Raw genomic sequence first — 115017 nt, 5'->3', positions numbered from 1 at the left:
GGTCGAGCGCGTCGAGGAAGGGCGGCAGGCTGGTGAGCTGGGAACCGATGTGGCAATCGACACCGACGACGTCGAGGTTGCTGAGCTCGTGAGCCCGCGCATAGACCGTCTCGGCATCGGCGATGGCAATGCCGAATTTGTTTTCCTTGAGACCGGTGGAAATGTACGGGTGGGTGCCGGCATCCACATCGGGGTTGACCCGCAGTGATATCGGTGCCATCACACCTAGTTCGGCTGCGACCTGTTGCAGGCGTTCGAGCTCTTCGGTGGATTCGACGTTGAAGCAGTGCACGCCGACTTCCAGCGCGCGGCGCATGTCGTCACGGGTCTTGCCGACGCCGGAGAAGACGATGCGCTCCGGCTGCCCGCCAGCGGCCAGCACGCGCTCCAGTTCACCGCGCGAAACGATGTCGAAGCCGGCGCCGAGCCGGGCCAATACGTTCAGCACGCCAAGGTTCGAGTTCGCCTTGACCGCGAAGCAGACCAGATGCGGCATGCCGCTCAGCGCATCGGCATAGGCGTGGTACTGAGCCTCGATATGGGCGCGCGAGTAAACGTAGGTGGGGGTGCCGAAGCGTTGCGCGAGAGCGGGCAGCGCCACTCCCTCCGCGAAGAGTTGACCGTCGCGGTACGAGAAGGCCTCCATGGAAATGCCTCCTTACAGTTCGAATCGGTCTTTGGAGCGTTCTTTGACGGCAGCCTCGTCGTCCGGCAGATACAGCGGGCCTTTCTGGCCGCAGCCGCCAAGCGCGGAAGCGAGAACCGCGAGGGCAATGAATGGAAGCAACAGACGCTTCATGGGGGTGCAATCCTAGAAAAATCGATGGCCGGAGTATACCCAGCACCCACCGGATTGCCTATGTGGGCCGCGCTCGGCGGTAAGCGTCGCTGTAGGGTCTGTGTCGTTTCGTCGCGAGCCGCGCAACCCTACAGGCTCCGGCGCGGCCGCGCACGAAACGTCAACAGACCCTAGCCGCTCGCTAGACGCGGTGGTCGCCTGCTAAGCTCGCCGGCAGCATTGGCGACCGCTAGGCCGCCGTACAACACGTACCGAGGAAAACGATCCATGAGTTTGAGCGAAGCCCGCTTTCACGATCTCGTCGACGCCGCGCAGGAAGAAATCGAGGATGTTTTCGATCACAGCGGCATGGATGTCGATCTGGAAAATTCCGGTGGCGTTCTCACCGTACGTTTCGAGAACGGCACGCAACTCATCTTCAGCCGCCAGCCGCCGTTGCGTCAGCTATGGGTGGCCGCGCGCTCGGGCGGTTTTCACTTCGACTATGACGAAGCCGCCTCGCTGTGGATTTGCGACGCCAACGACGAACGCCTCGGTGAACTGTTGACGCGGGCCACTCAGGAGCAGGGTGGCGAGGCACTCGAATTCGAAGAGCTTTGAGGCACCACGCTGAACGAATCGGGCCGCCGCGATGAGCCTCGATCTGGGCTCTTGCTTATTTAATAGGCTGTGTTAGGGTCGACTTCCGGTTAAAAAAACCCCGCCTTCGGGCGGGGTTTTGCTTTTTTACCCCTTTACTTTTTACAGGAGTTTACCCGGCACCATGTCCAGCGCACCGCCTATCATCATCACCCAAACCGATCTGCAGCGGCTCGAGCGGCTGCTTAACAGCCTGTCTGACTACGGTCCGGCCGCCGAAGCGCTCGATGAGGAGTTGTCGCGCGCGCAGGTGGTCGAGCGTAGCGAATTGCCCGCTGGCGTAGTGTCGATGAATTCTCGTGTTCATTGCCGCGAAGAGGGCAGTGGCAAGGACTACCACCTGACGTTGGTTTTCCCGCAGGACGCCGGCAAGGAAGGCACCGTTTCGGTATTGGCACCAGTAGGCACCGCCTTGTTGGGCTTGAGCGTTGGGCAGCATATCGATTGGCCTACGCCCGGCGGCAAGCTCCTCAAGCTCACTCTGCTGGCGGTCGAGTACCAGCCGGAAGCCGCCGGTGACGTGAATCTGTAATGCGCTTCGTGGCGGTGCCTAGGGTCTGTTCCCGGTTCGTCGCAAGCCGCGTTGCTGCGCCAAATCTCGCCAGGCAAGGTAGCGCCCGCTCCCGGCGGGCTTGCTGCATTCACCACATCCATGTGGATCGCGCGGGACGCCGATAAGGGCGGTTCCCTTGCCAAGTCCCGCAACGCCGCATGGTGAGATTTGCCGCGCAACCCTTCGGGCCGGTTTTTGGGCGATACGGCGTTTCTCGTCGCTCATTTGGAATAACCAAACTTCACTCCTCGTGCCTTGCCTCGCGCAAAAACAGGCTCCGGCGCGGCTGCGCACGAAACGGGAACAGACCCTAGCGCCACGCGCCGAGTCAGACCGACTTCAATGCCTGATTGATTGCCGCTTCAAGCTGCGCCTTGTAGCGCAGGTGCTGCACGGTCTGGGTTCGCCCTTCGCCGTGCAGGCCGGACAGATCCAGATCGGTGATGTAGCAGGGATAGCGCTCGGCGGCGCTACGCTGCCCGAGGATATAGCGAGCCACCGCGGCGAACAGTTCGGCACCGTATTCCAGGCTGGAAAACTCCTGATGATTGCAATACAGCGTGACCTGCGAGCGGCCCCGCTCGTTGGGCTCTATGATTGCCTGGATGTCGTGGAGCGGATCGCTGGCTTCCTCGCGCGGCGCGGCCCTGCGTTCGATGGTCAATGGGATGTCCGGCGAGGACTGCTGTAGCCGGTAGATCAGGATATCCATGGCCGCTAGATGGCTGTCCTCAAAGGGTAGCTGCGTCGTGCGGCGGTAGGTTATCGATTTCAGGAAGCGCAGCAGCGGAGTCAGCAGGCTCTGTTCGTCACGGTACGCGGCCTGTTGGCGCCACAAAGCGTTGAATTCGTCCAATACCGTGAGCTCCGCCATCGCGCCCTGGACGCGATAGAACACCTGCAGGCACTGCGCTCTGGCCTGGGCCAGGATAAGCGACAGATCCTGGCCCTCCAGTGCCTGCCGATCCACCCGCACCGGGCGGTCCCGATGGTGTGCCTCGCCGAGGTGTTCGATCAGGGCGCGTAGATCGTTCAGTTTGGTATGGCGGACATTCCCGGCGGTCAGGTCGAGCATGTGAAAATGCTGACGGATCTGTAGCAGGTAGCGATTGTCGCTCGCTTCGTCGAGGGCGGTCTGGGCGTCGCGGAACAGCGCCTCCATCCGCCGCGCGATGGCCAGCCCGGAATGGCTGCCAAAGCAGTGCACCTGCAAACCGGGGCGGGCACCGTTCGCGGGCAGGGCGTCGAGATAGTCGCGCAAGCAATCGGGTAGAGCCGAAGCGCCCTCGTAGCGATTGGCGATCAGCTCGTTCCAACTGTTCAGGCTGAGTTGGTCGATGCTCAGGACTAGATTCTCGCGCGCCCCACCATAGCCGAGCGGATCGCTGCGCTCGTCGGGAGAATGTTCGCTGCGGAACGGGTCGAGTCCGATATTCACCAGCAGCAGGACCTGGGTCGGCACGGCGGTCGTCAGCAGCGCCTGCTCGGCCACCGTGGGCAGCGGCATGGGAAACGCCTGGCGCAGGTCGGTCAGCAGCGAGAACAGCTCCGCCTCGATCAACCCGCTGTCGCCCGGGTGCAGAGCGACGTGGGTCGCGGTGTCGACGATGCCGTTGCGATGACACCAGCCGAGCAGCGGTACCAAATCTCGCGAACGCTTCAGGGGCGAGAAATTCTCTGCTTCCCGAACGCTCAGACAGCCTTCATAGAGCGCCCAGGAGATATCGCCGGCCGCGTCATAGCCTTGCACCAGGGTCAGGCTGTGCTCGGCCATGTCCGGCGAGATACCCATGTTGATCGCCTCGATCTTTCCCGCCTTGCGTTCGATGGCGGCGTGCAGCCGCCGGCCCAGCACGGCGAAATCACGCCCGTTGATGCTGCTGGTGATCTGCAGGCGCTTGGCGAATTCACTGAGGAAGCGATAGCCGTAGGTCAGTTCGTTGAACAGAGCGCGTCGCTCCTGGTCGACCTGCCGGGTCTTCCACTGGCTGCGGCGATCGAGCTGGGCGAACTGACGCTCGTCCCAACCCCAGTCATGCGTGAGGCGCTCCAGCAGGCGGCGCTTCCAGCTCCGGGTACGGTTGATCGGCGGACGGCTCAATGGTTGATTGATCTTCAGATACAAACAGCGCCGCAACAGGGCCAGGCGCTCCATGTCGCCGCGGTCTGCGAGATAAGCTTCGACCCGGCGGTAGGCGACGATATATGGGTCCAGATCGTCCAACTCCAGGCGGTTGGCATAGACCGCGTGTTTGAAGTCCAGGCTCAGGCAGCGCACCTGTGGATAGTCGCTGGCGTAGGCCTCCACCAGCAGCAACTTGAACAGCGATTTGTAGGGCGACTCGATGGCCTTGTATAGCTGCCACAAGCCGGCGCCCAGATACTCGCCCGGCGGAATGCTGGCGAGACTGCCAAGGTCCAGCACCTCGTCGCTGCGTACGAAACGTTTTTCCAGAAGGGTGCGTACGTACTCGGCGTACCGATGTTCTTCGTAAGCCGGCACCAGCCACCAGAGCGGCGTGCGACCGCCGAGCCAGATCGCGGTGCGGTAGAACTCGTCCAGCAGCAGATAGTGCTGGGTAGTGCCGCAATCATCGGAGGTCAGCTTCGCTTCGCGCGCGCCCTGGGTGAAGCGCACCGGGTCGACCAGAAAGAAATGCGCCTCGCTGCCCTGGGTCGCCGCCCAGCCTCGCAGCTGATCGCATTTTCGCTGTAGCTCGTCGCGCTGGTGTTCCGAAAGATTCGGGTCGTGACAGACCCAGACATCCAGATCGCTCTGTTCGTCCTGCGCGACCGTGCCCAGGCTGCCCATGAGAAACAGACCCAGGATCGGCTGCGGCGGCTGGCCGCGCAACGGCTTATAGGAAAACGAGCGGCTCAGGCGCTGCGCTTCTGCCAGCGTCTCGGCATCCGGCTCGAACCCGGCCAGCCCAGCCGGCGTGAGCGCCGATACGTAGCCCGGCAGGATGGGATGGTTGACGTGAAACAGCAGCGGCAACAGCTTGATGACCGCCTGCTGGCGCGGCGACATGCCCAGGCGGGTGCGCTCCAGGCGACCGGCATTCAACGTCAGAAAACGCGTGCGCAGCGCGCTGAGTACCTTGCGGTCGATGCCCTCTTCGAGAACGGGGCGGATTTCCTGGTGGCGGGTCATTCAAGCAATTCGTGCGGAGGTCGAAGATTGTGGACCTGATTATCGAGGCGCTAGGCGCGGGAAGGTAACACGGGCTTGGCCGGAGCAAGAACTACAGCGACCGTTACTCGAAGGTAGAGCGACCGCTTGCTGCGAACCTTAAGGCGTGGCGTTTGCGCCACGCCAAAAAAGGTCATCGTTACGCCGGGGCGGTTTGCGAAAGGATGGTCAGCAGCCCTTGCGCATGCTCGGCCGCATCGCGGCCGAGGCTGGTCAGGTAGCCACCGTCAGGTTGGGTCGTCAGGCCTTTCGCGTGCAGGCGTTCGGCGGCGGTGACGGCCGCATTTCCAGCGTCGTGGTGCACTTTCAGGCCTTCGAGCGTGTTGTCGAGATTGAACAGGCGAAGGATTTCCAGCTCGGCTATCACATCGGACGTGAAGGACATGTTTGCTCCTTGAATGGTGAACATCGGCCTCGTTCTGCGAAGTGTAGATGCTGTGCGCAAGCTTGCCGCGCTCGGCTGTTAATCCGGTAGATCGGGTAGATTGCGCAGCTGCGTTTCGTACCTGATGGCGTCGAACGGGCGGTCTTGCTCGAGCATTTGCCGAATCTCGTCGGCAAGCACCAGTGCCATCATCTTCAGTATCTCGTCGCGTTCGTAGCCGACCAGGGTCAGCTTGTTCAGCGTGGCCTGAGTGGCAGGTGGATCGCCGGCTTCCAGCTGATTTTCGATCGCCTGGATCAGCGTTTCCTCGGCGAATGTTTCGTCGTCGTCGGCAGTGGTATCGGTCATGGAGCAACTCTCGTTAGGGAACATCTTGATAGCGTGTTTCGGCGTGTCCCGGCAAGCTGCGCGTCTGCAGCAGATGCCGCCTGAACGCTTCGCCTGGGTCGGTCTCTATTCCTACTATGGACTTTCGAGGAACGCGACCAAGTCATGATCATTTTCCACTGTCTTGAAAACGGCGCGCTGGTGCGGCGTGCTGCCCAGCATCTGCAGGCGCTCCCTGACAATGTGCTATGGATCGACCTGCTTTCCCCTGACCAGCAGGAGGAACGCTTCGTCGAGTCGGCGCTGGGCCTGGATATCCCAACCCGCGAAGAGCTGGCGGAAATTGAGGATTCTTCGCGTTTTTACGATGAGGAAGGCGCCATATTCATGACGACTACAGTGGTAATGGGGATTGCCGACCGCCGTCCGGAGAACGCTGAAGTCACTTTCGTCCTGACCCAGCGTTGCCTGGTAACCGTGCGTTACGCCGAACTCAGTGCGTTTCGCCAGTTCGAAACCAAAAGTGCACGGCAGCCATCGGTGTATGGCACCAGTCACCAAATTTTTCTTGGCTTGGCCGATGCCATCGTCGACCGTATCGCCGACGTGCTGGAAAACGTTCAGGTTGCGCTCCAGGCCCTGTCGCGTTGCGTCTTCGATAAACGCAAGGAGCAGCGCACGGACCTGCAGCAGATCATTCAGCAGCTTGGTCAGCACCGCTCGCTGCTGTCGCAGCTGGGCGAGAGCCTGTTCAGCTCGACTCGCCTGATCGCTTTCTACCGCCTGCACGCCGGCGAGACCAAGCAGGGAGCCAAAGGCGTTTTGAAGGCGCTGGAGCGGGACGTGCGCTCGCTGGGTGAGCATCAGGCGCGACTATTGGGCGACATCGCCTTTCTGCTCGATGCCACGCTCGGCCTGATCAATATCGAGCAGAGCAGCATCATCAAGGTGTTCTCCATCGCCGCCGTGCTATTCCTGCCACCGACGCTGGTCGGCACGGTCTACGGCATGAACTTCGAACACATGCCTGAGCTCGGCTGGCTGCTTGGCTACCCGATGGCCCTGGCGATGATGGTGGTATCGGCGATTATTCCCTACGCATGGTTCAAGTTCCGCGATTGGCTCTGATCAGCCGAAGAAATACAGCACTACGCAAAACCCACCGAAAAGTGTCCAGACCGAGGCAAAGATCAGCGGCGTGCGCAAGGAAAACAGCAGCGTTCGCTTGTAGCGATAACCCCCGGTGGGGCTGTTGCCTTCGCCGAACAATGCCGACTCCTGGTTCGGTAGCAGGCCCGCGCGGCCCTCTACCTGTAGCAGCTCGGCCTGTTTCTGGTGCCAGCGCTCTATGATATCGAAGCTGGATTTGATCCCAGGCATCGCATGGAAAGACGTCAGAAGGCCCAGTCCCGCCAGGACTGCGGGCACGACCAGGCGGAACAGACTGCCCCATTCAGGGTTGGTATTGGCCATTGACGAGGCAAAGGCGATCATCAAAAACGACTGCGCTGACAGGTAGGAACTGGTTCGCTCGGCCAGCAGCGTCGACTCGAAATGGATTTCAGAGCGGTAGAATTGCAGGCGCTCCTTGGGCGTATCGAAGACTTCTTCGCCTTGCGTATCTTGGTTTAACAGCAGTGTTCGGAGGTCGGTCATAAGCGTACCGGTTGGCGACAGGAGTGAACCTGTCGGGTGAGAGGTTACCGGTAGGCCAATACGGCGCGCGCAGGTTCCGTCAGTCGGTATTTGCGAGTGCCAACAGCGCATCACCGCTCAGGCGATAGGTTGTCCATTCTTCCTGCGGTCGGGCGCCCAGTGACTCGTAAAAGCGGATCGCCGGTTCGTTCCAGTCCAGCACAGCCCATTCGAAACGGCCGCAATCCTTGCCCACAGCGAGTTTCGCCAGATGCCGCAGCAGCGCCTTGCCAGCGCCGGTACCGCGTGCTGCGGGACTGACATAAAGGTCTTCGAGATACAGCCCGTTACGGCCAAGCCAGGTGGAGTAGTTGAAAAAGTACACCGCATAGCCGATCGGCTCGCCGGCGCGCTCGCAGATCAGCGCTTGTGCCGTGGAGTTTGCGGAGAACAGGCTGGACTCGATGCCTGCCGCATCGGTCTTCACCTCGTGTTCGGCTTTCTCGTAAATCGCAAGCTCGGTGATGAAGCGCAGGATCAGCGTGGCGTCATCGCGAGTGGCGGGACGGATGTTCAGAGGCATGTGGAATTCCTGTCTTCCTGATCTGAGTAGGAGCGAGCGTGCTCGCGAAAAGGCCCAGCGGACAGCCCGTTCGCGAGCACGCTCGCTCCTACGAAAACAGCATGTGCTTAGCGCGAGGCGAGCAGGTCCCGCCCGCGCTGCACCGCTGCTCTCACCTGATTCGGTGCGGTGCCGCCGATATGGTCGCGAGCGTTGACCGAGCCTTCCAGGGTCAGCACCGCAAACACATCGTCACCGATCTGGTCGCTGAAGCGGCGCAGCTCGTCCAGGCTCATTTCGGCCAGATCTTTGCCGCTGTCGACGCCGTACTTCACCGCATGGCCGACGATTTCGTGGCAGTCGCGGAACGGCAAGCCCTTGCGGACCAAGTAGTCGGCCAGGTCCGTGGCGGTAGAGAAGCCGCGTAGGGCCGCTTCGCGCATGATTTCGCGCTTCGGCTTGATCGCCGGAACCATGTCGGCGAAGGCGCGCAGGCTGTCACGCAAAGTGTCGGCGGCGTCGAACAGTGGTTCCTTGTCTTCCTGATTGTCCTTGTTGTAGGCCAGCGGCTGGCCTTTCATCAGCACCAGCAGGCCGGCGAGGGCGCCGAATACGCGGCCGGTCTTGCCGCGTACCAGTTCCGGCACGTCGGGGTTCTTCTTCTGCGGCATGATCGAGCTGCCGGTGCAGAAACGGTCGGGCAGGTCGATGAACTGGAACTGCGCGCTGGTCCATAGCACCAGCTCTTCGGAGAAGCGCGACAGGTGCATCATCGCCACGGAGGCGGTGGCGCAGAATTCGATGGCGAAGTCACGATCCGAGACGCCATCGAGCGAGTTGCCGGAAATTGCCTCGAAGCCCAGCAGCTCGCAGGTGATTTCCCGCTGAATCGGGTAGGTGGTGCCGGCCAGCGCGGCCGAGCCCAGGGGCATGCGGTTGGTGCGCTTGCGGCAGTCCACCAGACGCTCGTAATCACGCGAGAGCATTTCGAACCAGGCCAGCAGATGATGGCCGAAGGTTACCGGCTGCGCGGTCTGCAAATGGGTGAAGCCCGGCATTATGGTGTCGGCTTCGGCTTCTGCCAGGCCTAGCAGACCCTGCTGCAAACGGGTGATTTCGGCGAGGATGGTGTCGATTTCGTCGCGCAGCCACAGACGGATGTCGGTGGCGACCTGGTCGTTGCGCGAGCGGCCGGTGTGCAGCTTCTTGCCGGTGACGCCGATGCGGTCGGTCAGCCGCGCCTCGATGTTCATGTGCACGTCTTCCAGGTCGACGCGCCAGTCGAAGCTGTCGGCTTCGATCTCGCCCTGGATGTCCTTGAGGTTGGCGATGATCGCGTCGCGCTCATCGACGCTCAGTACGCCGGCTTTCTCCAGCATGGTGGCGTGGGCGATCGAGCCCATGATGTCGTGGCGATAAAGGCGCTTGTCGAACTCGACGGAGGCGGTGAATCGGGCGACGAAGGCGTCGACGGGCTCGCTGAAGCGGCCGCCCCAGGACTGGTTGGTCTTGTCGGTGCTCATGAAATGCGCTCGCTGAAATCGGATGCTGGAAAAAACGCGGATGATAACAGGGTTGGCCGGCGCCTCATCGGGTGCGCCGCGACGAGCGCTGCGGGAGGAAGGGCGCTCGCGGCCTCCTTCAGGTGATTACTCCGTCTGGTGCGAATCAGGCCCTGAACTGACCCAGGCTGGCTTCGAGCCGCTGCGCCAGGCTACCCAACGTTCGACCACTGGCCGCGGTGGCGGTAACCGCTTCGGCGGATCGCTCGGCCTCGGTCATAATCACCTGTACGCGCTCGCGCACATCCGCCGCGGTGCCGGCTTGTCGCTCGGCACCCTGGGTCGCCTTTTCCATGGCGTCATGCACCTGGGCCACGGCGCGCTGCAATGCCTGCTGCAGCTCGCGGCTGGTGGTGAGCGAGGCCAGGCCGCTGTCGGCCTGCTTGCCGGTCTTGCCGATTGCTGAGACGGCGTCGTGCGCGCCTCGTTGCAGGCTTTCGATATGCGCGCGGATGTCTCCGGTGGATTGCTGGGTCTTGCTGGCGAGCGCGCGAACTTCGTCGGCGACGACGGCAAAGCCACGCCCGCTCTCGCCGGCGCGAGCCGCTTCGATGGCGGCGTTCAGTGCGAGCAGGTTGGTCTGCTCGGCGATGCCCTGGATGACCGTCAGTACCATTTCGATCTGCTCGCTCTGCTTGGCCAGTTTTTCGATCACATCGGCGCTGCCCCGTACGCCTTCGCCGAGCGCTTCGATGGTTTTGCCGACCTGATCCGAAATCGCTTCGTTGTCGAGCGCCGCCTTGCGGATCGAGGCGACCTGTTCCATGGCCGTCTGCATCGCCTGGCTTTCTTGCTGGGCACGGTTGGTCATTTCCGCAAGCGCCTGCAGGCTGCCAGCGACCTCGTCGCGCTGACGTCCGGCGGCAGCCGCCGCGGCATTGCTGCGGCTTCCCAGCGCGTCGATTTCGGCACCGGTCTGGACAGCGATGGTGCGAGCCTCCTGCACGATAGGCTGAAGTTTGGCCAGGAACAGGTTGACCGCGTCGGCCATGTCACCCACTTCGTCGGCGCTGTGAATCTCCACGCGCTGGGCTAGATCACCATGGCCATCCGACAAGCCCCGTAGCGCCGTCACCAGCAAGCTGAGGCGGCGCAATACCTGACGGCCCAGCACCAGCGTGATGGCAATTAACAGCAGCGCGCCGGTCACCGCCAGGCCGAGGCTGATTTTCCATAGCAGCGCGGTCGCCGAGCGTTCCACGGTCTTTTGGCTGTTCACGTCAATGGTTTCCGCCACATCGGCGGCGGCAGCCAAGCGCGTCGCCAGCACCTTGGTGCTCTCGGTTGCGGTGGCGGCGAGGCCGGTTTCGACCATGCTCGAGGTTTCCCCGATCAGCGTCTGGAAGCGATTGTTGAAGGCGGCAAGCTCGGTGTCAACGGCCGAAGTGGACAAGCCAAGCATGACCTGGCCGATTTCAGCGCCCTTGGGGTTGACGGACGTCTTGGCGAGATACAGCGCCGGATCGTTCTCGGCTGCGGACAGGATCTTGTCGAAAGCGGTTCGGCCAGTGCCTTTGTCCAGCAGCGTCTTGACCCTCGGGTCGTTGCGATTCAGATGACGGGTGAGCTGTTTGCCAGCCGCGTCGAAATAGACGACGAAAACGACGGCTGGGTTTTGGTGGGCCATCCTGACGAATTCAGTCAGAGCGGGTGTGTCGTTGTCCCAGATAGCCGCGGGCGCAACGCCGGCCAGCAGGATGGCCAAATCGTCGCCCGATTGCTTGAGATGGCGTTCCAGGACGTTCTGCAGTTGCATCTGTTCATCGGTGAGCCGTTGCGTCAGCCCCTGCGCCAGATCGCTTTTCATGCGTTCGGACAGGTTGAGCAATCCGCTGCGCACTTCAACGTCCGCGGACTGAAGCTCGCCCAGCAGCTGCGCTGCGTCCTCGCTCAGGTTCTTGCGTATCTCCTGTTCGAGCGCCCCGATGGTGCCGCGTGTCAGAGCAAGCGCGACCACCATCTGAACCACGACGGCGGCAAACAGCGTAAGGAAAACCGGACGCAGCAAGCGGCTACGCAACGAGGAGAACAGCAACATGGCTCAGGCCTCCTGCCGCAACGGGCAGCCAGTGTGACGGGTGGGTTGATATTGTTATGCCACGATTCCGTTATCGGCACCTTAGCTCAACTTTTTAGTTTTGCCGACGACCGTTTGCTCGATGTCACGCAAGTTACGAAGGCAGGTCACGCACCGGTTCGTGGTGGGTCGCATAGACTATGCCGCCATAAGTGCGTCGGCGCAGGCTGCGCTCCCGCTCTGCTCATTGCATCCCGACCGCGCGGAAACTCGATCCATGCAGATAACAAGGCCTGACCGGCCACGCTCCGCCGACCCAGTCGACGATTTCTTCGTGCCGGAACTGTGCCAGCCGGAAGCGCTGCTTGGTCTGGTTCTGCTCGCCGAACTGCTGGTGCTGGTGTTCGTCCTCGCCGAGCCGATGCAGCCCGGCTTCAACTGGATGCGCCTGGCGCTGACCTCGTTGTTCGTGCAATGGGTAATGCTGCTTTCGGCCGGCTTGACCTGCCAGCTGCGGCCATTGCTGGCGCGTCTATCGCCCTGGGCGGCAGGGCTCGCCTGTTGTGTGATGGTGGTCGGGCTGACGCTGGCCTGCACCGCCGTGGCGGATATCTACCAGCTAGGCGGACCGCTGACGCGCGCCGGTGAGGTCAATCTGTATCTGCGACATGCGCTGATCAGCCTGATCATGTCGGGGTTGCTGCTGCGCTATTTCTATCTGCAAAGCCAGTGGCGGCGGCAGGAGCAGGCCGAGCTCAAGGCGCGCATCGAGTCGCTGCAGGCGCGCATCCGCCCGCATTTCCTGTTCAACAGCCTGAACAGCATTGCCAGCCTGGTGGTGACCGATCCAAGCAAGGCCGAGCAGGCGGTGCTGGATCTGTCCGACCTGTTCCGCGCCAGTCTGGCGCGTCCAGGCACGCTGGTGCCATGGCGCGACGAACTGGAGCTGTCGCGCCGCTACCTGTCGATCGAGCACTACAGGCTTGGCGACAGGCTGCAAGTGGAGTGGCAGGTGGACGGCGTTCCGGATGATTTGCTCATCCCGCAACTGACGCTGCAGCCGCTACTGGAAAATGCCCTGATCCATGGCATCCAGCCCCGCATCGACGGCGGTATGGTCAGCGTGACGGCAAATTATGTTGACGGCATGTTTCATCTGGAAGTCAGCAACCCGTTCGATGACGGCGCTCAGACGCAGCCATCACGGGGCACGCAACAGGCCCTGCACAATATAGACGCACGACTAACGGCACTTTTCGGTCCCGCAGCGAGTCTCAGCGTGAAGCGGTATAACGCCCGTTACTACACCTGTCTACGCTATCCATGTGCGACACAAAAGCAGGAAGCCAGATCCATATGAATGTTCTGATTGTCGATGACGAACCTCTAGCCCGCGAGCGCCTCAGCCGACTGGTAGGTGATCTTGACGGTTATCGTGTACTGGAACCTTCCGCCGCCAATGGCGAGGAAGCGTTGTCCCTGATTGAGGAGCTGCGTCCCGATGTCGTGTTGCTGGATATCCGTATGCCAGGCCTCGACGGTCTTCAGGTCGCAGCCAAGCTATGCGAGCGCGATGCGCCCCCCGCCGTGATTTTCTGCACGGCCCATGACGAATTTGCGTTGGATGCATTCCAAGTCAGCGCGGTTGGCTACCTGGTCAAGCCAGTACGCCCTGAGCATCTTGCCGAAGCGCTGAAAAAGGCCGAGCGGCCCAACCGGGTTCAGCTCGCTGCACTGACCCGACCCGCCGCGGTGTCTGGTAGCGGACCGCGCAGCCACATCAGCGCCCGCACCCGCAAGGGTATCGAGCTGATTCCACTGCCTCAGGTCATCTACTTCATCGCCGACCACAAGTACGTCACCCTGCGTCACGAAGGTGGCGAGGTGCTGCTGGATGAACCGCTCAAGGCACTGGAAGATGAATTCGGCGACCGCTTCGTGCGTATCCATCGCAACGCGCTGGTATACCGCGACCGCATCGAGCGTCTGCAGCGCACCCCGCTTGGCCATTTCCAGTTGTTCCTCAAGGGCCTCGAAGGCGAACCACTGACGGTCAGCCGGCGGCATGTTGCGGGGGTTCGCAAGTTGATGAGCACGCTGTAAGCCGCGAGTTGCAAGCATGCCTGGCGGATTCCACGTACTTGCCTCTAGTTGAGGCTTGCAGCTCCAAGTCTTGTCGCTTCTTGACCCCAGCCAACCCAGCGACTGCACTGGCCCTGTTATCATTCGCGGCAATTCACTGGTTCTGGATTAGCCCATGTCTCGCGAAATTCGCATCGCCACCCGCAAGAGTGCTCTGGCCCTGTGGCAGGCCGAATACGTCAAGGCGCGCCTTGAAGCCGCTCATCCCGATGTGTCCGTCAGCCTCGTTCCGATGGTCAGCCGCGGTGACAAACTGCTCGACGCGCCGCTGGCGAAAATTGGCGGTAAGGGCTTGTTCGTCAAGGAACTTGAAACGGCGCTGATGGAGCACGAGGCGGACATCGCCGTGCACTCCATGAAGGACGTGCCGATGGAGTTTCCTGAAGGGCTTGGCCTGTACTGCATCTGCGAGCGCGAGGACCCGCGTGACGCTTTTGTCTCCAATCACTACGAGAATTTTGACGCGTTGCCGTCCGGGGCGATCGTCGGAACCTCCAGCCTGCGTCGCCAGGCGCAGCTGCTGGCGCGGCGCCCGGATCTGAAAATTCAGTTCTTGCGCGGCAACGTCAATACCCGTCTGGCCAAGCTCGATGCCGGCGAGTACGACGCCATCATCCTTGCTGCCGCCGGGCTCATCCGCCTCGGCTTTGGTGAGCGCATCCGTTCCAGCATCAGTGTCGAAGACAGTCTGCCGGCTGGCGGCCAGGGTGCGGTCGGCATCGAGTGTCGGACCGGCGACACCGAGCTGCACCAACTGCTGCAATGCATGAACGATCCGCAGACGGCGGTCAGGGTCAGTGCCGAACGCGCCTTGAATCGTCATCTGAACGGTGGTTGCCAGGTGCCGATCGCCTGCTATGCGGTACTCGAAGACAATCAGCTGTGGTTGCGTGGCCTGGTCGGGCAGCCGGACGGTACGCTGCTGTTGCGCGCCGAAGACCGCGCGCCCGCTGCGGATGCCGAGGCCCTGGGCGTGCGGGTCGCCGAGGCGCTACTGGCGCAGGGCGCGGAGAAGATCCTGCAAGACGTTTACGGTGAGGCCGGCAAGGCGTGACCGATTGGCGTCTGCTGCTGACCCGTCCCGCTGAAGAGTGCGTCGCCCTCGCGGCTGCTTTGTCCGAGCTGGATATTCACAGCGCTAGCGTGCCGCTGCTCGCCATCGAGCCGCTGGCAGAAACCCCCGAGCAGCGCGCGACGATGCTCGAACTGGACCGTTATCGCGCGGTGGTGGTGGTGAGCAAACCGGCCGCGCGGCTGAGTCTGGAACTGCTCGAGCGTTACTGGCCGCAACCGCCGCTCGGCCAGGTCTGGTTCAGCGTCGGTGCGGCCACAGGGACCATCCTGGAAGGCTTCGGCCTGGATGTCAGCTGGCCCAGCACGGGCGACGACAGTGAGGCATTGTTGGCGCTGCCACGCCTGAAAGAGGCGCTCGATGTGGCAGACCCCAGAGTGCTGATTTTGCGCGGCGAAGGCGGTCGTGAGCATATTGCCGAAACGCTTCGCTGCCGAGGCGTGCAGGTCGATCGCCTGGAGTTGTATCGGCGCTATTTGCCCGACTACCCGCCCGGAACGCTGCTCGAAACCCTTCGTTCGGAACGGCTGAATGCCGTGGTGGTCAGCAGTGGGCAGGGTTTGCTGTCATTGCACGAGCTGGCGGGCGCCGACTGGCCCGCGCTGCGTGAACTACCCTTGTTCGTACCGAGCCCTCGCGTGGCCGAAATGGCTGCGACCTTGGGTGCCAGACGAATACTGGACTGCCGCGGTGCCGGAACCGCGGCTTTGCTGGCGGCGCTACGGGAAAATTCCCAGCCCGCCTCCTGATGCAAAGGATGGAAACGTGAGCGAAGTAGACGCCGACAAGGCAGCGCAGCAACCCAAGGGCAACGATCCCGTCATCCCCACCCAAGACATTCCGCCGAAGAAGCCGGTAGGCAACAGGTCGAAAACCGACGGTCCCGGCCGTGGCCTCGCGGGTCTGGCATTGGTAATCGGCCTGGCCGGTCTGGCGGCGGGTGGCTACAGCGTTTGGCAGACCCAGCAGCTCGCTGAACAGGAACGCCAGCAGCTCGGTGCGGCGCAGGCGACGCGGGAGCAGGCGCGTCAGTTGGATACGCGCAGTCAGCAGCTGGCCAGCCGTCTCGGGCGACTGGAGCAATTGCCTTCTGCTGAGCAGCTGGAAGAGCGACGCCGTCTGCTTTCGGAGCTGCAAAGCGACCAGCAGCGACTCTCGGGACGGGTAGAGCAGGTACTGGGGGCAAGCCGTGAACAGTGGCGATTGGCCGAGGCCGAGCATCTGCTGCGTATGGCGATGCTGCGTCTGTCGGCCATGCAGGACGTGCAAAGTGCCGAGTCGCTGATCGCCGAAGCCGATCTGATCCTGCGCAAGCAGGACGATCCAGGCGCGTACGGCACGCGGCAGAAGCTGCTGGAAGGCCTCGAGGCGCTGCGCAGCTTGCCGGATATGGATCGGACCGGCCTGTTTTTGCAGTTGGGTGCGCTGCGTGGTCAGGCCAATCAGCTCAACGGTCTGGCGCCAGAGTTCGAAAACGGCCCAAGTCAGCCACAGACGCAGGGTGAAAGCCGCTGGCGGCAATGGTTGGACGAGCTGACGCGTTACGTGCGGATCGACTTCAATGCCGGCACCGACGTCAAACCGCTGCTGGCCGGCCAAAGCCTGGCGCAGGTGCGGCTGGCGCTGTCACTGGCCATCGAGCAGGCGCAGTGGGCGGTGCTCAATGGCAACGAGGAGGTTTATCGGCAGTCGCTGGAGCAGGCCGCTCGGCTGATCGAGGATCACTTCAGCGAAGAGAATGGCCAGAGCCGTGGCTTGCGCGATCGAATTGGGGAGCTTGCGAAACGGCAGGTCTCGGTCACCCTGCCGGACCTGACGCCCGCATTGCAGGCGATGCAGTCTTATGTGCAAACACGCGAGTCTGCCGATAGCAACGAGCCGGACGATAACGCTGAGCGCGGCGCGCCGGCCAGCGAGGCCGAGCAGCCGGCCGACGCCGAACGGGCGGTCGAAGGGGATCTGCGCACATGAAGCGACTTGCCGTTGTTGTTCTCATCCTGCTTGCCTTTGCCGGTTTTCTCGGCTGGGCCATTTTTCAAGATGCCGGCTACGTCCTGATCAGCTACGACCGCTTTCGCTATGAGTCGAGCTTCTGGGTCTTCGTCGGACTGATCGCCTGCCTCTGGCTGCTGGCAATGGTGATTCACTGGGTGCTCGGTTTGCTTCATGCATCCGGCACGCTGGTCAACCCTTGGTCGCGTCGCCATCGCGCGCGGCGCGTCTCCAAGGCTTCGCGCGCCGGGCTGCGGGAGCTGGCCGAGGGGCAATGGAGCCCTGCGCTCGGCCATCTGCGCACCGCAGCCGAACATGATCAACAACCGCTGGTGCATTATCTCGGTGCTGCCCGCGCCGCGAGCGAATTGGGTGAGTACGAACAAAGTGACGAATTGCTGCGCAACGCTCGCGAACGCGAACCCGAGGCAGGGCTGGCCATCGGGCTTACCCAGGCTCAGTTGCAGATCGCGCGCGGCCAGTACGGCGAGGCACGCGAATCCCTGAACGTGCTGCACAATGACAACCCGCGCCATCCCTATGTGCTGACGCTGCTCCAGCAGCTCTACGTCCAGCTGCAGGACTGGCCCGCCTTGTGCCGTCTGCTTCCGGAACTGCGCAAGCATCGTGTGTTGCCCCCGGCACGGCTGGACGAGTTGGAGCTGCTGGCCTGGACCGCCGCCCTGGAACAGACGCCGCAGGCACCGGCCGTGACAGTGGAGGAGGGACGGCAAGCGTTCGATCAGCGTTGGCAGACCGTGCCCAGCAAGCTGCGTAACGAGCCGGTGCTGGTACGTGCCTATGCGGACGGCCTGACTCGGCTGGGCGCAGAGGAGAAGGCCGAAGAAGTGCTTCATGCCGCGCTCAAACGCCAGTTCGATGATCGCCTTGTCGAGCGCTATGGCCGTGTTCGCGGGCGCGAGCCGGCTCGCCAGTTGGCGCAGGCCGAGGCTTGGCTGAAGGGCCATCCGGAAAATGCCGAACTGCTGCTCGCACTCGGTCGTCTGAGCCTGCGCAATGAATTCTGGGGCAAGGCGCGCGACTATCTGGAAGCCAGTCTGCGCCTGGAACATCGTGCGGAAACCTGCGCGGAGCTGGCCCGGCTGCTGGCGCAGCTAGGCGACAAAGAGCGAAGCAATCGGCTGTTCCAGGAGGGGCTTGGGTTAATCGACGGTGCGAACGGTGTCCGCTTGCCGGCGATCAGCAACGGTTGACCACGGATACTGGCGCTGCCATAGCTTGCAGCCCGCAGCTTGGACTAATACCGTAGCGAGCTTTCCTGTCTGCGGAGTCGCCATGAATCTGGCCAGCCCACGTTCGCTGTTTCTTCTGGCTTTCATCGGCTGTGTGCTGATGATGGTCGCTGCGCTGTATCTCGAGCATGTGGTCGGGCTGGCGCCATGCCCGTTATGTATCGTTCAGCGCATTTGCGTGATCGCCTTCGGCCTGGTCTGCCTTATCGCTGCGATTCATGGGCCGCGCAAAACCGGTCGCCGCGTCTATTCGATCCTGGCACTGCTGTTCGCGATAGCGGGTGGCGCCACGGCCGTGCGTCAGATCTGGCTGCAGAACATACCGGCTGATCAGTTGCCGGCGTGCCTGCCCAGCCTCGAATACATGATGGATGCGCTGCCTTTCCAGGACATCGCCCGGCTGGTGCTTCACGGTACCGCCGAATGCGCCGAGGTCAGCTGGACATTGCTGGGCATGAGCATTCCGGAGTGGACCCTGCTGGCATTCATCGCGATGGGCCTGTTCTGCCTTTGGCAGCTGCTGCGGCGCGACTGAGGCCTTTTTGTCGAGACAGGCGAATGATCGCTGCGCTTGGTGGTCAATGGACCAGAGCGAAGCGATCCGGTCGTGCCTCGCCTGGATGATTTTCGTCCAGGCGGCTTGATGCTTCGGTCGCCGCAGCTTAGTCTGCGCTGGCGGCGACGGTTATCCGCCGATTTCGCTGCCACTCACCCAAGGCCGATACCCCAAGACAAAAAACGTCTCGGAAGGCGCAATAAGCATCATCGATTAGGGAAGTGAGGTCATCATGCTCGAGAGCTGTCGGAACGCCCAGGAACGCTGGGGAGGTGTACACCTGCTGATCGACCGCTGGCTGCAGGAACGCCACGCACTGATCAACGCATTCGATGGGCTGCATGGCGACGCCGCCGCAAGTCGCCCTGCCTTGCAAAAATTCTGCGAAATCCTGCTCGACTATGTGTCGGCTGGGCATTTCGAGATCTACGAGCAGCTGCTCAACGAGGCCGAGGCGTTCGGTGACAAGCGCGGCCTCGAGCTTGCTCGCCAGATCTACCCGCGCATCGAAGCCATTACCGAAGTAGCGGTGGTTTTCAATGACCGTTGCGATAGCGGCGATTGCCTGGATAGCCCAGGCCTGCCTGACGAGCTGAAGCGTTTGGGGCAACTGCTGCACGAGCGCTTCGAGCTCGAAGACTGCCTGATCGAGGTGCTTCACACCGCTCACAAACAGACCGCCGCGCTGGCCTGATACCAGCCGGCGAGTTCGGTCATATCGCGTACGACGGTCGGTAGCGGAGCGCGCGGACCGTCCAACATGGCAGTGCCCATCTCATCAGGAGGCATGTTCATGCCTGCGAAGAAAAACTCGATCACGACGCCGCTGCATCTACTGCAGCAGCTGTCCCATAGCCTCGTTGCTCATCTGCAAAAGGCCTGCAACGAGGCGCAGAGGGACGCCGAAGTGCTGCTGGCCAAGCTTGAAAAGCAGCGCGGCAAGACGCAGGAAAAAGTCATCAAGGCGCGCGCCAAGCTCGATGAGGCGGGTGATGCGGGTAAATCGAAGGCGCAGAGCAAGGCCCGCGCCAGGCTGGCCGAACTGGATGACATGCTTGCCGTACTGCAGGCGCGGCAGAGTGAAACGCTGGGCTATCTGTCGGAACTCAAGCGCGACGCCGAACAGAGCCTGAAGCTCGCCCGAGGCATCACCGATGTCGAGAAGGCGGCCGCCCAAGCTCTGGCTACGCGCCAGAAGCCCGCGGCCGCGACCCGCAGCAAGGCGCCCACCAAGGCGACCAAACCAGCTGCAGCCGAGGCCGCGCCAGCCAAGCCGGCTGCTGGTAAAGCGGTTTCAGGCACGGTTTCGCCGCGTTCGGCTGCTAGTCGCTCCAAACCCGCCGTCAAGACTGGCAGCACCACGGCAAAACCGGCCGAGGCCAAGGCGCCGGCTACCAAAGCGGCGGATGCCAAGGCAACGAGCGCTCCGCGCCGTCCTGCCAGCAAACCGGCATCCACTGCAAAGCCCGCGTCGGCAGCCTCCAGACCCGCTGCGGCGAAGAAGCCAGCCCGCAAGCCGGCGGCCAAGCGCGAAACCTCAACTCAATCGCCGCCGGTTGCGAGCTGAGAGCCAGCCACACGCCTAAGGGTTTCCCAGAGTGTTTGTTTCTCGCCGCTGAGGCAGGCACAGAGCGGGCCCAGCCAGTTGGTTCGCTCGCTGCCTTTCGGCCAAGGCTGCGTCGCCGATTGCAGGCGCTGAAGCTGGATATGTTCGGCGTCCAGCTCAAGCGCTTTCACTCGTTCACGCAGCCCAACGAGCGCGTAGTCCGTCGCAGCCTGTTGGCGCCAGCTCTGGCGCAGAGTGCGTAACGGTGCGACCACCATGGCTCGCCAGTCATCGCTGAGGTCTTTCAGCTGTCTCAGCCGTGCGTCATCACATGCGACGCCGCGGCGTTCCAGCCAGGCGCCGGTCAACAATAGGCAAACATCCGCTCCGGCGGCCTGCAGTTCGAGGCAGGCCGCTTCGATGCCGGGCTGCTGGTAGCAGCTGAGGGCGAAAGACCAGAGATCGTCACGTTTCATGGGTGTCGGTTTTTTTCGTGAGCAGCCGGATGGATTTCCGGGCGACCTGATAAACTCCGCCGCCATTATGATCCGACTACAGAACCTGACTCTACAGCGCGGTCCCCAGCGGTTGCTGGAAGGCGCCGAGCTGACCCTGCATCCTGGCCAGAAGGTCGGGCTGGTGGGTGCCAATGGCGCTGGAAAATCCAGCCTGTTCGCACTGTTACGCGGCGAATTCGCACCCGACGGCGGCGACTGCCAGTTGCCGCCGGACTGGCGCATCGCCCACATGCGGCAGGAGGTCGATACGCTCGACCGTCTCGCCGTGGATTATGTCCTTGATGGCGATGCCGAGCTGCGCCGCGTGCAGGCCGCACTGATTGCCGCCGAGGCCGCTCATGACGGTACCTCGCTTGCGCGCCTGCATACCGAGTTGGACAACGCCGACGGTTACAGCGCCGACGCGCGGGCGCGCAAGCTGCTCGCCGGACTGGGCTTTGCCAACGAGCAAATGGACCTTCCGGTCAGCAGCTTTTCCGGTGGCTGGCGGATGCGTCTGAATCTTGCGCAGGCGCTGATGTGCCCATCCGATCTGTTGCTACTCGACGAGCCGACCAACCACCTCGATCTGGATGCCATCCTCTGGCTCGAATCTTGGCTGAAGAGCTACCCCGGCACGCTGATGCTGATCTCCCACGACCGCGACTTTCTCGACGAGGTGGTCGGCAACGTGGTGCATGTCGAGCAACGTAAGCTGATGCTCTATCGCGGTGGCTATTCAGCCTTCGAGCGGGCTCGCGCCGAGCGCCTGGCGCAGCAGCAGCAAGCGTTCGAGAAGCAGCAGGCGCAGCGCGAGCACATGGAGGACTTCATCCGGCGCTTCAAGGCCAAGGCAAGCAAGGCACGCCAGGCGCAGAGCAGGATCAAGGCGCTGGAAAAGCTCGAGGAACTGGCGCCGGCGCATATCGATTCGCCGTTCGACTTCGCTTTCCGTGAGGCGGACAAGGTCTCCAGCCCGTTGCTGGATCTGGCCGAAGGCCGCCTCGGCTACGGTGACAAACTGGTGCTGGACAAGGTCAAGCTGCAGTTGGTGCCCGGTGCGCGAATCGGTCTGCTCGGCCCGAACGGTGCGGGCAAGTCCACCCTGATCAAAACGCTGGCTAACGAACTGCAACCATTGGGTGGCCGCCTGCAGCGCGGCGAGAATCTCGTGATCGGCTATTTCGCCCAGCATCAGCTCGATGCGCTGGACCCGAAGGCCAGCCCGTTGTTGCACTTGCAGCGCATTGCACCGGGTGAACGCGAACAGCTGTTGCGCGACTTTCTCGGCGGTTTCGATTTCCGCGGCAATCGCTGTGACGAACCGGTCGTCAATTTCTCCGGCGGTGAAAAGGCCCGTCTGGCGCTGGCGTTGATCGCCTGGGGCAAGCCCAACCTGCTGCTGCTCGACGAACCGACCAACCATCTCGATCTGGAGATGCGACTGGCGCTGACCTTGGCGCTGCAGGATTTCGAGGGTGCCGTGCTGGTGGTGTCGCATGATCGGCATCTGCTCAAGAGCACCACCGACGAGTTTCTGCTGGTGGCCGATGGGCGAGTCGTCGCGTTCGACGGTGATCTCGAAGATTACGCGCGGTGGCTGGTGGATTACCGTGCCCGTCAGCAACCCACTAGCGCCACCGAGTCCTCCGCAGACAAGACCGATAAGCGCGCTTTACGTCAGGCTGCCGCCGCGTTGCGCCAGCAGCTTGCGCCGCTCAAACGTCAGTCCGACAAGCTCGAAAAGGATCTGGCCGGGGTTCAGGAAAAGCTTGCCGCGCTGGAACAGAGCCTGGGTGATGCCGCCGTCTATGAGGCGGCGCGCAAGGACGAATTACGCGCATTGCTAGCCAATCAGGCGGAACTGAAGGCTCGCGAGGGCGAGCTGGAGGAGGCCTGGCTGACAGCGCTGGAGGCGCTCGAAACCTTGCAGGGGCAGCTGGAGGGCGGCGCATGAACGAGCAGTTGTTGATTCTTTCGCAGGAATGGGGGGACCAGCTACTACTGGGCCTGCAGGTTCTGCTCATTCTGTTGGTCGCCTACGCCTTGCAGCGTTTCGTAGTACGAGCGCTGACGCGGCTAGGCAGCCGCTATCCGCTACCACCTGAACTGCTGCTGCCGCTGCGTGGCGGCATTCGCTGGTTCATCATCGGCGGCGCGCTGATCATGGTGCTAGAGCGCTTCGGTGTCTCGGCGACGGTGCTCTGGACTGCCTTCTCCGGCTTCGTGGCGGTGGCCGCCATCGCCTTCTTCGCTATCTGGAGCGTATTGTCGAACCTGCTTTGCGCCGTGCTGATCATGACCGTCGGGCCCTTCCGCCTGGGTGATCTGGTGGAGCTGGTTGAGAGCTTCGACAAGCCCATCGTCAAAGGGCGCGTCATCGATATAAACCTGCTCTACACCACCCTCGAAGAGGTGTCCGAAAACGGAACTGGCGCAATCGTCCAGGTGCCAAACAGCTTGTTCTTTCAGAAGGTCGTGCGCCGCTGGCGCGGGACCGACATACAAACGCCTAATCACAGCACTCACGAGTAGCACCTATGGAATGGCTTAGCAGCCCCGAAATCTGGGTCGCGTTTCTGACCCTGACCGCCCTGGAAATCGTCCTCGGCATCGACAACATCATCTTCATCTCCATTCTGGTCGGCCGCCTGCCGAAGGAGCAGCAGCCCAAGGCTCGCTTCTTCGGGCTGGCCCTGGCCATGGGGACGCGGATCCTGCTGCTGCTGTCGATCACTTGGGTTATGCGCCTGACCAACGACCTGTTCACGATCTTTGGGCATGGCGTGTCCGGGCGCGACCTGATTCTGTTCTTCGGTGGTCTGTTCCTGCTGTTCAAGAGCACCATGGAAATCTGGCACAGCGTCGAAGGTGAAGAGGAGCAGGACGGCACTACGAGTGGCGCGGTCAAGGCCGGCTTCGTCGGTATCATTCTGCAGATTGCGGTAATCGATATCGTCTTCTCGCTGGACTCGGTGATTACGGCGGTGGGGCTGGTGGACAACGTGCAGGTGATGATCGCCGCGATCGTCATCGCCGTCGGTGTGATGATGCTGTCTGCCAGCACCATCAGCGACTTCATCGAAAAGCATCCGACTCTGAAGATTCTCGCATTGTCGTTCCTGATCGTGGTCGGCACCCTACTGATCGCCGAAGCCTTCGGTGCTCACGTGCCCAAGGGCTACGTGTACTTCGCCATGGCATTCTCGCTGACGGTCGAAGCGCTCAATATCCGGATGCGCAAGGCAATGAATCGCAAGCTGAAAGACCCGGTCAAACTTGGCAAGGACATGCCGGACTGAGGATGAACAACCGGCTGCATTCAGGTGCAGCCGTTGCCTGAGGCTCAAATCATGACGTTCGAAAGCTGGCTTGCATTCTTCGCAGCCTGTTGGATCATCAGCCTGTCACCGGGCGCCGGAGCTATCGCCTCGATGTCCTGCGGTTTGCAGTACGGCTTTTGGCGCGGCTACTGGAACGCCATTGGTTTGCAGATCGCCTTGGCGTTGCAGATCGCAGTGGTGGCGGCCGGTGTCGGCGCGGTGTTGGCGACCTCATCGCTGGCCTTCAGCCTGATCAAATGGTTTGGTGTCGCCTATCTGCTGTGGCTCGCGCTGAAGCAGTGGCAGGCGGTGCCGGAAATGCTCGATGACAGCGCGGCGCCACGGCCCATCGGGCGACCGCTGACGCTGGTGCTCCGGGGTTTTCTGGTCAATGCCAGCAATCCCAAGGCCATCGTGTTCATCCTGGCCGTGCTGCCACAATTTCTCGATCCGCAGCGCGATTTGGTGATGCAGTACCTGCACATGGCCGCGACCATGGTGGTGGTCGATCTGATCGTCATGGCGGGTTACACCGGTCTGGCGGCGAAGGTGCTGCGCTTGTTGCATACGCCGCGTCAGCAGCGTCTGGTCAATCGCAGCTTTGCCGCCATGTTCGCCGGCGCGGCGGCATTGCTGGCGACAGTGCGGCGGGCCGTGGTGTGACAGTCGCCAAACCTTTGCGGGTGTGGGTCGATGCCGATGCCTGTCCCAAGGCAGCCAAAGAGCAGCTGATCAAGTTCGCGCTCAAGCGTAAGTTCGACGTCTTGCTGGTAGCGGGGCAGAGCCAGATCAAGCCGGCCTTCGCCTGTATTCGCCTGATCGTGGTGCCGAGCGGCCCGGACGCCGCGGACGATTATCTGGTCGAGCATGCGCAGCCGGGCGAATTGGTAATTTGCAGCGATGTACCGCTGGCCGATCGCCTAGTCAAGAAAGGCGTGGCGGCCCTCGATCCGCGTGGTCGCGAGTTCGACGAGCGCAACATGGGCGATCGTCTGGCCGTGCGCAACCTGTTCACTGACCTGCGTGAGCAAGGGCAGGTCGGGGGTGGTCAGGCTGCTTATGGCGAGCGGGATCGTCAGGCTTTTGCCAACGCGCTGGACCGGTTGCTCACGCAGTTGATGAAAAGCCGATAACGGTGCCGAAGGCTTGAAGGCTGGACGTGGAGGAGCAGCCTGAAGCTATTAGCTCGAAGAAAAAGCTTGATGGGTCTGGCCGTAAACCAAACGCGTCCAGCTTCTCAGCCGCAAAGATAAGTGCCGGTGCCCACGGCGACCAATACGCCTTCCTCGTTGTGCAACTCGGAGCGAACCACGGCCACCTTGTTGCCGGAGCGCAGCAGCGTCGCGCTGGCGCTGAAGCGCTGGCCTCGTCCCGGTCGTAGATAGTCGATTCGCAGATCGATGGTGCCGAGCCGTGAAAGGCGGAGGGCGCGTTCCTCGGTGGTCAGATGCTGGTGCTTTTCGAATGCGCCGATCATGGCCATCGCACCACCGGCCACGTCGAGCAGAGAAGCGATCACGCCGCCATGCAGGATGCCATGGAAAAAATTGCCGACCAGTTCATTCTTCATCGGAAGATGCATCACCACGCGCTGGTGCGTCACTTCCTCCAGTTCGATACCCAGATACTCGTTGAACGGAATGCGCTCGAAGAGCTGGCGCACGGCTTGTTGCTGCTCTTCGATGGTGTCGGGTGTGTGGGGCATGAGTTCGGCCTCTGTCAGATCGGCCAAAACTGCCGTAGCGAGGCAGGAATGAACAGGGGGGCGGCGGGAGCGCCGGTACGATTGGCTGTATAGCCATAGGCCTCCCTCATCCCGAGCCTGAGCTCGGGATGAGGGAGGTGAGCCTGGTGCTTACTTGTGGGTGAGCTCCAGCACTCGGTCGACTAGTTTGTAGATGCCCGACGCCGCTTCGCTGATCGATTGCGCGAGCATGTAGGCAGGGGTCGTCACCAGATTGTGCCTGGAATCCTCGACGAGTTCGGTGACCTCGCAGGCTTGGTGCTCGATGCCCATTTCGCGCGCTGCGCTTGCGGCGGGATCGTCGTCATTTCCCAGCGTGCAGACCACGCCAGCGCCGAAGATCTGTGCCGCCATGGTGGGTGCGATGCACATCATGCCAACCGGCTTGCCGGCTTTCGCAAACGCCTGAGCCGCTGACAGCACATCCGGAAGGACCTTGCTGGCGGCGCCCTGAGTGGCGAAATCGGAGAGGTTCTTTGCCGCGCCAAAGCCGCCGGGCATGATCAGCGCATCGAACTCGTCCACATTCAACTCGCGCAGATCGCTGATTTCGCCGCGAGCCAGGCGGGCGGATTCGATCAGTACGTTGCGGCTCTCCGGCATCTCGTCGCCGGTCAGATGGTTGATCACATGCATCTGCGCGATGTTCGGCGCGAAGCAGCGAACCGTTGCGCCGCGTTGGTCCAGGCGCAACAAGGTGATCACGCTCTCGTAGATTTCCGAACCGTCGTAGACGCCACAGCCGGAAAGGATCACGGCGACTTTTTTGTTCATAGGGATACTCCTGGTCAGATTCAGCGGCCCGGAAGGCGCCGGGCGAAAGTCTTCGATGCTAATCCCTGGCGGGGTTCAAGGTAAGCCCGTACCCGGTGGCCTGAATTAAAAGCTAGCGGTTCAGTTCTGGCGGCGCATTTTGCTGACAGACCGCATGCAAACTCATTCGCCAGTTTTTTTACACGAGCTTCAACGGCAGCCGGTTGTACTGTTGGATTCCTCGCCAGGACGGGTGTTCAGTCGAAGCCAGGGCTTGCACGCAGGCTTTCAGCCAGGCGGTTGCCCGATCAAAGCACTGGCAGTGCCTGCCTCGGCTGGCGACAATGAGGGCAACGCGCGGCGTCGTTTAACGGCGCTGTCATCAATCGGTCACGAAGTCGGCCTATAAACGTCATATTCGCCCGTTCTGCGGGCCAGGAGTTCGCTGTGAGTTTCGTTCCTGCCAATCGATTGTTTCCCGCTACTCGCCTGCGTCGTAACCGTCGTGACGATTTTTCCCGGCGGTTGGTGCGCGAACATAAGCTGAGCGTGGACGACCTGATTCTGCCTGTGTTCGTCCTCGATGGCGAAAATCGCCGCGAGCAGGTGCCTTCGATGCCCGGCGTTGAGCGTCTGTCCATTGATCTGTTGCTCGAAGAGGCAGAGGAATTGGTGGCGCTGGGCATCCCGGCGCTGGCGCTGTTTCCGGTCACGCCACTGGAGAAGAAATCCCTGGACGCGGCCGAAGCCTGGAATCCGGACGGCATCGCCCAGCGCGCCACGCGCGCACTGCGTGAGCGGTTCCCGGAGCTGGGCATCATCACCGACGTCGCGCTCGACCCGTTCACCACCCATGGCCAGGACGGCATTCTGGATGAGCAGGGCTATGTGCAGAACGATGTGACAGTCGATGCGCTGGTCCGGCAGGCGCTTTCCCATGCCGAGGCCGGCGCCCAGGTGTTGGCGCCGTCAGACATGATGGATGGGCGCATCCAAGCCATCCGCGAGGCGCTCGAAGTGGCCGAGCATCACAACGTGCGCATCATGGCCTACTCGGCCAAATATGCCAGCGCCTACTATGGCCCGTTCCGCGATGCGGTGGGGTCGGCCGGTAATCTCGGCAAGGGAAGCAAGAACACCTATCAGATGGACCCGGCCAACAGTGACGAGGCGCTGCACGAAGTGGGCGCCGATCTCTCCGAGGGTGCCGATATGGTCATGGTCAAGCCGGGCATGCCCTATCTCGACATTCTCTGGCGGGTCAAGGATGCCTTCCGCGTGCCGACATTCGTCTATCAGGTCAGTGGCGAATACGCGATGCATAAGGCCGCCATCCAGAACGGCTGGTTGAGCGAGGCGGTGATTCTGGAGTCGCTGACCGCCTTCAAACGTGCCGGCGCGGATGGCATCCTCACCTACTTCGCCAAACAGGCCGCACAACAATTGAAACAGGGGCACTGAGCCCCTTCGAGGCAGACCCATGACCAACCAGGGACTCAGCGAAAGCGAATTGCAGCTTGCCGACAACGAGGCGCAACCCCTCCAGGAGCTGGCTGCGCCAGTGCCCGAGGTGGAGACGCAGGAGGAGGCACCAGTACCGGCACCGCAGCCAGCGCCCAACCTGGACGACAACAGCCTCTATATCCATCGTGAGTTGTCGCAGCTGCAATTCAATATCCGCGTGCTGGAGCAGGCGCTGGATGAGTCCAATCCGTTGCTGGAACGGTTGAAGTTCCTGCTGATCTTTTCCAGCAACCTCGACGAATTCTTCGAGATTCGCGTCGCCGGGCTGAAGAAGCAGGTTACCTATGCCCGCGAACAGGCCGGCGCCGACGGGCTGCAGCCGCATCAGGCGCTGGCGCGGATTTCCGAGCTAGTCCACGAACAGGTCAGCCGGCAGTATTCGATCCTCAACGAAGTGCTGCTGCCGGAGCTGGCCGAGCACCAGGTGCGCTTCATTCGTCGCCGTCACTGGACGGTCAAGATCAAAACTTGGGTGCGTCGTTATTTCCGTGACGAAATCGCGCCGATCATCACGCCGATCGGGTTGGACCCGACGCATCCGTTTCCCTTGCTGGTCAACAAAAGTCTGAACTTCATCGTCGAACTTGAAGGTATCGATGCCTTTGGTCGGGACTCGGGACTGGCGATCATTCCGGCGCCACGACTGCTGCCGCGAGTGATCCGCGTACCGGAAGAGGTGGGTGGGGCGGGCGCCAATCATGTATTCCTTTCGTCGATGATCCACGCGCACGCGGACGATCTATTCCACGGCATGAAGGTTAAGGGCTGCTATCAGTTCCGCCTGACGCGCAACGCCGACCTTTCGGTCGATACCGAGGATGTCGAGGACCTCGCGAGGGCGTTGCGCGGCGAGCTGATGTCCCGGCGCTACGGCGATGCGGTGCGTCTGGAGGTAGCCGATACCTGCCCACCTCACCTGGCCAATTTCCTGCTCAAGCAATTCAGCCTCAGCGAGAGCGAACTGTATCGAGTGAACGGGCCGGTCAACCTGACCCGACTGTTCAGCATCACAGGGCTGGATAGCCATCCGCAGCTGCAATACATGCCCTTCACTCCGGCGATTCCAAAACTTCTGCAGAACAGCGAAAACATCTTCAACGTCGTCGGCAAGCAGGACATCCTGCTGTTGCACCCGTACGAATCCTTCACGCCGGTCATCGACCTGTTGCGCGAGGCGGCCAAGGATCCTTGCGTGCTGGCGGTCAAGCAAACGCTCTATCGCTCCGGCGCCAACTCGGAGATCGTCGATGCGCTGGTCGAGGCGGCGCGCAATGGCAAGGAAGTCACTGCGGTGATCGAGTTGCGTGCGCGGTTCGACGAGGAATCCAACCTGCAGCTGGCCAGCCGCCTGCAGCAGGCCGGCGCGGTCGTCATCTACGGCGTGGTTGGTTACAAGACCCACGCCAAGATGATGCTGATCCTGCGCCGCGAAAACGGCGAACTGCGCCGCTACGCTCATCTAGGGACCGGCAACTATCACGCTGGCAACGCGCGGTTGTACACCGATTACAGCCTGCTGACCTCGGACGATGCGCTTTGCGAAGACGTCTCCAAACTGTTCAGCCAGCTGATCGGCATGGGCAAGACGATGCGCATGAAAAAGCTCCTGCACGCGCCGTTCACGCTGAAGAAATCGTTGCTCGACATGATCACGCAGGAAACCCAGCACGCCAGCGAAGGCAAGCCGGCGCACATCATTCTCAAGGTCAACTCGTTGACCGATCCGAAGATGATCCGTGCGTTGTACAAGGCTAGCCAGACGGGCGTGCGCATCGACCTGATCGTGCGTGGCATGTGCTGCTTGCGCCCGGGGATTCTGGGCGTCTCGCACAACATCCAGGTGCGCTCGATCATCGGACGCTTCCTCGAGCACAGCCGGGTCTTCTACTTCCTCAACGGTGGCGACGAGAAGCTCTACCTGTCCAGCGCTGACTGGATGGAGCGTAATCTGGACCGTCGCGTCGAGACCTGCTTCCCCGTCGAAGGTAAGAAGCTGATCACGCGGGTGAAAAAAGAACTGGAAGGATTCCTGACCGACAATACCCAGAGCTGGGTGCTGCAGCCCGATGGCAGCTACGTGCGTAACAGTCCGAGTGGCAACCAGAACCCGCGTAACGTGCAGAGCGCTCTGCTGGAGCGCCTGGGTAGCCCGAGCGCGCGCTGACGCGCCCGGTGCGTGAGATCGCCGACGCTTGAACTGCGCGCCCGCGTGATCGGGCGCGCGCTCAGCGTACCGTCAAGGTGAAATCAATGCGCTTCAGCCATTCCGCTTCCAAGGCGAAATCGGCCTGGGTCAACGGATTGTTTTCCAGCCAGCCGCTGGGAAAGGCCACGTCGAGGCTGTTGTCGTCAGCCTTGAGCGTGAACGCCGGCGCCTGCTGCGGCCCGCGGATGTGGTGGAACAGGATGGCGAACCGCAATAGCACGCAGAGGCGGGTCAGCTTCACGCCGTCCTCACTCAGCTCTTCGAATTTTTGCCTCGGTATGTTGCGACGATGCCCGCGCACCAGTAGCGCGAGCATTTGCTGATCCTGACGTGAGAAACCCGGAAGATCAGAGTGCTCGATCAGGTAGGCGCCGTGTTTGTGGTAATGGTAGTGCGCGATATCAAGGCCCACTTCGTGCACCCGAGCAGCCCAAGTCAGCAGCTCACGGTGCCAGTCCTCGACTAGCTCCCAATCGGCCGACACTTGGTCGAGCGCCTCCAGAGCCTTGCTTTCAACCCGCGCCGCCTGCTCGTTGTCGACGTGATAGCGCTCCATGAGAAAGCTCAGGGTGCGGCTGCGGATGTCTTCCTGATGATGGCGGCCGATGAGGTCGTAGAGCACGCCTTCGCGTAGCGCGCCCTCGGAATGCGCCATGCTGCTGAGTTCCAGCGCATCGAACGCCGCTTCAAGGATGGCCAGGCCTGCGGGAAAAATGCTGCGACGATCCGGCTTGATGCCGTCCATGTCGATCCTGTCTACATCGCCCAGCTTGAACAGCTTGCGCTTGAGCCACCCCAGTCCTTCGCTGGTGACCTGGCCATTGCTCAACCCCGCGCCCTTGATCGCCAGACCGATGGCGCGAATGGTGCCGGACGCGCCGACCGTATCCTGCCAGCCGAGCCGGCGCAGACCATGCTCGATGCTCATCAGCTCGAGTCGTGCCGCCGTGTAGGCCTGGGCATAGCGTGCAGCGGTGATCTTGCCGTCACGGAAGAAACGCTGGGTGAAGCTCACGCAACCCATCTGCAGGCTCTCGCGCAGCAGCGAATCGAAACCCTCACCGATGATGAACTCGGTACTGCCGCCGCCGATATCGATGACCAGCCGCTTGCCGGGCGCCGTCGGGAAGGTGTGCGACACCCCGAGATAGATCAGTCGCGCTTCTTCCCGGCCGGAAATCACTTCAACCTGATGATTGATGATCGTCTCGGCCTGGCGGATGAACAGCGCTCGATTGCGAGCTTCACGCAGGGCGTTGGTGCCTACCACACGCACCGAGCCTTGAGGCAGATGATTGACCAGTTGCGCGAAGCGGCGCAGACAGTCGAGGCCGCGCTGCATGGCGGCATCGTCGAGCATTCGGTTCTCATCGATGCCGGCGGCCAATTGAACCTTTTCACCGAGCCGCTCAAGGATGCGCATTTCGCCGTTGCTGATGCGGGCCAGGACCATGTGGAAGCTGTTGGATCCGAGATCGAGGGCGGCGATCAGTGGAGAGGGTTCGGCGGCTGGTGGGGGCATGGCGCGGTCTCTGTGCAAAACCCCGACATCCTGACATGATCATCGGCATCCGCCAACGCGCAGCGCCTTCACGTAGGGCCCGATTATCGGCCACAGGGCTTGTAATTCGTCGCCGTGCCCCGATTGACCAAGTAACAGGCTGCGACTTTCGGTCCGCATCAAGCCGGGCTATGATGGCGTCACTTTCAGTTTTGACCCTGGAGAACATCCATGAGCGAATACATCAACAATGTCAGCGACAGCAGTTTCGAGCAGGACGTGCTCCAGGCAGATGGCCCTGTGTTGGTCGATTACTGGGCCGAGTGGTGTGGTCCATGCAAGATGATCGCTCCGGTACTCGATGAGATCGCCAAGGATTACGAGGGCAAGCTCAAGGTCTGCAAGCTGAACATCGACGAGAATCAGGAAACCCCGCCGAAGTACGGCGTTCGCGGCATTCCGACACTGATGCTGTTCAAGAACGGCAACGTCGAAGCCACCAAGGTTGGCGCTTTGTCGAAGTCGCAGCTGGCTGCGTTTCTCGACAGCAACATCTGAGTTAGAGAAGCGCTGCTATCCAAAGCCCCCGCAAATGCGGGGGCTTTTTTCTTGCGGCAGGGTGGACGCTTCGTCTGCGCGGTGCTAAATTCGGCCCCGCGACGCTTCTTCCGTCGCCCTCTGCATGCCGTCGCCGACGCACTTCAGCCTCATAAAGCACAACGAATCTGTTCGTATCCTGCTGCGCGGCTTCTAAAGCTAATCGCTTTCTTCATCCTTCCTGATCTCTTTCTATGAATCTGACCGAACTTAAGCAAAAGCCCATCACCGAACTGCTGGAAATGGCCGAACAGATGGGCATCGACAACATGGCCCGTTCGCGTAAGCAGGACGTGATTTTCTCCCTGCTGAAAAAGCACGCGAAAAGCGGCGAGGAAATCTCCGGTGATGGCGTGCTGGAGATTCTCCAGGATGGCTTCGGCTTCCTGCGCTCCGCGGATTCGTCATACCTCGCCGGCCCTGACGACATCTATGTCTCGCCGAGCCAGATCCGCCGCTTCAACCTGCGCACCGGCGACACCATTGTCGGCAAGATTCGTCCGCCTAAAGAAGGCGAGCGTTATTTCGCGCTGCTCAAAGTCGATACGATCAATTTCGACCGGCCGGAAAACGCCAAGAGCAAGATCCTGTTCGAGAACCTGACGCCGCTGTTCGCCAACAAGCGGCTGACGATGGAAGCCGGAAACGGCTCCACCGAAGACCTGACCGGCCGGGTGATCGACCTCTGCGCACCGATCGGCAAGGGTCAGCGTGGCCTGATCGTCGCTCCGCCGAAAGCGGGCAAGACGATCATGCTGCAGAACATCGCCAGCAACATCACCCGCAATAACCCCGAGTGCCACCTGATCGTCTTGTTGATCGACGAGCGCCCGGAGGAAGTGACCGAAATGCAGCGCACCGTGCGCGGCGAAGTGGTCGCGTCCACCTTCGACGAGCCGCCGACTCGCCACGTGCAGGTCGCCGAAATGGTGATCGAGAAGGCCAAGCGCCTGGTCGAGCACAAAAAGGATGTGGTCATCCTGCTCGATTCCATCACCCGTCTGGCGCGCGCCTACAACACTGTTATCCCAAGCTCTGGCAAGGTGTTGACCGGTGGTGTCGACGCCCATGCGCTGGAAAAGCCCAAGCGCTTCTTCGGCGCCGCGCGCAACATCGAGGAAGGCGGCAGCTTGACGATTCTCGCCACCGCGCTGGTGGAAACCGGCTCGAAGATGGACGAGGTGATCTACGAGGAATTCAAGGGCACCGGTAACCTCGAGCTGCAGCTGGACCGCCGCATCGCCGAGAAACGTGTGTTCCCTGCCATCAACATCAACCGCTCGGGCACTCGTCGCGAAGAGTTGCTGACCAGCGAAGAGGAGCTGCAGCGCATCTGGATTCTGCGCAAGCTGCTGCACCCGATGGATGAAAGCGCCGCCATCGAGTTCCTGCTGGACAAGCTCAAGGACACCAAGACCAACGATGAATTCTTCATGTCGATGAAGCGCAAGTAAGCGTCTGGTCGTGCCACCGAGGCCGGGGAAACCCGGCCTTTGTCTGTCTGCAGGTTTTGGAATCGGCCGCGCCAAGGCTAAACTCTGCGCCTCGACACTTGCCGGCCCATGCGAGGCTCAAGCATGCAGTATCGCGATTTGCGCGACTTTATCAGTGGCTTGGAACAGCGCGGCGAACTCAAGCGCGTTTCGGCCGTCGTCTCTCCCGTTCTGGAAATGACTGAAGTATGTGACCGCACTCTGCGTAAGCAGGGTCCGGCGTTGCTTTTCGAAAATCCGACCGGCTTCGACATGCCGGTGCTGGGCAACCTGTTCGGCACACCCAAACGCGTCGCGCTCGGTATGGGCGCCGAGGAAGTCTCGGAACTCCGTGAGATCGGCAAGCTGCTGGCCTTTCTCAAAGAGCCGGAGCCGCCGAAAGGCCTCAAGGATGCCTGGAGCAAGCTGCCGATCTATAAGAAGGTCATCAGCATGGCGCCCAAGGTGCTCAAGGATGCGCCCTGCCAGGAAGTGGTGATAGAAGGTGAGGACGTCGATCTTTCGGCGCTGCCGGTACAGACCTGTTGGCCGGGCGATGCCGCGCCGCTGATTACTTGGGGCCTGACCATCACCAAGGGACCGAACAAGGAGCGGCAGAATCTGGGTATCTATCGTCAGCAGGTGATTGGCCGCAACAAGGTCATCATGCGCTGGCTCAGCCATCGCGGTGGTGCGCTGGATTACCGTGAGTGGTGCGAGAAGTATCCCGATCGACCGTACCCGGTCGCGGTGGCACTTGGCGCAGACCCGGCCACCATTCTTGGCGCCGTTACGCCGGTACCCGATTCGCTCTCCGAATACGCCTTTGCCGGCCTGTTGCGCGGCAGCCGCACCGAGCTGGTGAAATGCCGCGGCAGCGATTTGCAGGTCCCGGCCGGTGCCGAAATCATTCTCGAAGGGCATATCTATCCCGGCGAGATGGCCGACGAAGGGCCCTACGGCGACCACACCGGCTATTACAACGAAGTGGATCGCTTCCCCGTGTTCACCATCGAGCGCATCACCAAGCGCCGCGATGCGATCTACCACAGCACCTACACCGGCCGCCCGCCGGACGAGCCGGCGATCCTTGGCGTGGCGCTCAACGAAGTCTTCGTGCCGATCCTGCAGAAGCAGTTCCCGGAAATCACCGATTTCTACCTGCCGCCTGAAGGTTGTTCCTACCGCATGGCGGTGGTGACCATGAAGAAGCAGTACCCCGGCCATGCCAAGCGGGTGATGCTTGGCGTGTGGAGCTTCCTGCGCCAGTTCATGTACACCAAGTTCGTCATCGTTACCGACGACGACATCGATGCTCGCGACTGGAACGATGTGATCTGGGCGATCACCACACGCATGGACCCCAAGCGCGATACGGTGATGATCGAGAACACGCCCATCGATTACCTTGATTTTGCCTCTCCGGTATCCGGCCTCGGCAGCAAGATGGGGCTCGACGCCACGCACAAGTGGCCGGGCGAGACCAGCCGCGAGTGGGGTCGCGCCATCGTTCAGGATGAGGCGGTCAAACGCCGGGTCGACGAACTCTGGGCTGAGCTGGGCATCGACTGATGATCCGTAGTCGTTATTTCAGGTTTTTGCATAGATGAAAGTTACGCTACAACCCTCTGGGGCCGTGCTTGAAGTCCAGCGGGGCGAGCTGATACTCGACGCTGCCCGGCGCCTGGGCTACGACTGCCCGCAGGCCTGTCGCAACGGTAACTGTCTGGTCTGCGCGGCCTTGCTGGTCAATGGTCGGGTGCGCCAGCGTGGTGTAAGTCAGGATCATGGCGAGGTTTTCGCCTGTCTGGCCGAGCCTGAAGAGGATTGTGTCCTGCTATGGGACGGCGTGCTCGCCCCTGGCGAGCTGCCGGTACGGACGTTCGGTTGCCAGCTGATCAGTTGCCAGGACGTGGGCGGCGACGTGTTCCGGCTGCTGCTCCGCGCGCCTGCAGGCAAGCCGCCGCGCTATCACGCCGGACAGTACCTGCTGCTGAAGCGCGAAGACGGCGAGTTCAGTGCCTTTTCCCTGGCGTCTGCGCCGGGGCGTGGTCGTGAACTGGAACTGCATGTGCTGGCACGTGAGCCGTCGACGATCGGTTTGCTCGATTTCATCAGGCGCCAAGGGATGGTCAGCGTGCAGATGCCGTTCGGCGATACGCATCTCGCCGAGCTCCCGAATGGACCGCTGGTACTGATCGCGGCCGGAACCGGAATGGCGCAGATGCACAGCCTGATCGAACATTGCCGGGCCGAGGGCTTCGCCCATCCGGTGCATCTGTACTGGGGCGTGCGCCGGCCGGAAGACTTCTATCAGTTACCCCACTGGGATGAGTGGCGAGAGATGCCCAATCTATTTCTCCACCAAGTGGTCAGTGACGTCTGTGGCTGGCAGGGGCGTTGCGGCATGCTGCACGAAGCCGTATGCGAGGACTTCGGTGATCTCAAGCCGGTGCATGTCTATGCCAGCGGTTCGCCGGCAATGATCTACGGCACGCTGGATGCGCTGGTAGAGGCGGGGATGGACGCGACCCAGATGCGCGCCGATGTCTTCGCTTACGCGCCGCGGGAAGGCTAGAGCCGCTGTTTCGCGGCTCTTGTGTGTTTCGGGTGACGCCTTGGTTTAGCGTGCCTGCCGTTGCTGAAGCAGCAAGTTGTTGTAGCCGCTTGCAGATAGCGTCTTCTGTGCCTGACCAAGCTGCTCCCGATTGGCGAAGGGGCCGACCAGAACGCGGTACCAATCCTCATCACGAACGGTGACGTTCTCGACACGCACATCCTGACCCAGCAGGATGATCTGAGCCCTGACCTTTTCCGCTTCCTGCTGCTTGCGGAACGAGCCGGCCTGCAGGAAGAACTGGGTAACCGGCGCCTTGGCCACCAGCGGTGGAGGCGGCGGTACCTGGCCGTTCAGCGCAGCTTCTGCCCGCGCCGTGTCGATCTTGGCGGCTTCTTCGGGTGTCACCGGCTTGGGCGGTTCGGGCTTAGACGCTTCCGGCGGCAGAATCACTTCGGACTCAGGTAGCAACGTATAGAAGTCGTACTTGGGCTTTACCGGTTGCTCCTGTGCCGGCAAGGAGCGCTTCGGTTGCTCCTTAGGCTTGGGTGCGTCCGTGGTGCGCTTGATCTCGTCCCGGCCGGGTTCGAGGTTCATCAGGAACGTGATGAAACCGCCGATGACCAAACCACAAACCAGCCAGACCCAGCCGGGTACGGGCTTTTTGGCGGGCGCCTGATAGCGGCTCGCCCCGCGCTTGGGGGCGGGTTTTTTCCTGGTTGCCACTTACATCCGCTCCAGGGTTTCCAGGCCGAGCAATTCCAGGCCTTGCTTGAGGGTCTTGCCGGTCAGCGCGGCCAGGCGCAGGCGACTCTGCTTCGCAGTGTCGCTATCGGCGGTGAGTATCGGGCAGTGTTCGTAGAAGCTCGAAAACAACCCGGCCAGATCGTACAGGTAGCTGCATAGCAAATGCGGGACGCCCTTCTCGCCGACACCATTCAGTACTTCTGCGAACTGGGCAAGCTTCGCGCCCAGCGCTTGTTCCTGTTCGGCTTGCAGCTGTATCTCGCCGGTCAGGCCGTCCATCCCGGTACCAAGCTTGCGGAACACGCTGGCCACGCGGGTGTAAGCATAGAGAAGATAGGGCGCGGTGTTGCCTTCGAAACTGAGCATCTGTTCGAAGTTGAAGCTGTAGTCGCTGGTGCGGTGCTTGGACAGGTCCGCATATTTCACTGCGCCGATACCGACGGCGCGAGCGATCTGGCGGAGCTCTGCCTCGTCCAGATCCGGGTTCTTGCCCTTCACCAGGCTGTAGGCGCGCTGTTCGGCTTCGTCGAGCAGGTCGACCAGCTTCACGGTGCCACCGTCGCGAGTCTTGAATGGCCGGCCATCGGCACCGTTCATGGTGCCGAAACCCATGTGCTCGAGCTGCATGTCGCTGCTGACGAAGCCGGCAAGGCGCGCGACTTCGAAGGCCATCTGGAAGTGCAGGGCCTGGCGTTGATCGACGAAGTACAGGGCGCGATCGGCTTTCAATTGCTGGCTGCGGTAGCGCATGGACGCCAGATCGGTGGTGGCATAGAGGTAGCCGCCGCCGGCCTTCTGCACGATGACCGGGAGCGGGTTGCCCTCGGCGTTCTTGAATTCCTCGAGAAACACGCACTGGGCGCCGTTGCTCTCGCTCAAAAGCCCCTTGGCTTTCAATGACTCGACGATATCGCCCAGCTCGGCGTTGTAGGCACTTTCGCCTTTGACGTCGTCAGGGGTGAGTTTAACGTTCAGGCGGTCGTAGACCTTCTGGCAGTGCGAAAGGGAAATCTCGTTGAAGCGATTCCACAGGCGCAGGCAGTCGGCGTCGCCGGCCTGCAGCTTCACTACCAGTTCACGGGCTCGATCGGCGAACGCGGCAGAATCATCGAAGCGCTGTTTCGCGGCGCGATAGAACTGTTCCAGGTCGGACAGCTCGGTTTCGGCGGCGGCGGGGTTTTCCTCTAGGTAAGCGAGCAACATGCCGAACTGCGTACCCCAATCACCGACGTGGTTCTGCCGGATCACCTCATCACCGAGAAACTCCAGCACGCGCGCCACCGCATCGCCGATGATGGTCGAGCGCAGGTGGCCGACGTGCATTTCCTTCGCCAGGTTCGGCGACGACAGGTCAATCACGACTCGCTGCTTTGGACTTGCCTTGCTGACGCAGAGATGCGGGTCGCCAAGAGCCGCGTCAAGACGTTGGGCGAGCGCGGCGCTGTTCTGAAAGAAGTTGAGAAAGCCCGGGCCGGCGATCTCCACCTTGCTAACGCTGGGGTCCGCCGGTAATGCCTCGATGAGCTTCTGAGCGAGGTCGCGGGGTTTCATTCCGGCAGGTTTGGCCAGCATCATGGCGATGTTGCTGGCGAAGTCGCCGTGAGTCTTGTCGCGGGTGTTCTCCACCTGGATGGTCGGACTCAATCCTTCAGGCAGCACCCCTTCAGCGGTGAGGCGAACAAGGGCTTGCTGGATAAGGTGGCGAATGCTGTCTTTCATCGTTTGCTCGGTCGGCCCGGAGGCTTTGGTCGAAAACTGCGCATTATAAGAGCAGCGACAAGCGACAAGCCACCAGCGGCAAGCGGAAGCCAAAAAGCCGACGAAAGTTTGTAGCTGGATGGCTGCGGCAGGGCAGGGTTAGAACAAATCGATCGGATCTATATCCAGCGACCAGCGCACCGCGCGACTGGACGGAAGTTGCTCGACCATTGGCAGCCATGCGCCCATCAACTTGTGCAGAGGGGCGCGGGCATTGGCCTGCAGCAACAGCTGGGCGCGGAACCGCCCTGCGCGACGCTCCATTGGTGCCGGCACCGGTCCCAGCAGCTCGATACCGCTGAGGCCGAACTGCGCCATGAGCTGTTCGGCCTCATGGCAGGCGTTATCGAGGAATTCTTCGGCCTGACCGGGCTTCGTCGCCTCGGCACGCAGCAGAGCCAGATGGCTAAATGGCGGCAGGCCGGCGGCACGGCGCTCGCTCAGTGCTTGGTCGGCAAAGGCGAAATAGCCTTGTTCGGTGAGCTGGACCAGCAGCGGGTGATCGGCAAGGTGTGTCTGAATGATGACTTTGCCGGGCTCTTCGGCGCGGCCCGCGCGACCGGCTACCTGGACGATCAGCTGGGCCATGCGCTCGCTGGCACGGAAGTCAGCCGAGAACAGCCCGCCATCGGCGTCGAGAATGGCGACCAGTGTGACGCGGGGGAAATGGTGACCTTTGGCAAGCATCTGGGTGCCGACCAGCAGGCAAGGTTCGCCGCGGTTGATGGTGGCCAGCAGCTGCTCCATCGAGCCCTTGCGCGAAGTGCTGTCGCGATCAATGCGCAGCACAGGATAGTCCGGAAAGATGATGCCCAATCGTTCTTCGGCGCGCTCGGTACCGGTTCCAACGGGGCGTAGATCGACGCTGTTGCAATCCGGGCAACTGCGCGGTGGGCGTTCGGCGTGGCCGCAATGGTGGCAGCGTAGCTCGTTGTGACGCTGATGCAGGGTCATTCTGGCGTCACAACGCGGGCATTGGCTGAGCCAGCCGCAATCGTGGCAAAGCAGCGATGGAGCGAAGCCGCGGCGGTTCAGGAACACGAGGACCTGTTGTCCGGCAGCGAGTGTCTGGGCCATGGCCTGCTGCAGCGGGCCGGAGATGCCTGAGTCCAGAGGTCGACTTTTCACATCCAGACGCAGAAAGCGTGGGGCCTGCGCATCGCCAGCGCGCTGGGTCAGCTTTAGCAGGGCGTAGCGGCCGCTGTGGGCATTGTGCAGGCTTTCCAGTGAGGGTGTGGCCGACCCCAGCAGAACCGGCAGATTCTCCTGGCGTGCTCTGACGATTGCCAGATCACGGGCGTGGTAGCGCAGGCCTTCCTGCTGTTTATACGAGGCGTCATGCTCCTCGTCGAGGATGATCAGCCCGGGGCTTTTCATGGGGGTGAACAGCGCTGAGCGGGTGCCGATGATGATGTCCGCCTCGCCGTCCCGTGCCGCCAGCCAGGCATCCAGGCGTTCACGGTCGTTGACGTTGGAGTGCAGTAGGGCGATGCGGGCGTTGAAGCGCTTCTCAAAGCGGGCCAGGGTTTGCGGGCCGAGGTTGATTTCGGGGATCAGCACCAAGGCCTGCTGGCCGGCTTTGAGCACCTGGTGGATCAGCTGCAGATAGACCTCGGTCTTGCCGCTGCCGGTGACGCCTGCCAGCAGAGATACCTGGAACCCATCCAGGCCGGCGCGAATGGCTTCGAACGCGGCGCGTTGTTCCTGATTCAGCGGCAGTTCAGGCTGTAGCAGCCAGCTGCCCTGATGGCGCTGAACCTGATGACTACGGCGGGTCTCGATGCGTAACAAACCCTTTTGCAGCAGCAGATCCAGGCTGTCCTTGCTCAGTTCCAACTGGGTGAGTAATGAGTGGGCCACGCCGTGGGGATGTTGGGCGATGGTTCTCAACGCCTCGCGCTGACGCGGAGCTCGGCTGAGGCGAGGGTCTTCGGGCCGCGCCCCGTCGGTGACATGCCAGAAACGCTCCTGTCTTGCCTCGGCGGGTTCGCCCTGGCGCAACAGAACCGGCAGTGCCCAACTGAAGGTATCGCCCAAGCTGTGCTGATAATACTGGGCAGTCCACAGACACAATCTGAACAGAGCGGACGGGAGCGGGGAGCGTGTATCGAGCAGCTCCAGCGCCGGTTTGAGCTTCGCTTCGGGGACCGCACTATGATCAACGACCTCCACCAGAACCCCGACGATTTCACGCCGCCCGAACGGCACGCGCAGCCGCATGCCTGGCTGCAGCGACGCGGGTGGGGCGCTAGCGGGTGGAAGGTAGTCGAAGAGTCTGCGCAGCGGAGAGGGGAGCGCGAGACGGAGTATGGGTTGGGGCACGCGGTAGTCCTTGGCGACGAATGCCGATCTTAAACGATACGGCGCGATGACAGTGTCGCGATGCCTTGAGCGGGGCGGGTGGCCGCATCGGCACTATATGAGGCGATCAGCTGTCCTTGCATCGATATCGGGCTCTGGTATCATTCGCGCCCTTCCGTGCGGTACTCGACATAGGGTCGGGTGGCGGCACAAGTCCTAGAGGATTTTTCCATGAAAGCCGATATCCATCCTAATTACGTTGAAATCGACGCCACTTGCAGCTGCGGCAACGTTATCAAGACTCGCTCCACGCTGGGCAAAGATCTGAGCATCGACGTCTGCTCCGAGTGCCATCCGTTCTACACCGGCAAGCAGAAAGTGCTGGATACCGGCGGCCGTATCGACCGCTTCAAGCAGCGTTTCGGTGTGTTCGGCGCCAAGTAAGCTGTCGCCGCGACGGAAATCCCATGAGGTTTTCCGAGCAACTGAAAAAGGCGTCCCTGGTGGGCGCCTTTTTTGTTTGTGCCATTTTCAGCCTGCAGGCGCAGGCGTTCTGTCCCGTCAGTGGTCCGCTGTCACGCGTAAAGGTGGCGGCGGTCATCGATGGCGATACGTTGCGCCTGGCCGATGGGCGCAACGTGCGCCTCATTGGCGTGAATGCGCCCGAGATGGGCCGCAAGGGACGCAGTGCCGAGCCTTTCGCGGATGCGGCCCGGCAGCGACTGCAGGCATTGGTGAAAGCCAGCGGTGGGCGGTTGGATCTGCGCCTCGGTCAACAGGCTCGGGATCACTACGGCCGTCTTCTGGCCCATGCCTTCAACGATCGCGGCGAGAACCTGGAAGCTGTGCTGCTTGCCGAAGGGCTGGGTTTCTTTGTGGCTATCGCGCCCAATAGCTTGTTGGCCGATTGCCACCGAGCTGTAGAGCGTCAGGCCCGCTCCGCTGGCGAGGGGGTATGGCGCCGATCTCCGGTAATCTCGACGGAGCGTTTACGCCATGGCGGTTTTGCGCTGGTCCGGGCACGTGTCGATCGGCTGGAGATGAATCGGGGTGGCGTCTGGCTGGAACTGGACGGCCCATTGGTCCTGCAGATTCCGCGCGATGCCGTTGCGGGGTTTGACGATTCATTGAAAGACCTGCCCGGCAAAGAGATCGAGGCAAGGGGTTGGGTGGTCGATCGCAAGGGGCGCGCGAATTTGTCGCAGCAGGCGCGCTGGTTGCTGAGAATAAGCCATCCATCGATGCTCGCTCCGCTGCCCTGACGCGTTTTACGCGCGGCGCAGGAGGTATAGGGATCGTTGCTCGCCTGTCATCTGAAGGTCGTAGAGCGAGCACTTGACAGTCAGCTTTTTCCATTGGGTTGTGACGGCGATCAGTCTTGGCGTATGCTCGGCGGCCTGTCTGTCCCAGAAAAAACAAGCGGAAATGCCCCATGACTGACCTGAAAACAGCCGCGCTCGAATACCACGCCAAGCCCCGTCCGGGAAAGCTGAGCGTCGAGTTGACCAAGCCCACTTCCACCGCTCGGGACCTGGCATTGGCCTACAGCCCTGGCGTAGCAGAGCCGGTACGAGAAATCGGCCGTGACCCGGAGCTGGCTTACCGATACACCGGTAAAGGCAATCTGGTCGCTGTGATTTCCGATGGCACCGCGATTCTTGGCCTTGGCAACCTTGGGCCGTTGGCATCCAAGCCGGTTATGGAAGGCAAGGGTGTCCTGTTCAAGCGCTTCGCCGGCGTCGACGTGTTCGATATCGAAGTCGATGCGGAAAGCCCGCAGGCCTTCATTGATACGGTCAAGCGCATCTCCATCACCTTCGGTGGCATCAACCTGGAAGATATCAAGGCCCCGGAATGCTTCGAGATCGAGCGCGCGCTGATCGAGCAGTGCGACATCCCGGTGTTTCATGATGACCAGCACGGTACTGCCATCGTTACCGCGGCGGGCATGCTCAACGCACTGGAAATCGCCGGCAAAACGCTGGAACAGGCCAAGATTGTCTGCCTCGGTGCGGGCGCTGCGGCGACTTCCTGCATGAAGTTGCTGGTGAGCATGGGTGCGAAGATCGAGAACATCTTCATGATCGATCGCAAGGGTGTCATCCATGCCGGCCGCGACGACCTAAACCAGTACAAGGCTGTATTTGCTCACGAAACCGACAAGCGCACGCTGGATGATGCGCTCGATGGCGCGGATGTCTTCGTTGGTTTGTCTGGCGCCAACCTGCTGAGCGCTGAAGGACTCAATCGCATGGCGGCGAACCCGGTAGTCTTTGCTTGCTCGAACCCGGATCCTGAGATCAGCCCGGAACTGGCACGCGCGACACGTTCCGATGTGATCATGGCGACGGGGCGCTCGGATTACCCGAACCAGGTCAACAATGTGCTGGGTTTCCCTTTCATTTTCCGTGGGGCATTGGACGTTCGTGCGTCGCGCATCAACGAGGAAATGAAGATCGCCGCCGCGCTGGCGCTGCGAGACTTGGCCAAACTTCCGGTTCCGGCTGAAGTAGCCTCCGCTTATGGCGTAGAGCAGCTGCAGTTCGGTCGTGAATACATCATTCCGAAGCCGATGGATCCACGCTTGATTACCCTCGTTTCCGATGCGGTGGCCAAGGCGGCGATCGAAAGTGGCGTGGCGACCCTGCCGTACCCGTCGAACTATCCGCTCAAATCGGTCGACGACGTGTTCAATGTCTGACTAGGTCTGGCATGGCCCCGCTTTGGCGGGGCTTGCAGCATGAAAAAACCCCGGCTTCGGTCGGGGTTTTTTATTTGGCGCTGCTTTTTAATGGAGAAGAATTGCCTTAAAGATCTGAATAGCTCAGTCGCTGTCACAGCTGAGCCGTTCTGGTGGGTTAGAACAGGTCGATGGGTGCGGCTTCGGACGCAGGTAGCGGACTGCCGGGCAACGTGGAGCCAGGAATGATCTCGTCATCCATGTTGGGCGGTGAGTCTTCACTTCGAAAGATTTCGAAATAGGCATCTGGTGTGCCCGGAGAAGCTGCGCGGCCGCTTTTCGGGTCGATCCGCAGTGTCAGGATTCCTTCGGGCTCGGCAGGTGCATGCTCGGGAGTGCCTTCCAGTACCGAACTCATGTAATCGATCCAGATAGGCAGCGCCACCGTTCCTCCGTACTCCCGCCGACCAAGCGTTTGTGGCTGATCGAAGCCGGCCCAGACCGTTGTCACGATATCCGCGTTATAGCCGGAAAACCAGCTGTCCTTGGACTCGTTTGTGGTGCCGGTCTTCCCGGCGATATCGCTACGTCCCATCGCCAGCGCCTTTCTGCCCGTGCCGCGCTTGATAACGTCCTGCAGCATGCTAGTCATGATGTACGCGGTGCGCTCATCGATGATTTGCTCGGCATGCAGCGGTTGCTGCGTGTCTAGCTCCGATGTGCCCATCGGCGGGACGTCGCTCTGAGCGTAAGTGGTCACCTGTGCTTCACCATCTTCCACTTGAGCGGCGCTGCGTTGCGGCACGCGCACAGGATTTGCCTCGAATATGGTCTTACCATCTCGATCCTCGATCCGCTCGATCAGGTAGGGTTCGATCTTGTAACCACCATTGGCGAAAGCGGTCCAGCCGATGGTGACTTCCATGGGGGTCAGGGTTGCGGTGCCAAGTGCGAGCGAGAGGTTCGGGGGCAGGTCCTCGCCTTTGAAGCCAAAGCGCTTGATGTAGTCGACCGTGTAGGGAATGCCCAGGGTTTGCATAAGGCGAATCGAAACCAGATTGCGCGACTTGTACAGGGCTTCGCGCAGGCGTATCGGACCTAGGAACGTGTTGTTGTCATTCTTTGGGCGCCAAACGCGATCGAGGCCTTCCTCGACGAAGACGATAGGTGAGTCGTTTACCAGGGTTGCGGGGGTAAATCCGGCATCCAGTGCCGCGCTGTAGACGAAGGGTTTGAAGCTGGATCCAGGTTGGCGCTTGGCCTGGATGGCACGGTTGTAATTGCTTTGGCCAAAGGAAAAGCCGCCGGTCAAGGCTTCGATAGAGCCATCAATAGGGTCGATAGATACAAGAGCGCCCTGCACTTGAGGCACTTGAGTGAACAGCGTTTCTTCATCACCCGTGATGCTGACGCGGATCACGTCCCCGACGTTGACTACATCCGATGGGGCTTTGGGTTGCGGCCCAAGGCTGTTGCTGTTGATGAACGGGCGGGCCCACCTCATGCTCTCCCATCCGATGCTCCGCTCGCTGCCGTCACGAAGGATGACCTTGATGGCGTCTTTGGAAATCGCACTGACTACAGCGGGTAGCAGGCCGGACTGGCTGCGATAAGTGCCCAGTTCTTTCAGCCATTCTTCACGATCAGTACCTGCCAGCTGAGCTTCCGGACCACGATAGCCGTGACGCTGGTCGTATTCGATCAAGCCCCGTGTCAGAGCCTCATTGGCGGCAATCTGGCGTTCACTGGTTGTGGTGGTATAAACGCGGAAACCGTCGGTGTAGGCTGCGCTGCCGAAGCGGCCCACCATTTCAGCGCGCGCCATTTCGGCTATATAAGGGGCGTTGAGTTCGGGCGAGGAGCCGTGATAGGACGCGTCGACAACTTCCGCCAGTGCTTGTTGGTAGCACGCCTCGTCTATTCTTCCCAGTCGATACATCCGGCCCAGAATCCAGTCACGCCGCTCCTTGGCGCGTTCAGCGTTGGCCAGCGGATTGAAAGCCGATGGCGCCTTGGGTAGGCCCGCGATCATCGCCATTTGCGCCAGACTCAGCTCGCTCATTGATTTGCCATAGTAGACGTGGGCTGCGGCCTCGATGCCATAGGCGCGATTGCCTAGATAGATTTTGTTGACGTACAGCTCGAGAATCTCGTCCTTGCTCAGCTCTCTTTCGATCTGGAGCGCAAGGAGTATCTCGTTGATCTTGCGCGAAAAGCTCCGCTCGCTGGTCAGGAAGTAATTTTTTGCGACCTGCATGGTAATGGTGCTGCCGCCGGTCTGAATCTGGCCGGTTTTCAATAATTGCGTGGCAGCGCGCATCAGGCTTTTCACGTCGACGCCATAATGGTTAGCGAAGTTATCGTCTTCGGCGGCCAACAGCGCGGCGATGAAGTCTTTGGGTATTTCGTCGAAGTCGATAGGGGAGCGACGCATTTCGCCATACTCGGCGATCAGCTTGTTGTCATTGCTATAGACGCGCAGCGGTATCTGAAGCTGGATGCTGCGCAGCGATTCGACCGACGGCAAGTTGGGGCTGAGATACAGGAAAGCGCCACTCAAACTGAGCAAAAGCCCGCAGAAAATAGCCAGGCACGACCATAGGAAAAACTTCAGAAAACGCATCGGGGTTCTTTGAATCCAGGGTGGGGAATGAGGTGTAAGCCGCAGACGATGCTGAAAGGAAAAACCGTTCACATTATAAGCGGTTTTTTTGCCGGGGAGCCATTTGCGCTTCTGTCAAGGCTGTTATCTAATGCGGACAAACATAATTAATCCGTAAGTGGCGGATAAAGATAGGAAATCGGCCGTGCTAGGGCTCTTCACTAAGAAAGCGAACACGCTGCTTGGGATCGACATCAGTTCGACGTCCGTCAAGCTACTCGAATTAAGCCGCTCAGGCTCCCGATATAGGGTTGAGTCCTATGCGGTCGAACCGCTTCCGCCAAATGCCGTGGTGGAAAAGAACATTGCTGAACTCGAAGGTGTAGGTCAGGCGCTGACTCGGTTGTTGGCCAAGGCCAAAACCGGAGTCAAGTCGACCGCCGTAGCCGTTTCCGGCTCGGCAGTCATCACCAAGAGCATCGAGATGGAAGCCGGATTGTCTGATGACGATCTGGAAAACCAGTTGAAGATCGAGGCGGACCAGTACATTCCTTATCCGCTGGAAGAGGTCGCGATCGATTTCGAAGTGCAGGGTGCTGCGCCTCGTTCTCCCGGACGCGTCGAAGTGCTTCTGGCCGCGTGCCGCAAGGAGAACGTGGAGATTCGCGAGGCGGCGCTCGCCCTAGCGGGGTTGACGGCCAAGGTCGTTGATGTCGAAGCCTATGCGCTGGAGCGTTCTTACAATCTATTGGCGCCGCAATTGGGCGCTGGTCATGATGAGCTGACGGTGGCGCTCGTGGATATCGGCGCGACCATGACCACGCTGAGCGTGCTGCATAACGGTCGCACCATCTATACGCGCGAACAGTTGTTCGGTGGCCGCCAGCTCACCGAGGAAATCCAGCGTCGCTACGGCCTTTCGATGGAAGAGGCCGGTCTGGCCAAAAAGCAGGGAGGCCTTCCAGACGACTATGACAGCGAAGTGTTGCAGCCGTTCAAAGAGGCGGTTGTTCAGCAGGTTTCACGCTCGCTGCAGTTCTTCTTCGCTGCGGGGCAGTTCCATGATGTGGACTACATCCTTTTGGCGGGCGGTACGGCTTCAATCCCCGGGCTGGATCGGTTGATTCAGCAGAAAATCGGAACCCAGACTTTAGTCGCCAACCCTTTTGCCGATATGGCTTTGAGCGGCAAGGTTAACGCGGGTGCACTGGCTAGTGATGCGCCATCGCTAATGATTGCCTGTGGGTTGGCCTTGAGGAGTTTCGACTGATGGCCCGGATCAACCTTTTACCTTGGCGAGAGCAGCTTCGCGAAGAGCGTAAGCAGCGCTTTCTGGTTTCCCTCGCCGGCGTTGCAATCCTGGCGGCGGGCCTGTTGTTTCTCGCAGATCAGTACCTCAATCACGCCATCGAGCGGCAGAACGCGCGGAACGACTTCGTCCGCAAGGAGATTGCCGTTCTGGATGCGCGAATCGCCGAGATCAAAGAGTTGCGTGAGCGTCGGCAGCAATTGCTCGAACGTATGAAGATCATTCAGGACCTGCAGGGCAATCGCCCCATCATTGGCAGGGTGTTCGATCAACTGGTACGTACGCTTCCCGATGGCGTGTATTTCACCGAGCTGAAAATGACCGGCAAGAACATCGCCATCGTTGGCGGCGCGGAATCCAATAACCGGGTCTCAAACCTGATGCGCAATTTGGATGGATCTGAATGGCTGGAAGCGCCAAACCTCAACGAAGTGAAGGCTGTTACTGCTGGTGCAGTGGATCAGGAGAACATGTTCCAGCTAACGGTGCAGCAGACGCAGCCGGCCGCAGTTGCTGAAGGAGATAAGCCATGAGTCTGGCTAGTTCTCTGGAAAGCCTGCGCAGCGTCGATCTCGCCGACCTGGATATGAATAATTTGGGCTCATGGCCCGCCGCGGTGAAGGTTATCGCCGCGATACTGCTGATGGTTCTGTTGCTCGGAGGAGGCTATTACTTCCATCTCAGCGATCTGCAGGCCGGACTTGATCAGCAGAAGGCTCAAGAGGAGACCTTGAAGCAGCAGTTCTCTTCGAAAGCGTTCCAGGCTGCGAACCTTGAGGCTTACAAGGCGCAGATGGTGGAAATGGAGGCGTCGTTTGGCGCGTTGCTACGCCAGCTGCCCAGCGACACTGAAGTTCCAGGCTTGCTTGAAGACATCACTCATACCGGTTTGGGTAGCGGGCTCGAGTTCGAAGAAATCAAGCTGCAGCCAGAAGTTACCCAGCAGTTCTACATCGAACTGCCGATACAGATCAAAGTGGTTGGCGGTTATCACGATCTTGCGACTTTTGTCAGTGGAGTGGCGAGCCTGCCGCGGATCGTCACCCTGCATGACTTCGAGATCAAGCCTCTCAGCAAGGATTCTTCTTCCAAGCTGCACATGAGCGTTCTGGCCAAGACCTACCGCTACAACGACAAGGGGCTGCAGAAATGAATGGAGCCCGAAATATTGCACTGGGCATGGCTCTAGTTTTGCTGACTGGCTGTGGCGTCAGCAGTGACTTCGAGGATCTGCGCGCTTACATGGACGACGTGCGGGCCGAGCCGAAAGGAACGATCGAGCCATTGCCAGCGTTCTTGCCATACGAGGCCTTCACCTATAGCGCGGCCTCGCTGCGGCATCCATTTCAGCCGCCAATGAAGATCGACCTGACCCAGCGGCAAAAAGGATCGAAAGACATTCGGCCTGACGAGACTCGCATCAAGCAGTTCCTCGAAGAGTTCAATATCGAAAACTTCGTCATGGTCGGAACATTGACCAATGATGCTGGGAGATACGCCTTGATCAAAGGTGGTGACGGGGTTCACCGAGTCAAGGTCGGTGACTATCTGGGGCGCAACCATGGTCGTATCGTTGATATCAGCGAAGCCGAGGTGGATGTGCTCGAAATCGTTCCTGACGGAGAGGGTGGTTGGCTTGAGCGCCCGCGCAGCCTGACTTTGAAAGAGCGTTCTTGAGTCATGGCAAAAATGGAAAACCTTTACCGGTCTGCACAACGGAATCCTTCTATGAATACCACTCTCTCTCGTCTCGGCTTGTCCCTGCTGGCGGCGATGATTTCGCCCGCGCTGCTGGCGGCGAACCTCAATGCACTCGATGTCGCTTCGCTGCCCGGTGACCGCGTTGAACTTAAACTGGCCTTCGATGAGCCTGTGCCCACCCCGCGGGGTTATACGCTCGACCAGCCGGCGCGGATCGCGCTCGACCTGCCAGGTGTTTCCAGCAAGCTGAAATCCAAAAACCACGAGCTTGGTGTCGGTAATGCCCGCAGTGTGACCGTAGTCGAGGCCCAAGGTCGCACGCGGCTCATCGTAAACCTCACTTCCTTGGTGCCTTATTCGACTCGGGTAGACGGAAATAATTTGTTCGTCGTGCTCGGTGAAAGCGGTGCAGCAACCGCGGCTGTAGCGGCCGCTCCGGTGGCCCCGCTAAGCAAGGCAAAACCGACCGCCTCCGTGGCTGCGGGCAAGGCGATCAGTAACATCGATTTCCGTCGTGGGGAAGATGGGGCCGGTAACGTCATCATCACACTGTCGGACCCGTCGATCAGTCCGAGCATCGAAGAGCAGGGCGGCAAAATCCGGGTTTCATTCGCCAAGACGCAGCTGCCGGAGTCGCTTCGTGTCAGGCTAGACGTGCAGGATTTCGCTACGCCGGTCAAGTTCGTCGATTCCAGCAGCAAGGCCGAGGGCGCAAACATCGCCATCGAGCCCAGCGGCCTTTACGACTACTTGGCGTACCAGACCGACGACAAGCTGACCATCAGCGTCAAACCGCTTAGCGAATCCGACGCCGAGAAGCGCAAGGCCGAGCACTTCACCTATTCCGGAGAGAAGCTGTCGCTGAATTTCCAGGATATCGACGTTCGCTCGGTTCTCCAGTTGATTGCGGATTTCACCGATCTCAACTTGGTCGCCAGCGATACCGTGCAAGGCAACATCACGCTGCGTCTGCAGAACGTGCCGTGGGATCAGGCGCTGGATCTGGTGCTGAAAACCAAAGGGCTCGACAAGCGTCAGGTTGGCAACGTGCTGCTGGTAGCGCCAGCGGACGAGATCGCTGCACGTGAGCGTCAGGAGTTAGAGTCGCAGCGCCAGATCGCTGAACTGGCGCCTCTACGCCGTGAGGTCGTGCAGGTCAATTATGCCAAAGCTTCTGATATTGCGCGGTTATTCCAGTCGGTTACCGACACGGACGGAGCCAGTGGGGATCGCGGTTCGATCTCTGTTGACGATCGCACTAACAACATCATCGCCTACCAGACGCAGGAGCGGCTCGACGAGCTGCGGCGCATCGTGGCGCAACTGGATATTCCCGTACGTCAGGTCATGATCGAGGCTCGCATAGTCGAGGCTAACGTTGATTATGACAAGAGCCTGGGTGTGCGTTGGGGGGGGAATCTCTGGGCCGGTGACAAATGGAATGCTTGGGGCAAAAACGGGCAGCTCGGCGTAGCTGATGATCCTAATGCAAGCGGTAAACCGGGTGACGAGGGGTATATTCCTTCCCAGCAGGTCGGACGTTTCCCCGGGATTCGTGAAGTACCTCTAAATACTCCTTTTGTTGACTTGGGCGCAGTCGGTGCAACCTCCGGGATTGGCTTGGGCTTCGTCACCAATAATGCCATCCTTGATCTTCAACTCTCTGCCATGGAAAAAACAGGTAATGGAGAGGTTGTATCGCAACCGAAGGTCGTTACCGCAGACAAGGAGACCGCAAAAATCTTAAAAGGCTCGGAAGTGCCCTATCAGGAGGCGAGTTCCAGTGGCGCGACCAGCACTTCTTTCAAGGAGGCGGCGTTATCTTTGGAGGTCACTCCGCAAATCACTCCTGATAACCGCATCATCATGGAAGTGAAGGTCACCAAGGATGAGCCTGATTTCTCGCAAGCTGCCAGCACCGGTGGTATCCCTGCTATCCGTAAAAACGAGGTCAACGCAAAAGTCTTGGTCACTGATGGTGAGACGATCGTAATTGGCGGTGTGTTCTCTAATACTCAGAGCAAATCCGTTGACAAGGTTCCGTTCTTAGGCGATCTGCCGTTCGTAGGCCGGATATTCCGTCGTGATTTGATTCAAGACCGGAAATCTGAGCTGCTGGTATTCATTACTCCTCGGATCATGAATAATCAGGCGATCCAAGCCAGCCGTTAGACAACCAATGCCCAATATCATCCTCGTCGGCCCGATGGGGGCTGGCAAAAGCACCATCGGGCGCTTGCTCGCCAAGGAGCTTCGCCTCCCTTTTCGGGATTCCGACAAGGAGATCGAACAACGCACCGGTGCAAGCATCCCGCTGATATTCGATGTCGAGGGAGAGCAGGGCTTCCGTGAAAGGGAGCACGTCGCTATCAATGAATTGTGCCAGATAGACGGCGTCGTGCTGGCAACTGGCGGTGGTGCGGTGCTCCGAGCGGACAATCGTCAGGTGTTATGTGCTGGCGGGCGGGTGATTTACCTCTGTACTTCGGTTGAGCAGCAGCTCGACCGCACCTCTCGGGACCGCAACCGTCCGCTGTTGCAAACGCCCAATCCCCGCGAGATTCTCACCAATCTGATGGCTGTGCGGGATCCGCTGTACCGTGAAATCGCGGACATTGTGGTCCAGACGGATGAGCGTCCCCCACGCCTGGTCGTGGTGGAAATCATTGGGCAGCTTCAAGCTCTAGCGCCTCGTGAAAGCCTGGGTCGATCTGCGTTATCCTAGCTCCCTTTAATCGTGGGCCCCCTATGCAGACTCTACATGTCGATCTCGGCGAGCGAAGCTATCCGATATTCATTGGCGAGCAGCTCATCGATCGTGGTGATCTGTTGTCCCGTCACATTCGTGGCAAGCAAGTTGCGATCGTTACCAACGATACCGTTGCGCCGCTTTATCTTGACCGGCTTTCGCGCAGTCTCGCTGATTACTCGGTCACTTCCGTGGTTCTGCCAGACGGAGAAGCGCACAAAAACTGGCAAACTCTGCAGTCGATTTTCGATGCTTTGCTGACGGCCAGGCATGACCGCAACACCACGGTCATCGCGTTGGGTGGCGGTGTCATAGGTGACATGGCCGGTTTTGCGGCCGCCTGTTACCAGCGTGGCGTTGATTTCATTCAAGTCCCGACGACACTGCTGTCCCAGGTCGATTCGTCCGTGGGCGGTAAGACGGGCATCAATCACCCGCTTGGCAAGAACATGGTCGGTGCCTTCTACCAGCCGCAGGCAGTGCTGATCGACATCGCAACCTTGTCGACCTTACCGCCGCGCGAGTTATCGGCTGGTCTGGCTGAGGTGATCAAGTATGGCTTGATCTGCGACGAGCCGTTCCTGAGCTGGCTCGAAGACAATATCGACTCGCTTCGCAGCCTTGATCATGCGGCGCTTACCGAAGCTATACGGCGCTCCTGTGCGGCGAAGGCCAGGGTGGTGGGAGCGGACGAGCGGGAGTCGGGCATTCGCGCCACGCTCAATCTCGGCCATACCTTTGGTCATGCCATCGAGACTTATCAGGGCTACGGCGTGTGGCTGCATGGTGAAGCCGTATCGGCGGGTACGGTCATGGCTCTCGAAATGTCGCGGCAACTTGGGTGGATCGCCGCCAATGAGCGTAACCGAGCCGTGCGGTTGCTGGCGCGCGCCGGCCTGCCTGTCGTACCACCAACCAATATGAGCGCCGCGGATTTTCTTCAGCACATGGCGGTCGACAAGAAGGTTCTGAACGGGAAGTTGAGGTTGGTGCTGCTCAAACGGTTGGGCGAAGCCGTAGTAACGGGTGACTTTCCTCGTCAGATGCTGGAAGCCACATTGAACGTCAATTACGACGCGCTTGCCCAAGAGTCGAACATTTAAGAGATGTCCATGACCAGTTTGTCTGCTGACGATTCCTACCTGAACCATTACGGGTTCAGTCACGATCCTTTCGCCGCTCGTGTGCCAGGCTTCAAGTTCTTTCCGGCTCAGCGCAAGCCCGTGTTAGGGCAATTGCATCATCTGGCCCGCTACAGTCAGTTGCTGTTGGTGGTGACCGGCCCGGAAGGGAGCGGCAAGACACTGGTGCGCCAGGCGCTCGTTGCGAGCAGCAACAAGCAGTCGGTTCAGAGCGTGGTCATTTCGCCTCAGGACACCCTCGATGCCAATCTCGTCCTGCAACAGATCGCGCAGGCGCTTGGCAGCCAGCGGGCCGACTTCGACTCGATCATGGCGCAGATCATTCAATTAGCGCTCACCGGGCAGGAGGTCTATCTGCTGGTCGACGACGCTGAGCGGCTGACGGGCGCTGCGGTCGAGACACTGTTGCGATTGGCCCAGGGTAGCCCCGAAGGCAGGCCGCATGTCTTTCTGTTTGGTGAACAAGGCTTGGTGGCGCGCCTGGAGGCGCTGGTCGAGGGTGAGGAGCGCTTTCATGTGATCGCGCTTCAGCCGTACGAAGAAGACGAGACCCGTGAATATCTGGCGTTGCGCCTGGAAGGTGCCGGGGGCGGGCTGGAGTGTTTCAGCGAAGACCAGATTTCGCGAATCCATGAGAATTCCGGTGGCTGGCCTGGTGCGATAAATCAGGTGGCACGCGACGAGCTCGTCGATGCCATGCAGCAGTCCAAAGCGAATCGGAAGTCGACTGGCTGGAGTCTGCCGCTGCCTATGAAGCACCTGCTGGCTTTGGCGGCGGTCGTTCTTGTCGTCGTCATTGCGTTGTTCATGCGTGACTCCAGTGATCAATCAGTGGCTCCGGCCACGACCAGCTTGCCGCTCGATGCAGGGGGCGCTACGGAAACACGTTCACCGGAAACGTCAACCGAGGATCCGGGTGGTGACGAAAGCGCTGCAGCCGAGGTCGTTCAGTCCGAGCCTGATCAGCCGATTGTCCGCGAACCTCTTGCCGCTGCCGGCGGCCTGGAGTCGGATAATTCACCGGCCGTGATTGAAGAAGAGCCCGCAATCGTCAGCGAGCCGTTACGCAATACCGCGCCAGCTCCTACGGCTGCAGATAACGCTACGATCCAGCGCTCTGCGGTTGAACCTGCTCCGCCAGTCGAGACGCCTCGCGAGCCGGTGCAGCCGGCGGTCGCGAAGCCTGATGCGCCTGCCTCTACGGCGAGCTGGTACGCCAGTCAGCCCAAAACCAACTATCTGATACAGGTGCTGGGGACGCGTACCCATAGTAACGCCGAGGCGTTGGTGAAGCAGCACGGTGAAACCTACCGGTACTTCGTCAAGCAGCATGAGGGCAAGCCGCTATACGTGGTTACTTATGGTTCATTTGCCAGCCGCAATGCAGCGCTTGAGGCCATCAAGACTCTGCCGGCCTCGTTGAGGTCGGGTAAGCCATGGGCGCGGAGTTTCGCTAGCGTGCAGCAAGAGATTCAAGCTCGCTAAAAACACGCCCCAAAAAGGTGCGCAATGCACCTTTTTGGGGCTTGCAAAAAAAAATTGTGTCGTTCTAGCCGGCTTTGTAAACTGCTCCCCCTTTTGCCCGCGTGTATGACGGGGTGGTTCCGTGCGCCGTCAATAAGGGGTTGATTTACAACGTATTTAGCTGGTGGAGTGCCTATGAGAGCAGGTCTTTTTCGTCCTGAAGAGTTCAAGGATAACTGCGGCTTCGGTTTGATCGCCCACATGCAGGGCGAGGCAAGCCATCACCTGCTTCAGACAGCCATTCAATCCCTTACTTGCATGACTCACCGCGGTGGCATCAACGCCGACGGTAAAACCGGCGATGGCTGCGGCCTGCTGATGCAGAAGCCCGATGGGTTCCTGCGAGCCATGGCCAAACAGCATTTTGATGTAGACCTGCCGGCACTCTATGCCGTCGGCATGATCTTTCTCAGCCAGGACGCGGCCAAGGCCGATGCGGCCCGCGCCTGCTTCAACGAACAGATCGCCGCGCAAGGGCTGACCCTGATTGGCTGGCGTGAAGTTCCGGTCGATACCAGCGTGCTGGGCCGCCTGGCGCTGGAGCGTCTGCCGCGTATAGAACAGGTGTTCGTCTCGGCTGAAGGCCTGTCCGAGCGCGACTTCGGTATCAAGCTGTTCTTCGCGCGCCGCCGTGCCGAAGTTGCGCTGGCTGCCGACAGGGAATTCTATGTTTGCAGCTTTTCCGACAAGGACATCATCTACAAAGGCCTGATGATGCCGGCCGATTTGGCGCAGTTCTATCCCGATCTCGGCGACGAGCGTCTGGCGACCGCCATTTGCGTGTTCCATCAGCGTTTCTCCACCAACACGATGCCGCAGTGGCCGCTCGCTCAGCCGTTTCGCTTCCTGGCCCACAACGGCGAAATCAACACCATCACCGGTAACCGCAACTGGGCTCAGGCGCGTCGCCTGAAATTCGCCAACGAATTGCTGCCGGACCTGGAAAATCTCGATCCGCTGGTCGTCAACCGCACCGGCTCCGACTCGTCGAGCATGGACAACATGCTGGAGCTGCTGGTCACCGGCGGTATGGATCTGTTCCGCAGCCTACGCATGATCATTCCGCCGGCCTGGCAGAACGTCGAAACCATGGATCCGGACCTGCGCGCATTCTACGAATACAATTCCATGCACATGGAGGCCTGGGATGGTCCGGCCGGCGTGGTACTTACCGATGGCCGCCATGCGATCTGCCTGCTCGACCGCAACGGTCTGCGTCCGGCGCGCTGGGTCACCACCACCAATGGCTACATCACGCTGGCTTCGGAAGTTGGCGTGTGGGACTACAAGCCCGAGGACGTCATCGCCAAGGGCCGCGTGGGACCAGGTCAGATTCTGGCCGTCGACACCCAAACCGGGCAGGTATTGCACACGGACGACATCGACAATCGTCTGAAGTCCCAACATCCCTACAAGAAGTGGTTGCGTCAGAACGCGCTGCGCATCCAGTCGACCCTGGACGATAACGACCACGGTTCGGCGTTCTACGATGCCGATCAGCTCAAGCAGTACATGAAGATGTTCCAGGTCACCTTCGAGGAGCGTGACCAGGTGCTGCGCCCACTGGCCGAGCAGGGCCAGGAAGCGGTCGGCTCCATGGGCGATGATACGCCGATGGCGGTGCTGTCGCGGCGGGTGCGTTCGCCGTTCGATTACTTCCGCCAGCAATTCGCGCAGGTTACCAACCCGCCGATCGATCCACTGCGCGAAGCCATCGTGATGTCGCTGGAGACCTGCCTGGGTGCCGAGCGCAACGTCTTCGAAGAAACCGCCGATCACGCCAACCGCGCGATCCTGACCACGCCTGTGATCTCGCCGGCCAAGTGGCGGACCATCATGGAACTCGACCGGCCGGGCTTCGAGCGCCAGCTGATCGATCTCAACTACGACGAATCGTTCGGGCTCGAGGCGGCGGTGCGCAACATTGCCGATCAGGCCGAAGAGGCGGTGCGCGGCGGCAAGGTGCTGCTGGTGTTGAGCGATCGCCATATCGCGCCGGGCAAGTTGCCGGTGCATGCCTCGCTGGCCGTGGGGGCTGTGCACCATAGGCTGATCGAGACCGGACTGCGCTGCGATTGCAACATTCTGGTCGAGACCGCGAGTGCTCGCGATCCGCATCAATTCGCCGTGCTGATCGGCTTTGGTGCGACGGCGGTTTATCCCTTCCTTGCTTACGAAGTGCTGGGCGATCTGATCCGCACCGGCGAAGTGCTGGGCGACCTTTATGAGGTGTTCAAGCACTACCGCAAGGGCATTTCCAAGGGGCTGCTGAAAATCATCTCGAAGATGGGCATCTCGACCATTACCTCGTACCGCGGTGCCCAGCTGTTCGAAGCCGTGGGGCTGGCGGACGAAGTGGTCGATCTCAGCTTCCGTGGCGTTGCCAGCCGTATCAAGGGCGCGCGCTTCGTCGATCTGGAAGCCGAACAGAAAGCGCTTGCGGCGCAAGCCTGGAGCAGTCGCAAGCCGATCCAGCAGGGCGGGCTGTTGAAGTTCGTCTACGGCGGTGAGTATCACGCCTACAACCCTGATGTGGTTGCGGCGCTGCAGGTTGCGGTGCTGCAGGGTGACTACGGCCGTTTCAAGGAATACACCGCGCTGGTCGATCAGCGCCCCGCTGCCATGTTGCGTGACCTGCTCCAGCTCAAGGTATCGGAGCAGCCGCTGGCGCTCGAAGAGGTCGAACCGCTGGAGCAGATCCTCAAGCGCTTCGACTCGGCCGGCATCTCGCTCGGCGCGCTGTCTCCCGAGGCGCATGAGGCGATCGCCGCGGCGATGAACCGCATTGGCGCGCGCTCCAACTCTGGCGAGGGCGGTGAAGATCCGGCGCGCTATGGCACCGAACGCAGCTCGAAGATCAAGCAAGTGGCGACAGGTCGCTTCGGTGTCACCCCGGAGTATCTGGTTAACGCTGAAGTGCTGCAGATCAAGGTCGCTCAAGGCGCCAAACCCGGCGAAGGCGGACAGCTGCCCGGCGGCAAGGTCAACGGTCTGATCGCCAAGCTGCGTTATGCGGTGCCGGGCGTCACGCTGATTTCGCCGCCGCCGCACCACGACATCTACTCGATCGAAGATTTGGCTCAGCTGATCTTCGATCTCAAACAGGTCAATCCGACCGCGCTGGTCTCGGTCAAACTGGTCGCCGAACCGGGTGTCGGCACAATCGCCGCCGGCGTTGCCAAGGCCTACGCTGATTTGATCACCATTTCCGGATATGACGGTGGCACCGGTGCTTCGCCACTGACCTCCATCCGCTATGCCGGCTCGCCATGGGAGCTCGGTCTGGCCGAGACCCATCAAACCCTGCGCGGCAACGACCTGCGCGGCAAGGTCCGGGTACAGACCGATGGTGGTCTGAAGACTGGCCTCGACGTGGTCAAAGCCGCCATTCTCGGCGCCGAAAGCTTCGGCTTCGGAACGGCGCCGATGATCGCGCTGGGCTGCAAGTATCTGCGCATCTGCCACCTGAACAACTGCGCCACCGGCGTCGCCACGCAGAATGACCAGCTGCGCAAGGATCACTTCATCGGCACCGTCGACATGGTGGTCAATTTCTTCACCTTCGTTGCCGAGGAAACCCGCGAGTGGCTGGCGAGGCTCGGTGTGCGCAGCCTGCAGGAGCTGATTGGCCGTACCGATCTGCTCGAAGTGCTGCCAGGCGAGACCACCAAGCAGAACCATCTGGACCTGACGCCGCTACTCGGCAGCGATCACATTCCTGCCGATAAGCCGCAGTTCTGCCAAGTAGAGAAGAATCCACCGTTCGATCAAGGTCTGTTAGCCGAAGAAATGGTCAAACTCGCTCGCTCAGCCATCGATGCCAAGAGCGGCGGCGAATTCGAACTGGAAATCTGCAACTGCGACCGCTCCATCGGTGCGCGTGTGTCCGGTGAAATTGCTCGAGTACATGGCAACCAGGGCATGAAGGATGCGCCGATCACCTTCCGCTTCAAGGGCACGGCGGGCCAGAGCTTTGGTGTCTGGAACGCAGGCGGTTTGAGCCTGTATCTGGAAGGCGACGCCAACGACTATGTCGGCAAGGGCATGACCGGCGGCAAGCTGGTAGTCACCCCGCCGAAGAGCAGTGTGTTCGAGTCGCAGCAGTCGGCCATCGTCGGCAATACCTGCCTGTATGGCGCAACCGGCGGCAAGTTGTTTGCCAGCGGTACGGCCGGTGAGCGTTTCGCCGTGCGTAACTCCGGTGCGCATGCGGTGGTCGAAGGCACAGGCGATCACTGCTGTGAATACATGACCGGTGGTTTCGTCTGCGTGCTCGGCAAGACCGGTTACAACTTCGGTTCCGGTATGACCGGTGGTTTCGCTTACGTGCTCGATATGGACAACAGCTTCGTCGATCGGGTGAACAACGAACTGGTGAACCTGCAGCGCATCACGGGTGAAGCGATGGAGGCCCATCGCAGCCACCTGCAAGAGGTACTGCGAGAGTACGTCGCCGAAACCGGCAGCGCGTGGGGCGCGAAGTTACTAGAGGATCTCGATGACTACCTGCGGCGCTTCTGGCTGGTCAAGCCGAAGGCGGCCAACCTGGCATCGTTGCTCTCGACCACCCGAGCGAATCCACAATAAAAGCAGCTCCAAGCCGCAGGCCTCAAGCCACGAGTGGTGCGAGGCGCGGCTCCGTGATCGTCTTTGCGGCTTGTAGCTTGAGGCTCGCCGCTGCTGTTAAGAGGTTTTGAAATGACTGAACGTCTGAATAACGACTTCCAGTTCATCGAGGTCGGGCGCAAGGATCCGAAGAAGAAGCTGCTGCGTCAGCGCAAGAAGGAGTTCGTCGAGATCTACGAACCCTTCAAGCCGCAGCAAGCATGCGAGCAGGCGCACCGTTGTCTGGGCTGCGGCAACCCTTATTGCGAGTGGAAGTGCCCGGTCCACAACTACATTCCCAACTGGCTCAAGCTGGTCTCCGAGGGCAACATCCTCGCTGCCGCCGAGCTGGCGCATCAGACCAACACGCTGCCGGAAGTCTGCGGTCGCGTTTGTCCTCAAGACCGCCTATGCGAAGGCGCCTGTACCCTGAACGACGGTTTCGGTGCGGTCACCATCGGCTCGGTGGAGAAGTACATCGCCGACACCGCGTTCGCGATGGGCTGGCGTCCGGACATGTCCAAGGTCAAGCCGACCGGCAAAAAGGTCGCGATCATCGGTGCCGGCCCGGCCGGTCTGGGTTGTGCCGACGTGCTGGTGCGCAGCGGTGTGACGCCGGTGGTCTTCGACAAGAACCCCGAGATCGGCGGCCTGCTGACCTTCGGCATCCCCGAATTCAAGCTGGAGAAGAGCGTCCTCAGTCGTCGTCGCGAGATCTTCGGCGGTATGGGCATCGAGTTCCGGCTGAATACCGAAGTGGGCAAGGACATCAGCATCGATCAACTGCTGGCTGATTACGATGCGGTGTTCATGGGCATGGGCACATACACCTACATGAAGGGCGGCTTCCCTGGCGAAGACCTGCCGGGCGTGCACGATGCGCTGGACTTCCTGATCGCCAACGTCAACCGCAACCTCGGTTTCGAGAAGTCCCCAGAAGACTTCGTCGACATGAAAGGCAAGAAGGTCGTGGTGCTCGGCGGTGGTGACACCGCGATGGACTGCAACCGCACCTCCATTCGCCAGGGCGCTAAGAGCGTGACCTGCGCCTATCGGCGTGACGCGGCGAACATGCCGGGCTCGCGCAAGGAAGTGAAGAATGCCAAGGAGGAGGGAGTGAAATTCCTCTTCAACCGCCAGCCCATCGCCATTGTCGGCGAAGGCAAGGTCGAAGGCGTCAAGGTGGTCGAAACCCGTCTCGGCGCGCCGGACGCCCGCGGTCGCCGCAGCCCCGAGCCGATCCCCGGTTCCGAGGAAGTGCTGCCGGCTGATGCTGTGGTCATCGCCTTCGGTTTCCGTCCGAGCCCGGCCGACTGGTTCGAAGGTCAGGGCATCCAGACCGACAACCAAGGGCGCGTCGTGGCGCCGGAGGTCGGCCAGTTCAAGCACCAGACCAGCAACCCGAAGATCTTTGCGGGTGGCGACATGGTGCGCGGCTCCGATCTGGTGGTGACGGCGATCTTCGAAGGCCGTCAGGCGGCTGAAGGGATTCTCGACTATCTGGAAGTCTGAAACGCAGCTGGAAGCCTGAAGCGGGAAGCAAGACCGCTTCGGGCTTCGGCCCACGCTTCCAGCTAGCGCTCCAAACACGCCTGATCTGAATCAAGCCCATAGACAAAAGGCACGGCGCTCGCCGTGCCTTTTGTTTTGTGCTTTGCGACAATGCCGCCACTCTTTTGCTGGAACCCAGACATGACTGCCTTGAAGAACGATCGCTTCCTTCGCGCCCTGCTCAAGCAACCTGTCGACGTCACCCCGGTGTGGATGATGCGTCAGGCCGGACGCTACCTTCCGGAATACCGGGCCAGTCGCAGCAAGGCGGGGGACTTCATGAGCCTGTGCATGAATCCCGAGCTGGCCTGCGAAGTCACTCTGCAGCCTCTGGACCGCTATCCGCTGGACGCCGCCATTCTGTTTTCAGACATCCTCACCGTGCCGGACGCCATGGGTCTGGGTCTGTACTTCGAAACCGGAGAGGGTCCACGCTTCAAGAAAGTCGTCAGCAGCCTGGCCGACATCGAGGCGCTGCCGATTCCGGACCCGGAAAAAGATTTGGGCTATGTCATGGACGCGGTGCGCACCATTCGCCGCGAGCTGAGCGGCCGCGTTCCGCTGATCGGCTTTTCCGGTAGCCCCTGGACGCTGGCGACCTACATGGTCGAAGGCGGCTCCTCCAAGGACTTCCGCAAGTCCAAGGCCATGCTTTACGAGAATCCGCAGGCCATGCATGCACTACTCGGCAAGCTGGCGCAGTCGGTGACCAGCTACCTCAACGGCCAGATCCTGGCCGGCGCGCAAGCGGTGCAGATCTTCGACTCCTGGGGCGGCAGCCTTTCCGCCGCCGCTTATCAAGAGTTTTCCCTGGCCTATATGCAGAAAATCGTCGATGGCTTGATTCGCGAGCACGACGGTCGCCGCGTCCCGGTGATCCTCTTCACCAAGGGCGGCGGGCTGTGGCTGGAATCCATGGCTGCCTCCGGCGTCGAAGCGCTGGGTCTGGACTGGACCTGCGACATCGGCAACGCGCGTGCTCGCGTGGGTGACAAGGTTGCTCTGCAGGGCAACATGGACCCCAGCGTGCTATACGCCAAACCGGAGGCGATCCGCGCCGAAGTGGGGCGTATCCTGGCCAGCTTCGGCCAGGGCGAAGGCCACGTATTCAACTTGGGCCACGGCATCACGCCGGAAGTCGATCCGGCCCATGCCGGTGCCTTCATCGAGTCGGTGCACGAACTCTCGGCGCAATACCACGGCTAAGAGCAGCTATAAGCTGCAAGCCATGAGCTCAATTTAAAGCAGAAAAAGCTTGGCAGCATTGCGGTGCCAGCCAAGCTGAACCACTTGCAGCTTGCAGCTTGCAGCTTGCAGCTTGCAGCTTGCAGCTTGCAGCTTGCAGCTTGCAGCTTTCAAGGCTGCTGATAATGCCCTGGCGTGGTGCCCGACTCATGCTCATGAACCAGCCGGGTTACGCGGATATCGGTGATCCCCACGACCTCGGCCTGTCGTAGCAGCTCGGTTTCTTCAGCATCCGCATCGGGCATGACCAGGCTATTTTCCGCATCGGCATTATGGTGCTCGATCAGGCGCCGGGCGGCCTCGCCCTGGGAGAGACTCTCATCTTCCGATTCGATGATTTGGGCGCGTGGGTCGTTCTGGAAGATGTAATTGACTTCGAATTTATGCGACGAGTTACCGAACATGACGCGGCTCCTGAAATGATGGACAGGTTCTGCTTCTGTTGACTTACCGGTCAGCTATTCGTTCGCATGGAAGGATGGTTGCGGCGACAGCCGGAAACTGCCGCGCCGCCTGGCAAAGCTGTAGCGCCCATCACCGTTGGCACGGGCGCAGCCGCATTATTTGACCTCGGCCAGATTACCCTTGAGGGCGACGCCCGCGATAACCGCCCCGGCGTGGCATTCATATTTTTCGCTGTCCTTGTACTCGACGTGCTTGTAGTTGCTGGTGAGGTCCACCACCGCGTTGGCGCCGGCGGCCTTGGCGGCGTTCTGCAGGTTGATCAGCGCGGACTGCAGCACCCAACGGCAGGCTTCTTCGTCGCTCTTGTTGAAGGCGTTGGTCTTCTTGCTGGTGGTGACGCCGCTGCGGACGATTTTCGTCCCGGCTGGGCGCTTGGCGAGGTAGAACTTCACGCTGCCGTCCAGCCGGCCCGCGGTGGTGGCTTCGGCGACCACTTCATCGAAGGGGAGATAGTGGACGGTGTCGCGGGCCTGGCTGATGCCGGGCAGAGCGCAGAGCACGAGCGCCGTGCCGATCCAGGTAGCTTTTTTCATGTGCATTCTCCTTGCATTGTTTTTGGGTGACCTTTAAGCACTCAGACAGGCCGTTGAAAAACGTAGACGAGGCAGGCAAGACAAGGCGCTACGACCAGCGGGAGTAACAGCCGAAGGCTGGCCCGAAGGGCGAGCGTAGCGAGTCAAAACAGGCGAGGACGCGGAGTTTAGTGGCCTAAATGAGCAGGCCGACTGGGCTCGCATCCGAGCCTGTTTTTAACGCAGTATTGCCAACGCAGGTAGTTTTCAACGGTCCCTGTCAGGCCCAGCGGCGGAAAATCAGTGACGTATTGATACCGCCGAAGGCGAAATTGTTGTTCATGACGTATTCGTGCTGCATGGTCCGCGGCGAGCCGACGATATAGTCCAGCTCGCCACAGCGCGGATCGATCTCGTCGAGATTGAGCGTGTGTATATAGCGGTCGCGGTTCATCATTTCGATGCTGAACCAGGATTCCAGAGCCCCGCAAGCGCCCAGCGTGTGCCCGAAAAAACTCTTCTGCGAACTGATGGGCATACGCGAACCGAACAGCGCCTGAGTCGCGTGGGTTTCGGCAATGTCGCCCTGCTCGGTAGCGGTGCCGTGGCCGTTGACGTAGCCGATCGCCTCGGCTTGCAAACCCGCATCTTCTAGCGCCAGCTCCATGGCCCGGCGCATGGTCACCTGCTCGGGTTTCGTCGCGTGCTGGCCATCGGCATTGCTGCCGAAGCCGACCAGCTCGGCATAAATGGTAGCGCCGCGGGCGAAGGCATGTTCCAGTTCCTCGAGCACCAGCATGCCGGCGCCTTCGCCGATCACCAGACCGTCGCGGCCGCTGTCGTAGGGGCGGGGCGTGGTCTGCGGCGCATCGTTCTTCAGGCTGGTCGCGTAAAGCGCGTCGAACACCATGGCCTCGGTGGCGCAGAGCTCCTCGGCACCGCCGGCCAGCATCAGCGGCAGGCGCCCGTACTTGATCGCTTCATAGGCGTAACCGATGCCTTGGCTGCCGCTGGTGCAGGCGCTGGACGTGGGGATCACCCTGCCGGTCAGGCCGAAAAAGATGCTGATGTTGGCCGCCGTGGTGTGCGGCATCATGCGGATGTAGGAGTTGGCGTTGAGGCCATCGGCGACCGAATTGAGCAGCATGTTGCCGAAGGCCTTGATTTCTTCGGTGCTGCCGGTGGACGAGCCACAGGCGACGCCCATACGTCCGTCACGGATGCTCTGATCGTCAAGCAGCCCCGCTTGCTGCAGAGCCTGCTCGGCGGCTTTCACCGACAACCGTGAGACGCGGCCCATGCTGCGCAGTTGCTTGCGTGTCCAGTGCGAAGGCACGACGAAATCATCCACCGGGCCGGCCAGGCGGGTATTCAGCTCGCGGAAGCGATCCCACTCGTCCATGCGGCGGATGCCGCTGCGGCTGGCGCTGAAGTTGGCTTCGATGGAAGCCCAGTCGTTGCCCAGCGAAGTGATGCCGGCCATGCCGGTGACGACGACGCGTTTCATCAGCACAGCCCGCCGTTCACGGCCAATACCTGGCGAGTGATGTAGCCTGCCTCATCCGACATCAGGAAGTTCACCGCTCCGGCGACCTCCTCGGGCGTTCCCATGCGCTGGGCGGGGATCATCTTGAGCATCTCCTCGATGGGCAGGTGTTCGTCGAGCATGTCGGTGTCGATCAGTCCTGGCGCGACGCAGTTGACGGTGATCCGGCGTTTGCCCAGTTCCACCGCCAGCGCCTTGGCCGCGCCGATCACCCCGGCCTTGGAGGCACTGTAGTTGACCTGGCCTCGATTGCCGATCAGGCCAGAGACGGACGTGATGCACACGATCCGGCCGGGCTGGCGGCGGCGAATCATCGGCATGGTCAACGGCTGCAGCACGTTGAAAAAGCCATCCAGATTGGTACGCAGCACTTGATCCCAGTCGTCTTCGCTCAGCGCCGGAAATGCGCCGTCGCGGGTCAGGCCGGCGTTGCAGACCACCCCGTAGTAGGCGTCATGCGCTTCGATATCGGCCTCCAGCTGCATGCGGCATTGCTCACGGTCTGCAACGTCGAATTGCAGGATGCGCGCCTGGCGGCCCATGGCCTGAATGCGCGCTTGCACGGCTTCGGCCTCATCGCGCCTGGCGCGGCAGTGCAGGACGATGTCGTGGCCGCTTTCGGCCAGGCGCAGGGCGATGGCCCGGCCGATGCCACGGCTGGAGCCAGTGACGAGAATGGTTTTGCTCATGGAGTGGGCTCTTGAAGATAGCTCGCCACCTCGGGCGGGCGGAACACGTTGAGACGCGCCTCGGCATGGATATCGGGCCCGTCAAGATGGCATTCGAACACGCCCATACCGTTGTCATCCTGCAGCGAGCGCAGCGCACGGATGCGCAGCGTGGCGCCGGCCGGGAAGTGCTCGACATTGCATTGATAGTTGCGGGTGCCGAGTAGGAAACCCAGCTCGACCGGCAGCCCGGCCAGGCGTGATTGACAGCCGGCGAACGCGGCGACGGCCTGCGCCATGATTTCCACGCCGACCCAGGCCGGCAGACTGCCGTCGGGCAGATTGAGCAGCCCGGTGGGCTTCACCTGCAGCCTGGCTTCCAGGCTTTCGGCGTCGAAGGCCTCGACCGCGTCGAGCAGGATCATGTTGCCGGCGTGGGGCAGCAATTCGGCGATTGGCCAGTCGATCATTACGCGTCTCCCAGGATCAGGCTGATGTTGTTGCCGCCGAAGGCGAAGGAGTTGCTCATCATCGCTCGTCGGGCCGCTGCAGCCATGGTCGTACCGTCGGTGACCAGATTCAGACGCGGCAAGTCGGCATCCTCCTCGTTATCCCAGCGATGCGGTGGCAGTAGGCCTGCTCGATTGCAGTCGGACAGCGCCAGCCAGCAGAACGCGGCTTCCAACGCCCCGGCGGCGCCCAGGGTGTGGCCGGTGAGCGGCTTGCTTGAGGAGCAGGCCACGCCGCCCGGAAATACCGTGGCAACTGCCAGGCTTTCCATGGCGTCGTTGTGACGGGTGGCGGTGCCGTGCAGGTTGAGATAGCTGATCTGTTCTGCAGCGACCGATGCGCTGGCTAGTGCCTGACGCATGGCCTCGATGGCGCCTAGCCCTTGCGGATCGGGCGCAGAGATGTGATGCGCGTCGGAGCTGGCGCCGCCGCCGAGCAGGGCGATGGGCGCTGGCTCGCGCGTCATCAGAAATACGGCCGCCGCCTCGCCGATATTGATCCCGTCGCGGTTGGCGGAAAACGGATTGCAGACACGCGTGCTGACCGCCTCCAGTGCGCTGAAGCCCTGCAGTGTGAGGTCGCAAAGGGTATCCACGCCACCGCAGATCACCGCATCGCAGATTCCTGCGTCCAGCAGGCGCTTGGCGCTGAGCAGCGCGCGTGCGCTGGAGGTGCAGGCGGTGGAGATGGCGTAACTCGGACCGCTGAGCTGCAGCCGCTCGCTGAGAAAGCTCGCCGGGGCGCAAAGCTCCTGATGGGCGTAGTGGTAGCTGGCCGGAAGGTGGCCGTCGCGGGCCAGCCCGGCGATGCCCAGGCTGGCTTCCTGGATACCGGTGGTGCTGGTGCCCATGACCACGCCGATACGCGCTGGACCGAAGCGGGCTATGGCTTCATGCAGCTCGGCCTCGATCTCCTCGACAGCGGCCAGCAGCATCTGGTTGTTACGCGTTGCGTGGCGCTGCGGGAAATCAGCGAGAGAAGGCAGCTCGCAGGTGACGGCACCGACCGGAACGCGCCGACCGGCAACCGGTTGCGGATACGGCTGCATGGCCGAACCGTCACCTGTCAGCAGCCGTCGGGTCACCTCGGCCTTACCGCGACCCAGCGCGCAGATCACGCCGAGGGCGTTCAGGTAGGCGGTCATTTCTGGCGGGCTCCGGTGGCTGTCGCGATGGGGGCGACACCATAGGTCAGCGCCGACCCTACGTCGAGATCGAAGCGATCGTTCTCCCGATACCGGACGTGCCACGCCGACGGCGTATCGCTTGCCAGTGATCGCCCGTCCTGCTGCTGGCTCCAAGACGTATCGGAGTACAGGTCGTCCAGTTGATCGGCAGGCGTCAAGGCGAACAGCAGGGCGGCGAACAGCTCGCGCGCCCCGGCATTGGGCGGGAGCAGGCCATCCGCCCGCCATTGGCCATTGATCAACAGCTGGCGCGCCAGCGGAACGCCCAGTGGATCGAGCAGCGACCAGCGCAAGGCAGCGCCTTCCTGCTGGATCACCAGCAGCCAGGTACGCACGTCGTCCTGGCTCCGGCGCTCGATTTGCAGCTGCAGCGGCAAATCGAGCCGTGGCATCTGAGTCGGCAGCGTTGCGCGTTGGGCGCAGGCGCCGAGCATCAGTGCCAGCGACAGCCAGACCAGGCAGCATGTGTGACGGTTCAGTGCAGTCATGCAAGAAGACTCAGGCACTCGTCACAGGCGCGGCGCACAGCTCGGCCAGCACTCGCAGACGGCGTTTGGGCTCGGCGACGTAGGGGTTCTTTTCGTCCCAGGCATAGCCGGCGAGGATCGAGCTGATCATCCGGCGAATCTCCGGCTGGGCGTGCTCGTAATAGATCACGTCCTGGAAGCTGCCGTCGTACCAACCCTCGACATAGGTGCGGAAGGTGTTCACGCCGCGCTTGAGCGGCACCGCGAACTGCGCTTCCCAGTCCACCGTTTCGCCCGCCAGCTGGCGATGCAGCACGGCCGCCGCCATGCTCGCCGAACGCATGGCGATGGTGACGCCGGAGGAGAACACCGGATCGAGGAATTCCGCCGCATTGCCCAGCAGGGCGAAACCCGGACCGTGCAGCGTCTTGACGTTGGCCGAGTAGCCGCCGATCAGGCGCGCCGGGGTATCCCATTCGGCATGCTTGAGGATGCGCTTGAGGTTGGGCGCCTCCAGCACGAATTCCTTGAGGCAGGCGTCCAGATCCAGCGGGCGGCCTTCGTAGCGTTCGGCGCTGGCGACCACGCCCAGCGAGCAGCGCCCATTGCTGAAGGGAATGGTCCAGTACCAGACGTCGCGCAGCTCGGGATGGGTGGTGATGAGGATCTTGTCGCGGTCGAATTGCGGGTCGTCGATGTTGTCCTGGATATGCGTGAACACGGCACGACGCAGCGGAAAGTTCGACGGCGCCTCCAGATCGAGCAGACGCGGCAGGACGCGACCGTAGCCGCTGGCGTCGAGCACGAACGCCGCTTCGACGGCGTATTCGCTGCCATCCAGGCGGCGCACCTGCAGACGCGGGCGCTGGTTGGCGAAGTCCGCCGCGATGATTTCCTCTTCATAGCGGATCTCGACGCCCTGCAACCCGGCCTGGTCGGCCAGCAGCTTGTCGAAGTCGGCGCGCAGGACCTGATAGGTGCTGCCATGACCCGCGGTGAATTTGTCGCGGAAATCGAACTCGCTGTAGCGCTCGCCCCAACCGAACGCGGCACCATGTTTGGTCTGGAAGCCGGCGGCCTGGACCGCTTCGAGCATCCCGGCTTCCTCGACGAAATCCAGGCAGTGCGACAGCAGGCTCTCGCCGATGGAGAAACGCGGAAAGCGCTGCCGCTCGATGATCAGCACATCATGGCCCTTGCGCTTGAGCAGCGCGGCAGCGATGGCACCGGACGGTCCCGCACCAATGACGACGACGCTACGTTGTTCTGCATTCATGAAGATCCGGTCCTTGATCGACTCGGTTGGAAGGATGGCCGCCGTAAGGCAACCGCGGGAAATGCTCAGCGCTGGATCGAGGCGATGCGCAGCTCACGATGGATGTCGCCGCAGTTCGAGGAGGCAACGCCAATGCGCGCAATGGACGACCGCTCAGCATGCGACTTCTCTGTCAGATTCGGCGGCCCAGGGCGCCAACGCGAAGGCGAATACCAGCCCGAGCCCCACCGCCAGCCCGAAATTGCTGACCGCCGGCGTGCTCGATAAGGCTAGCAGCCCGAACGATAGCCAGGTGGTGACGGCCGTCAGCAGGGTGCCAACCAGGCTCACCGCGGCTCCACCAATGCGTTCGCGCATCAGGATGGCGTAGTCGACGCCGATCGCTGTGACCAACAACAGCCCGAACAGGCCGAACAGGGTCAGCGGTTGGCCGAGCCAGCCCAGGCAAGCCAGGCTGCCCATCGCTGCCAGCAGCGGTACGGCCAGGCAGCGCGATGCGCCACGCCAACCGAACGGCAGGCACAGCAGGGCGAAAATCAGCCCCGCCGCCAGCAGTTTGAGCAGCGCCGCCTGAGCTTGGGTCTCGGCAAACAGGCGGTTCAGTTCGGCGGGCCGGTCGATAAGTTTCACCCCGCCGATGCCGTCGCCCAAGCCGTGAAGCGCCGCGCTGTCACGAAGCCCTTGCAGGCTGACCAAGCCCGCCACCGAACCGTCGCCTCGGGCGCCCAGCCATAACGGTCGCCAGGGTTCGGCGAGCGGGCCCGCCAGCACCTGATCGAGACTGGCAACCGGCAGCGCCAGCAGGGCGGCGAGTTCTTGTTCGAGCATGTCCTGGGTCACGCCGAGTTCCAGCAGGGGCTGGCTGGCTTCCAGCAAGCGTGGCAGCGCTGAATGCAGGCTTTCCTGTGCGGTGGTGGGCGCGACCAGCTGGCTCAGCGCCAGATAACCATGCAGCTTGTCTTCGGCGACCAGAGCATCGAGACGGGTGGCGAGTTCATCCTGACGCGCCAGTAGCTCGTCGGGGTTGGCCGCGCGGACCAGGAAGTATTGGCTGGTCGGCTCGAATCCGGTGATCTCGCCGATGCGTTCGGTCTGCTGCTGTAGCGCGGGTGCACGGCTGATCCACTGGCGCAGGTCATCCTTGAAGGACACCTGGCTGATCCCGATGATGCAGAACAGGATGAACACGGCCAGCAACCAGGGCGTTGGAACGCGGCGGAGCAGGGCGCCGCGCAACTTCATCCAGCGCTCGGCCCAGCCCAGCGGGGTGGCCCAGGGCTGTAGCGGCGCATTCAGCAACGAGGGTAACAGGCAGGTGGCACAGAAGAAGGCGCCGAGCAGTCCCGCTGCGGAAAACACCGCCACCTGGCTCAACGCTGGAAACGGCGTAAACGACATTGCCAGATAGCCGATAACGTTGGTTGCCAGGGCCAGCGCCAAGCCTGGAAGCGTCAGGCGCAGCGCTCGATAGGCGTGCCAGGGCTGCAAGGTCCAGCTCTTGGACAGGTAATGCAGCGGAAAGTCGATACTGACCCCAACCAGGCTGGCGCCGAGCACCAGTGTCAACACATGGATCTGGCCGAATAGCGCCACGCAGGCGGCGGCACCGCTGAGGGCTCCGACCGCCACCGGCAGCGCAACCAGCAAGACACGAGGCGTGCGGAAAAGCAGATGCAGCAAGGCAAGTGTGGCGACCAACGAGATGCTGCCGATCAGCGTCGCTTCTTCACGGGCCTGGCGCTGTCCGTGGGCGGCGTATAGCAGCCCACCGGCGGCCAGCAGCTCGCCGTGGCTGGCTTCCACCCGGCTACGGGCCGCGCGAACCTGATCGTCCACCAGAACCGGCAGTTGATCGTCGAAGGCATCGCCCTGGGCTTGCGCATGGATCACCGCCCAGTGCTGCCCGCCATGCTCCGCGACCAGCAAACCGTCCAGGCGGGGATGGACATTGCCCGGATGCGGCAGCTGTCGCTGAGCCAGATCGGCGAAACCGAACCAGTCCTGTTCGACGGGCACCAGGCTGGTGCTTTCGAACGGACTGTACAGACGCTGCAGGCGTTGCTGAATGAAGTCTTCCGGCGAGGCGATCAGCGCCTCGCGACTCGCTGGGCCAAGTAGCGCCAGACGATGATCGAGCAGTTGTTGACGCACCGCGGGCAGGTCGGCTTGCACCGAGCGACGAATCTGGGTGAACAGGCCGCTGGCGCGAAGGGTGTCGGTGATTTCGTTGCCCAGCGCGTGGGTTGTGTCTTCGTCTGCATGATGAACCAGCAGCATCAGATCGCGGTTCAACGGCTCCTGCATCCGTCGCTCGGCGAGTTGCTCAAGCTCGCCGGGCGCACCGCTGGGCAACAACTGCAGCAGATCAGCACTGATCGGAGAGCCGTTGCGCCATTGCCATGTCGTCAGCCCTACCAGCCCGAGCAGTGCTACGAAAAACAGGAACGATAGCCAGGTCGGAAGCCTGAGCGCTTTGTCAGTTGGCGAAGTCATGAAGTTCGATGGGGCTCAACTGATCGTCGATCTGGTTGTCGGTCAATAACAACACGGTGCTGTCGCCCTGGGTTTCGAGGAGTTCGATGCGCTCAGCCGTGGCGCCGCCGCTGATGAGGATGGCGGTGAATATCTGCCCGAGCAGCTTCGATCGCGGTGTCAGCGTCAGCGTCCAGGCCTGCGCGGTGCCGCTAAGCTGCAGCTCGAAATCGCCCTGCAGGGCGTCGGTGTCGCCTTGCAGCACAGCCAGGAACAGGTCGTTCTGCTGTGCGGCTGGGCCTTGCTGGTCGGTCGGTTGCCAGCCGCTTGGATCGCGCCGGGCGATGCCTTTTTCACTGATGCGGTAGTCCTGCTGCACCGGCTGCTGCAGGAACCAGAGCAGACCGTGATCGCGAGCCAGTACGAAGCTACCCAGGCTGACGATCGGCTGAGGCAGCGCGCGCAGGTACTTTTCCTGAGTGAAGGTGCCGCGAATGACCTCAGGCCCGCTCAATTGCTGGCCCAGTTGCGTGAGATCGAAGGCTTGGGCATGCGCTGCGTTCGCGAACAGCAGGCTTAGCGTTAGCAGGGTCCACCGTGCGATCAGGTTGATCGTTCGCATCACGATAGGGCCCGCTCTACGGCTTCGACGAAGACCTTCGGCGAGGCCAGCAGCATTTCGCGGCTGGCCATTTCCACCGCCACCTGCACGCTGCTGCCGCGGGTCATGCGCTCGCCAGTCTCGGCGTCGGTGATCAGGTAGTTGATCTTCAGACGGTTCTCCCATTCGACCAGGTCGGCGCGCACAATGATGCGCTGGTTGAACCGCGCGCCGCGCATGTAGCGCAGCTGCACGTCGATCACCGGCCAGGCGTAGCCGGCATCGCGCATCTGGGTGTAGTTGTGGCCGATGCGTTCGAGCAGCGCGCAGCGGGCGACCTCGAAGTATTTGATGTAGTGACCGTGCCAGACCACGTCCATCGAGTCGACGTCGAAGAAGGGCACCAGGATCTCGGCTTCGGCCTGCAGCACGCCGGTCTTACGCATACAGCCTCCAATGTCGTTGACGGATACGTTGCAGACACAGGCGCAGCTCGCCTTCCAGCGCACGGTCTTCGATCAGCGGCGGAAAGTCTTCGCCCAGTTCGGCATGCATGTCGCGCAGCGGTGCGGGCAACGGACGTGCCAGGGCATCGCGCTGGCGCAGCCAGACGCCCTGGTTGGCCGCGATCAGCGTGGCCGCCGCGACCTGCTCGGCCAGCTCCAGGCTGCGCAGCGCGTCGCGGGCGGCGATGGTGCCCATGCTGACCTTGTCTTGGTTGTGGCATTCGGTGGAACGCGAGAACACGCTGGCCGGCATGGTGTTTTTCAAGGCCTCGGCGGTCCAGGCGCTGGCGCCGATCTGCACCGCCTTGAAACCGTGGTTGATCATCGCGGTGGCCATCGGCGCGCCGGATAGATTGCTCGGCAGGCCGTGGTTGTAGCGGGTATCGACCAGCAGCGCGAGCTGGCGGTCGAGCAGGTCGGCGACGTTGCCTACCAGGTTCTTCAGGCTGTCCATGGCGAAGGCGATATGGCCGCCATAGAAGTGCCCGCCGTGCAGCACGCGTTCGTTTTCCGCATCGATGATGGGGTTGTCGTTGGCGCTGTTCAGTTCGGTCTCGATGAACTGGCGCAGCAGACCCAGGCTGTCGGCCAGCACGCCGAGGACATGGGGTGCGCAGCGGATGGAGTAGCGGTCCTGCAAACGATGGAGCGGCGCGGTTGGCGCGTCGATCGCCAGGTCCTGGCGAATCCAGGCGGCGACTTGGGTCTGGCCGGGATGCGGCTTGGCGGCGAACAGGCGCTCGTCGAAATGCTCCGGGTTGCCTTCCAGCGCCACCACGTTGAGCGCGGTGATGCGCGTGGCCAGCTTGAGCAGATAATCGGCGCGGGCATAGGCCAGGCAGGCCAGGCCGGTCATCACGGCGGTGCCGTTCATCAAGGCCAGGGCTTCCTTGGGGCGAAGGGTCAGCGGCGTCCAGCCCAGCTGGCGATGCACTTCGGCGGCGCTACGGCGCTGGCCCTGGTACATCACCTCGCGTTCGCCGGCCAGGGTGGCGGCCACGTAGGACAGCGGCGTCAGATCGCCGCTGGCGCCGACCGAACCTTCCTCGGGAATCAGCGGCAGGATGTCGTGTTCGAGAAAGGCCTGCATGCGCTCGAGCAGTTCGATGCGCACGCCGGACATGCCGTGGGTCAGCGAACGCAGGCGCGCGGCTAGAACGGCGCGGGTCGCTTCGGCGTCGAGCAGCTTGCCCAGGCCGCAGCCGTGGAAGGTGAACAGGTGCTGCGGCAGCGCCTCGACCTGATGCAGCGGCACCGCTACCACGCAGGAATCGCCATAGCCTGTGGTCACGCCGTAGATCACGCCTTCGCGGTCGAGCAAGGTGTCGAGAAATTGCGCGCCACGCGCAATGTGCTGGCGGAAGTTAGCGTCGCCCTGCAGGCGTGTCGGCGCGCGGCGCTCGGCCACGGCCAGCACATCCTCGATGCTCAGGTGGTTTTCGCCGAAGATCACCGGCTCAGCTGCAGCGTTGTTCATGGTTGTTCCAGAAAGGATAGAAATTGAACCATTGCAGGGGGGCATCCAGGCAGTGCGCCGCCAGTCGGTCGGCGTAGCGTTGCACCCATTGCTGCACCACCGCATCGCGCTCGCCGCGGCGCCATTGGATGCGTTCGGCGAAGGGCTCCAGATGGACATGGAATTGCTCGCCGTGTTTCAGGCAGAACAGCAGATTCACCGGGCACTGCAGCAACCCGGCCAGTAGCCACGGACCCTGCGGAAAATTCGCCGGCTGGCCGAGAAAGTCTGCGCTTGCGATGCGTGCGCCATGCAGCGGCACGCGGTCGCCGGCAATCGCCAGCCATTCACCGTCGTCCAGCCGTCGCGACAGCTCCATCATGATGGCCGGGTCCAGCTCGCTGACCTGGATCAGGCGCAGGTTGACCGCGCCGGATTGGTCCAGCAATCGGTTGAAGCGCTCAGCGTGGCGAGTGTGCACCAGCACGTTCATCTTCACCTTGCGGCCCATTTCAGCCAGCGCGCGGCAGATTTCCAGATTGCCCAGGTGCGAGCCGACCAGCAGTTGGCCGCGTGGCGCCTCGAGCTTGGCTTCCAGATCCGTCCGGTCGTGCAGCACGAGACTGCCGAGATCGAGGCGCCCCCCCCAGGCGTCGAGCTTGTCCAACAGGGCATCGGCGAACGCTATGAACTGGCGATAGACGGAGCGCCGGCTGGGGGCCAGATCGTGGCGGCCGCTCCAGTTGGCGAGGTTGCGCTGATAGGTCCAGGCGCTTTGCCGCGCGCGGCCACCGAATAGGTAGAAGTACAGCACGATCAGGTACAACAGCGGCGCCATGGCGCGTCGGCCGAGCAGGCGCACGGCTTGAGCGGTGAGCTTCATCAAGACGAAGCTGCCGCGCTCGCGATGCGCGGCCCAGTGCGAGTCGGCGACGGCCTTGTCGGTCATCCGCGCCACCGACGCCATAGCAATGCGGGCGCACGCAACAGCATGCCGCCGAACAGTCGGGCGTGCATCGAGGAAATCAGCAGGTTGTCGCGCCACAGGCGGAAGTGCGACACCCCATCGGCCGGGTAGTGGACATGGGTTGGTAGCCAGACCATCGGCTGCTCACGCCAATGCAGGCGCACCAGGATCTCGGTATCGAAATCCATGCGCTTGCCCAGTGGTGTGGCGTCGAGCAGCGCCAGGGTCGGCTCCAGCGGGTAGACGCGAAAGCCGCACATGGAGTCGCGGATCGACAGCGACAGCGTGTTGATCCACACCCAGACATGGGTCAGATAACGCGCATAGAACCGGCCTTTCGGCACGCTGGAGTCGTACTCCGGATAGCCGCAGATCAGCGCATCCGGCGCCTGGCTGGCGCGGTCGAGAAACAGCGCCACACGGCCGAGGTCATGCTGGCCGTCGGCGTCGACCTGCAGCGCATGGCTGAAGCCCAGGCGGGAGGCCTCGCGAAGCCCGGAGGACACCGCTGCGCCCTTGCCCTGGTTGTGGCTGTGCCGCAGCAGGTGCACCGACGGATGTTGCGCCAGCTCATCGATGATCTTTGCAGCAGCAGGGCTGGATGCGTCGTCGACGATCACGCACGGCAGCTCTTCGGCGAGCAGCGCCCGGACCACCGCGGGCAGGCCGCGCTCGTGGTTGTACACCGGCACCACCGCGCAGGGTTTGAACCAGTCTTCATCGATCGCCAGCTGCAGTTGCCGATCGGCGCCGGATGCGATTGGGGTGAGCGTGGTCACGAGTATTCTCCCAGCAGAATGCGACCGGACGAGCAGGGCGCGTCGCCGTTGCGGTAAGCGAAATGCAGCTTGCTGCGCTCGCGGTCGAAGCGAAGGGTCAGATGCAGCTGATCGCCAGGCCGGGCGAGCTGCTGGAACTTGAGCACTTCCATGCCTTGAAAACGTGGTGGCAGGTCTTCGATCAATTCGCGGGCGAGGCTGATGGCCCAGTCGATCTGGACCACGCCGGGCAGCACGGGCGTCTGTGGAAAATGGCCGGTGAAATGCGCGAGATCCAGCGGCACGCCGAGCTTCAGCTGCCATTGGTCATCGTCCTGGTTCGCGCTGATTCGCTCGGGCAGCATCGGGCGCGGTGCCTGCAACACGGCATCGAGTTGCGCCTGCGGCAGTTTGCCTTGGGCGTTACAGGGCAGTTGCCGAACCAGCCGCCAGCGGCGTGGCAGGGCCAGCGTCTCGCAGTGGCTCGCCAGGTGTTTGCGCAAGGTCTCGGTCAGGGCGCGCCGACCGCCGTTGCGCAGCGCATGCAGGCCGGCATCGCTGAGGGCAACCAGCGCTCCGAGGTAGGCCCGGTTGTCGGTGATGACGCCGAGGCGTGCTTCGCTGACGAAAGGGTGTGTGGCCAGTGCCGCTTCCAGCATGGGCAGGGAGATGCGTTTTTCTTCGAGCTTGACGATGCGATCCAGCCGGCCGAGCAGTTCGAAGCGGCCATCGGCCTCGATACGCGCCGCATCGGCGGTTTGTTCGACATGGCCGGGCGGCAGGAAAGGTGAGGCGATCTGCAGCGCGCCGTCGTCGTTTTGAGTCAGCCGCACGGCGGCGAACGGCTGCCACAGCGTGCCGCCCTGGCGCCAGGCGATGCCACCGGTTTCCGAGCTGCCGTAGATTTCCGTTGGCGTCTGGCCCAGGCGCTGTTGCAGCCGCTGCCCGGCATCGGCATCGAGCGGGCCACCCGAGGAAAATATCCGCCGCACGCCGCGCAGGGCTGCCCAATCGAGGTTGTCGCCCATTCGCTTGAGCAGCGCCGGGCTGGCGACCCAGCAGAAGCTGGCGTGCTGACGGCTGGCCAGTTGGATGTCTTCGGCAAATGGCAGGGCACGGCGCAGAAAGAGGCGACCGGCACACAGTGGCCAGAGCACGCGGAACAGCAATCCATAGATGTGTTGCGCGGCGACGCTGGCGATCACGCAGGCATCGCCCAGCTCGCTACCCCAATGTGCTTCGAGCGCTTGCACTTCGTTCGCCAGCTGGCGCAGGCGCTTGTCGATCAGTTTCGGCTTGCCACTGGAGCCGGACGTGCAGAGCAACAGGCGGCACTGGTCCAAGTCCAGCTTCGCCCCTTCGAGCGGCTCGGCCAGAAGGTCGGAAATCCGGGCGTCGCCGTCCTGATCCGTCAGCCAGAGATCGGCCTGATGCGCCAGGCGCGAGCGGCTCGCGGGCTGCAGATCCGCCGGCAGCAATACCGTCACGCCGGCTCGCCAGGCGCCGAGCAAGGCGATAGCTAGCTCGCCGGCATCTTCCAGATGAACCGCGAGCCGAGCGACGCCGCGGTTGCGCAGGCCGGCAGCCAGGCGTAGTGCCTGCTGGCGCAGTTCGGCGTGGTCGAGGGTCGGCTCCAGGGTAACCTGACGCGACTTGGGCGCCTGCTCGAGCAGATGCTCCAATGAAATCCAGTTCATATACGTTTCCTGACTCGCTGGCGTACCAGCCACTCACCGGCAAACAGCAAGCCCATCAGCAGATAGGCGATCAGCCCGGTGTACAACGTCCACCAGCTCAACGGCGCCCAGAGCGCGAGGCCGCTGGCGATGCCGGCGTTGACGATAAAAAAGCCCACCCAGACCCAGGTCACCTTCCGCGTATAGCGCACCGCAGCCGGAGGCAGTTCGGGCTCGCTCAGTCGCGCCAGGCGCTCGATGATCGGCATGCCGGAACACAGACTGCCGGCAAACAGGCCGAGCAGCGCGAGGCTGATTAGCACCGGATACCAAGGCAGCAGCGCAGAGGCGTCCGCGGCGCCGAGCAGCAGGCAGAACAGCAAGGCCACGGCCGCCACGGTGCGGCTCAGTGGTGTCTGTTTGCCGCCGAGCAGCCGTGCTAGCCACAACGCGCCAAGCAGCAAGGCGAACAGCCGTGGCGACAGGTGCTCCAGGCCCAGATACACCGCAAACGGATAGGCGAGGCCGGCCAGCAGTAGGCCTAGACCAATCAGCCGGCTGGCGTTCGCCTTGCCTGTTCGAGCGGGTACTTGCATCGCATGCTGTCCGTTTGCGCGTGAGGACGCATTGTCCGGCCGTATGCCGGCCGGCGCCTGGCTTCCCTGGGTGTGGCTCAAGCCGTTTGCGTGTTCACCAGGCGATACACCGCCTCGACGACGTCGCCCACGGTACGCACCGATTTGAACTCATCGGCGGCGATCTTCTTGCCGGTCTGGCGCTTGATGTGATCGATCAGGTCGACGGCGTCGATGCTGTCGATCTCCAGGTCCTGATAGAGGTTGGCTTCGAGAGTGATGCGCTCGGGCTCCAGCTCGAACAGTTCGACCAGCGCATCGCGCAGGGTCTGGAAGATTTCGTCACGAGTATTCACGTTGGGCTCTCCTCAGGCGACGGCGCGGTTGGCGCTGACGTAGGCGGCCAGGCTGTCGACGCTGGCGAAATGCTTGCGGGTGTCTTTTGCATCGGCGTCGATCTTGATGCCGAAGCGCTTCTGAATAGCCAGACCCAGCTCCAGCGCGTCGACCGAGTCCAGCCCGAGCCCTTCGCCGAAGAGCGGCTCATCGGTCGGAATGTCATCCGGTCCGAGGTCTTCCAGACCCAGGGCGTCGATGATCAGTTGCTTGATTTCAAGCTGTAATTGGCTCATCGAGTGCGAGCTCCTTTATGAAGTGTCGATGCAGATGGTCGTTGAGTCGCCGCGAGGCGATGGGCGCCGCCCCCTGTGCGGCGAACGCCCGCGGGTCGATGTCTTCGCCGACGCGCAGGTGAAAATGAAAACGTCTTGCCGGAATGCGATACCAGGGCTCGGCCTTGGTCAGAGTGGTAGGCGTCACGCTGATCACCACAGGCGTCACCAGGCGTGCGCCGCGCACGGCAATCGCCGCCGCGCCGCGATGGAATTGCGGTGCCTGGCCGGGCGTGGTGCGCGTCCCTTCGGGGAATATGATCAGCGTCTGGCCTTGTCGCAGCGCGTCGGCGGCTTCGTCGAGCATGTCCGCGCTGCCGTTGTTACTGATGTACTGCGCCCCACGGATCGGACCACGGGTGAAGGGGTTGTCCCACAGGCTTTGCTTGACCACGCAATTGGCATCGCGGATCAGCGCGATCAGCACCACCACGTCGATCAGCGAAGGGTGATTGGCGATCACCAGCTGCCCGGGCCGGCCGAGGCGCTCGGCCCCCTCGACTTCATAGGTCAGCACGCCGCTGCGATACATAAACTGGACGAACAGCCAGAACAGCCGGCTCACGGTCTGGCGCGCACGGCGGCGGTGTATGGCCGCATCGCCGGGCAGCAGGTTGAGCAGAGGGAAAACGAGCAGCCGCAAACAAAGACCGCCAACGCCGAACAGCGCAAAGGACAGTCCTGTCGCGATCAAACGCCACAGCCATGGCGCGTCGCGATGCTTGTTCAGCGAGTTCGCTGCCAGATCCATTGACGTCTGTTCCATTGGTGCGTGCAGGTGTGGCGACCGTCGAGCAACGCGCAAATCAGCTCGATGGCGTGTGGTCGAGGTGTCCGGGCGCTGTTTTCATCGGCGTTTTCGAGGCTCAGCCGCCAACCGTGGCCGGGCTTGAGCAATAGCGCCACGGCATAGGGAAAGCTGACATCGCTGATCCAGGGAGCATAGACAGGTGGTGTCTGATCTTCGCCAACGACCACCAGAACGGCTGGCGCACCCTCTTCGAGCAGCATCGCCGCTTCGAGCACGGCATGCTCCAGACCATCGCCTTCAGCTGCGAGCGCTGTCATTTCGCTGGTGTCGCGCTGCTGAATCGACCAGAGACCGATTATCGCGTTATGCACCGACAGGCTGAATTGGGTCGGCGAGAGAGCTTCGTTGCGCGCAAGATCATTGAGGATGGAAAAGGTGCGCGCGGTTTCTCCGTGGCGGGAGGCGTAGACCAGAGGCATCTGCTCGGTAGCCAACGGCGAGGCCACGGCAAATACCATACGCGCCAAACGGCTCAGGCGCCGACGCTGCATGGCTGGCAGGAAGCTGACATCCGGCTGTGCCTCGCTGCTTTCGAGGTCGCGCGGATTCCGGGCCCAAATCGCCCAGTCATCAGCGCTTGCCAAGCCTGGAGCCCAGGCTTGCCATTGATCGATATCGAATTGAATCACGCGAGAACTCACCGGCTCGTCCGCGAGCCTTGTTGTTGGCGTGTCGACGTCCCTGTACAGCGACTATCGGTAAATGTCCGCCGTGAAAGTGGCGGCATTATCCAATCGAGGTCGGACAGAGGCAAACATTGCGTGCGATATCCAGATAAGAGGTACGCCTTCCGCTGGGAACCAAGCTAAGGAGTTTGTTGTCTGTTGCAGGTTTTCAAGTGCGCAGCTGGTTCATGGCAACGGGCCGTGCTGGCTGCGCGGAGCCTTTCTCACCTCACTGCACACCCTGCTGCTTGAGCCACGCCAGCAACTGGGGCAGCGGCAAAGCGCCGCTCTGGCGGGCAATTTCGCGCCCGTCCTTGAACAGGATCAGGCTTGGAATCGAGCGAATACCGAGCTGGGTCGACAATTGCGGATTGGCCTCACTGTCCAGCTTGGCCAGCCGGCAGCGCCCCTGCAACTGCGCAGCCGCCTGCTCGAACACCGGCGCAAAACTGCGGCACGGCCCGCACCAGCTGGCCCACACATCCACCAGTAGCGGCAGATCACCCTTCGTCTGATTGGCGAAGCTCGCCTGGCTCAACTCAAAAGGTGTGGAAACCAGAACCGCAGACTTGCACCGGCCGCAGCGCGGCCCTTCACTCAGTCGCTCGGCGGGAACGCGATTAAGTCCAGCGCAATGCGCGCAGGGTACGACGAGGGTGGTCATAAGGATTCTCCACGATGAGGGCTGCTGTTTAGAGTGGAGGCGGGCAGTTGGATATCAAGGCCATGACATCGCAGGTGGCAGGCTGTGGACTGGAGTGTAGCCGGGTTGCGGTTGCAGATGTCTCATCGCGCCGGCTGGCAGCAGCCAGCATGACGCAGTCCTAGTGGACGAAAAAGCCGCGCAATGCGCGGCTTTGAAGGTGGTGGGCCCACACGGACTCGAACCGTGGACTAAAGGAACAACGGCGCCGCAGCACGGTGCCGTTATTTTTGCATTATTCGCTCTAAACGAACCAATGCCTTTAGCAGAGTAGGGCAGGCGAGCCTCGTAACAGCGCTCCGCATGTTGCTGTATCAGCTGAAGCGTTTGACCCCGCTGTCCAGCGCTTCGGCAAGCCTCTTCAGCTCACGAGCGGTACCGGCAAGCTCGGTACCAGCCTTGCGGCTAGCCGTGTTGTCCTGCGCAATCGATTGGAGGTTCTGGCTTAGCAGCGAAGCTGTGGAGCTCTGCTCATGGGTGGCCCTAGCGATATCGGCGATTTGATCCAAGGTACTGACCGCCTGGTTCTCGATCTGGGACAGGGCATCATCAACCGTCTGGTTGAGCGTCAGTCCTTCTTGCATAAGACGATTGCCCCCCGCAATAGACGTCATGGCACGCGACGTTTCCGCCTGTACTGCGCCGATCATTTCCGAGATCTCACGCGTGGCCTGGCTGGTTCGCGCAGCGAGGCTGCGCACCTCGTCCGCAACGACGGCGAAGCCGCGGCCCTGCTCGCCGGCGCGGGCGGCTTCGATGGCCGCATTGAGTGCCAGCAAGTTGGTCTGCTCCGCGATGCCGCTGATGACTCCGATGATTCCGCCAATCTGTTGGGACCGCTCTCCAAGGCCATTGACCACATCGCCGGTAGTGCCGAGCGAGCGCGCAATCTGTGACAGCGCCTCTGAAGCCGCTCGCATCGACTCGGTTCCCCGGCGCGTTTGAGCAACGTTTTCGGTGGTCAGCTGCTCGGTTCTTTGCATGCTATCGGCGATGCTTTGCGCCGTGGCGCTGAATTCTTCAATTGCACTGACCATTGTGTCGATCTGCGACGATTGCTCGGCGGTCCGCTGCTCAGTGTTGGCGGCAAGCGTGTTCAACTGGTCGGCGCGGCGGGTCACGTTCGAGGATGAGTCGCGAACCTGCGAAACGGTCCCTCCCAATGACTCGGCCATGCGGTTGAAGCTGGACGATAGTAGGCCTATCTCGTCGTCCCGATCGACCGCCATGCGAACGCTGAGACGCCCTTCGCCGAACGCCTGGGCTTGATCGACCAAGCGAGCCAGCGGGCGAAGCTTGTGCCGCAGCAGGGCGATAGACGCCGCGACCGCCAGCAATAGCGCGAGCAGGCTGCCAAGCGCAAGGCGGCCGCCCACGCTCCAGGCCAGTTCATCGATCTGGCGTTGAGGAAGCGTGGCTACGACCTGCCAGGCGCGACCATGCTTACAAATGTCTCGTTGCCATGTGCCCACTCGAAGCCTTCCCCTGCGTTGGTGTGTTCCGCTGCTCGGGTCACAGCGTCCAGATCGGTAGCGCCAGCGGGTTTGACCAGCCATTGGCCGGCGTCGTCGAGGACGGCGAGCGAGCCGCCATTGCCGATGCGGAACGCCGAGAGGCCGTCGAACTGCTCCCGCTGGGTGTCGGTGTAGTCGAAACCGACATACAGCACGGCAATGACCTTCCCTGCAGTATCGCGAACCGGAGTGTACTGGTTCATGTATTCGCGACCGAAAAGGGTTGCGCGACCTACATAGGATTGCCCTTCGATGAGCCTGCTATAGCCGGGGTGCTTGCGTTCGAGCAGCGTACCAATGGCGCGCGCTCCGTCTTGTTTCTTGACCGACGTGGTAACTCTGACAAAGTCATCACCGGCGCGCGCGAAGATGGTGGCCGCGCCGCCGGTGAGGTTCGTGAATTCGTCGACCAAGACAAAGTTGCCGTTCAGCCGCTCCCCGTCCAGGTAAAGCGAAGGCTCGTTCCCGCCGGTCGCTGGGTCTAGCGTCAGACCCGATTCAAAACGGCGTTCGAACAGCGTGGCTAGGCGCTGCGTACTGGTCTTCAATGTTCCGTGAAAAGTGGCGAGTTGGTCAGCTAGCAGTTGTGCTTCGCTGGCGAGATGTTGACGGTGCGCCTGTTCGGTTGATTGGACCAGCGAGCGAAGGGCAAACAAGCTGCTGCCGGTTATCACGACGGCGAGGATGGCTGAAAGCGCCACTCCAAGCTGCCCAGCTATACCAAGACGGATTCCAAGCATCATTGACTCCAAAACAAAACAAATATCTTCACCCGCTATCCGGGCGTAGACGGAGGGTCTCGGAAAAGCACCGAAGCAGTTATCGCCCGGAGTCGGTTGTACTTGAACGCCACTGACGACCGAGGTGGGTGGCAAGGCCAATGTTCCATCAGCCATTACACCCCTCTATCAGCTGTCGGGATGTCGTGCATCAACCGCAGCCTGATCATGCCTCGTTATTCCAAACGCCCCGGCTCGAGCTGTTCCTTTGAAGGCTAACGGCCGTTCTGCGGGCGACGATAGACCGGTAGCTGCTTCTCGCGGCTGCTCGGGAACGCATCTTCGGTTCTTGTGCTCGAAAAACGAGAGCCTTCGCCATCGAGACCATCATGAGAACTGCCGGTAGTGCACAGGTACTGCTTCGCCAGCGCAAGGTTCTGGCCCAATTCGGTGAATTGGCACTGTTCTCCCAGAGCATGGATGAAGTTTTAAACGAAGCCTGCCGCCTGGTCAGCGAGGCTCTGGAAACCCCACTCGCCAAGTTTGTGGAGTTCACCAAGGATCGCCAGGCCGTGCTACTGCGAAGCGGCGTTGGCTGGAAACCGGGGTTGGTGGGTCAGCTCCAGCTCGGTGTGGATGAAGGAAGCGCCGAAGAGTATTCGCTGCGGCAAAACACGCCCGTAGTGTCGCCCGATAGAGCGACGGAGACGCGGTTTCACTACAACGAACTGCTTCTGGGGCATGGCGTCGAGGCCTTTGTGAACGTTTTGGTCAAAAGCCCGGACGACGCGAGCCCCGTTGGCATATTCGAAGTGGACAGTACCGAACCTCGCGCCTTTTCGGACAGTGATGTCGATTTTCTACGTGGCTACGCCAACTTGCTCGCCGGGGCCATCGCGCGGATCGAGTTCGCCGCCGCCATGGCGGAAACCGAAAGACAATTGCGTGAGAACGAGCGGCGCATGCGAATTTCGGTTGCGCTGAATCCGCAGATGCCCTGGACGGCCGATCCGGGTGGAGAGGTCACATCCATCGATCAGCGATGGCTCGAACTTACGGGGCAACATCCGAGCACCGTCACCCAACATGCCTGGAGGGACCTGGTTCACCCGGACGATCTCGATCAAATGGATGCTGCCTGGGCCAAGGCCATCGCCACGCAGGAGCCCTACGATGTCCAGGCTCGGTTTCGGGCGGGTGCAGGACAGTACATCTGGTTTAGATCGCGCGCATTTCCAAGTTTTGATGAGCGGGGCCGCTGTGAACAGTGGTATGGCACCCTGGAAGAGATCAGTGAGCGCGTTCGGATAGAAGAATCGTTGCGCCAGTGGAACGAAGCGCTCGAACAACGTGTCGAGGAACGCACGCGCCAGTACAGGCAATCGCAGGACGAACGAGACGCGGCGGAGGCGAAGCTCAGACAGAGCCAGAAGATGGAGGCGGTCGGCCAACTGACTGGCGGCATCGCTCACGATTTCAACAATATGCTGGCCAGCATCGCCTCCAGTCTCGAACTGATGCAGCGACGTCTCGATGCGGGCAACCTCGAAAAGCTGAGCCATTACAATGTGCTGGCGATGACCTCCGTACGCCGGGCCGCCGCACTAACGCATCGACTGTTGGCGTTTTCCCGCCAGCAGCCGCTAGCGCCGAAGTATGTCCAGCCCAGCCAGATCATCGCCGGCCTCGAAGAGCTTATTCGTCGTACTGTCGGCCCGGATATCGTGGTGACCACGAGCCTTTCCGCCAATGACACCATCCGGTGCGATCCCCATCAGCTCGAAAACGCGTTGCTCAACCTTGCCATCAATGCGCGCGATGCCATGCCGGAGGGGGGAAATCTCAACCTCGAGACACGTCGCCATGACATTCAGGGTGATTTCGCGGCTGCACGCGACCTGCAAGCGGGCCAGTACATCGGAATTTCGGTCACCGATACCGGGACAGGCATGACCCCGGAGGTGCTTGCGCGGGCATTCGATCCGTTCTTCACGACCAAGAAAACCGGGCAAGGCACCGGTCTGGGTCTATCCATGATCTACGGTTTTGCCCAGCAGTCGGGCGGTCAGGTTCGCATACACAGCAAGTCCGGAATCGGCACGACCGTCACGATGTTCTTCCCCTGGCAGGAGGCGGGAGAGGTCGAGGTCGTTCCGCCGCCCGAGCCGGCGTCCCTGCCCGCGGCGAGTCATGAAGAAACGATACTGTTTGTCGACGATGAGACAACGGTACGCCAAGTTGCGAGCGAAGTCCTCCGTGAGCTGGGTTACCGTGTGGTGGAGGCTGTCGACAGCAAATCGGCGTTCAGGCAGGTGGAGAAAGCCGGCAAGATTGACCTGCTGATTGCCGATATTGGGCTTCCGGGCGCCATGAACGGGGTATCGCTGGCGGATGCCATTCGGCCTGACCACCCGAGGCTAAAGGTCCTATTCATCACAGGTTTTGCCTCCAACCCGGTACTGGAGAAAGCGACGGAGCGCCGCAGTAATAGGGTGTTGCCCAAACCTTTCACACTTGAGCAACTAAGCGTCCTGGTGCGCGTTCTGCTGGACAGCCAGGCGTAGAGCGCATGCCATGGGCCAACTGGGCTAGCGACACTTCAGCAGTGACGTGAAGGGGCATCTGATGATCCATACAAAGCGTAAAGCCTTAACAGCCTTCGGATAGTGGCTCGGTCCGGTCCGCCGGTGCAGGCCTGATCGAAGAGAGCACCCATGCGAGATCCAGAGCTGGCTATTATCCGAGATGCAGCTCGCATCGTTCTTCTGGCTGTCACTTGCAAGCTGGAACGAACGACTGCAGAAACTGAGAGCGACGAGGGGCGCGCTTGTCTCTCTCCTCGCATAGCCGTTATTGAAACGCCAGCGGAAGGTCGTCGGTTAGGTAACGGTGTTACGGAGTCAATCCAGCTGAACGCAGCCCCAAGGCGTCATGTACGGCCGCGGATAACGTCTCGATCGAGAACGGCTTGGTGAGTATGCGCATGCCATGCTCTGTTGGGATTCGTTCGGTATAGCCGGTCGCCAATACGATCCGCAGGTCCGGATAACGAGACCGAGCCAGCTCGGCCAATCCCACCCCGTCCAGGTCGCCTGGCATCACAACGTCGGAAAAGAGGAGGTCGACAGTTGGCTGATCGGAAGCGGCGAGCCTGGCGAGGGCCATCTCGGCGTTGCCAGCCACATCGACCGCATAACCCAGCTCCTCGAGCATGGGAGCGACGACGTCGCGAACTTCCTCATCATCATCGACCAGCAGCACCCTGGCAGTCCCCGTTAACGGCATGGCCGCCTGCGATTTCACTGTCACAGGTTCGACCGTCTTATTTGCGCACGGCAACACGAGGGCGATGCGTGTGCCATTGTCGACTTCGCTGTCGATCGATACGGCTCCGCTTGAGTGGTGGGCGAATCCATACACCTGTGCCAGTCCCAACCCGGTCCCTTCACCCACGGCCTTGGTCGTGAAGAAGGGCTCGAACGCTCGCGCCTGGATTTCCTTGCTCATTCCGTAACCGGTGTCGGCCACTATCAGATGAAGATAGGCGCCACTGACAAGTCCCCGTTCATCTTGCGGGCCAAGATCCACCCGGCTGAGGCGGATGTCCAACGTACCCCCATCGGGCATGGCGTCACGTGCATTGATGGCCATGTTCAAGATGGCTAGTTCGCATTGCAACGGATCGACCACGATGGGCCAGTTGCCTTCGGGCAGGTCCAGGTTCAACTCCACGCGGCTGGGCAGGGCGCCATGGAGCAACTCGCGCATGCCCAGGATCAGACTGCGAAGATCGACGCGCTTGGCTTCACTGGTCCGCCCGCGACTGAAGGTCATTAGCTTGCGAGTCAGCTGCGTCCCCCGCTGAGCCGAGCGCTGGCAAGCCTCGATGGCCCGCTTCGCCCGTGGATGGGTGCTGAGCATATCGGCCAACTGCAGCCCTACCGTCATGCTTTGCAGCAGGTTGTTGAAGTCGTGGGCAATTCCACCGGTCAGCCTCCCAAGCGCCTCGAGCTTTTGCCCCTGTAAAAGCGCCTGATGAGAGCGCTCGGCCTGGGCAACCGCTTCGGCGACTCGCTCGGTCATGTCCTGGTTGGCTCGGTTGATAGTCAAGCTGGCCTGGGCGAATACCCGAGCTGATCGGTCGGTTTCGGGCATGCCCGTTGCGGCCGCCCCAATCACCTCTCCACGTGCCAGTGCCTCGGCCGCTCGGTCGAGCAGCGCCAGCGGCCGGGTGATGGTTCGGCCGACGGCGATTGCAAGCGCAACCGCCAGCGCCAGCACGAGCGCGATGCCGAGCACTGCCGTGCCGATGGGCGCGAAGACGCTCGCCAGCAGTTCCTGTTTCGGTATTGCGATGAGCACCGTCCAGTGTGACGACTCAGCGCGGCTGTAAAAGGTAACCACGTCTTCTCCATCACGAGTTACCGACTCGAGCGAGCCGCTGCGCGATGCCTGGGCTTGAAGCTGCCGCTGAAACTCCGGGCTGGCACGCTCTCCAACATGTGCCTGGTCATCGCGCGTACGCGCCACGATGTTTAAGTCGCGGTCCAGCAACACGCCGAGCCATTTCTCGGGAAGCTCTTGGGCCGAGAGCATGGCCCTGAGCCCCGCTGTCGGGAACTCCATCGACAGGTAGTACGCAATCTTGCCATCGCGTAGGACGGGCTGATGGAGCGCGATGGAATGGGTGCGATCAAGAGGGTCGCGATACAGCGGGCTTACTTCCAGCGTGCGTGCTCCCTGGCTGGCTACGCTCGGAATGCTTGGCGGCATCGGTAGAGGACGGTCGTAGGGATATTCCGTGTTGATTAAGGGAATGCCGTCCGGGTCGAAAACCGTCACGCCTGTACCCAGTGGGAGCGCGGTCCGCTGGAGTCGCGCATGAAATGTACGGAGGTCGCCCTGTGCCAAGCTCGGGTTGGCCGCAACGGTCGATACGATCGCACCGTACCGGGCCAGCTCGCGGTCGACCGCCTGCGCGACCGCGCGAGTCGTTCCCTCCATGCTCTGTGCGACCCGGAACGACTGGGATTGGTATACCGAATAGGTCGCATACAGCGCGAAGGCGAGCGAAGGCGCAATGACCGCAACAACTAGCCAGACGAGGCGGGCGCGTATCGACACGGGACGGGAGTTCCTCGGGCCAAGGCGCAGAATGCGCTGTGGTTCGTAATGCCGGGATCGTGATCCCGTCCACGTTGCAACGTGGTAAGTCTAAAGTGTGACAAGAAGACAAGCTGTTTGTCACCGCCCCAACCGCAGGTGAGGGGCGGCCGAGCCGCTCCGATAGCGGATTGTAGAGCGGGCGCTCGACGTGGACGCCATTACCGAGTGCCCACAGAGACCGCAGCTATCGGTCGGTCGTGACTGCTCAATGTTGCTAATGCCAGCCTTGGTTTCGAACGCGGGGCCACGCAGCAGACAACAAGCCTGCTCGACCCTGCGTGAGAAACTACGTCGTCGGATGTCATAACTCAACATCACGCAGAAACTTCTCGAGCACCTTGCGGGTTGCATCATCTTGTTGGCCTTCTGGTCGATGAGATCCAATTGGTCACGTAGCGTTGTGCGCAGCTCATCGCACGGTTCGAAGACGAGACCCTCTCCCGTTCTGGAACACATACGGAGCATGGTGCAGGCCACTCATCTGCCAATCAGTGCGGGCTTCGAAAGCGGGTTCGGCGACTGAGGTCTCGATTGCCAAGCTTTGAGCTTGCTTCCCTGGTCTTTAAAGCCTGCATGGTTAGGCACTGTAGTGCCATTTTTGAGCATTAAAGGTAAAAACAAAAAAGCCTTGAGCGTATTGCGCGCACAAGGCTTTGATTTTTTAACTTTATTTGGTGGGCCCACACGGACTCGAACCGTGGACCAAAGGATTATGAGTCCTCTGCTCTAACCAACTGAGCTATAGGCCCTCAGAGGCCGGCGGATTATACCGGTGGTGTTGCGGGTGCGCCAAGCGAAGCTGGTTGTGCGTCGTTGTTTTGTCAGGTCTTGAATGCAAAACCCCCGGCGCGGGGCCGGGGGTTCTGGTTACTCGTCGAGGAAGGAGCGCAGATGCTCGCTTCTCGTCGGGTGGCGCAGCTTGCGCAGTGCCTTGGCTTCGATCTGACGGATCCGCTCGCGGGTGACGTCGAACTGTTTGCCGACTTCCTCAAGGGTGTGGTCGGTGTTCATGTCGATGCCGAAGCGCATGCGCAGGACCTTGGCTTCCCTTGCGGTGAGGCCGGAGAGAACTTCGCGAGTGGCTTCCTTGAGGCTTTCCACGGTCGCCACATCGATCGGCGATTGCATGGCGGAGTCCTCGATGAAGTCGCCCAGGTGCGAGTCTTCGTCGTCGCCGATCGGTGTTTCCATGGAGATCGGCTCTTTGGCGATCTTCAAGACCTTGCGGATCTTGTCCTCGGGCATTTCCATGCGCTCGCCAAGCTCTTCAGGGGTGGGCTCGCGGCCCATTTCCTGCAGCATCTGACGGGAGATGCGGTTGAGCTTGTTGATCGTCTCGATCATGTGCACCGGGATGCGGATGGTCCGCGCCTGGTCAGCAATGGAGCGAGTGATCGCCTGGCGAATCCACCAAGTGGCGTACGTCGAGAACTTGTAGCCGCGACGGTATTCGAACTTGTCCACCGCCTTCATCAGGCCGATGTTGCCTTCCTGAATCAGGTCGAGGAATTGCAGGCCGCGGTTGGTGTACTTTTTGGCGATGGAGATGACCAGGCGTAGGTTGGCCTCGACCATTTCTTTCTTCGCCCGGCGGGCCTTGGCCTCGCCGATGGACATGCGGCGGTTGATGTCCTTGATGTCAGCGATCACCAATGCGCATTCTTCTTCCAGGGTGAGCAGCTTTTCCTGGCAGCGCTGGATGTCTTCCTTGCGTGCGGCAATGGCTTCAGCGTACTTGCTCTTGCTGCTGGCCAGCTGATCGGCCCAGCCCAGGTCGGTCTCGTTGCTTGGAAACTGACGAAGGAAGTCGGCGCGAGGCATACGCGCGTCGCGCACGCAGATCTGCATGATGGCGCGTTCCTGTGCGCGGACCTGGCCTAAGGCGCCGCGTACGCGCTCGACCAGCGCATCGTACTGCTTGGGGATGAGCTTGATCGGCATGAACAGTGTGGCCAGCTCCTGCAGCGCGTCGGTCGCTTGCTGGCTGCCCCGGCCGTGCTTCTTCAGGGCCTTCTTGGCGACTTCCAACTGCTCGGCGACAGCGCCGAATCGAACGCGAGCAACTTCCGGATCCGGACCGCCATCGCCTTCTTCTTCCTCGCTGTCGGAGTCGTCTTCTTCGTCGTCGTCCTTGTCATCCGCAGCCGGCTTTGCTGTCGCCTGAGGTGCAACAGGCTCGACTTCCTGCGGTGCGGCAGCGCCGTCGTCGTCAGGATCGATATAGCCGCTGAGAATGTCGGACAGGCGGCCGCCTTCGTTGGTGACGCGCTCGTAGTCGGCGAGAATGCTGTCCACGGTGCCTGGGAAATGGGCAACGGCGCTCATCACTTCGCGAATGCCTTCCTCGATGCGTTTGGCGATTTCGATTTCGCCTTCGCGGGTCAGCAGTTCGACGGTGCCCATTTCGCGCATGTACATGCGCACAGGGTCGGTGGTACGGCCGATATCCGTTTCCACAGCCGCGAGAGCCGCGGCGGCCTCTTCGGCGGCGGCTTCATCGGTATCGGCTTCGGCCAGCAACAGGGCATCGGCATCCGGGGCAACCTCGAATACATTGATACCCATGTCGTTGATCATGCGAATGATGTCTTCCACCTGTTCCGGATCGGAAATATCCTCCGGTAGGTGGTCATTGACCTCGGCGTAAGTCAGGTAACCCTGCTCACGACCACGCTGGATCAATTCTTTGAGACGAGACTGCTGTTGCGCTTTTCCGGACATATAACCCTATCCACTGACGGTTCTGGCGGGTTGAAAACAAGCTGAGCATTATAGCCGAGCAAGGACCTCACGCGCCAGTTGAGGTCGATATAGCGGGTGCTGAGTTGCGATTTAGCAGGTTGCGCAGTTGGTCTTTCTCCTCTGCGCTGAGTTCACCCTGGCGAGCTTTGCGGAGCAGCGACTCAAGGCTGCGTTCACGTTGTCTGGCGGCCAGAGTCTTAATGGTGTCGAAAAACTGTTGTTCAAGGTTATCGGCCGAGATCAGCCATTCTTTCTCCGCAAGTGCGCGTAAAAGACGCCCTTGGTCGGTTCCATGCCAGCGAGCAATCAATTGCAGGCTGCGTAGCTTGGGATTCTTCTGCAGCGTGCCGAGAAGCGCGACGAGCAACTGAGCGTAGGTGTCATCTTCTGCGGCGAAATGACTCACATCTTCAACTTTCTGGGCAAGCTCCGGATGATGCAGGAGCGTGCGCAGTGTAGTCAGAGCCGGCGGCTCTACGGTGGCTGGTTTTCTTGGCGCTCGGGCTTTGAAGTCTGGCTGCTGGCCAGTTTTTTTCCAGTCCTTCTTCCACTCTTTCTTGCCATTGCGTTTCGGCTGAGCCGGTTCGGACGGTACGTAATAGTCACCTTCGTCTTGCCCGGAGCCGGTGTCGTAATAGACGCTGTCGTCGTATTCCGAAGCGGCACTCGGTGATGCGGCACTCATCTGCTGAAGTGCTTCGCTATGCAGTCCGGTGATCTCGCCGAGGCGCTGGCGCATCAGGGCGCGTAGGTTGGCGCCCGGTATTTTTTCGATGAGTGGCGCGGCCAGTGTGGCCAAGTGCGCCTTGCCTTCCAGTGAGCGTGGGTCTGCTTCTTCGCTGAGTTGCTGGAAAAAGTAGTCGGCCAGTGGTTGGGCTTGTTGCTGTATTCGAGCCATGAAGGCATCGGTGCCCTCGCGGCGCACCAGGGTGTCAGGATCTTCGCCTTCCGGCAGGAACAGAAAGCGTGCGCGCCGACCGTCCTGCAAATTCGGCAGGGCAGACTCCAGCGCTCGCCAAGCCGCCTTGCGGCCCGCCGCATCGCCGTCGAAGCAGAACAGTACGCTGGGGACGATGCGGAACAGCCGCTTGAGATGTTCGTCGCTGGTGGCCGTGCCGAGTGTGGCGACGGCGTTGCGCAGGCCTTGCTGGGCCAGTGCGATCACGTCCATATAGCCTTCGACGACCATGATTTCATCCAGATCGCGGTTGGCTTTGCGGGCCTCGAAGAGGCCGTAGAGTTCCTGGCCCTTGTGGAAGACCGGTGTTTCCGGTGAGTTCAGGTATTTTGGTTTGTCGTCGCCTAGCACCCGGCCGCCGAAAGCAATAATGCGTCCTCGACTGTCGCGGATGGGAAACATCACGCGGTCGCGGAAGCGGTCGTAGCTTCTTCCGGTTTCGGCATTCTCGATCAGCAGGCCGGCATCGATCATCGCCTTCTGTTGCAGGGCGTCGCCGCCCAGATGTTTCATCAGATTGTCCCAGCCGGGCGGCGCGAAGCCGAGACCGAAATCCCGGGCGATGACGCCGGACAGGCCGCGGCCCTTGAGGTATTCCACTGCGGCCTTGCGGGCCGGGTGTCCCTTGAGTGCCTGACGGTAATACTCGGCGGCGGCATCCAGTAGTGGGTAGAGCGGCGAATCTACCGGCTGACGCGGTTTGCGTCCGGAGCCGCTTTCTTCGCGGGGCACTTCCATGCCGGCGCGCTTGGCCAGCTCCTCGACGGCCTGAGGGAATTCCAGGCTGTCGTGATCCATGACGAAGCCCAGCGCGTTGCCGCCGGCGCCGCAGCCGAAGCAGTAATAGAACTGCTTGTCGGGGCTGACGCTGAACGATGGGGTCTTTTCCTTGTGAAACGGGCAGCAGGCGGTGTAGTTCTTGCCGGCTTTTTTCAGCTGAATACGCGAACTCACCACTTCGACGATGTCGGAGCGGTTCAGGAGATCATCGATGAACGATTGCGGTATCAGGCCGGCCATAGGGGTATGAGAATACGCTCGCAGTGTTCGGGCCGGAATGAAAAAAACTCCGACCATTCGCCAGCTGGCGAAGCGGAGTCTCCTTCAATGCAAAGCCCGGCATAGGCCGGGCTTGATGCAGCTTCAGCTGTACTGGATCAGTACAGGCGAACGCTGCGGCGCTGTTCGCGCTGCACTTTCTTGGCGTGACGCTTGACTGCGGCAGCAGCTTTACGCTTGCGCTCGGCAGTGGGCTTCTCGTAGAACTCACGGCTGCGGACTTCGGCCAGCACGCCGGCTTTTTCGCAAGAACGCTTGAAGCGACGCAGAGCTACGTCGAATGGTTCGTTCTCTTTAACTTTAACGTTGGGCATCCAGGACGTACCTTCACTTGTTTACCGGTTACAACGCGCTTCGGCAAATGTTCGCGAGCACGCTGGTTTTAAGGGTTGCGGATGTTAACGCCTTGTCACGGGGAATGCAAAGCCCGCTGAGCGAAAAGCGCTGGTCGGTCGAAGGTCGCGGCGATTAATATGCGCGGCTTCATTCGCTTCTCTGAAGGTTGTGCCCATGCTGGTGCTGGGGCTGGAAACATCATGCGACGAGACCGGCGTCGCGCTGTACGACAGCGAGCACGGCCTGCTGGCCGATGCCCTGTTCAGCCAGATCGACCTGCATCGCGTCTATGGCGGCGTGGTGCCGGAGCTGGCCTCGCGCGATCATGTAAAGCGCATGCTACCGCTGATTCGTCAGGTGCTCGAAGAAGCTGGGCGCGATTCAAGCCAGATCGATGCGGTTGCCTACACCGCGGGCCCCGGTCTCGTCGGGGCGTTGCTGGTCGGCGCGTCCTGTGCCCAGGCGATGGCCTTTGCCTGGGGCATTCCGGCAGTCGGCGTGCATCATATGGAAGGGCATCTGTTGGCGCCAATGCTCGAAGAGCATCCGCCGGCGTTCCCCTTCGTCGCGTTGCTGGTATCCGGTGGCCATACGCAGCTGGTTCGTGTCGACGGTATCGGCCGTTATGAACTGCTTGGCGAGTCGGTGGACGATGCCGCTGGCGAGGCCTTCGACAAAACGGCCAAGCTCATGGGTCTACGCTATCCGGGTGGTCCGGAAATCGCTGCGCTTGCCGAACGCGGGACGCCAGGCCGATTCACCTTCCCGCGGCCGATGACTGATCGGCCTGGGCTGGATTTCAGCTTCAGCGGCCTCAAAACCTCCACACTCACGACCTGGCAGCACTGCCGTAACGCTGGCGACGACGGCGAGCAGACTCGTTGCGATATTGCGCTGGCCTTTCAGCAGGCCGTCGTCGAGACGCTGACCATTAAATGCCAACGTGCCTTGAAGCAGACGGGCCTTAATAGTCTGGTGATAGCTGGCGGCGTGAGTGCCAATCTGGCGCTGCGTAAGAGTCTTGAAGCCATGCTCGGTGAGTTGAACGGGCAGGTGTTCTACGCGCGGCCACGTTTCTGTACCGATAACGGCGCTATGATCGCGTACGCCGGTTGTCAGCGATTACTGGCTGGTCAGCAGGATGGCCCGGACATCTCAGTTCAGGCGCGATGGCCAATGGAAACGCTGTCAGCGGTATGACGCAGCAAACCGTCTAGAAATGCCGCTCCGTGCCTGCGAACAGGTCGCGCAAATTGATCCGGTGACGCCAGACGATAAGCGCGGCCAGTATAGTCATGGGCCAGAGCGCGCCAGGCTGTTGCCAGGCCAGAAAGGGCAGGCAGAGCGGTAATGCCGCAAGTGCGGCCAGTGAGCTGGTGCGAGTCGCTTTGAGCACCACCAGCCAGATGATCAGCGCGAGCAGTGCGGTCGGTGGGTGAAGTCCGAGCAGGGCGCCAGCGGCGGTAGCCACGCCCTTGCCGCCATGAAAGCGGAAGTACAGTGGATACAGATGACCCAGCACCGCTGCGAGCGCAATCCAGGCTTGTTGCTGGATGGATAGGCCCAACGCTGCAGCGAGCAACACCGGCAGCAGGCCCTTGAGCAGATCGCCGATCAAGGTTGAGATCGCCAGGCGCCTCCCGGCAAGCCGCAGCATATTGGTGGCGCCGGGGTTGCCGGAACCGCCAGCACGCGGGTCGGGGGCACCCGCCAGGCGACTAAGTAGAATGGCGAATGATAGCGAGCCGGTCAGATAGGCGAGCAGTGTCAGTTGCCAGAACATGACATCCATCCGGGGCAGGGAGCTCCTGAGTCTAACGGCGCGTACAGGAATTGTCGTGCGGTGGGAGAGAGTTGCGTGGATACAGTTTTCATCGAGGGGCTGGAAGTGGACACGCTGATCGGCGCCTACGATTGGGAGCGCGGCATTCGGCAGTGCTTGCGTCTGGATCTGACGCTCGGCTGGGACATTCGCCCTGCCGCGGAGAATGACGAGCTGGACAAGGCGCTGGATTACGCCGAAGTGACTGCTGCTATCGATCGCTTCGCACAGGCTTCTCGCTTCGAGCTGGTCGAAACCTTCGCCGAGCGGCTGGCTGCCAGTCTGATGAGCCAGTTCGGTATTCCCTGGTTGAGACTGCGGGTCACCAAACCGGGCGTCAATACTCGCGCGTCGGCGCTGGGCGTGGAGATCGAACGCGGATGCCGCTGACTCGCGTACTGCTCGGGCTGGGCAGCAACAACAGACGTGAACAGAACCTGACCGCTGGTCTCGACGCGCTGGAGCAGCTGCTTGGCGACATGCACTGTTCGCCTGTTTTCGAAAGCGTCGCGGTGGGTTACAAGGGCGACAATTTCTACAACCTGGTCGTTTCCGGAATCACCGAGTTGCCGCTGATGGAGCTGGATCGTCGGCTCAAGTTCATCGAGGCGGACAATGGCCGCTACGCGCCGGATCGTAAAGGCCTGCCGCTGGATATCGATGTATTGGTGTTTGGCGATTTGGTGGGCAATTTTCACGGGCTGGAACTGCCGCGCCCGGAAACTCTGAAGAATGCCTTCGTGCTCTGGCCGTTGGCATTGCTGGCGCCGGATGTTCAGCATCCGGTCGCGGGGTGCAGGTTTGCCGAGCTTTGGCGGGATTCGGCGATCGATCAAAAGCTCTGGCCTGTTGCTTTTCAATGGAAAGGGGTGGAGCTGACGCCGCTCACCCTGCTGCACGCCTGCGCGACTTCCTGACTGTCAGCCACCGAAACTTACGCCGCTGATCGATCGTGCCGTCTGGCGTTGGAACATGATTCAGTCGGGATGGTGCTTGCGGCAATACTGCCGAACCGCTTTCAAGCGTTCGAGTTTGAGTGCTTCGCCCAGCTCCGCGCCTTTGTAGCCCCGCTCGATCAACGGCTTCACCTGTACAGCCCGGGCGGACTCAGCGGCACCTCGCAAATAATCGGCTTGGGGATAGCCCCCAGTCGCGAAGTCCGCACGGGCCCGCGCGTCCATTTCACAGGTGGCGAGGAACAGATCGAAGCGCTCCGGGCGGCGGTAGATGTCGAAGTGTTGTAGCAGTTCGAACAGCATGAGCGCCGATAGCGTCATCGCGCCATGACTAAAACCGAGAAACTCACCCGCCAACATGGCCAGCTCTTGGCAATCTCGCGGCACCTTGTAACGGCTGTTGACGGCTTCGATCTGCCGCAATTCCCGTTTGCAGGGCTTCGACGCCGAGCCATCCGGCGCAGCCGGCTTTCCCAGATGCTGTAGCAAACAGGCCCAGCGCACCGGCAGCGGTTGCTGCTCAATCGCGCACTGGCGCATTACCCGGAGCAGATGTTCGCTGGCGGTAGCCTGAGTGTCCGGTTGCGGCTCGTTGAACAGCTGCTCGATCTCCGGAAAAAGCTCCTTCAGCGCGCCGCATTCATGCAGCACTTGCACGAACACGTCAGGGCGAGGCTCCATCAAGGCGCGCGAAATCTCTTTCCAGCTACGCTCCGGCGTCAACGCTTGGAGTTCACCCGATTCGGCAAGCTGGCGCATCAATGCTTGCGTTTCGGTGGCAACGCTGAAGCCGAGATCGGCATAGCGCGCTGCAAAGCGGGCCACACGTAGCACCCTCAACGGGTCTTCGGCAAAAGCAGAAGATACATGCCGGAGTTGACGCGCCGCCAGATCCGACTGGCCGCCGTAGGGGTCGATCAGCTGGCCCTGCTCATCCTCGGCCATGGCGTTGATGGTCAGGTCCCGGCGGGTCAGGTCTTCTTCCAGCGTGACGTCGGGGCTCGCATAAAAGGTGAAACCGCCGTAGCCCCGGCCGCTCTTGCGCTCGGTGCGGGCCAGCGCATATTCCTCGCCGGTAGCCGGATGAAGGAAAACCGGGAAGTCCGCGCCCACCGGGCGAAAGCCCTTGGCCTGCATTTCCTCGGCGCTGGAGCCGACCACCACCCAATCCACCTCGGTTACCGGACGCCCCAGTAAACGATCACGCACCGCACCACCGACTTTGTAGATCTGCATGTAGTCCTCCTTTGAGCGGAGGATAAAGGATAACGGCGGTGAGGCCGGAAAAAGCGCTGGAGGCCGGATTCAAGCTTGTCCAGCCTCCACGGCCTTGCGGTCAGTTCATGCCAGGAAACCTGCTGTCGGCCTCCGGTTCGACCCGGGGTGGCATGTGGTGCGTGGTGACGAGCTTGTCGTCCTGCATCGAGTGCAAGTGAACATCGAAGCCCCAGAGCCGATGCAGGTGTTTGAGTATCTCGTCGGTTGAGCCACCCAGCGGTTTGCGGTCGTGTTGCTGATGGCGCAGGGTCAGTGAGCGATCGCCGCGACGATCGACGCTCCACACCTGCACGTTAGGCTCGCGATTGCCGAGGTTGTATTGTGCGGCCAGCAATTCGCGAATGGTGTGATAGCCGCTTTCGTCATGGATGGCCGGGACCAGTAGCTCGTCTTTCTGATCGTCGTCGAGGATGCTGAACAACTTGAGATCGCGGATCACCTTCGGCGAGAGAAATTGTAGGATGAAGCTCTCGTCCTTGAAGTTGTTCATGGCGAACTTCACCGTGGTCAGCCAGTCGCTGCCGGCAATATCCGGGAACCAGCGCTTGTCTTCCTCTGTGGGGTTCTCACAGATCCGGCGGATGTCCTGATACATGGCGAACCCAAGCGTGTAGGGGTTGATGCCGCTGTAATACGGACTGTCGAAGCCGGGTTGATAGATCACGCTGGTGTGCGACTGCAGAAACTCCATCATGAAACCGTCGGTCACCAGGCCCTCGTCGTAGAGGTCGTTAAGCAAGGTGTAGTGCCAGAAGGTCGCCCAGCCTTCGTTCATCACCTGAGTCTGGCGCTGCGGATAGAAGTACTGCGCGATCTTGCGCACGATACGAACCACCTCGCGCTGCCAGGGCTCCAGCAGAGGCGCGTGCTTCTCGATGAAATAAAGAATGTTCTCCTGCGGTTCGGCCGGGAAACGCTGGTCACGTTGGCGCTCGTCGTCCTTCTCGCCGAATTTGGGAATGGTCCGCCAGAGGTCGTTGATCTGCTTTTGCAGATGCTCTTCGCGGTCCTTCTGGCGACGCCGTTCCTCTTCGGCGGAGATGGGGTAGGGGCGCTTGTAACGGTCGACGCCGTAATTCATCAGGGCATGGCAGGAATCGAGCAAATCTTCCACTGCGTCGATGCCATGGCGTTCCTCGCATTGGGTGATGTACTGCTTGGCGAACACGAGGTAGTCGATGATCGAGCTGGCATCGGTCCAGGTGCGGAACAGGTAATTGCCCTTGAAAAAGCTGTTGTGACCGTAGCTGGCGTGGGCGATCACCAAGGCCTGCATGGTGATGGTGTTTTCTTCCATCAGATAGGCGATGCAGGGGTCGGAGTTGATCACGATCTCGTAGGCCAGCCCCATCTGGCCGCGCGTGTAAGATTTTTCCGTGCTGAGGAAATGCTTGCCGTAGGACCAGTGGTGGTAGCCCAGTGGCATGCCCACCGACGCGTAGGCGTCCATCATCTGCTCGGCGGTGATGACTTCGATCTGGTTCGGGTAGGTATCCAGCGCATAGCGCTCGGCGATACGTCCAATCTCGCGGTCGTAGGTACGGATCAGGTCGAAGGTCCATTCCGAGCCGGTGGATATGGGCTGTCGTTTCATGCTGCGTACCTCAGCTAGCCATGCGCCGCTGGAAGAGTTCGCGGAACACCGGATAGATGTCGCCTGCGGTCACCAGTTGCTGTTGGGCGAACGAGTCGCCGAAGGCTTCGGCCACCTGGTTGTACTCGTACCACAGCGCCTGATGTTCGCGTGGCGTGATCTCGACGTAGGTGAAGTATTGGACGAACGGCATGATCTGGTTGATCAGGATGTCCCGGCAAATCGGTGAATCATCATTCCAGTTGTCGCCGTCAGAAGCCTGCGCCGCATAGATGTTCCATTCGTTGGCCGGGTAACGCTCGGCCATGATCTCCTGCATCATTTTCAACGCGCTGGAGACGATGGTGCCGCCGGTTTCCCGCGAATAGAAGAACTCCTCTTCATCAACCTCCTTGGCGCTGGTGTGATGGCGGATGAACACCACATCGATCTTGTCGTAGTTTCGCTTTAGGAACAGGTACAAGAGGATGAAGAAGCGCTTGGCGATGTCTTTGGTCGCCTGGGTCATGGAGCCGGAAACGTCCATCAGGCAGAACATCACGGCTTTGGAGCTAGGGTTGGGATGCTTGACCAGCAGGTTGTACTTGAGGTCGAAGGTGTCGAGGAAGGGCACGCGATGGATGCGCGCGCTGAGTCGCTCGATCTCCTCTTCGGCGGCCTGGATATCGGTGAAGTTGGCAGGCTCCTCTAGCTTCAATCGAGCCAGCTCGGCTTTTACGTCACGCAATTTTGCGCGGCTGCTGCCGGACAGGGCGATGCGACGCGCATGCGCCGAGCGCAGCGTGCGGACGATGTTGATGCGTGACGGGTTGCCCTCGTTGCTGATGCCGGCGCGCACCGTCTTGAAGGTGTCGGTCCCGGTCAGGTGACGCTTGACCAGATTGGGTAGTTCGAGGTCCTCAAACATGAAGTCGAGAAACTCTTCCTGAGTGATCTGAAAAACGAAGTCGTCCATGCCTTCGCCGTTATTGCTGGCCTTGCCTGCGCCCTGGCCCCCGCCACCGCCCTGCGGTCGAGGAATGCGCTCACCAGCAATGAACTCCTTGTTGCCCGGATGCACGATGGTCTGCCGACCACCGCGTCCGTGATGCAGGATCGGCTCGTCGATATCGCGACCGGGAATGCTGATTTGTTCGCCGTGCTCCATATCGGTGATGGAACGGCGTCCCACAGCCTCCTCGACAGCTTTCTTGATATGCCCACGGTATCGCTGCAGGAATCGCTGGCGGTTTACCGTGCTCTTGTTCTTGCCGTTCAGGCGACGGTCGATCACGTAGCTCATACGAGCCCTCCGGGTCGAGCTGGAAGTCGTAAGCCCGAAGCTGGAAGTGCTGCTTCGACTTCCAGCTTCAAGCTCTCAGCTGCTTTACTGTGATTTCCGTACCCGCAGATACCATTCCGAAAGCAGGCGAACCTGTTTTTCCGTGTAGCCGCGCTCGACCATACGCACGACGAAGTCGTTGTGCTTCTTCTGATCTTCCTTGCTGGCCTTGGCGTTGAAGCTGATGACTGGTAGCAGGTCCTCGGTGTTGGAGAACATTTTCTTCTCGATCACCACGCGCAGCTTCTCGTAGCTGAGCCAGCTCGGATTCTTGCCGTTGTTGTTGGCCCGAGCGCGCAAGACGAAGTTGACGATCTCGTTGCGGAAATCCTTCGGGTTGCTGATGCCGGCGGGTTTCTCGATCTTCTCCAGCTCTTCGTTCAGCGCCATGCGATTGAGGATTTCGCCGGTTTCCGGATCGCGATATTCCTGATCCTGAATCCAGAAGTCTGCGTAGAGCACGTAGCGGTCGAAGATGTTCTGGCCGTACTCGCTGTACGATTCGAGATAGGCGGTCTGGATTTCCTTGCCGATGAAGTCGACGTAGCGCGGCGCCAGATACTCCTTGATGAAGCGCAAGTAACGCTCGCGCACCTCGGCCGGGAACTGCTCCTGCTCGATCTGCTGCTCCAGCACATAGAGCAGGTGCACCGGGTTGGCGGCGATTTCGTGCGGATCGAAGTTGAACACCTTGGACAAGATCTTGAAGGCGAAGCGAGTCGAGAGGCCATTCATGCCTTCGTCGACCCCAGCGGTGTCACGGTATTCCTGGATCGACTTAGCCTTTGGATCGGTGTCTTTCAGGTTCTCGCCGTCATAGACGCGCATCTTCGAGTAGATGTTGGAGTTTTCCGGCTCTTTCAGGCGGCTCAACACGGAGAACTGCGCCAGCATCTTCAGCGTATCAGGGGCGCAGTGGGCCTTGGACAGCGAGCTGTTGAACAGGAGTTTGTCGTAAATCTTGATCTCATCAGTAACCCGCAGGCAGTACGGCACCTTGACGATGTAGATGCGGTCGATGAAGGCTTCGTTGTTCTTGTTGTTGCGGAAGGTGTGCCACTCCGACTCGTTGGAGTGGGCCAGCAGGATGCCGTTGTAGGGAATCGCGCCGAGGCCTTCGGTGCTGTTGTAGTTGCCTTCCTGTGTCGCGGTCAGCAGCGGGTGCAGCACCTTGATCGGTGCCTTGAACATCTCGACGAATTCCATCATGCCCTGGTTGGCGCGGCAGAGCGCGCCGGAGTAGCTGTAGGCATCCGCGTCGTTCTGTGGAAATTCTTCGAGCTTGCGGATATCCACTTTACCGACCAGAGCTGAAATGTCCTGGTTGTTCTCATCGCCTGGTTCGGTCTTGGCAATGGCGATCTGATTGAGGATAGAGGGGTACAGCTTGACCACCCGGAACTGGCTAATGTCGCCGCCGAATTCCTGCAGGCGCTTGGTGGCCCAGGGCGACATGATTGAGTTCAGATAGCGGCGTGGGATGCCATAGTCTTCTTCGAGGATCTGCGCGTCCTCGGCCGGGTTGAACAAGCCAAGCGGCGACTCGAAAACCGGCGAGCCCTTGATAGCGTAGAAGGGCACCTTTTCCATCAGCTGCTTGAGCTTTTCGGCGAGCGACGATTTGCCGCCGCCCACCGGGCCGAGCAGGTAAAGGATCTGCTTCTTCTCCTCAAGCCCCTGCGCGGCATGGCGGAAGTAGGAGACGATCTGATCGATGCAGTCTTCCATGCCATGAAAATCTTCGAAGGCGGGGTAGCGGCGGATCACCTTGTTGGAAAAAATCCGTGAAAGGCGTGAGTCGGTCGAGGTGTCGATCAGCTCGGGTTCACCGATTGCCATCAATAGGCGTTCGGCTGCAGTGGCGTAGGTGCCCCGGTCTTCCTTGCACAGATCGAGGTACTCCTGAAGCGAATACTCTTCCTGGCGGGTTGCTTCGAATCGTTGCTGGAAATGGCTGAAAATGCTCATGACTTCACCTCGGACGATGCTCGGAGCCGGTGTTGTCATCAGGCATTCAGGTGCGGCCGACTGATCGGCCTGTGGAGTTCCCCCGAACACCTAATGGTTAAAACCTGAGGCCCGGTAGCCGGTAAATGGCTTCCACCTGTTTGGATGGCCTTAACTGAAGGATAGTTCGGATTCAGCAAATTCAAGGGAGGAGAAGGGCAATAACCGCTGCGTTTCGTCGGACGATCAGCGCAAGGCCGCGTGATACGCGGCGTGACAGCGAGATATTTTTTACAGCGGATCGCCTTGTTCGACCTCCTGAGGGAATGTCTGCCGCCACAGCTCGAAGCCGCCATCGAGGCTATAGACGTCGGAAAAGCCCTGGTTGACGAGGTAGGCCGCAGCACTCTGACTGGAGTGGCCGTGGTAGCAAGTGACGATGAGCGGGTGATCCAAGTCCGCCGCCGCAATGAAGTCGGGCAGGGATTGATTGTCGAGATGTGTCGAGCCGGTGATATGTCCGTTGGCGTAGCTGTGTGGATCGCGAATATCGACGAACACGCCGCCCTCGCTGCGCAGCGTCTGGGCTTGCTCGGGAGAGATGCGTTTGAAGTCGGTCATGGTTTTGCCTCGCAGTCGCAGTGGTGCAGTTCGTTGCTGTCGACGTTCATCAGGGTCATGGTGTTGCCCCATACGCAGCCGGTATCCAACGCATAGACGTTGGGCTCGTCGCAGTGGCCCTCCAGCGCCGCCCAATGGCCGAAGATAATCTTGCAGCCGCGGGTCTTGCGGTTGGAGTGGCTGAACCAAGGTTCGAAGCCCGGCGGTGCCGAATCCAGTCCGTCCTTGGCCTGCAGCTCCAGCGTGCCGTCGGCTTTGCAGAACCGCATGCGGGTGAAGTAGTTGGTGATCAGGCGCAGCCGCGGCACGCCTTGCAACTCTTTGTTCCACTTGGCCGGCTGGTTGCCATACATGCCGTCGAGAAAGGGCGGCAGCAGGGCGTCGTCACGCAGTGCCTGCTCCACTTCCGCTGCGCGCCGAAGCGCCTTGGCCAGCGTCCATTGGGGTGGTATGCCGGCGTGGACCATGGTCGTCTCTCGTTCGGCGTCGTGATGGATCAATTTCTGCTGGCGCAGCCAGTGGATCAGGTCCGCTCGATCAGGTGCGTCGAGGATGGGTTTGAGCGTATCGGATCTTTTCAGCCGCTCGATATTGTGCGCAACGGCTACCAGATGCAGATCGTGGTTGCCCAGCACCGTAACGCCCGAGGTGCCCAAGTCGCGCACGAAACGCAGCGCCTCGAGCGACTGTGGACCACGGTTGACCAAATCTCCGGCGAGCCACAGGCAATCGCGTGAGGGGCTAAAATCGACCCGCTGCAGCAGGCATTGAAGAGGTTCGAGGCAACCTTGCAGGTCGCCGACAGCATAGGTAGTCAATGCAGAGCTCCGGGTACGGCCAGCCGGAAAGGCGCGATCGCGGCTTCGAAGCGGTGTCCATCTTCGGCCAGCATCTGATAGCTGCCCTGCATCGTGCCGACACGGGACGTCATCAGCGTGCCGCTGGTATAGACGTGACGTTGGCCCGGCGCGATCAGCGGCTGCTCGCCGACCACTCCGGCGCCGCGTACCTCCTGCACTTGTCCATCTCCATCTGTGATGATCCAGTGGCGAGACAGTAGTTGCGCAGTCAGCTGGCCCTTGTTTTCGATCGTTACCCTGTAGGCAAAGGCATAACGGTTTTGTTCCGGCTGCGATTGGTCGGCCAGGTAGGTCGGGCTGACACTGACGTCGAACCAGTAGCGGAGGTCTTCGGACATGGGGACTCCTGCGGGTGGGCTTCGCCTTCAGGCGCGAGTGCAGCTACGGGCGGAAAGTTGATCTGACAATCTGACGAACGCGGCCAGATCCAACTGTTCCGGGCGCAAGCTGCCGTCGACATCGGCTGCGGCGATTTCGTCCGCGTCGAGCAGACCTTTGAGCGTGTTGCGCAGCGTCTTGCGGCGCTGATTGAAAGCCTGACGGACGACGATTTCCAACTGGCGATGGTCGCGCGCCGGATGCGGCAGCACCTCGTGCGGGACCAGGCGCACGATGGCCGACTCGACCTTGGGTGCCGGATTGAAGGCGCCTGGCCCCACATTGAACAGATGCTCCACGCGGCAGTGATACTGCACCATGATCGACAGGCGCCCCCAGTCTCCGCCGCCTGGCTGCGCGGCGAGCCGCTCGACCACTTCCTTCTGCAGCATGAAATGCATGTCACGGATCAGCCCGGCGTGGTCGAGCAGATGGAAGATCAGTGGCGTGGAAATGTTGTACGGCAGGTTGCCGACGATGCGCAGGCTGCTGGGCTCTTGGCTCAATTGAGCGAAGTCGAACTTCAGCGCATCGCCTTGGTTGAGCGCGAAGTTGTCTCGGTCGGCGAATTTTTGTTGAAGGATGGGAATCAGGTCCAGATCGAGCTCAACCACGTCCAGCTGCGCACCGCTGTCCAGCAGGCCCTCGGTCAGGGCGCCTTGGCCCGGTCCGATCTCGACGATTCGCTCGCCAGGCTTGGCATGGATGGAGCGTAGGATGCGATGAATCACGCCAGCGTCATGGAGGAAATTCTGGCCGAAACGCTTGCGCGCGCGGTGTTGGTAGTCGGACATCGAAAGCTCCAGGGAGCAGCTTGAAGCGGAAGCTTGAAGCTGGAAGCGGATAAGGCGCGCATTTTAGCAGGCTGTAAGAGCGGAGAGACGATAACGGCGCTGGAGGCTGGAAAGGGACGCGGGGCGATTCAGGGGCGTCTGCGCGAACATTCCGAACAGTCTTTAGCCCTCAACGAGCAGAGTGGGCTTTTACATTCGCCAAATACTGCTCGGTAGAGTGGAAACGCGTGTTCCGTGCTGTGAAGCCAGGACACAGGCCGCGAGACAAGTTAAAGACAAATGCCACACTAAGTAGCTTCCAGCTTCCAGCTTCCAGCTTCCAGCTTCCAGCTTCCAGCTTCCAGCTTCCAGCTCAGCTCTGGCCGGCCATCTGATAGGCCGTTTCCAGCGCTACCTGCAGGCTACCGGTATCGATTCGCCCTGTGCCCGCGAGGTCCAATGCGGTGCCATGGTCGACCGACGTGCGCACGATCGGTAGGCCCAGGGTCACGTTGACGGCTGCGCCGAAGCCTTTGTACTTGAGTACCGGCAAACCTTGGTCGTGGTACATCGCCAGCACCGCATCGCAGGTGTCGAGGTGCTTGGGTGTGAACAGGGTGTCGGCCGGCAGCGGGCCGATTAGATTCAGGCCTTCGCCGCGCAAGCGCTGCAGGGTCGGTTCGATGATTTCGATTTCCTCGCGGCCCAGATGCCCGCTCTCGCCAGCATGAGGGTTGAGCCCGCAGACCAGAATACGCGGCTGCGCAATGCCGAACTTGCCGACCAGATCGGCATGCAGGATGCGGGCGACACGTTCCAGCCGCTCTGAGGTAATCGCCGCCGCGACATCCTTGAGCGGCAGATGCGTGGTGACCAGCGCTACACGCAGGCCTCGAGTCGCGAGCATCATCACCACTTGCTCGGTGCTGGTCAGCTCGGCGAGGAATTCGGTGTGACCAGAGAAAGGAATCCCCGCTTCGTTGATCACACCCTTGTGCACCGGCGCGGTGATCATGCCTGCGAAGATCCCATCGATGCAGCCCTGCCCTGCCCGCGTCAGTGTGTCCAGTACGTAGCGGCCGTTGTGCGGGTTCAGCTGACCCGCAGCTACTGGCGCCTGAAGCGGCGTATCCCAGACATATAGACTGGTGGGCAGTGCCGGTGCGGTTGGCCAGGCCCCCGGGCCGACATCGAGAAGGTCGATGACCAGGCCCAACTGTTCGGCGCGCTCGGCCAGCAGCGCACGGCTGGCGATGGCTACCAGCGCACGGGGTTGAGCTTCGCGAGCCAGCAGCAGGCAAAGATCTGGACCGATGCCGGCCGGCTCTCCGGGTGTCAGGGCGAAGGGAAGGGACATAGGGCCTCCAGCGGGTAGGGCGGCAAGCGAAGGGCAGCTACAAGCTGCAAGCGACGAGTACAGCAGGAGCCAAAGGCTAAAAGACGACAAACGCGCAGAGACCGAGCGAAAAGGCCCGCGCTGACGTGGAGCGGATGCAGCTTGTCGAGCGGAGCTGGAATCGTAGGGCGGGTTACACCCGCCCTACGATTCTTGGTAGATCGCATGACCCACTGCACATCGAGAGCAGCGGTGAGCTTCAGGCTAGAAGCAGCAAGCTGAAGCCAGTCACCACGCTAATTTCCCGCTTAGAGCTTGATTTCCACATAGGCTTCGTCGCGTATCTGACGCAGCCAAGCTTGCAGTTCTTCTTCGTATTTGCGGTTGCGCAGCAGGTTGAGCGCCTGTTGCTCGCGAAACTCTTCGCTGGCGTCCGTCGCGCGGCGACCGAGGACTTCCAGGATGTGCCAGCCGTACGGGGTCTTGAAGGCTTCGGACAGCTGGCCGCTCGGGGTGTTGGCCATCACTTCGCGGAATTCCGGTACTAGCGAACTCGGGTCGATCCAGTTCAGGTCGCCTCCGTTGAGCGCAGAGCCCGGGTCTTCGGAAAAATTCTTCGCCAGTTCAGAGAAACTCTCGCCCGCGAGAATACGCTCGCGCAGGCGCTCGATGAGGCGTCGGCTTTCTTCTTCGCTACGTATCTGGCTGGGCTTGATCAGGATATGGCGGACATGAATCTCGTCGCGAACCTGAGTATCTCCGCCGCGCTTGTCGAGCACCTTGAGCATGATGAAGCCCGGCGGGGTACGCACCGGCTGGGTGAAGTCACCGACCTCCATGGTGCTGACTTCGGTGTCGAACGGTGGCGGCAGCTGAGCGGCTTTACGCCAGCCCATGTCGCCGCCTTCCAGCGCGTTTTCACTGGCTGAGCGCGACACCGCCAGTCTGGCGAAATCTGCGCCCTGTTGAAGTTGTTGATAGGTATCCATCGCCATTTCTTCGGCCGCCTGGATCGTGGCCGAATCAGCCGATTCGGGAACCGGAATCAGGATGTTGGCCAGTCGGTACTCTTCGGAAAGCTGCAGTTTGCCGAGGTCGGAGGCCAGAAAGTTTTCGACTTCCTGATTGGATATCTGAATGCGTTCGGCGATACGGCGCTGGCGCACGCGACTGATGACCATCTCGCGGCGAATCTGCTCGCGAGCGGTCTCCAGGCTCAAACCATCTCGCTCCAGGGCCGCGCGGAACTGGTCCAGGGTCATGTTGTTGCGCTGGGCAATGGTCCCCATGGCCTGGTTGAGTTCTTCATCGGAGATGCGGATGCCCGAACGATCGCCGATCTGCAACTGGAGGTTTTCGGTGATCAGGCGTTCCAGCACCTGTTGCTGCATGACGTCCTGCGGTGGCATTTCGGCGCCGCGCTTCTCGATGGTCTGCTCGACTTCGCGAAGACGCTGGTCCAACTGGCTCTGCATAATAACGTCGTTGTCGACGATGGCGACGATACGGTCAAGCGGGCGCACCTCGGCCGAGGCAGTCGTGGCGATAGTCGCGCAGCCCAGTAAGAGGGTGCCCGCCACCAGCGGGCGCAGGTAATCAGAAAGCTTGGTCTTCACGTTCACGGTAGCCTTGTATGCCTTCGTCGAGGAATGTCTCGGTGGAGCTGCCGAACACGCCGCCGAGTCCCTTGAGGACGATTTGCAGGAAGATGCCATTGTCTGGCTCGTCGTTCTGCGATGGGTTGAGACTGGTTTCGTCGTAATCGATCCAGTAACGGTTGATCAGGCGCAGCTTCCAGCAGCAGCTGTCGTACTCGAAGCCGCCGAAGGCCTCCAACGTACGATTGCGGCTGTAGTCGTGCTGCCAGCGCGCGATCACGCTCCACTGCGGCGCGACTGGCCAGATGGTGGAGAAGTCGTGCTGGTTGATCTTGTAGTAGTCCTTGATGTATTCGGGCGAGCCCGGCGCGCCGTAATCGCCGCCATAGGACCACTGACCGGTCGCCTGATCGAAGCGGATGGTATCGTTGCGATAGCGGTACCCGATATTGACGATTTTTCGCGGATTGTCCGCTGGTTGGTAGTGAAACATGGCGCTGCCGGAGCGCGTCCGGCTTGCGTCCGGGTCCCAGTTGAAGGTGGAGGTGAAGCGCCAATCGCGGTTGTAGCGGTACATGTACTCCAGTGCATAGGGAGATACATCTGACTGGGTATCAGGGCGATCCGCGGCTGTCATTCCAGGTAGCTGCACTTCGCGATCACGGAAGTAGAAAGCCTGGCCGATACTAAAGCGCTGCCGCTCCAGCCCGTTCGGTTCGATCCAGCGATTGGTCACGCCGAGGGATATCTGATTAGCGTCGCCGATACGATCCTTGCCGGAGAAGCGGTTTTCGCGCCACAGCGACGAATAACTAAAGGTGCTCTCGCCGGTATCGAATATTGGAATGGCGTCCTGATCTTCTTCTGGTACGTAGAGATAGAACAGTCGGGGTTCAAGGCTCTGACGGTAATCCTTGCCAAACCATTGAGTGTCGCGATCGAAATAAAGGCCGCTGTCGACGCTGAAGATCGGCACGCTGCGATCCGGTGAGTCGTTGAAGTCGCTCACTTGGCCGCGCCCGGTATTGTCCAGCGTCAGGTCATATTTTGTGTATGCGTACTTTAATGAGGGTTTGATGAAGCCCCAGCTCCAATTGAGCGGCAAGCTGACACCTGGCTCCAGGTGCAGACGCTCACCTTCGGCGCGGGTAAGACCGCTCAGACGATCGTCATACCAACGCTCGTCGATACCGTCTTCGTTCTGAAAGAATCCGTCACGCAGACTCCGCTGGAAGCTGACGAACTCGGTGTTATAGGCAAAACGCAGACCGCCCGGCTGGAACGGCAGGGCGCCATTGAGCGTCAGCTGCGGTAGCCGCTCGTACGGCGTGATATCAACGACGGTAGCGCGTTCGTAAGCATGCACGTTCAGCCGCGCCGTATAACTGTCGCCGCGCCAGGTCAGGGTGCCGCGCTGATCAAGATGATCCGGCTGGCTGATGCCCAATTGGGTATCCAGATCCTGGAAGTAATAAGGATCGCTGATGTCCGTGTAGTCGACTTCAGCCAGCAGACGTGAGTCCAAACCGGTCCGGTGCTGCCAGCTGTACATCCAGCGCTGGTCTTCGTATTCGGATTGCAGCTCGCGGTCGTCGTTGCTGTCGTTCAGATAGGCTGCGCCGAACTGGCCTTCGCTGCTGCGAGTCAGGTAGCGGAACTCGCCTTCCATCAGCAGGCCGCGATCGGACATGTAGTTGGGGTAGAGCGTGGCGTCGAAGTTCGGCGCCAGGTTGAAATAGTACGGCGTGACCAACGAAAGCCCGCTATCGCTCGAGGAGCTGATGCTGGGCGCAAGAAAGCCGGACTGGCGACGGTCATCGATCGGGAAATGGATATAGGGCGTGTAGAACACCGGAATGTCCTTGACCCGCAGCGTCACGTTGGTCGCCGAGCCGAAGCCGGTGGCGGGGTTCAACGTGACGTTATTGCCCCTCAGGTGCCAGCTGTTTTCGCCTGGTTCGCAACTGGTATACGTCCCGTCCTTGAGGCGGATGATGGCGTCGTCTGTGCGTTTGGCGTACAGCGCGCTGCCGCGGATCCTGCCTTCATGGACTACGTATTCGGCGTTTTCGACCTGGGCTTCGCCGGTGTCGAGGAATATCTCAGCGCGATCTCCGACCATCAGGGCACCCTGATCACGCAGGCGAACATTGCCTTTCAGCTCGCCGCGGTTTTCCAGCTGATAGAGGCTGGCTTCATCGGCTTCGGCCTGGATGCTGCCTTGGCGCAATACCACGTCACCGGCCAGTGTCGCGATTTCTTGTTGCTGTTCGTAGCGCGTGGCTTTCGCCGAAACATAGGTCGGCGCCTCGCTCATCGGCGTGTCGTCGAAACGGCCGGGGCGGCTCGGCTCAACGTAGGTGCCGGCGCAATAGGGGCCCGTTTCTGCGAGCTGGGCATCGGTCAGCTGATCACGCGGTACCCAGTCCAGGTGGCTGTAATCGGCACTGCGCGAGGCGAGTGCACGACCTTTGCTCTCGGTGACCAGCTTGGTGGTGGCTGCCTGGCGCTCGGCCTTGCTGGTGCGAGGCTGTGCGGCGCTCGTGTCGCTGGCCGCGCTGCCACGATGTACGGGGCGCGGTGGCAGATCGGGGCTGACGGCATCAGATGCGCAACTCCAGCTGCCATTGGGGCCGGGCTGACAGGCAAACTGTTCGGCTGCGATAACAAGTGGAGTCGCTACAGGTTGCAATGCGAGCAAGCCGCCAGTAACCAGTAGGGGGAATTTTTTACGAAAAGCGGGATATTTGACTGCCATCTTGTTTTTTGGTCCGTGCTTACGGCGAGCCATCGGCCGGGCTGGGCCGCACGCCTCTCGATGGGCTGAAAAAGATGCTGGATAATAAAGCATGACCCGCCTATCGGCTAGCGCCGTGGAGAGCACTGATATGCCGCAACAAGATCAACGCCTGCAGGACCTGAAGGCATGGCTACAGCCTCGATTGACCGAGCTTTTCGCCTGTCGTGGCTGGGGTGACGTACCCGAGGCGTCACTGGTTCCTGCCAGCAGCGATGCCAGTTTCCGTCGCTACTTTCGCTGGGAGGCGCCGGGGCGCAGCTTTATCGTGATGGATGCCCCGCCGCCGCAGGAGAACTGTCGGCCGTTTGTTGAGGTCGCCGCACTGTTGGCCAGTGCAGGCGTCAACGTGCCCGAGATTCTGGCGCAGGATCTGGACCGGGGCTTCCTACTGTTGAGCGATCTGGGCCGCCAGACGTACCTCGACGTCATCGACGAAGCCAATGCCGATGAACTGTTCGCCGACGCGATGCGAGCGCTGCTCGCCTTTCAGACATTACCGATACAGACGCCACTGCCGAGCTATGACGAGGCGCTGCTGCGCCGCGAATTGCAGCTGTTCCCAGAATGGTATGTGCAGCGTCACCTGGGCCATTGTTTCAGTGCAGACGAGTTAGACATTTGGGAGCGCACCTGCCGGTTACTGATCGACTCGGCACTGGAGCAACCGCGCGTGTTGGTGCACCGCGATTATATGCCACGCAACCTGATGCTCAGCGAACCGAACCCTGGCGTGCTGGATTTTCAGGATGCGGTCGTCGGCCCGGTGACCTATGACATCACCTCGCTGTTCAAGGATGCCTTCCTCAGTTGGCCCGAGGCGCGTGTGCAAGGCTGGCTGCAGGGTTATTGGGAAGCTGCGAAGGCGGCTGGCGTCCCGGTTCAGGCGAATTTCGAGGCGTTTCAGCGTGCCAGTGATCTGATGGGTCTACAGCGACATTTAAAGGTTATCGGCATCTTCGCGCGGATCTGTCACCGTGATGGCAAGCCACGCTACCTGGCCGACGTGCCGCGTTTTTTCGCTTATATAGATACGGTCGTGGCTCGCCGGCCTGAGCTGGCAGAGCTGAACGCATTGCTTCAAGGCCTACCGTTAGCGCAGGTGCAGCCATGAAAGCGATGATTCTCGCGGCCGGCAAGGGCGAGCGCTTGCGCCCGCTGACGCTGCATACACCCAAGCCGTTGGTGCGAGCGGGTGGCACGCCGTTGATCGAATATCACATCCGTGCGCTGGCCGGGGCGGGCTTCTCCGAGCTGGTGATCAATCACGCCTGGCTCGGCGAGCAGATCGAAGCGTACCTGGGCGCTGGCGAACGGTTTGGCATTTCCATCCGCTATTCGGCCGAAGGCGAGCCGCTGGAAACAGGCGGCGGTATATATCGTGCGCTGCCGCTGCTGGGTGATCAGCCATTTGCCGTAGTCAACGGCGATATATGGACCGACTACGATTTCGCTGCGTTGGCGTTGCCGCCGGGACGGCTCGCGCACCTGGTGCTGGTGGATAACCCGACGCATCATCCGGCAGGCGACTTTGCGCTTGTTGAGGGGAACATCATGGAAGGCGATGCTTCGTCAGCCAATCTCACCTATAGCGGTATCGCCGTGCTGCACCCACGGTTGTTCGCAGGTTGCACTGCCGGCTCGTTCAAGCTGGCGCCGCTGCTGCGTCGGGCGATAGCGGCTGGACAGGTCAGCGGTGAGCGTCATGTCGGCCGCTGGGTCGATGTCGGCACCCATGAGCGTCTGGCTGAAGTCGAGCGAATCCTGGAGGCGCGACGCTGAATGTTCTGGCCCATTACGCTGCTGGGGGCGCTGATCGGTTGGCTGATCGCGAGCATACCGGGGGCTCTGCTTGGTGCGCTGCTCGGGCAGGTGCTTGATCGCCAGTTCGGGTTGAATTCCTGGGCCAGGCTGCGCGATCGCATGATTGGCAACAAGATGCTGTTGCAAGGCGACGACTTGCTGTTTTTCCTCCTCGGACGCCTGGCCAAGAGCGGTGGCCGGATCAGTGAGGCGCACATCCAGGCCGCGCGCCGGGAGATGCAGCGACTACAGCTGGCCCCCGCGGCCCAACGCTCTGCTATCGATGCGTTCTACCGGGGCAAGTCCAGCGGCGACGGATTGCGCGAACCGCTGCAGCGCCTGCAGGGGCGGCATGACGCGGCCAAGGCGGTGCTTCAGGCCTGCTGGCGGATGGCGCGCGCGCAAGGACAGATCGATGCACGCGAGCATGAACTGATCATGCTTTGGGGCAAATGGATGGGCTGGGATTCGGCGTCAATTGCGGCGCTGGACCCCAATGGCGGTCGGCGCCAGGGCGCGCCAAGCAACCTGGGCGGTGCTTACGAGCAGGCCATGCGGCTGCTTGGCGTGCGCGCCGACAGCGAGCCTCAGGCGATCAAGCGTGCTTATCGTCGATTGCTCAGCAAGCATCACCCGGACAAGCAGGCCGGAGCCGGAGCCTCCACACAGCAGGTTCGCGAAGCGACCGAGCGAACCCGTGAACTGCACAACGCCTACACCCTGATCCGCGAGCGTCGAGGTTTCCGTTAGCGCCAATTCACGGCTGCTTGTCCAGCCAGCCGCGAACCCGCCGCAACAGCTGCTCCTGCTCGGCTTCGGGATCGCCGGTCAGTGGCTGCAATTCCACCTGCACATAGGCCGGATGGCTGTTTCGACGGCTTGCATTGAGCCGCTCGCGGGCTGCGGAGCGCTGGCTGGCGCTGTTCCTGTAATAGATGTCGCCGGTCGCCAGCTTGAGCGTCGCCAGCAGTTGCGCAAGCGGCTCGTCCTGTCCGTCGGGTTGGCGCGGCTGGATCATCAACAGATGCCGGACGTCGGCTGGCGCCAGTTGTCGAAGGTGGCGCGCGGCCCAGTAACCACCGGTGCCCTGACCGAGCAGCACGATGGCCGCTGATTGCTTGCTGCGGGCGAAGGCGAGTGCTGCCTCGATGCGCTCGGCGATCTGCTCGGCCTGGCTTGGTTGCGCAATGGCTGGTTCGACGGGTTCATTCGCTTCGGCATCGATCGGCGGTTCATCCGGCGTGGCTGCGGTTTCCTCGGGTAAGTAACCGGCCTCGCTGGGTGGTTCGTCTTCTGCGGGCTGTTCCGCGTCCGTTTCGGCTTGTTCGGTAGATGGCTCCTCCGGTTCTTCCGGGGCAGTGGTCGGGAGGGAGCCGGGCGAATCCGGCAGGCTGAGACTCAGGGTATGCCAGCCGTAATCGGGCAGGCCGCGGCGCAGCGGGCCGATGCCGCGCGGCCAATCGGCACTTTCGCCCTCTCCTGGCAGCAGAATGATCACCCCTTTGGCTTCGCCGACATTGGCGGGTCGCCACAGTGCGACGAAATCATCGGAGCCTGCCTTCAGGCTGACGAACTCGGCGCTTGGCAGCTGGCGCAGCAGGTCGGCGGCCATGGTGTCGCTGCGCGAAGGCAAGGGCGGGCGCTCAATCGTTGCTGGTGCAGGTGCCGTTTCTTGCGTGGCTGGCTCATCCGCGGCGCTGACCGACAGTACAGTCGTGGCCGCTGACAGGAGAGCAAGCAAACGCAGTGAATCGCGAAAACGAGGCATTGAAACTCCTGATGTCGACTTGCCGGGGCTGTGGTGGAGCTGCGGTGTAGTCCGCTGTTGCGCACAGCTGTCAGTCTAACGGAAGGCAGACTGAAAATTGGTCGTGCAAAATAATGCACGGCGTTCTACTGTAATCCGAACGCCTGAAGGCTCGACAGTCGATCATCGTATGCTGCCGCGCTCATTTCCCCGCGTTCATTCCGACCCGAGCCGACGATGAGCGGCTACTGAGGAGCTTATGAGCAAGACCAACGAATCCCTGATGCAACGCCGTGTCGCCGCCGTTCCCCGTGGCGTCGGTCAGATTCATCCGATCTTCGCCGACCATGCGAAAAACAGCAGCGTGGTCGATGTCGAAGGTCGCGAATTCATCGATTTCGCCGGCGGCATTGCTGTGCTGAATACTGGCCACCTGCACCCTAAGATCATCAAAGCGGTGGAGCAGCAGCTCCACAAATTGACCCATACCTGTTTCCAGGTGCTCGCGTACGAGCCCTACGTAGAGCTGTGCGAAAAGATCAACGCACGGGTGCCGGGCGATTTCGCCAAGAAGACCCTGCTGGTCACCACCGGCTCCGAGGCGGTGGAGAACGCGGTGAAGATCGCCCGCGCCGCCACTGGACGCGCCGGGGTGATCGCCTTTACCGGCGCCTATCACGGCCGCACCATGATGACCCTCGGCCTGACCGGCAAGGTCGCGCCGTACTCGGCGGGCATGGGGCTGATGCCGGGTGGGATCTTCCGCGCGCTGTATCCCTGTTCGATCCATGGTGTCGGCGTCGACGAATCGATCGCCAGCATCGAGCGCATCTTCAAGAACGACGCCGAGCCGCGCGACATCGCTGCGATCATTATCGAA

101 protein-coding genes, 1 tRNA gene and 3 pseudogenes (2 of these 105 cut by a window edge) are annotated in these 115017 nt (G+C 61.3%); 45 read left to right on the top strand and 60 right to left on the bottom strand.

The window, feature by feature from the left end; genetic code table 11:
• Both lysA and GYM54_RS11395 read right to left on the bottom strand, forming a co-directional pair.
• Positions 1–646 carry the 5' portion of a diaminopimelate decarboxylase gene (gene lysA, locus GYM54_RS11400; RefSeq protein ID WP_181104648.1) on the bottom strand. The gene continues 602 nt to the left of window position 1, outside the view, so 646 of the gene's 1248 nt are visible here — the first part of the coding sequence; it begins with the start codon at positions 644–646; its stop codon lies beyond the left edge, outside the window.
• A gap of 12 nt (positions 647–658) precedes the next feature.
• Entirely contained in the window at positions 659–799 is a 141-nt protein-coding gene (locus GYM54_RS11395; protein ID WP_131651745.1) for a lipoprotein, read from the bottom strand.
• 267 nt (positions 800–1066) lie between these two features.
• Between GYM54_RS11395 and cyaY the strand changes: the two genes are divergently transcribed.
• Positions 1067–1399: an iron donor protein CyaY gene (gene cyaY / locus GYM54_RS11390; protein WP_181104646.1), complete on the top strand. Its 333-nt coding sequence runs from the start codon at positions 1067–1069 to the stop codon at positions 1397–1399.
• Between the two features lie 163 nt (positions 1400–1562).
• Complete coding sequence (gene rnk / locus GYM54_RS11385; RefSeq protein ID WP_131651747.1) at positions 1563–1970, top strand: nucleoside diphosphate kinase regulator; 408 nt, start codon at positions 1563–1565, stop codon at positions 1968–1970.
• A gap of 349 nt (positions 1971–2319) precedes the next feature.
• Here rnk and GYM54_RS11380 read toward each other — a convergent pair whose 3' ends face one another.
• The 3 genes from GYM54_RS11380 to GYM54_RS11370 form a co-directional block, all read right to left on the bottom strand.
• Positions 2320–5145 (bottom strand): class I adenylate cyclase, encoded by a 2826-nt coding sequence (locus GYM54_RS11380; RefSeq protein WP_181104644.1) that lies wholly within the window; start codon positions 5143–5145, stop codon positions 2320–2322.
• Positions 5146–5323: 178 nt separating this feature from the next.
• Entirely contained in the window at positions 5324–5569 is a 246-nt protein-coding gene (locus GYM54_RS11375) for a TIGR02647 family protein (RefSeq protein WP_131651749.1), read from the bottom strand.
• Positions 5570–5647: 78 nt separating this feature from the next.
• Positions 5648–5941 (bottom strand): hypothetical protein, encoded by a 294-nt coding sequence (locus GYM54_RS11370; RefSeq protein WP_374105168.1) that lies wholly within the window; start codon positions 5939–5941, stop codon positions 5648–5650.
• 120 nt (positions 5942–6061) lie between these two features.
• Between GYM54_RS11370 and GYM54_RS11365 the strand changes: the two genes are divergently transcribed.
• Positions 6062–7024, top strand: a complete 963-nt coding sequence (locus GYM54_RS11365) for a magnesium transporter CorA family protein (protein ID WP_181104641.1) — start codon at positions 6062–6064, stop codon at positions 7022–7024.
• Here GYM54_RS11365 and GYM54_RS11360 read toward each other — a convergent pair whose 3' ends face one another.
• From GYM54_RS11360 to GYM54_RS22065, 5 genes and pseudogenes are all read right to left on the bottom strand, one after another.
• Positions 7025–7552, bottom strand: coding sequence for a hypothetical protein (locus GYM54_RS11360; protein WP_181104639.1), 528 nt, complete (start codon positions 7550–7552; stop codon positions 7025–7027). It lies immediately after the preceding gene.
• A 79-nt stretch (positions 7553–7631) separates the two neighbouring features.
• On the bottom strand, positions 7632–8114 hold the full coding sequence (locus GYM54_RS11355) for a GNAT family N-acetyltransferase (RefSeq protein WP_181104637.1): 483 nt from the start codon (positions 8112–8114) through the stop codon (positions 7632–7634).
• Positions 8115–8221: 107 nt separating this feature from the next.
• Complete coding sequence (argH, locus tag GYM54_RS11350; protein ID WP_131651754.1) at positions 8222–9616, bottom strand: argininosuccinate lyase; 1395 nt, start codon at positions 9614–9616, stop codon at positions 8222–8224.
• A gap of 145 nt (positions 9617–9761) precedes the next feature.
• Positions 9762–10259: pseudogene (locus GYM54_RS22070) on the bottom strand (methyl-accepting chemotaxis protein); the annotation flags it as partial.
• A gap of 360 nt (positions 10260–10619) precedes the next feature.
• A pseudogene (locus GYM54_RS22065) lies at positions 10620–10970 on the bottom strand (HAMP domain-containing protein); the annotation flags it as partial.
• 979 nt (positions 10971–11949) lie between these two features.
• Between GYM54_RS22065 and GYM54_RS11340 the strand changes: the two are divergent.
• The 9 genes from GYM54_RS11340 to GYM54_RS11300 all read left to right on the top strand — a co-directional run bounded on the left by GYM54_RS11340 (position 11950) and on the right by GYM54_RS11300 (position 20254).
• Positions 11950–13032, top strand: a complete 1083-nt coding sequence (locus GYM54_RS11340) for a sensor histidine kinase (protein ID WP_181104633.1) — start codon at positions 11950–11952, stop codon at positions 13030–13032.
• Positions 13029–13775 (top strand): LytTR family DNA-binding domain-containing protein, encoded by a 747-nt coding sequence (locus tag GYM54_RS11335; RefSeq protein ID WP_131651757.1) that lies wholly within the window; start codon positions 13029–13031, stop codon positions 13773–13775. Before GYM54_RS11340 ends, GYM54_RS11335 begins: the two co-directional genes overlap by 4 nt.
• Positions 13776–13929: 154 nt before the next feature.
• Positions 13930–14868 carry a hydroxymethylbilane synthase gene (gene hemC / locus GYM54_RS11330; protein WP_197445232.1) on the top strand — a complete coding sequence of 313 codons (939 nt, stop codon included), beginning with the start codon at positions 13930–13932 and terminating at the stop codon, positions 14866–14868.
• Positions 14865–15635 carry a uroporphyrinogen-III synthase gene (locus GYM54_RS11325; protein ID WP_197445231.1) on the top strand — a complete coding sequence of 257 codons (771 nt, stop codon included), beginning with the start codon at positions 14865–14867 and terminating at the stop codon, positions 15633–15635. The genes hemC and GYM54_RS11325 overlap by 4 nt, the downstream gene beginning before the upstream one ends.
• 16 nt (positions 15636–15651) lie before the next feature.
• The gene (locus GYM54_RS11320; protein ID WP_131651760.1) at positions 15652–16857 is read left to right on the top strand and encodes a uroporphyrinogen-III C-methyltransferase; all 1206 of its coding nucleotides are present in this window, start codon (positions 15652–15654) and stop codon (positions 16855–16857) included.
• Positions 16854–18092: a heme biosynthesis HemY N-terminal domain-containing protein gene (locus tag GYM54_RS11315; protein WP_197445230.1), complete on the top strand. Its 1239-nt coding sequence runs from the start codon at positions 16854–16856 to the stop codon at positions 18090–18092. Before GYM54_RS11320 ends, GYM54_RS11315 begins: the two co-directional genes overlap by 4 nt.
• An 82-nt stretch (positions 18093–18174) precedes the next feature.
• On the top strand, positions 18175–18666 hold the full coding sequence (locus GYM54_RS11310; protein ID WP_131651762.1) for a disulfide bond formation protein B: 492 nt from the start codon (positions 18175–18177) through the stop codon (positions 18664–18666).
• Between the two features lie 253 nt (positions 18667–18919).
• On the top strand, positions 18920–19381 hold the full coding sequence (gene rsd / locus GYM54_RS11305) for a sigma D regulator (RefSeq protein ID WP_131651763.1): 462 nt from the start codon (positions 18920–18922) through the stop codon (positions 19379–19381).
• A 99-nt stretch (positions 19382–19480) separates the two neighbouring features.
• Complete coding sequence (locus GYM54_RS11300) at positions 19481–20254, top strand: AlgP family protein (protein ID WP_197445229.1); 774 nt, start codon at positions 19481–19483, stop codon at positions 20252–20254.
• On the opposite strand, the gene GYM54_RS11295 is transcribed toward GYM54_RS11300, so the two are convergent.
• A complete protein-coding gene (locus GYM54_RS11295) occupies positions 20230–20709 on the bottom strand; it encodes a TIGR02444 family protein (RefSeq protein WP_197445228.1) in 480 nt (159 codons plus the stop codon). The two genes, GYM54_RS11300 and GYM54_RS11295, sit on opposite strands and share 25 nt — an antisense overlap.
• Before the next feature lie 67 nt (positions 20710–20776).
• Between GYM54_RS11295 and GYM54_RS11290 the strand changes: the two genes are divergently transcribed.
• From GYM54_RS11290 to GYM54_RS11270, 5 genes are read left to right on the top strand one after another with little or no spacing between them, the layout of a single operon-like run.
• Entirely contained in the window at positions 20777–22687 is a 1911-nt protein-coding gene (locus GYM54_RS11290; RefSeq protein WP_197445227.1) for an ATP-binding cassette domain-containing protein, read from the top strand.
• A complete protein-coding gene (locus GYM54_RS11285; RefSeq protein ID WP_131651767.1) occupies positions 22684–23265 on the top strand; it encodes a mechanosensitive ion channel family protein in 582 nt (193 codons plus the stop codon). The genes GYM54_RS11290 and GYM54_RS11285 overlap by 4 nt, the downstream gene beginning before the upstream one ends.
• A gap of 5 nt (positions 23266–23270) precedes the next feature.
• Complete coding sequence (locus GYM54_RS11280) at positions 23271–24032, top strand: TerC family protein (protein ID WP_131651768.1); 762 nt, start codon at positions 23271–23273, stop codon at positions 24030–24032.
• Positions 24033–24083: 51 nt separating this feature from the next.
• Positions 24084–24716, top strand: a complete 633-nt coding sequence (locus GYM54_RS11275; protein WP_181104611.1) for a LysE family transporter — start codon at positions 24084–24086, stop codon at positions 24714–24716.
• A gap of 14 nt (positions 24717–24730) precedes the next feature.
• Positions 24731–25186: a YaiI/YqxD family protein gene (locus GYM54_RS11270; protein ID WP_131651857.1), complete on the top strand. Its 456-nt coding sequence runs from the start codon at positions 24731–24733 to the stop codon at positions 25184–25186.
• A gap of 104 nt (positions 25187–25290) precedes the next feature.
• Here the strand turns inward: GYM54_RS11270 and GYM54_RS11265 are convergent, their stop codons facing one another.
• Positions 25291–25758, bottom strand: coding sequence for a thioesterase family protein (locus tag GYM54_RS11265; RefSeq protein WP_181104609.1), 468 nt, complete (start codon positions 25756–25758; stop codon positions 25291–25293).
• A 150-nt stretch (positions 25759–25908) separates the two neighbouring features.
• Positions 25909–26571 carry an isoprenoid biosynthesis glyoxalase ElbB gene (gene elbB / locus GYM54_RS11260; protein ID WP_131651771.1) on the bottom strand — a complete coding sequence of 221 codons (663 nt, stop codon included), beginning with the start codon at positions 26569–26571 and terminating at the stop codon, positions 25909–25911.
• 426 nt (positions 26572–26997) lie between these two features.
• On the opposite strand from elbB, the gene hemB reads away from it, so the two are divergent.
• Both hemB and ppk1 read left to right on the top strand, forming a co-directional pair.
• On the top strand, positions 26998–28011 hold the full coding sequence (hemB, locus tag GYM54_RS11255; RefSeq protein ID WP_131651772.1) for a porphobilinogen synthase: 1014 nt from the start codon (positions 26998–27000) through the stop codon (positions 28009–28011).
• A gap of 19 nt (positions 28012–28030) precedes the next feature.
• A complete protein-coding gene (gene ppk1 / locus GYM54_RS11250) occupies positions 28031–30238 on the top strand; it encodes a polyphosphate kinase 1 (protein ID WP_181104607.1) in 2208 nt (735 codons plus the stop codon).
• Between the two features lie 61 nt (positions 30239–30299).
• Here the strand turns inward: ppk1 and ppx are convergent, their stop codons facing one another.
• Positions 30300–31802, bottom strand: a complete 1503-nt coding sequence (gene ppx, locus GYM54_RS11245; protein WP_131651774.1) for an exopolyphosphatase — start codon at positions 31800–31802, stop codon at positions 30300–30302.
• 210 nt (positions 31803–32012) lie between these two features.
• Between ppx and trxA the strand changes: the two genes are divergently transcribed.
• The 4 genes from trxA (at position 32013) to GYM54_RS11225 (ending at position 36428) form a co-directional block, all read left to right on the top strand.
• On the top strand, positions 32013–32339 hold the full coding sequence (gene trxA, locus GYM54_RS11240) for a thioredoxin TrxA (protein ID WP_021207111.1): 327 nt from the start codon (positions 32013–32015) through the stop codon (positions 32337–32339).
• A gap of 233 nt (positions 32340–32572) precedes the next feature.
• Positions 32573–33832 (top strand): transcription termination factor Rho, encoded by a 1260-nt coding sequence (rho, locus tag GYM54_RS11235; protein ID WP_131651775.1) that lies wholly within the window; start codon positions 32573–32575, stop codon positions 33830–33832.
• A 123-nt stretch (positions 33833–33955) separates the two neighbouring features.
• The gene (gene ubiD, locus GYM54_RS11230; RefSeq protein WP_181104605.1) at positions 33956–35422 is read left to right on the top strand and encodes a 4-hydroxy-3-polyprenylbenzoate decarboxylase; all 1467 of its coding nucleotides are present in this window, start codon (positions 33956–33958) and stop codon (positions 35420–35422) included.
• 34 nt (positions 35423–35456) lie between these two features.
• Positions 35457–36428, top strand: coding sequence for a CDP-6-deoxy-delta-3,4-glucoseen reductase (locus tag GYM54_RS11225; RefSeq protein ID WP_131651777.1), 972 nt, complete (start codon positions 35457–35459; stop codon positions 36426–36428).
• Positions 36429–36473: 45 nt separating this feature from the next.
• Here GYM54_RS11225 and GYM54_RS11220 read toward each other — a convergent pair whose 3' ends face one another.
• The 3 genes from GYM54_RS11220 to GYM54_RS11210 form a co-directional block, all read right to left on the bottom strand.
• Complete coding sequence (locus tag GYM54_RS11220; RefSeq protein WP_131651778.1) at positions 36474–37133, bottom strand: SPOR domain-containing protein; 660 nt, start codon at positions 37131–37133, stop codon at positions 36474–36476.
• A complete protein-coding gene (argS, locus tag GYM54_RS11215) occupies positions 37134–38873 on the bottom strand; it encodes an arginine--tRNA ligase (RefSeq protein WP_181104603.1) in 1740 nt (579 codons plus the stop codon).
• Positions 38874–39011: 138 nt separating this feature from the next.
• Positions 39012–41234, bottom strand: coding sequence for a primosomal protein N' (locus GYM54_RS11210; protein WP_181104601.1), 2223 nt, complete (start codon positions 41232–41234; stop codon positions 39012–39014).
• 210 nt (positions 41235–41444) lie between these two features.
• On the opposite strand from GYM54_RS11210, the gene rpmE reads away from it, so the two are divergent.
• The 3 genes from rpmE (at position 41445) to GYM54_RS11195 (ending at position 43914) form a co-directional block, all read left to right on the top strand.
• Positions 41445–41657, top strand: coding sequence for a 50S ribosomal protein L31 (rpmE, locus tag GYM54_RS11205; protein ID WP_131651781.1), 213 nt, complete (start codon positions 41445–41447; stop codon positions 41655–41657).
• Positions 41658–41680: 23 nt separating this feature from the next.
• Entirely contained in the window at positions 41681–42475 is a 795-nt protein-coding gene (locus GYM54_RS11200; RefSeq protein WP_197445226.1) for a thermonuclease family protein, read from the top strand.
• A 170-nt stretch (positions 42476–42645) separates the two neighbouring features.
• A complete protein-coding gene (locus tag GYM54_RS11195; RefSeq protein WP_131651783.1) occupies positions 42646–43914 on the top strand; it encodes a malic enzyme-like NAD(P)-binding protein in 1269 nt (422 codons plus the stop codon).
• Between the two features lie 157 nt (positions 43915–44071).
• Here the strand turns inward: GYM54_RS11195 and GYM54_RS11190 are convergent, their stop codons facing one another.
• Complete coding sequence (locus GYM54_RS11190; RefSeq protein ID WP_197445225.1) at positions 44072–46516, bottom strand: penicillin-binding protein 1A; 2445 nt, start codon at positions 46514–46516, stop codon at positions 44072–44074.
• Between the two features lie 184 nt (positions 46517–46700).
• Between GYM54_RS11190 and GYM54_RS11185 the strand changes: the two genes are divergently transcribed.
• The 11 genes from GYM54_RS11185 (at position 46701) to hemE (ending at position 62282) form a co-directional block, all read left to right on the top strand.
• Positions 46701–47765, top strand: coding sequence for a pilus assembly protein PilM (locus tag GYM54_RS11185; protein ID WP_181104793.1), 1065 nt, complete (start codon positions 46701–46703; stop codon positions 47763–47765).
• On the top strand, positions 47765–48337 hold the full coding sequence (gene pilN, locus GYM54_RS11180) for a type 4a pilus biogenesis protein PilN (RefSeq protein WP_131651786.1): 573 nt from the start codon (positions 47765–47767) through the stop codon (positions 48335–48337). Before GYM54_RS11185 ends, pilN begins: the two co-directional genes overlap by 1 nt.
• Positions 48334–48957, top strand: coding sequence for a type 4a pilus biogenesis protein PilO (pilO, locus tag GYM54_RS11175; RefSeq protein ID WP_131651787.1), 624 nt, complete (start codon positions 48334–48336; stop codon positions 48955–48957). The genes pilN and pilO overlap by 4 nt, the downstream gene beginning before the upstream one ends.
• On the top strand, positions 48954–49481 hold the full coding sequence (gene pilP, locus GYM54_RS11170) for a type 4a pilus biogenesis lipoprotein PilP (protein ID WP_181104597.1): 528 nt from the start codon (positions 48954–48956) through the stop codon (positions 49479–49481). The genes pilO and pilP overlap by 4 nt, the downstream gene beginning before the upstream one ends.
• Before the next feature lie 51 nt (positions 49482–49532).
• Positions 49533–51677 (top strand): type IV pilus secretin PilQ, encoded by a 2145-nt coding sequence (gene pilQ, locus GYM54_RS11165; protein WP_181104595.1) that lies wholly within the window; start codon positions 49533–49535, stop codon positions 51675–51677.
• Between the two features lie 7 nt (positions 51678–51684).
• Positions 51685–52230, top strand: a complete 546-nt coding sequence (gene aroK / locus GYM54_RS11160; protein ID WP_181104593.1) for a shikimate kinase AroK — start codon at positions 51685–51687, stop codon at positions 52228–52230.
• Positions 52231–52253: 23 nt separating this feature from the next.
• Positions 52254–53357, top strand: a complete 1104-nt coding sequence (aroB, locus tag GYM54_RS11155; RefSeq protein ID WP_181104591.1) for a 3-dehydroquinate synthase — start codon at positions 52254–52256, stop codon at positions 53355–53357.
• A 9-nt stretch (positions 53358–53366) separates the two neighbouring features.
• The gene (locus tag GYM54_RS11150) at positions 53367–54881 is read left to right on the top strand and encodes an SPOR domain-containing protein (RefSeq protein WP_197445224.1); all 1515 of its coding nucleotides are present in this window, start codon (positions 53367–53369) and stop codon (positions 54879–54881) included.
• A 174-nt stretch (positions 54882–55055) separates the two neighbouring features.
• Positions 55056–59507, top strand: a complete 4452-nt coding sequence (gene gltB / locus GYM54_RS11145) for a glutamate synthase large subunit (protein ID WP_181104587.1) — start codon at positions 55056–55058, stop codon at positions 59505–59507.
• 111 nt (positions 59508–59618) lie between these two features.
• Positions 59619–61037, top strand: a complete 1419-nt coding sequence (locus GYM54_RS11140; protein ID WP_181104585.1) for an FAD-dependent oxidoreductase — start codon at positions 59619–59621, stop codon at positions 61035–61037.
• 180 nt (positions 61038–61217) lie between these two features.
• Positions 61218–62282 (top strand): uroporphyrinogen decarboxylase, encoded by a 1065-nt coding sequence (hemE, locus tag GYM54_RS11135; protein ID WP_197445223.1) that lies wholly within the window; start codon positions 61218–61220, stop codon positions 62280–62282.
• 149 nt (positions 62283–62431) lie between these two features.
• On the opposite strand, the gene GYM54_RS11130 is transcribed toward hemE, so the two are convergent.
• The 24 genes and pseudogenes from GYM54_RS11130 to GYM54_RS22050 form a co-directional block, all read right to left on the bottom strand.
• Positions 62432–62725 carry a hypothetical protein gene (locus GYM54_RS11130; protein ID WP_131651796.1) on the bottom strand — a complete coding sequence of 98 codons (294 nt, stop codon included), beginning with the start codon at positions 62723–62725 and terminating at the stop codon, positions 62432–62434.
• Between the two features lie 156 nt (positions 62726–62881).
• Positions 62882–63319, bottom strand: coding sequence for an excinuclease (locus GYM54_RS11125; RefSeq protein WP_197445222.1), 438 nt, complete (start codon positions 63317–63319; stop codon positions 62882–62884).
• A 259-nt stretch (positions 63320–63578) separates the two neighbouring features.
• Positions 63579–64805, bottom strand: a complete 1227-nt coding sequence (locus GYM54_RS11120) for a beta-ketoacyl-ACP synthase (RefSeq protein WP_197445221.1) — start codon at positions 64803–64805, stop codon at positions 63579–63581.
• Positions 64805–65533 (bottom strand): 3-oxoacyl-ACP reductase FabG, encoded by a 729-nt coding sequence (gene fabG / locus GYM54_RS11115; RefSeq protein WP_197445220.1) that lies wholly within the window; start codon positions 65531–65533, stop codon positions 64805–64807. Before fabG ends, GYM54_RS11120 begins: the two co-directional genes overlap by 1 nt.
• Entirely contained in the window at positions 65530–65982 is a 453-nt protein-coding gene (locus GYM54_RS11110; protein ID WP_197445219.1) for a hotdog family protein, read from the bottom strand. The genes fabG and GYM54_RS11110 overlap by 4 nt, the downstream gene beginning before the upstream one ends.
• Entirely contained in the window at positions 65982–67166 is a 1185-nt protein-coding gene (locus tag GYM54_RS11105; RefSeq protein ID WP_197445218.1) for a beta-ketoacyl-[acyl-carrier-protein] synthase family protein, read from the bottom strand. Before GYM54_RS11105 ends, GYM54_RS11110 begins: the two co-directional genes overlap by 1 nt.
• Positions 67163–67696 carry a DUF3261 domain-containing protein gene (locus GYM54_RS11100; RefSeq protein WP_197445217.1) on the bottom strand — a complete coding sequence of 178 codons (534 nt, stop codon included), beginning with the start codon at positions 67694–67696 and terminating at the stop codon, positions 67163–67165. The genes GYM54_RS11105 and GYM54_RS11100 overlap by 4 nt, the downstream gene beginning before the upstream one ends.
• Positions 67697–67706: 10 nt before the next feature.
• Positions 67707–68951 carry an NAD(P)/FAD-dependent oxidoreductase gene (locus GYM54_RS11095; RefSeq protein WP_197445216.1) on the bottom strand — a complete coding sequence of 415 codons (1245 nt, stop codon included), beginning with the start codon at positions 68949–68951 and terminating at the stop codon, positions 67707–67709.
• 153 nt (positions 68952–69104) lie between these two features.
• Complete coding sequence (locus GYM54_RS11090; protein ID WP_197445215.1) at positions 69105–71444, bottom strand: MMPL family transporter; 2340 nt, start codon at positions 71442–71444, stop codon at positions 69105–69107.
• On the bottom strand, positions 71428–72045 hold the full coding sequence (locus GYM54_RS11085; protein WP_197445214.1) for an outer membrane lipoprotein carrier protein LolA: 618 nt from the start codon (positions 72043–72045) through the stop codon (positions 71428–71430). Before GYM54_RS11085 ends, GYM54_RS11090 begins: the two co-directional genes overlap by 17 nt.
• On the bottom strand, positions 72045–72470 hold the full coding sequence (locus tag GYM54_RS11080) for a thioesterase family protein (protein WP_197445213.1): 426 nt from the start codon (positions 72468–72470) through the stop codon (positions 72045–72047). Before GYM54_RS11080 ends, GYM54_RS11085 begins: the two co-directional genes overlap by 1 nt.
• The gene (hutH, locus tag GYM54_RS11075) at positions 72463–74007 is read right to left on the bottom strand and encodes a histidine ammonia-lyase (RefSeq protein ID WP_197445212.1); all 1545 of its coding nucleotides are present in this window, start codon (positions 74005–74007) and stop codon (positions 72463–72465) included. The genes GYM54_RS11080 and hutH overlap by 8 nt, the downstream gene beginning before the upstream one ends.
• The gene (locus GYM54_RS11070; RefSeq protein WP_131651808.1) at positions 73988–74935 is read right to left on the bottom strand and encodes a glycosyl transferase; all 948 of its coding nucleotides are present in this window, start codon (positions 74933–74935) and stop codon (positions 73988–73990) included. The genes hutH and GYM54_RS11070 overlap by 20 nt, the downstream gene beginning before the upstream one ends.
• The gene (locus GYM54_RS11065) at positions 74932–75678 is read right to left on the bottom strand and encodes a glycosyltransferase family 2 protein (RefSeq protein ID WP_131651858.1); all 747 of its coding nucleotides are present in this window, start codon (positions 75676–75678) and stop codon (positions 74932–74934) included. Before GYM54_RS11065 ends, GYM54_RS11070 begins: the two co-directional genes overlap by 4 nt.
• Positions 75679–75728: 50 nt before the next feature.
• Positions 75729–77408 (bottom strand): AMP-binding protein, encoded by a 1680-nt coding sequence (locus GYM54_RS11060; protein ID WP_197445211.1) that lies wholly within the window; start codon positions 77406–77408, stop codon positions 75729–75731.
• A complete protein-coding gene (locus GYM54_RS11055) occupies positions 77405–77983 on the bottom strand; it encodes a hypothetical protein (protein ID WP_197445210.1) in 579 nt (192 codons plus the stop codon). The genes GYM54_RS11060 and GYM54_RS11055 overlap by 4 nt, the downstream gene beginning before the upstream one ends.
• Positions 77984–78060: 77 nt before the next feature.
• Complete coding sequence (locus GYM54_RS11050; protein WP_131651811.1) at positions 78061–78318, bottom strand: acyl carrier protein; 258 nt, start codon at positions 78316–78318, stop codon at positions 78061–78063.
• A gap of 12 nt (positions 78319–78330) precedes the next feature.
• Entirely contained in the window at positions 78331–78594 is a 264-nt protein-coding gene (locus GYM54_RS11045) for a phosphopantetheine-binding protein (protein WP_181104541.1), read from the bottom strand.
• Entirely contained in the window at positions 78575–79384 is an 810-nt protein-coding gene (locus GYM54_RS11040; protein WP_131651813.1) for a 1-acyl-sn-glycerol-3-phosphate acyltransferase, read from the bottom strand. Before GYM54_RS11040 ends, GYM54_RS11045 begins: the two co-directional genes overlap by 20 nt.
• Positions 79360–80073: a beta-ketoacyl synthase chain length factor gene (locus GYM54_RS11035; protein ID WP_131651814.1), complete on the bottom strand. Its 714-nt coding sequence runs from the start codon at positions 80071–80073 to the stop codon at positions 79360–79362. The genes GYM54_RS11040 and GYM54_RS11035 overlap by 25 nt, the downstream gene beginning before the upstream one ends.
• A gap of 265 nt (positions 80074–80338) precedes the next feature.
• A complete protein-coding gene (trxC, locus tag GYM54_RS11030; RefSeq protein ID WP_131651815.1) occupies positions 80339–80773 on the bottom strand; it encodes a thioredoxin TrxC in 435 nt (144 codons plus the stop codon).
• Positions 80774–81126: 353 nt separating this feature from the next.
• Positions 81127–81795: a methyl-accepting chemotaxis protein gene (locus GYM54_RS22060; RefSeq protein WP_374105194.1), complete on the bottom strand. Its 669-nt coding sequence runs from the start codon at positions 81793–81795 to the stop codon at positions 81127–81129.
• Between the two features lie 237 nt (positions 81796–82032).
• Positions 82033–82188, bottom strand: a pseudogene (locus GYM54_RS22055) (hypothetical protein); the annotation flags it as partial.
• Positions 82189–82229: 41 nt separating this feature from the next.
• Positions 82230–83222: a Cache 3/Cache 2 fusion domain-containing protein gene (locus GYM54_RS22050; RefSeq protein ID WP_374105167.1), complete on the bottom strand. Its 993-nt coding sequence runs from the start codon at positions 83220–83222 to the stop codon at positions 82230–82232.
• Between the two features lie 299 nt (positions 83223–83521).
• Between GYM54_RS22050 and GYM54_RS11020 the strand changes: the two genes are divergently transcribed.
• Positions 83522–85609, top strand: coding sequence for a PAS domain-containing protein (locus tag GYM54_RS11020; protein WP_231752183.1), 2088 nt, complete (start codon positions 83522–83524; stop codon positions 85607–85609).
• A 328-nt stretch (positions 85610–85937) separates the two neighbouring features.
• Here the strand turns inward: GYM54_RS11020 and GYM54_RS11015 are convergent, their stop codons facing one another.
• From GYM54_RS11015 to rpsU, 5 genes are all read right to left on the bottom strand, one after another.
• Positions 85938–88169 carry an ATP-binding protein gene (locus tag GYM54_RS11015; RefSeq protein ID WP_181104525.1) on the bottom strand — a complete coding sequence of 744 codons (2232 nt, stop codon included), beginning with the start codon at positions 88167–88169 and terminating at the stop codon, positions 85938–85940.
• Positions 88170–88883: 714 nt separating this feature from the next.
• Positions 88884–88960 (bottom strand) — tRNA-Ile (locus GYM54_RS11010).
• Between the two features lie 118 nt (positions 88961–89078).
• Positions 89079–90932, bottom strand: coding sequence for an RNA polymerase sigma factor RpoD (gene rpoD, locus GYM54_RS11005; RefSeq protein ID WP_131651819.1), 1854 nt, complete (start codon positions 90930–90932; stop codon positions 89079–89081).
• A 67-nt stretch (positions 90933–90999) separates the two neighbouring features.
• Complete coding sequence (gene dnaG, locus GYM54_RS11000; protein WP_197445208.1) at positions 91000–92931, bottom strand: DNA primase; 1932 nt, start codon at positions 92929–92931, stop codon at positions 91000–91002.
• A gap of 137 nt (positions 92932–93068) precedes the next feature.
• Positions 93069–93284 carry a 30S ribosomal protein S21 gene (rpsU, locus tag GYM54_RS10995; protein WP_003283508.1) on the bottom strand — a complete coding sequence of 72 codons (216 nt, stop codon included), beginning with the start codon at positions 93282–93284 and terminating at the stop codon, positions 93069–93071.
• A 196-nt stretch (positions 93285–93480) separates the two neighbouring features.
• On the opposite strand from rpsU, the gene tsaD reads away from it, so the two are divergent.
• Positions 93481–94506 carry a tRNA (adenosine(37)-N6)-threonylcarbamoyltransferase complex transferase subunit TsaD gene (gene tsaD, locus GYM54_RS10990; protein ID WP_181104519.1) on the top strand — a complete coding sequence of 342 codons (1026 nt, stop codon included), beginning with the start codon at positions 93481–93483 and terminating at the stop codon, positions 94504–94506.
• A gap of 13 nt (positions 94507–94519) precedes the next feature.
• Here tsaD and plsY read toward each other — a convergent pair whose 3' ends face one another.
• Positions 94520–95089 (bottom strand): glycerol-3-phosphate 1-O-acyltransferase PlsY, encoded by a 570-nt coding sequence (gene plsY, locus GYM54_RS10985; RefSeq protein ID WP_131651822.1) that lies wholly within the window; start codon positions 95087–95089, stop codon positions 94520–94522.
• 75 nt (positions 95090–95164) lie between these two features.
• On the opposite strand from plsY, the gene folB reads away from it, so the two are divergent.
• Positions 95165–95518 carry a dihydroneopterin aldolase gene (folB, locus tag GYM54_RS10980; RefSeq protein WP_181104517.1) on the top strand — a complete coding sequence of 118 codons (354 nt, stop codon included), beginning with the start codon at positions 95165–95167 and terminating at the stop codon, positions 95516–95518.
• Complete coding sequence (gene folK, locus GYM54_RS10975; RefSeq protein ID WP_197445207.1) at positions 95509–96045, top strand: 2-amino-4-hydroxy-6-hydroxymethyldihydropteridine diphosphokinase; 537 nt, start codon at positions 95509–95511, stop codon at positions 96043–96045. Before folB ends, folK begins: the two co-directional genes overlap by 10 nt.
• Positions 96046–96105: 60 nt before the next feature.
• On the opposite strand, the gene GYM54_RS10970 is transcribed toward folK, so the two are convergent.
• From GYM54_RS10970 to GYM54_RS10920, 11 genes are all read right to left on the bottom strand, one after another.
• Positions 96106–97320, bottom strand: coding sequence for a multifunctional CCA addition/repair protein (locus GYM54_RS10970; protein ID WP_197445206.1), 1215 nt, complete (start codon positions 97318–97320; stop codon positions 96106–96108).
• A 100-nt stretch (positions 97321–97420) separates the two neighbouring features.
• Positions 97421–98956, bottom strand: a complete 1536-nt coding sequence (locus GYM54_RS10965; RefSeq protein ID WP_131651826.1) for a SpoVR family protein — start codon at positions 98954–98956, stop codon at positions 97421–97423.
• Between the two features lie 10 nt (positions 98957–98966).
• Positions 98967–100238, bottom strand: a complete 1272-nt coding sequence (locus GYM54_RS10960; protein ID WP_181104504.1) for a YeaH/YhbH family protein — start codon at positions 100236–100238, stop codon at positions 98967–98969.
• A gap of 84 nt (positions 100239–100322) precedes the next feature.
• Positions 100323–102245: a PrkA family serine protein kinase gene (locus tag GYM54_RS10955; protein WP_131651828.1), complete on the bottom strand. Its 1923-nt coding sequence runs from the start codon at positions 102243–102245 to the stop codon at positions 100323–100325.
• Between the two features lie 270 nt (positions 102246–102515).
• Entirely contained in the window at positions 102516–102845 is a 330-nt protein-coding gene (gene glpE / locus GYM54_RS10950) for a thiosulfate sulfurtransferase GlpE (RefSeq protein WP_181104502.1), read from the bottom strand.
• Complete coding sequence (locus GYM54_RS10945) at positions 102842–103663, bottom strand: symmetrical bis(5'-nucleosyl)-tetraphosphatase (RefSeq protein ID WP_181104495.1); 822 nt, start codon at positions 103661–103663, stop codon at positions 102842–102844. Before GYM54_RS10945 ends, glpE begins: the two co-directional genes overlap by 4 nt.
• On the bottom strand, positions 103660–104043 hold the full coding sequence (gene apaG / locus GYM54_RS10940; RefSeq protein WP_181104492.1) for a Co2+/Mg2+ efflux protein ApaG: 384 nt from the start codon (positions 104041–104043) through the stop codon (positions 103660–103662). Before apaG ends, GYM54_RS10945 begins: the two co-directional genes overlap by 4 nt.
• Before the next feature lie 27 nt (positions 104044–104070).
• Positions 104071–104877, bottom strand: a complete 807-nt coding sequence (gene rsmA, locus GYM54_RS10935; protein WP_181104482.1) for a 16S rRNA (adenine(1518)-N(6)/adenine(1519)-N(6))-dimethyltransferase RsmA — start codon at positions 104875–104877, stop codon at positions 104071–104073.
• Between the two features lie 352 nt (positions 104878–105229).
• Positions 105230–106213: a 4-hydroxythreonine-4-phosphate dehydrogenase PdxA gene (pdxA, locus tag GYM54_RS10930; protein ID WP_181104479.1), complete on the bottom strand. Its 984-nt coding sequence runs from the start codon at positions 106211–106213 to the stop codon at positions 105230–105232.
• Between the two features lie 287 nt (positions 106214–106500).
• Positions 106501–107808 carry a peptidylprolyl isomerase gene (locus GYM54_RS10925; RefSeq protein ID WP_181104477.1) on the bottom strand — a complete coding sequence of 436 codons (1308 nt, stop codon included), beginning with the start codon at positions 107806–107808 and terminating at the stop codon, positions 106501–106503.
• On the bottom strand, positions 107789–110548 hold the full coding sequence (locus GYM54_RS10920) for an LPS-assembly protein LptD (protein WP_181104475.1): 2760 nt from the start codon (positions 110546–110548) through the stop codon (positions 107789–107791). Before GYM54_RS10920 ends, GYM54_RS10925 begins: the two co-directional genes overlap by 20 nt.
• A 130-nt stretch (positions 110549–110678) precedes the next feature.
• Between GYM54_RS10920 and GYM54_RS10915 the strand changes: the two genes are divergently transcribed.
• From GYM54_RS10915 to GYM54_RS10905, 3 genes are read left to right on the top strand one after another with little or no spacing between them, the layout of a single operon-like run.
• Positions 110679–111701, top strand: coding sequence for an aminoglycoside phosphotransferase family protein (locus tag GYM54_RS10915; protein ID WP_181104792.1), 1023 nt, complete (start codon positions 110679–110681; stop codon positions 111699–111701).
• Entirely contained in the window at positions 111698–112369 is a 672-nt protein-coding gene (murU, locus tag GYM54_RS10910; RefSeq protein WP_181104472.1) for an N-acetylmuramate alpha-1-phosphate uridylyltransferase MurU, read from the top strand. The genes GYM54_RS10915 and murU overlap by 4 nt, the downstream gene beginning before the upstream one ends.
• Positions 112370–113140 (top strand): DnaJ domain-containing protein, encoded by a 771-nt coding sequence (locus GYM54_RS10905; RefSeq protein ID WP_181104470.1) that lies wholly within the window; start codon positions 112370–112372, stop codon positions 113138–113140. It begins immediately after the preceding gene.
• Positions 113141–113147: 7 nt separating this feature from the next.
• On the opposite strand, the gene GYM54_RS10900 is transcribed toward GYM54_RS10905, so the two are convergent.
• Entirely contained in the window at positions 113148–114158 is a 1011-nt protein-coding gene (locus GYM54_RS10900; protein WP_181104468.1) for an alpha/beta hydrolase family protein, read from the bottom strand.
• A gap of 238 nt (positions 114159–114396) precedes the next feature.
• Between GYM54_RS10900 and gabT the strand changes: the two genes are divergently transcribed.
• Positions 114397–115017, top strand: partial view of a 4-aminobutyrate--2-oxoglutarate transaminase gene (gene gabT / locus GYM54_RS10895; RefSeq protein ID WP_181104467.1) — the start only. Its footprint extends 660 nt past the window's final position; 621 of the gene's 1281 nt are visible here — the first part of the coding sequence; its start codon is at positions 114397–114399; its stop codon lies off the right edge, out of view.

Source organism: Pseudomonas sp. MTM4 (assembly GCF_019355055.1).
GTDB lineage: Bacteria > Pseudomonadota > Gammaproteobacteria > Pseudomonadales > Pseudomonadaceae > Stutzerimonas.
The sequence above is the reverse complement of the archived record's forward strand: the minus strand, read 5'-3'. Positions and strand labels throughout refer to the sequence as shown.

Bases quoted from the DNA above. Each gene is read 5' to 3' on its own strand.
- rsd (WP_131651763.1), top strand. From the start codon at position 18,920: ATGCTCGAGAGCTGTCGGAACGCCCAGGAACGCTGGGGAGGTGTACAC.
- GYM54_RS11140 (WP_181104585.1), top strand. From the start codon at position 59,619: ATGACTGAACGTCTGAATAACGACTTCCAGTTCATCGAGGTCGGGCGC.
- GYM54_RS11045 (WP_181104541.1), bottom strand. From the start codon at position 78,594: ATGAGCCAATTACAGCTTGAAATCAAGCAACTGATCATCGACGCCCTG.
- aroK (WP_181104593.1), top strand. From the start codon at position 51,685: ATGCCCAATATCATCCTCGTCGGCCCGATGGGGGCTGGCAAAAGCACC.
- GYM54_RS10960 (WP_181104504.1), bottom strand. From the start codon at position 100,238: ATGAGCTACGTGATCGACCGTCGCCTGAACGGCAAGAACAAGAGCACG.
- hutH (WP_197445212.1), bottom strand. From the start codon at position 74,007: ATGAACAACGCTGCAGCTGAGCCGGTGATCTTCGGCGAAAACCACCTG.
- GYM54_RS11315 (WP_197445230.1), top strand. From the start codon at position 16,854: ATGAAGCGACTTGCCGTTGTTGTTCTCATCCTGCTTGCCTTTGCCGGT.
- GYM54_RS11340 (WP_181104633.1), top strand. From the start codon at position 11,950: ATGCAGATAACAAGGCCTGACCGGCCACGCTCCGCCGACCCAGTCGAC.
- apaG (WP_181104492.1), bottom strand. From the start codon at position 104,043: ATGTCCGAAGACCTCCGCTACTGGTTCGACGTCAGTGTCAGCCCGACC.
- GYM54_RS11285 (WP_131651767.1), top strand. From the start codon at position 22,684: ATGAACGAGCAGTTGTTGATTCTTTCGCAGGAATGGGGGGACCAGCTA.
- pdxA (WP_181104479.1), bottom strand. From the start codon at position 106,213: ATGTCCCTTCCCTTCGCCCTGACACCCGGAGAGCCGGCCGGCATCGGT.
- rpmE (WP_131651781.1), top strand. From the start codon at position 41,445: ATGAAAGCCGATATCCATCCTAATTACGTTGAAATCGACGCCACTTGC.
- GYM54_RS11300 (WP_197445229.1), top strand. From the start codon at position 19,481: ATGCCTGCGAAGAAAAACTCGATCACGACGCCGCTGCATCTACTGCAG.
- GYM54_RS11280 (WP_131651768.1), top strand. From the start codon at position 23,271: ATGGAATGGCTTAGCAGCCCCGAAATCTGGGTCGCGTTTCTGACCCTG.
- folK (WP_197445207.1), top strand. From the start codon at position 95,509: ATGCCGCTGACTCGCGTACTGCTCGGGCTGGGCAGCAACAACAGACGT.
- GYM54_RS11295 (WP_197445228.1), bottom strand. From the start codon at position 20,709: ATGAAACGTGACGATCTCTGGTCTTTCGCCCTCAGCTGCTACCAGCAG.
- GYM54_RS11200 (WP_197445226.1), top strand. From the start codon at position 41,681: ATGAGGTTTTCCGAGCAACTGAAAAAGGCGTCCCTGGTGGGCGCCTTT.
- rpoD (WP_131651819.1), bottom strand. From the start codon at position 90,932: ATGTCCGGAAAAGCGCAACAGCAGTCTCGTCTCAAAGAATTGATCCAG.
- GYM54_RS11060 (WP_197445211.1), bottom strand. From the start codon at position 77,408: ATGAACTGGATTTCATTGGAGCATCTGCTCGAGCAGGCGCCCAAGTCG.
- GYM54_RS11085 (WP_197445214.1), bottom strand. From the start codon at position 72,045: ATGCGAACGATCAACCTGATCGCACGGTGGACCCTGCTAACGCTAAGC.
- aroB (WP_181104591.1), top strand. From the start codon at position 52,254: ATGCAGACTCTACATGTCGATCTCGGCGAGCGAAGCTATCCGATATTC.
- GYM54_RS11365 (WP_181104641.1), top strand. From the start codon at position 6,062: ATGATCATTTTCCACTGTCTTGAAAACGGCGCGCTGGTGCGGCGTGCT.
- GYM54_RS10905 (WP_181104470.1), top strand. From the start codon at position 112,370: ATGTTCTGGCCCATTACGCTGCTGGGGGCGCTGATCGGTTGGCTGATC.
- GYM54_RS10920 (WP_181104475.1), bottom strand. From the start codon at position 110,548: ATGGCAGTCAAATATCCCGCTTTTCGTAAAAAATTCCCCCTACTGGTT.
- ppx (WP_131651774.1), bottom strand. From the start codon at position 31,802: ATGCCCCCACCAGCCGCCGAACCCTCTCCACTGATCGCCGCCCTCGAT.
- ppk1 (WP_181104607.1), top strand. From the start codon at position 28,031: ATGACCAACCAGGGACTCAGCGAAAGCGAATTGCAGCTTGCCGACAAC.
- GYM54_RS11095 (WP_197445216.1), bottom strand. From the start codon at position 68,951: ATGAATGCAGAACAACGTAGCGTCGTCGTCATTGGTGCGGGACCGTCC.
- argH (WP_131651754.1), bottom strand. From the start codon at position 9,616: ATGAGCACCGACAAGACCAACCAGTCCTGGGGCGGCCGCTTCAGCGAG.
- GYM54_RS11125 (WP_197445222.1), bottom strand. From the start codon at position 63,319: ATGAAAAAAGCTACCTGGATCGGCACGGCGCTCGTGCTCTGCGCTCTG.
- GYM54_RS10965 (WP_131651826.1), bottom strand. From the start codon at position 98,956: ATGAAACGACAGCCCATATCCACCGGCTCGGAATGGACCTTCGACCTG.
- rnk (WP_131651747.1), top strand. From the start codon at position 1,563: ATGTCCAGCGCACCGCCTATCATCATCACCCAAACCGATCTGCAGCGG.
- GYM54_RS11290 (WP_197445227.1), top strand. From the start codon at position 20,777: ATGATCCGACTACAGAACCTGACTCTACAGCGCGGTCCCCAGCGGTTG.
- GYM54_RS11020 (WP_231752183.1), top strand. From the start codon at position 83,522: ATGGATGAAGTTTTAAACGAAGCCTGCCGCCTGGTCAGCGAGGCTCTG.
- GYM54_RS11190 (WP_197445225.1), bottom strand. From the start codon at position 46,516: ATGCGTTTTCTGAAGTTTTTCCTATGGTCGTGCCTGGCTATTTTCTGC.
- ubiD (WP_181104605.1), top strand. From the start codon at position 33,956: ATGCAGTATCGCGATTTGCGCGACTTTATCAGTGGCTTGGAACAGCGC.
- GYM54_RS22050 (WP_374105167.1), bottom strand. From the start codon at position 83,222: ATGGCTGATGGAACATTGGCCTTGCCACCCACCTCGGTCGTCAGTGGC.
- fabG (WP_197445220.1), bottom strand. From the start codon at position 65,533: ATGAGCAAAACCATTCTCGTCACTGGCTCCAGCCGTGGCATCGGCCGG.
- GYM54_RS11080 (WP_197445213.1), bottom strand. From the start codon at position 72,470: ATGCGTAAGACCGGCGTGCTGCAGGCCGAAGCCGAGATCCTGGTGCCC.
- GYM54_RS11150 (WP_197445224.1), top strand. From the start codon at position 53,367: ATGACCAGTTTGTCTGCTGACGATTCCTACCTGAACCATTACGGGTTC.
- GYM54_RS11040 (WP_131651813.1), bottom strand. From the start codon at position 79,384: ATGGATCTGGCAGCGAACTCGCTGAACAAGCATCGCGACGCGCCATGG.
- GYM54_RS10900 (WP_181104468.1), bottom strand. From the start codon at position 114,158: ATGCCTCGTTTTCGCGATTCACTGCGTTTGCTTGCTCTCCTGTCAGCG.
- GYM54_RS11370 (WP_374105168.1), bottom strand. From the start codon at position 5,941: ATGTTCCCTAACGAGAGTTGCTCCATGACCGATACCACTGCCGACGAC.
- GYM54_RS11120 (WP_197445221.1), bottom strand. From the start codon at position 64,805: ATGAAACGCGTCGTCGTCACCGGCATGGCCGGCATCACTTCGCTGGGC.
- rho (WP_131651775.1), top strand. From the start codon at position 32,573: ATGAATCTGACCGAACTTAAGCAAAAGCCCATCACCGAACTGCTGGAA.
- trxC (WP_131651815.1), bottom strand. From the start codon at position 80,773: ATGACCACCCTCGTCGTACCCTGCGCGCATTGCGCTGGACTTAATCGC.
- GYM54_RS11375 (WP_131651749.1), bottom strand. From the start codon at position 5,569: ATGTCCTTCACGTCCGATGTGATAGCCGAGCTGGAAATCCTTCGCCTG.
- GYM54_RS11335 (WP_131651757.1), top strand. From the start codon at position 13,029: ATGAATGTTCTGATTGTCGATGACGAACCTCTAGCCCGCGAGCGCCTC.
- GYM54_RS10955 (WP_131651828.1), bottom strand. From the start codon at position 102,245: ATGAGCATTTTCAGCCATTTCCAGCAACGATTCGAAGCAACCCGCCAG.
- murU (WP_181104472.1), top strand. From the start codon at position 111,698: ATGAAAGCGATGATTCTCGCGGCCGGCAAGGGCGAGCGCTTGCGCCCG.
- hemE (WP_197445223.1), top strand. From the start codon at position 61,218: ATGACTGCCTTGAAGAACGATCGCTTCCTTCGCGCCCTGCTCAAGCAA.
- GYM54_RS11055 (WP_197445210.1), bottom strand. From the start codon at position 77,983: ATGCAAGTACCCGCTCGAACAGGCAAGGCGAACGCCAGCCGGCTGATT.
- GYM54_RS11130 (WP_131651796.1), bottom strand. From the start codon at position 62,725: ATGTTCGGTAACTCGTCGCATAAATTCGAAGTCAATTACATCTTCCAG.
- GYM54_RS11090 (WP_197445215.1), bottom strand. From the start codon at position 71,444: ATGACTTCGCCAACTGACAAAGCGCTCAGGCTTCCGACCTGGCTATCG.
- gltB (WP_181104587.1), top strand. From the start codon at position 55,056: ATGAGAGCAGGTCTTTTTCGTCCTGAAGAGTTCAAGGATAACTGCGGC.
- cyaY (WP_181104646.1), top strand. From the start codon at position 1,067: ATGAGTTTGAGCGAAGCCCGCTTTCACGATCTCGTCGACGCCGCGCAG.
- tsaD (WP_181104519.1), top strand. From the start codon at position 93,481: ATGCTGGTGCTGGGGCTGGAAACATCATGCGACGAGACCGGCGTCGCG.
- pilQ (WP_181104595.1), top strand. From the start codon at position 49,533: ATGAATACCACTCTCTCTCGTCTCGGCTTGTCCCTGCTGGCGGCGATG.
- GYM54_RS11110 (WP_197445219.1), bottom strand. From the start codon at position 65,982: ATGATCGACTGGCCAATCGCCGAATTGCTGCCCCACGCCGGCAACATG.
- GYM54_RS10970 (WP_197445206.1), bottom strand. From the start codon at position 97,320: ATGCAGATCTACAAAGTCGGTGGTGCGGTGCGTGATCGTTTACTGGGG.
- GYM54_RS11195 (WP_131651783.1), top strand. From the start codon at position 42,646: ATGACTGACCTGAAAACAGCCGCGCTCGAATACCACGCCAAGCCCCGT.
- GYM54_RS22060 (WP_374105194.1), bottom strand. From the start codon at position 81,795: ATGCAAAGAACCGAGCAGCTGACCACCGAAAACGTTGCTCAAACGCGC.
- GYM54_RS11225 (WP_131651777.1), top strand. From the start codon at position 35,457: ATGAAAGTTACGCTACAACCCTCTGGGGCCGTGCTTGAAGTCCAGCGG.
- GYM54_RS11310 (WP_131651762.1), top strand. From the start codon at position 18,175: ATGAATCTGGCCAGCCCACGTTCGCTGTTTCTTCTGGCTTTCATCGGC.
- GYM54_RS11070 (WP_131651808.1), bottom strand. From the start codon at position 74,935: ATGACCGACAAGGCCGTCGCCGACTCGCACTGGGCCGCGCATCGCGAG.
- pilN (WP_131651786.1), top strand. From the start codon at position 47,765: ATGGCCCGGATCAACCTTTTACCTTGGCGAGAGCAGCTTCGCGAAGAG.
- argS (WP_181104603.1), bottom strand. From the start codon at position 38,873: ATGAAAGACAGCATTCGCCACCTTATCCAGCAAGCCCTTGTTCGCCTC.
- GYM54_RS11355 (WP_181104637.1), bottom strand. From the start codon at position 8,114: ATGCCTCTGAACATCCGTCCCGCCACTCGCGATGACGCCACGCTGATC.
- GYM54_RS11380 (WP_181104644.1), bottom strand. From the start codon at position 5,145: ATGACCCGCCACCAGGAAATCCGCCCCGTTCTCGAAGAGGGCATCGAC.
- GYM54_RS11360 (WP_181104639.1), bottom strand. From the start codon at position 7,552: ATGACCGACCTCCGAACACTGCTGTTAAACCAAGATACGCAAGGCGAA.
- GYM54_RS11105 (WP_197445218.1), bottom strand. From the start codon at position 67,166: ATGACCGCCTACCTGAACGCCCTCGGCGTGATCTGCGCGCTGGGTCGC.
- elbB (WP_131651771.1), bottom strand. From the start codon at position 26,571: ATGAACAAAAAAGTCGCCGTGATCCTTTCCGGCTGTGGCGTCTACGAC.
- GYM54_RS11275 (WP_181104611.1), top strand. From the start codon at position 24,084: ATGACGTTCGAAAGCTGGCTTGCATTCTTCGCAGCCTGTTGGATCATC.
- rsmA (WP_181104482.1), bottom strand. From the start codon at position 104,877: ATGTCCGACTACCAACACCGCGCGCGCAAGCGTTTCGGCCAGAATTTC.
- rpsU (WP_003283508.1), bottom strand. From the start codon at position 93,284: ATGCCCAACGTTAAAGTTAAAGAGAACGAACCATTCGACGTAGCTCTG.
- pilO (WP_131651787.1), top strand. From the start codon at position 48,334: ATGAGTCTGGCTAGTTCTCTGGAAAGCCTGCGCAGCGTCGATCTCGCC.
- glpE (WP_181104502.1), bottom strand. From the start codon at position 102,845: ATGACCGACTTCAAACGCATCTCTCCCGAGCAAGCCCAGACGCTGCGC.
- GYM54_RS11100 (WP_197445217.1), bottom strand. From the start codon at position 67,696: ATGACTGCACTGAACCGTCACACATGCTGCCTGGTCTGGCTGTCGCTG.
- pilP (WP_181104597.1), top strand. From the start codon at position 48,954: ATGAATGGAGCCCGAAATATTGCACTGGGCATGGCTCTAGTTTTGCTG.
- GYM54_RS11395 (WP_131651745.1), bottom strand. From the start codon at position 799: ATGAAGCGTCTGTTGCTTCCATTCATTGCCCTCGCGGTTCTCGCTTCC.
- GYM54_RS11265 (WP_181104609.1), bottom strand. From the start codon at position 25,758: ATGCCCCACACACCCGACACCATCGAAGAGCAGCAACAAGCCGTGCGC.
- trxA (WP_021207111.1), top strand. From the start codon at position 32,013: ATGAGCGAATACATCAACAATGTCAGCGACAGCAGTTTCGAGCAGGAC.
- GYM54_RS10915 (WP_181104792.1), top strand. From the start codon at position 110,679: ATGCCGCAACAAGATCAACGCCTGCAGGACCTGAAGGCATGGCTACAG.
- plsY (WP_131651822.1), bottom strand. From the start codon at position 95,089: ATGTTCTGGCAACTGACACTGCTCGCCTATCTGACCGGCTCGCTATCA.
- hemC (WP_197445232.1), top strand. From the start codon at position 13,930: ATGTCTCGCGAAATTCGCATCGCCACCCGCAAGAGTGCTCTGGCCCTG.
- dnaG (WP_197445208.1), bottom strand. From the start codon at position 92,931: ATGGCCGGCCTGATACCGCAATCGTTCATCGATGATCTCCTGAACCGC.